General features: G+C 66.2%; 93 protein-coding genes, 1 tRNA gene and 1 pseudogene (1 of these 95 running past the window's edge). 49 read left to right on the top strand and 46 right to left on the bottom strand.

Features of this window, described 5'->3' with window-relative positions:
- Positions 1-1568, bottom strand: partial view of a glycoside hydrolase family 97 protein gene (locus tag ACODSC_RS13860; protein ID WP_488814574.1) — the 5' portion only. Its footprint begins 496 nt before the window's first position; 1568 of the gene's 2064 nt are visible here — the first part of the coding sequence; its start codon is at positions 1566-1568; its stop codon lies off the left edge, out of view.
- Positions 1569-1672: 104 nt separating this feature from the next.
- Between ACODSC_RS13860 and ACODSC_RS13855 the strand changes: the two genes are divergently transcribed.
- Entirely contained in the window at positions 1673-2698 is a 1026-nt protein-coding gene (locus ACODSC_RS13855) for a LacI family DNA-binding transcriptional regulator (RefSeq protein WP_488814573.1), read from the top strand.
- 5 nt (positions 2699-2703) lie between these two features.
- On the opposite strand, the gene ACODSC_RS13850 is transcribed toward ACODSC_RS13855, so the two are convergent.
- A complete protein-coding gene (locus ACODSC_RS13850; RefSeq protein ID WP_488814572.1) occupies positions 2704-4350 on the bottom strand; it encodes an alpha-amylase family glycosyl hydrolase in 1647 nt (548 codons plus the stop codon).
- On the bottom strand, positions 4347-6155 hold the full coding sequence (locus ACODSC_RS13845) for an alpha-amylase family glycosyl hydrolase (RefSeq protein ID WP_488814571.1): 1809 nt from the start codon (positions 6153-6155) through the stop codon (positions 4347-4349). The genes ACODSC_RS13850 and ACODSC_RS13845 overlap by 4 nt, the downstream gene beginning before the upstream one ends.
- A gap of 290 nt (positions 6156-6445) precedes the next feature.
- Between ACODSC_RS13845 and ACODSC_RS13840 the strand changes: the two genes are divergently transcribed.
- Both ACODSC_RS13840 and ACODSC_RS13835 read left to right on the top strand, forming a co-directional pair.
- Positions 6446-9283: a TonB-dependent receptor gene (locus tag ACODSC_RS13840; protein ID WP_488814570.1), complete on the top strand. Its 2838-nt coding sequence runs from the start codon at positions 6446-6448 to the stop codon at positions 9281-9283.
- Positions 9284-9468: 185 nt separating this feature from the next.
- Positions 9469-10743, top strand: a complete 1275-nt coding sequence (locus ACODSC_RS13835; RefSeq protein WP_488814569.1) for a sugar MFS transporter — start codon at positions 9469-9471, stop codon at positions 10741-10743.
- Between the two features lie 65 nt (positions 10744-10808).
- Here ACODSC_RS13835 and ACODSC_RS13830 read toward each other — a convergent pair whose 3' ends face one another.
- Complete coding sequence (locus ACODSC_RS13830) at positions 10809-11378, bottom strand: TetR/AcrR family transcriptional regulator (RefSeq protein WP_488814568.1); 570 nt, start codon at positions 11376-11378, stop codon at positions 10809-10811.
- A gap of 171 nt (positions 11379-11549) precedes the next feature.
- On the opposite strand from ACODSC_RS13830, the gene ACODSC_RS13825 reads away from it, so the two are divergent.
- From ACODSC_RS13825 to ACODSC_RS13810, 4 genes are all read left to right on the top strand, one after another.
- Positions 11550-12752 carry an efflux RND transporter periplasmic adaptor subunit gene (locus ACODSC_RS13825; RefSeq protein WP_488814567.1) on the top strand — a complete coding sequence of 401 codons (1203 nt, stop codon included), beginning with the start codon at positions 11550-11552 and terminating at the stop codon, positions 12750-12752.
- A 3-nt stretch (positions 12753-12755) separates the two neighbouring features.
- Positions 12756-16028 (top strand): efflux RND transporter permease subunit, encoded by a 3273-nt coding sequence (locus ACODSC_RS13820; protein WP_488814566.1) that lies wholly within the window; start codon positions 12756-12758, stop codon positions 16026-16028.
- Entirely contained in the window at positions 16028-17461 is a 1434-nt protein-coding gene (locus ACODSC_RS13815; RefSeq protein WP_488814565.1) for an efflux transporter outer membrane subunit, read from the top strand. The genes ACODSC_RS13820 and ACODSC_RS13815 overlap by 1 nt, the downstream gene beginning before the upstream one ends.
- Positions 17462-17772: 311 nt before the next feature.
- Positions 17773-17976: a hypothetical protein gene (locus ACODSC_RS13810; protein WP_488814564.1), complete on the top strand. Its 204-nt coding sequence runs from the start codon at positions 17773-17775 to the stop codon at positions 17974-17976.
- A gap of 5 nt (positions 17977-17981) precedes the next feature.
- Here the strand turns inward: ACODSC_RS13810 and ACODSC_RS13805 are convergent, their stop codons facing one another.
- The 7 genes from ACODSC_RS13805 to ACODSC_RS13775 form a co-directional block, all read right to left on the bottom strand.
- On the bottom strand, positions 17982-18158 hold the full coding sequence (locus ACODSC_RS13805) for a hypothetical protein (protein ID WP_488814563.1): 177 nt from the start codon (positions 18156-18158) through the stop codon (positions 17982-17984).
- Between the two features lie 61 nt (positions 18159-18219).
- The gene (locus ACODSC_RS13800; protein WP_488814562.1) at positions 18220-19335 is read right to left on the bottom strand and encodes an HlyD family secretion protein; all 1116 of its coding nucleotides are present in this window, start codon (positions 19333-19335) and stop codon (positions 18220-18222) included.
- A gap of 21 nt (positions 19336-19356) precedes the next feature.
- Positions 19357-21069 carry an MFS transporter gene (locus ACODSC_RS13795; protein WP_488814561.1) on the bottom strand — a complete coding sequence of 571 codons (1713 nt, stop codon included), beginning with the start codon at positions 21067-21069 and terminating at the stop codon, positions 19357-19359.
- Positions 21069-21644, bottom strand: a complete 576-nt coding sequence (locus ACODSC_RS13790) for a TetR/AcrR family transcriptional regulator (RefSeq protein WP_488814560.1) — start codon at positions 21642-21644, stop codon at positions 21069-21071. The genes ACODSC_RS13795 and ACODSC_RS13790 overlap by 1 nt, the downstream gene beginning before the upstream one ends.
- 82 nt (positions 21645-21726) lie before the next feature.
- Positions 21727-22236, bottom strand: coding sequence for a GNAT family N-acetyltransferase (locus tag ACODSC_RS13785; protein WP_488814559.1), 510 nt, complete (start codon positions 22234-22236; stop codon positions 21727-21729).
- Positions 22233-24299, bottom strand: a complete 2067-nt coding sequence (locus ACODSC_RS13780; RefSeq protein ID WP_488814558.1) for a S46 family peptidase — start codon at positions 24297-24299, stop codon at positions 22233-22235. Before ACODSC_RS13780 ends, ACODSC_RS13785 begins: the two co-directional genes overlap by 4 nt.
- A 172-nt stretch (positions 24300-24471) precedes the next feature.
- On the bottom strand, positions 24472-26559 hold the full coding sequence (locus ACODSC_RS13775; RefSeq protein ID WP_488814556.1) for a S46 family peptidase: 2088 nt from the start codon (positions 26557-26559) through the stop codon (positions 24472-24474).
- Between the two features lie 210 nt (positions 26560-26769).
- Between ACODSC_RS13775 and ACODSC_RS13770 the strand changes: the two genes are divergently transcribed.
- Genes ACODSC_RS13770 through ACODSC_RS13760 form a run of 3 tightly spaced genes read left to right on the top strand, consistent with a single transcriptional unit; the run spans position 26770 to position 29733 of the window.
- Positions 26770-27942: an ABC transporter permease gene (locus ACODSC_RS13770; protein WP_488814555.1), complete on the top strand. Its 1173-nt coding sequence runs from the start codon at positions 26770-26772 to the stop codon at positions 27940-27942.
- Positions 27939-28694, top strand: a complete 756-nt coding sequence (locus tag ACODSC_RS13765; RefSeq protein WP_488814554.1) for an ABC transporter ATP-binding protein — start codon at positions 27939-27941, stop codon at positions 28692-28694. Before ACODSC_RS13770 ends, ACODSC_RS13765 begins: the two co-directional genes overlap by 4 nt.
- 34 nt (positions 28695-28728) lie before the next feature.
- A complete protein-coding gene (locus ACODSC_RS13760) occupies positions 28729-29733 on the top strand; it encodes an efflux RND transporter periplasmic adaptor subunit (RefSeq protein ID WP_488814553.1) in 1005 nt (334 codons plus the stop codon).
- 9 nt (positions 29734-29742) lie between these two features.
- On the opposite strand, the gene ACODSC_RS13755 is transcribed toward ACODSC_RS13760, so the two are convergent.
- Both ACODSC_RS13755 and ACODSC_RS13750 read right to left on the bottom strand, forming a co-directional pair.
- Positions 29743-30540 carry a crotonase/enoyl-CoA hydratase family protein gene (locus tag ACODSC_RS13755; RefSeq protein ID WP_488814552.1) on the bottom strand — a complete coding sequence of 266 codons (798 nt, stop codon included), beginning with the start codon at positions 30538-30540 and terminating at the stop codon, positions 29743-29745.
- Between the two features lie 116 nt (positions 30541-30656).
- A complete protein-coding gene (locus ACODSC_RS13750) occupies positions 30657-30809 on the bottom strand; it encodes a hypothetical protein (RefSeq protein ID WP_395945767.1) in 153 nt (50 codons plus the stop codon).
- 216 nt (positions 30810-31025) lie between these two features.
- Between ACODSC_RS13750 and ACODSC_RS13745 the strand changes: the two genes are divergently transcribed.
- Both ACODSC_RS13745 and ACODSC_RS13740 read left to right on the top strand, forming a co-directional pair.
- A complete protein-coding gene (locus ACODSC_RS13745) occupies positions 31026-31187 on the top strand; it encodes a DUF1289 domain-containing protein (RefSeq protein ID WP_488814788.1) in 162 nt (53 codons plus the stop codon).
- A gap of 75 nt (positions 31188-31262) precedes the next feature.
- Entirely contained in the window at positions 31263-31790 is a 528-nt protein-coding gene (locus tag ACODSC_RS13740; RefSeq protein WP_488814551.1) for a retropepsin-like aspartic protease family protein, read from the top strand.
- Here the strand turns inward: ACODSC_RS13740 and pgsA are convergent.
- Both pgsA and ACODSC_RS13730 read right to left on the bottom strand, forming a co-directional pair.
- Positions 31787-32419, bottom strand: coding sequence for a CDP-diacylglycerol--glycerol-3-phosphate 3-phosphatidyltransferase (gene pgsA, locus ACODSC_RS13735; protein ID WP_488814550.1), 633 nt, complete (start codon positions 32417-32419; stop codon positions 31787-31789). The genes ACODSC_RS13740 and pgsA overlap by 4 nt on opposite strands.
- 44 nt (positions 32420-32463) lie before the next feature.
- A complete protein-coding gene (locus tag ACODSC_RS13730) occupies positions 32464-33084 on the bottom strand; it encodes a carbonic anhydrase (RefSeq protein ID WP_488814549.1) in 621 nt (206 codons plus the stop codon).
- A 68-nt stretch (positions 33085-33152) separates the two neighbouring features.
- Here ACODSC_RS13730 and ACODSC_RS13725 point away from each other — a divergent pair, with 68 nt between their 5' ends.
- Both ACODSC_RS13725 and ACODSC_RS13720 read left to right on the top strand, forming a co-directional pair.
- Entirely contained in the window at positions 33153-33389 is a 237-nt protein-coding gene (locus ACODSC_RS13725) for an antitoxin (RefSeq protein ID WP_488814548.1), read from the top strand.
- A gap of 12 nt (positions 33390-33401) precedes the next feature.
- The gene (locus tag ACODSC_RS13720) at positions 33402-33779 is read left to right on the top strand and encodes a PIN domain-containing protein (protein WP_488814786.1); all 378 of its coding nucleotides are present in this window, start codon (positions 33402-33404) and stop codon (positions 33777-33779) included.
- A 6-nt stretch (positions 33780-33785) separates the two neighbouring features.
- Here the strand turns inward: ACODSC_RS13720 and uvrC are convergent, their stop codons facing one another.
- The 4 genes from uvrC to ACODSC_RS13700 all read right to left on the bottom strand — a co-directional run bounded on the left by uvrC (position 33786) and on the right by ACODSC_RS13700 (position 37426).
- Positions 33786-35651 (bottom strand): excinuclease ABC subunit UvrC, encoded by a 1866-nt coding sequence (gene uvrC / locus ACODSC_RS13715; protein WP_488814547.1) that lies wholly within the window; start codon positions 35649-35651, stop codon positions 33786-33788.
- Positions 35652-35667: 16 nt separating this feature from the next.
- On the bottom strand, positions 35668-36114 hold the full coding sequence (locus ACODSC_RS13710; RefSeq protein WP_488814546.1) for a DMT family transporter: 447 nt from the start codon (positions 36112-36114) through the stop codon (positions 35668-35670).
- On the bottom strand, positions 36111-36743 hold the full coding sequence (locus tag ACODSC_RS13705; RefSeq protein WP_488814545.1) for a hypothetical protein: 633 nt from the start codon (positions 36741-36743) through the stop codon (positions 36111-36113). Before ACODSC_RS13705 ends, ACODSC_RS13710 begins: the two co-directional genes overlap by 4 nt.
- Positions 36744-36955: 212 nt before the next feature.
- Entirely contained in the window at positions 36956-37426 is a 471-nt protein-coding gene (locus ACODSC_RS13700; RefSeq protein WP_488814544.1) for an NUDIX domain-containing protein, read from the bottom strand.
- Between the two features lie 230 nt (positions 37427-37656).
- Between ACODSC_RS13700 and ACODSC_RS13695 the strand changes: the two genes are divergently transcribed.
- From ACODSC_RS13695 to ACODSC_RS13660, 8 genes are all read left to right on the top strand, one after another.
- Complete coding sequence (locus ACODSC_RS13695) at positions 37657-38442, top strand: hypothetical protein (RefSeq protein ID WP_488814543.1); 786 nt, start codon at positions 37657-37659, stop codon at positions 38440-38442.
- Positions 38442-40250 (top strand): hypothetical protein, encoded by a 1809-nt coding sequence (locus tag ACODSC_RS13690; protein WP_488814542.1) that lies wholly within the window; start codon positions 38442-38444, stop codon positions 40248-40250. The genes ACODSC_RS13695 and ACODSC_RS13690 overlap by 1 nt, the downstream gene beginning before the upstream one ends.
- Before the next feature lie 121 nt (positions 40251-40371).
- The gene (locus ACODSC_RS13685; protein ID WP_488814541.1) at positions 40372-41142 is read left to right on the top strand and encodes an SDR family oxidoreductase; all 771 of its coding nucleotides are present in this window, start codon (positions 40372-40374) and stop codon (positions 41140-41142) included.
- A 3-nt stretch (positions 41143-41145) separates the two neighbouring features.
- Positions 41146-41544, top strand: a complete 399-nt coding sequence (gene folB, locus ACODSC_RS13680; RefSeq protein WP_488814540.1) for a dihydroneopterin aldolase — start codon at positions 41146-41148, stop codon at positions 41542-41544.
- 84 nt (positions 41545-41628) lie between these two features.
- Complete coding sequence (locus ACODSC_RS13675; RefSeq protein WP_488814539.1) at positions 41629-42252, top strand: hypothetical protein; 624 nt, start codon at positions 41629-41631, stop codon at positions 42250-42252.
- Positions 42253-42262: 10 nt separating this feature from the next.
- Positions 42263-42646, top strand: a complete 384-nt coding sequence (locus tag ACODSC_RS13670; RefSeq protein WP_488814538.1) for a hypothetical protein — start codon at positions 42263-42265, stop codon at positions 42644-42646.
- A gap of 54 nt (positions 42647-42700) precedes the next feature.
- On the top strand, positions 42701-42985 hold the full coding sequence (locus ACODSC_RS13665) for a GNAT family N-acetyltransferase (RefSeq protein WP_488814537.1): 285 nt from the start codon (positions 42701-42703) through the stop codon (positions 42983-42985).
- A gap of 71 nt (positions 42986-43056) precedes the next feature.
- The gene (locus tag ACODSC_RS13660) at positions 43057-43443 is read left to right on the top strand and encodes a hypothetical protein (RefSeq protein WP_488814536.1); all 387 of its coding nucleotides are present in this window, start codon (positions 43057-43059) and stop codon (positions 43441-43443) included.
- On the opposite strand, the gene ACODSC_RS13655 is transcribed toward ACODSC_RS13660, so the two are convergent.
- The 6 genes from ACODSC_RS13655 to msrA form a co-directional block, all read right to left on the bottom strand.
- Positions 43428-44426, bottom strand: a complete 999-nt coding sequence (locus ACODSC_RS13655) for an SDR family oxidoreductase (RefSeq protein ID WP_488814535.1) — start codon at positions 44424-44426, stop codon at positions 43428-43430. The two genes, ACODSC_RS13660 and ACODSC_RS13655, sit on opposite strands and share 16 nt — an antisense overlap.
- A gap of 64 nt (positions 44427-44490) precedes the next feature.
- On the bottom strand, positions 44491-44808 hold the full coding sequence (locus ACODSC_RS13650; RefSeq protein WP_488814534.1) for a hypothetical protein: 318 nt from the start codon (positions 44806-44808) through the stop codon (positions 44491-44493).
- Between the two features lie 113 nt (positions 44809-44921).
- Positions 44922-46886 carry a glucans biosynthesis glucosyltransferase MdoH gene (mdoH, locus tag ACODSC_RS13645; RefSeq protein ID WP_488814533.1) on the bottom strand — a complete coding sequence of 655 codons (1965 nt, stop codon included), beginning with the start codon at positions 46884-46886 and terminating at the stop codon, positions 44922-44924.
- Positions 46887-47052: 166 nt separating this feature from the next.
- Positions 47053-48921 carry an acyltransferase family protein gene (locus ACODSC_RS13640; RefSeq protein ID WP_488814532.1) on the bottom strand — a complete coding sequence of 623 codons (1869 nt, stop codon included), beginning with the start codon at positions 48919-48921 and terminating at the stop codon, positions 47053-47055.
- A 38-nt stretch (positions 48922-48959) separates the two neighbouring features.
- Positions 48960-50282, bottom strand: a complete 1323-nt coding sequence (hglS, locus tag ACODSC_RS13635) for a 2-oxoadipate dioxygenase/decarboxylase HglS (RefSeq protein WP_488814531.1) — start codon at positions 50280-50282, stop codon at positions 48960-48962.
- 72 nt (positions 50283-50354) lie between these two features.
- Positions 50355-51005, bottom strand: a complete 651-nt coding sequence (gene msrA / locus ACODSC_RS13630) for a peptide-methionine (S)-S-oxide reductase MsrA (protein ID WP_488814530.1) — start codon at positions 51003-51005, stop codon at positions 50355-50357.
- Positions 51006-51144: 139 nt separating this feature from the next.
- Between msrA and ACODSC_RS13625 the strand changes: the two genes are divergently transcribed.
- From ACODSC_RS13625 to agaR, 4 genes are all read left to right on the top strand, one after another.
- Positions 51145-51234 (top strand) — tRNA-Ser (locus tag ACODSC_RS13625).
- 341 nt (positions 51235-51575) lie between these two features.
- Entirely contained in the window at positions 51576-52874 is a 1299-nt protein-coding gene (locus ACODSC_RS13620) for a mechanosensitive ion channel family protein (protein WP_488814529.1), read from the top strand.
- Between the two features lie 270 nt (positions 52875-53144).
- Entirely contained in the window at positions 53145-56720 is a 3576-nt protein-coding gene (locus tag ACODSC_RS13615; protein WP_488814528.1) for a GAF domain-containing protein, read from the top strand.
- Positions 56721-56956: 236 nt separating this feature from the next.
- Positions 56957-57793, top strand: a complete 837-nt coding sequence (gene agaR / locus ACODSC_RS13610; protein WP_488814527.1) for a transcriptional repressor AgaR — start codon at positions 56957-56959, stop codon at positions 57791-57793.
- Between the two features lie 58 nt (positions 57794-57851).
- Here the strand turns inward: agaR and ACODSC_RS13605 are convergent, their stop codons facing one another.
- Both ACODSC_RS13605 and ACODSC_RS13600 read right to left on the bottom strand, forming a co-directional pair.
- Positions 57852-59774, bottom strand: a complete 1923-nt coding sequence (locus tag ACODSC_RS13605; RefSeq protein ID WP_488814526.1) for an NPCBM/NEW2 domain-containing protein — start codon at positions 59772-59774, stop codon at positions 57852-57854.
- Positions 59775-59788: 14 nt separating this feature from the next.
- Positions 59789-60889, bottom strand: a complete 1101-nt coding sequence (locus ACODSC_RS13600) for an amidohydrolase family protein (protein ID WP_488814525.1) — start codon at positions 60887-60889, stop codon at positions 59789-59791.
- A gap of 134 nt (positions 60890-61023) precedes the next feature.
- Between ACODSC_RS13600 and ACODSC_RS13595 the strand changes: the two genes are divergently transcribed.
- The 6 genes from ACODSC_RS13595 to ACODSC_RS13570 all read left to right on the top strand — a co-directional run bounded on the left by ACODSC_RS13595 (position 61024) and on the right by ACODSC_RS13570 (position 70753).
- The gene (locus ACODSC_RS13595; protein WP_488814524.1) at positions 61024-63108 is read left to right on the top strand and encodes a glycoside hydrolase family 36 protein; all 2085 of its coding nucleotides are present in this window, start codon (positions 61024-61026) and stop codon (positions 63106-63108) included.
- A complete protein-coding gene (locus tag ACODSC_RS13590; protein WP_488814523.1) occupies positions 63105-64013 on the top strand; it encodes an EamA family transporter in 909 nt (302 codons plus the stop codon). Before ACODSC_RS13595 ends, ACODSC_RS13590 begins: the two co-directional genes overlap by 4 nt.
- Positions 64014-64150: 137 nt before the next feature.
- On the top strand, positions 64151-65449 hold the full coding sequence (locus ACODSC_RS13585; RefSeq protein ID WP_488814522.1) for a D-tagatose-bisphosphate aldolase, class II, non-catalytic subunit: 1299 nt from the start codon (positions 64151-64153) through the stop codon (positions 65447-65449).
- Positions 65442-66605, top strand: a complete 1164-nt coding sequence (locus ACODSC_RS13580; protein ID WP_488814520.1) for an SIS domain-containing protein — start codon at positions 65442-65444, stop codon at positions 66603-66605. Before ACODSC_RS13585 ends, ACODSC_RS13580 begins: the two co-directional genes overlap by 8 nt.
- Before the next feature lie 16 nt (positions 66606-66621).
- Positions 66622-67587: a BadF/BadG/BcrA/BcrD ATPase family protein gene (locus ACODSC_RS13575; RefSeq protein WP_488814518.1), complete on the top strand. Its 966-nt coding sequence runs from the start codon at positions 66622-66624 to the stop codon at positions 67585-67587.
- A 400-nt stretch (positions 67588-67987) separates the two neighbouring features.
- Positions 67988-70753 carry a TonB-dependent receptor gene (locus ACODSC_RS13570; RefSeq protein WP_488814517.1) on the top strand — a complete coding sequence of 922 codons (2766 nt, stop codon included), beginning with the start codon at positions 67988-67990 and terminating at the stop codon, positions 70751-70753.
- Positions 70754-71284: 531 nt separating this feature from the next.
- On the opposite strand, the gene proB is transcribed toward ACODSC_RS13570, so the two are convergent.
- Complete coding sequence (gene proB / locus ACODSC_RS13565; protein WP_488814516.1) at positions 71285-72490, bottom strand: glutamate 5-kinase; 1206 nt, start codon at positions 72488-72490, stop codon at positions 71285-71287.
- Positions 72491-72747: 257 nt separating this feature from the next.
- Between proB and proC the strand changes: the two genes are divergently transcribed.
- The 5 genes and pseudogenes from proC to ACODSC_RS13540 form a co-directional block, all read left to right on the top strand.
- Positions 72748-73557: a pyrroline-5-carboxylate reductase gene (proC, locus tag ACODSC_RS13560; protein WP_488814515.1), complete on the top strand. Its 810-nt coding sequence runs from the start codon at positions 72748-72750 to the stop codon at positions 73555-73557.
- A 30-nt stretch (positions 73558-73587) separates the two neighbouring features.
- Positions 73588-74862 (top strand): glutamate-5-semialdehyde dehydrogenase, encoded by a 1275-nt coding sequence (locus ACODSC_RS13555; RefSeq protein WP_488814514.1) that lies wholly within the window; start codon positions 73588-73590, stop codon positions 74860-74862.
- A 64-nt stretch (positions 74863-74926) separates the two neighbouring features.
- Positions 74927-76426 (top strand): sodium/proline symporter PutP, encoded by a 1500-nt coding sequence (putP, locus tag ACODSC_RS13550; RefSeq protein WP_488814513.1) that lies wholly within the window; start codon positions 74927-74929, stop codon positions 76424-76426.
- Positions 76427-77119: 693 nt separating this feature from the next.
- Positions 77120-80122, top strand: coding sequence for a TonB-dependent receptor (locus tag ACODSC_RS13545; RefSeq protein WP_488814512.1), 3003 nt, complete (start codon positions 77120-77122; stop codon positions 80120-80122).
- Between the two features lie 182 nt (positions 80123-80304).
- Positions 80305-80652: pseudogene (locus tag ACODSC_RS13540) on the top strand (protein activator of alkane oxidation PraB); the annotation flags it as partial.
- 231 nt (positions 80653-80883) lie between these two features.
- Here the strand turns inward: ACODSC_RS13540 and ACODSC_RS13535 are convergent.
- Complete coding sequence (locus tag ACODSC_RS13535; protein ID WP_488814511.1) at positions 80884-81501, bottom strand: TetR/AcrR family transcriptional regulator; 618 nt, start codon at positions 81499-81501, stop codon at positions 80884-80886.
- Between the two features lie 63 nt (positions 81502-81564).
- On the opposite strand from ACODSC_RS13535, the gene ACODSC_RS13530 reads away from it, so the two are divergent.
- Complete coding sequence (locus ACODSC_RS13530; protein ID WP_488814510.1) at positions 81565-82356, top strand: Coq4 family protein; 792 nt, start codon at positions 81565-81567, stop codon at positions 82354-82356.
- Positions 82353-82796, top strand: a complete 444-nt coding sequence (locus ACODSC_RS13525) for a DUF2147 domain-containing protein (protein WP_488814509.1) — start codon at positions 82353-82355, stop codon at positions 82794-82796. The genes ACODSC_RS13530 and ACODSC_RS13525 overlap by 4 nt, the downstream gene beginning before the upstream one ends.
- Here ACODSC_RS13525 and ACODSC_RS13520 read toward each other — a convergent pair.
- Positions 82793-83647: a bile acid:sodium symporter family protein gene (locus ACODSC_RS13520; RefSeq protein ID WP_488814508.1), complete on the bottom strand. Its 855-nt coding sequence runs from the start codon at positions 83645-83647 to the stop codon at positions 82793-82795. The two genes, ACODSC_RS13525 and ACODSC_RS13520, sit on opposite strands and share 4 nt — an antisense overlap.
- Positions 83648-83650: 3 nt before the next feature.
- Complete coding sequence (locus tag ACODSC_RS13515) at positions 83651-85327, bottom strand: FAD-binding dehydrogenase (RefSeq protein WP_488814507.1); 1677 nt, start codon at positions 85325-85327, stop codon at positions 83651-83653.
- A gap of 131 nt (positions 85328-85458) precedes the next feature.
- On the opposite strand from ACODSC_RS13515, the gene ACODSC_RS13510 reads away from it, so the two are divergent.
- Positions 85459-87606, top strand: a complete 2148-nt coding sequence (locus ACODSC_RS13510; RefSeq protein ID WP_488814506.1) for a porin family protein — start codon at positions 85459-85461, stop codon at positions 87604-87606.
- A gap of 40 nt (positions 87607-87646) precedes the next feature.
- Here the strand turns inward: ACODSC_RS13510 and ACODSC_RS13505 are convergent, their stop codons facing one another.
- From ACODSC_RS13505 to ACODSC_RS13485, 5 genes are all read right to left on the bottom strand, one after another.
- A complete protein-coding gene (locus tag ACODSC_RS13505) occupies positions 87647-89833 on the bottom strand; it encodes a GumC family protein (protein ID WP_488814505.1) in 2187 nt (728 codons plus the stop codon).
- A 71-nt stretch (positions 89834-89904) separates the two neighbouring features.
- Complete coding sequence (locus ACODSC_RS13500) at positions 89905-91188, bottom strand: outer membrane beta-barrel protein (protein WP_488814504.1); 1284 nt, start codon at positions 91186-91188, stop codon at positions 89905-89907.
- An 18-nt stretch (positions 91189-91206) separates the two neighbouring features.
- Complete coding sequence (locus tag ACODSC_RS13495; protein WP_488814503.1) at positions 91207-92181, bottom strand: SDR family NAD(P)-dependent oxidoreductase; 975 nt, start codon at positions 92179-92181, stop codon at positions 91207-91209.
- On the bottom strand, positions 92181-93503 hold the full coding sequence (locus ACODSC_RS13490) for a UDP-glucose dehydrogenase family protein (RefSeq protein WP_488814502.1): 1323 nt from the start codon (positions 93501-93503) through the stop codon (positions 92181-92183). The genes ACODSC_RS13495 and ACODSC_RS13490 overlap by 1 nt, the downstream gene beginning before the upstream one ends.
- Positions 93504-93630: 127 nt before the next feature.
- Complete coding sequence (locus tag ACODSC_RS13485; protein ID WP_409714732.1) at positions 93631-94422, bottom strand: PhoH family protein; 792 nt, start codon at positions 94420-94422, stop codon at positions 93631-93633.
- Positions 94423-94733: 311 nt separating this feature from the next.
- Here ACODSC_RS13485 and ACODSC_RS13480 point away from each other — a divergent pair, with 311 nt between their 5' ends.
- Positions 94734-95261 carry a gamma carbonic anhydrase family protein gene (locus tag ACODSC_RS13480; RefSeq protein ID WP_488814501.1) on the top strand — a complete coding sequence of 176 codons (528 nt, stop codon included), beginning with the start codon at positions 94734-94736 and terminating at the stop codon, positions 95259-95261.
- Here ACODSC_RS13480 and ACODSC_RS13475 read toward each other — a convergent pair.
- Genes ACODSC_RS13475 through ACODSC_RS13465 form a run of 3 tightly spaced genes read right to left on the bottom strand, consistent with a single transcriptional unit; the run spans position 95256 to position 97558 of the window.
- On the bottom strand, positions 95256-96188 hold the full coding sequence (locus ACODSC_RS13475) for a bifunctional riboflavin kinase/FAD synthetase (RefSeq protein ID WP_488814500.1): 933 nt from the start codon (positions 96186-96188) through the stop codon (positions 95256-95258). The two genes, ACODSC_RS13480 and ACODSC_RS13475, sit on opposite strands and share 6 nt — an antisense overlap.
- Positions 96188-96649 (bottom strand): MaoC family dehydratase, encoded by a 462-nt coding sequence (locus tag ACODSC_RS13470; protein WP_426024077.1) that lies wholly within the window; start codon positions 96647-96649, stop codon positions 96188-96190. Before ACODSC_RS13470 ends, ACODSC_RS13475 begins: the two co-directional genes overlap by 1 nt.
- A 39-nt stretch (positions 96650-96688) precedes the next feature.
- Complete coding sequence (locus ACODSC_RS13465; protein WP_488814499.1) at positions 96689-97558, bottom strand: TIGR01459 family HAD-type hydrolase; 870 nt, start codon at positions 97556-97558, stop codon at positions 96689-96691.
- Between the two features lie 275 nt (positions 97559-97833).
- Between ACODSC_RS13465 and ACODSC_RS13460 the strand changes: the two genes are divergently transcribed.
- The 4 genes from ACODSC_RS13460 to ACODSC_RS13445 all read left to right on the top strand — a co-directional run bounded on the left by ACODSC_RS13460 (position 97834) and on the right by ACODSC_RS13445 (position 100773).
- A complete protein-coding gene (locus ACODSC_RS13460) occupies positions 97834-99102 on the top strand; it encodes a cation:proton antiporter domain-containing protein (protein WP_488814498.1) in 1269 nt (422 codons plus the stop codon).
- Positions 99103-99145: 43 nt separating this feature from the next.
- Positions 99146-99346, top strand: coding sequence for a DUF2093 domain-containing protein (locus tag ACODSC_RS13455; protein ID WP_488814497.1), 201 nt, complete (start codon positions 99146-99148; stop codon positions 99344-99346).
- Complete coding sequence (locus tag ACODSC_RS13450) at positions 99343-100200, top strand: M23 family metallopeptidase (protein WP_488814496.1); 858 nt, start codon at positions 99343-99345, stop codon at positions 100198-100200. The genes ACODSC_RS13455 and ACODSC_RS13450 overlap by 4 nt, the downstream gene beginning before the upstream one ends.
- A 66-nt stretch (positions 100201-100266) precedes the next feature.
- Positions 100267-100773, top strand: coding sequence for a response regulator (locus ACODSC_RS13445; protein ID WP_488814495.1), 507 nt, complete (start codon positions 100267-100269; stop codon positions 100771-100773).
- Here ACODSC_RS13445 and ACODSC_RS13440 read toward each other — a convergent pair.
- The gene (locus tag ACODSC_RS13440) at positions 100719-101612 is read right to left on the bottom strand and encodes a lysophospholipid acyltransferase family protein (protein ID WP_488814494.1); all 894 of its coding nucleotides are present in this window, start codon (positions 101610-101612) and stop codon (positions 100719-100721) included. The genes ACODSC_RS13445 and ACODSC_RS13440 overlap by 55 nt on opposite strands.
- A 73-nt stretch (positions 101613-101685) precedes the next feature.
- Positions 101686-102456 carry an SDR family NAD(P)-dependent oxidoreductase gene (locus ACODSC_RS13435; RefSeq protein WP_488814493.1) on the bottom strand — a complete coding sequence of 257 codons (771 nt, stop codon included), beginning with the start codon at positions 102454-102456 and terminating at the stop codon, positions 101686-101688.
- A gap of 108 nt (positions 102457-102564) precedes the next feature.
- Between ACODSC_RS13435 and tipF the strand changes: the two genes are divergently transcribed.
- Positions 102565-103836, top strand: coding sequence for a flagella assembly cyclic-di-GMP phosphodiesterase TipF (tipF, locus tag ACODSC_RS13430; protein ID WP_488814492.1), 1272 nt, complete (start codon positions 102565-102567; stop codon positions 103834-103836).
- A gap of 155 nt (positions 103837-103991) precedes the next feature.
- Here tipF and ileS read toward each other — a convergent pair whose 3' ends face one another.
- Complete coding sequence (gene ileS / locus ACODSC_RS13425) at positions 103992-106901, bottom strand: isoleucine--tRNA ligase (protein WP_488814491.1); 2910 nt, start codon at positions 106899-106901, stop codon at positions 103992-103994.
- A 340-nt stretch (positions 106902-107241) separates the two neighbouring features.
- Between ileS and ACODSC_RS13420 the strand changes: the two genes are divergently transcribed.
- The gene (locus tag ACODSC_RS13420) at positions 107242-108126 is read left to right on the top strand and encodes a hypothetical protein (RefSeq protein WP_488814490.1); all 885 of its coding nucleotides are present in this window, start codon (positions 107242-107244) and stop codon (positions 108124-108126) included.
- A gap of 129 nt (positions 108127-108255) precedes the next feature.
- Here the strand turns inward: ACODSC_RS13420 and ACODSC_RS13415 are convergent, their stop codons facing one another.
- The 4 genes from ACODSC_RS13415 to hfaA all read right to left on the bottom strand — a co-directional run bounded on the left by ACODSC_RS13415 (position 108256) and on the right by hfaA (position 113912).
- Entirely contained in the window at positions 108256-111162 is a 2907-nt protein-coding gene (locus ACODSC_RS13415; protein WP_488814489.1) for a M16 family metallopeptidase, read from the bottom strand.
- A gap of 110 nt (positions 111163-111272) precedes the next feature.
- Positions 111273-112532 (bottom strand): holdfast anchor protein HfaD, encoded by a 1260-nt coding sequence (gene hfaD, locus ACODSC_RS13410; protein WP_488814488.1) that lies wholly within the window; start codon positions 112530-112532, stop codon positions 111273-111275.
- Positions 112459-113475: a holdfast anchoring protein HfaB gene (hfaB, locus tag ACODSC_RS13405; protein WP_488814487.1), complete on the bottom strand. Its 1017-nt coding sequence runs from the start codon at positions 113473-113475 to the stop codon at positions 112459-112461. Before hfaB ends, hfaD begins: the two co-directional genes overlap by 74 nt.
- Positions 113472-113912 (bottom strand): holdfast anchoring protein HfaA, encoded by a 441-nt coding sequence (gene hfaA, locus ACODSC_RS13400; protein ID WP_346497359.1) that lies wholly within the window; start codon positions 113910-113912, stop codon positions 113472-113474. The genes hfaB and hfaA overlap by 4 nt, the downstream gene beginning before the upstream one ends.
- Positions 113913-114030: 118 nt before the next feature.
- Here hfaA and ACODSC_RS13395 point away from each other — a divergent pair, with 118 nt between their 5' ends.
- Together ACODSC_RS13395 and ACODSC_RS13390 are read left to right on the top strand one after the other, a co-directional pair.
- On the top strand, positions 114031-114714 hold the full coding sequence (locus ACODSC_RS13395; RefSeq protein WP_488814486.1) for a rhomboid family intramembrane serine protease: 684 nt from the start codon (positions 114031-114033) through the stop codon (positions 114712-114714).
- 94 nt (positions 114715-114808) lie between these two features.
- Positions 114809-115234, top strand: coding sequence for a CBS domain-containing protein (locus ACODSC_RS13390; protein WP_488814485.1), 426 nt, complete (start codon positions 114809-114811; stop codon positions 115232-115234).
- The last annotated feature ends 109 nt before the right edge of the window (positions 115235-115343 follow it).

Genomic DNA, 115343 nt, shown 5'->3' with positions numbered 1-115343 from the left:
CCGGGGGTGTAGTCCATCGGCCCGGCCAGCAGGCGGGTGAAGACCAGGTTCGGCTCGTGCTCGGGCGGATTGCCCGGGTTGCCCCAGGCCGCATATTCCATGCCGCGCTGGCCTTCGCGGCTGATCATGTTGGGATAGGTGCGGCGCAGGCCCGTGTCCTTGAACGGTTCATGGGCGTTGATCGCCACCTTGTGACGGGCGCCGACCTCGACGACCTTCATATGGTGCTGGGCCATGGCCTGGCTTTCGTGCCAGGCCATGACCATCCGGCCGTCCGGCCCGGCGACGCGCGCGCCCTGGGCGTCGGCCACATAGCCGGTCTTCACCGAATGGACGCCCAAGCGTTCATACAGGGCCATGGCCGGTTCGAGCTGCTGCTCATAATGGAAGGCGTTGCCGCCGGTCTCGTGGTGGCCGATCAGTTGCACGCCCTTGGACCGGGCGTGGGCGCAGACCGCCTCGATGTCGAAGTCGGGATAGGCCTCGGTGAAGCTGAAGTCCGAGCCGTTTGCGAACCACTGGCCGTCCCAGCCCTTGTTCCAGCCCTCGACCAGGACGCCGCCGAAGCCGTGCTCGGCGGCGAAGTCGATGTGTTTGATCGTGTTCTCGGTGGTGGCGCCGTGCTTGGGCCCGGAACCCCAGGTTTTCAGCTCCAGATGCATTTCCCACCAGACGCCGACATATTTCATCGGCTTGAACCACGACACGTCGCCCAGCTTGTTCGGCTCGTTCAGGTTCAGGATCAGGCTGGACTCGATCAGGCCGGCGGCGGTGTCCGACACCTGCAGCGTCCGCCACGGCGTATTGAACGGCGCCTGGCGCACCACGGCGGCGTTGGTCAGACCGGGCGTCAGCTGGGCGCGGAACCTGGTCGCTTCCGAGCGGCGCAGGTTCATCCCGGCGTAGTCGATGCAGGCGGCCTCGTGGATCGAGACGTGCAGGCCCGACTGGCCCTTGACCGTCATCGGCGTCTGGGCGCTGCCGACCGCGCTGATCGGCGTGCGGCTGTAGAGGTATTCCTCGCGGTTCCATTCCCAGGCCGGGCACCAGATGGCCTCGCCGTCCTCGGCCAGGTTGAACTCGGTGATCTCCGAACCGATGCGCACGATCTTCAGCGCGGCCTGGTCCGGGAACTCGTAGCGGAAGCCCAGGCCGTCGTCATACAGGCGGAAGACCACATCCACGCGACGTTGCAGGCCGGCGGTCTCGGCGTAGCTGACCCGCCATTCGTTGTAGTGGTTGCGGATGAAGCGGCGCTCGCCCCACGGCTGTTCCCAGGTCTCGTCCACGGTCACGGGCTGACCGGCGGTGATGGCCAGGCCGCGCTCCAGAGCGGGGGCGTCGGTCAGCAGCAGACCCAGTTTGGACGGCGCCACCACCACCCGGCCCTGGCGCATGACCGCATACATCGGCCGGCCGTCATTGTCGGTGAAGGCCTCGACCGTCAGTACGCCGCCGGGCGAGCTGGCCCTGGCGTGTGTCGGCGTGGTCTGGGCCCGGACGCCGGTGGCCCCGAAGGCCAAAATCGAGACGCCGCCAAGGGCCAGGAAGGATCTGCGCTTCATCATTTGGGACTCCGTTACGCCGCCTCTTGCCAACCGCTGCGAACGGTGGCTGAAATATTTGCAGAAAAATTTGCAGCGCCGAAACGCTGTTGTAAGGACCCGCGACCTTGAGCCGCAAGACCACCCGTCTGGAAGACATCGCCCGCCTGGCCGGCGTGTCCATCGCCACCGCCTCGCGTGCGCTGAACGACAGCCCCGCCGTCAACGACCGGACCAAACAAACGATCTGGAAGCTGGCCAAGGAGCACGACTATCCGTTCCGCCGTCACATGCCCGCCGGCCCCATCGGCGCCCAGGGCACCATCGCCCTGGTCGTGCCGCGCCCGCAGGGGCGCGAAGGGCGCCTCAGCGATCCCTTCTTCCTGGAGTTGCTGGCCGGGGTGGGCGAGGCGGCGCGCGAACGCGGCTGCGACCTGTTGATGAGCCATATCTCGCCCGCCAACTATGAGGAGTTGTCGGCCGCCCTGAACACCAGCCGGGCGGACGGGGTGATCTTCCTGGGCCAGTCCAGCCTGCATTCGGCCTTCAACCGGCTGGTGGACGCCGACCATCGCTTCGTGGTCTGGGGCGCGGAATTGGCCGAGCAGGACTATTGCTCGATCGGCTCGGACAATATCTCGGGCGGGCGGCGCGCGACGCTGCACCTGGCGCGGCTGAGCCGAAAACGCATCGTCTTTCTGGGCGACCTGGACCCGCCCGAGGCCATGCAGCGGCATCGCGGCTATCTGGACGCCCTGGGCCAGGCGGGGCTGGACGTCGACCAGGACCTGATCGTGCCCGCCCATTTCGAGGTCGAATCGGCCGAGGCGGCCGTCGACGCCCTGATCCGGCGCGGCCTGGCGTTCGACGGCGTGGTCGCCGCGTCCGACCAGATCGCCCTGGGCGCCGTGCGTGCGCTGCTGCACGCCGGGATCGACGTGCCGGGTCAGGTCTCCGTGATCGGTTTCGACAATGTGCCGTTCAGCCGCTACTCGCGTCCGGCCCTCAGCACCATCGCCCAGGACACTATGAAGGCCGGTCGGCTGATGGTGTCCAAACTGCTGGACCACGGCGGCGGACAGGCGGGAATGGGCGCCGGCCGGTCCGAGCGCGTGCCGACCGAGCTGATCGTTCGCGAGACCTGCGGCGGCTGAACCCGTCATCCCGCGTCCGCGAACAGCAGGCCGGCCAGAGGCTTCAGCGTCGAACCGTCCGCCTCGCTCCAGTTGACCGCCTCGATGCGGCGTGCGCCGGCGGGCGGCGACCAGTCGATGGGCGCATGGCTGAGGTTGAAGACGCACAGCAGGCGCTCGCCCCCTTCGGCGCGCTCGAACCGGTGGAAGACCAGCAGATCCTGCGGCCCCTCGACCATCTCCAGCCCGCCGGTGCGCAGCGCCGGATGGGCGTGACGCAGGCCGATCATGCGGCGCGCCACATGCAGGGTCGAGGCGGGGTCCGCCTCCTGGGCATCGACCGCCAGCGAGCGGTGGCGCGGATCGACCGGCAGCCAGGGCTCGACGGTGGAGAAGCCGGCGTTGGGCGCGCCGGACGCCCAGGGCATGGGCGTGCGGGCGCCGTCGCGGCCCAGGGTCTCGGGCCAGTTGGCGATGGCCTCGGGGTCCACCAGCCGCTCGAACGGCACATGGGCCTGGGGCAGGCCCAGCTCCTCGCCCTGATAGACGAAAACATTGCCGCGCAGGCTCATCAGCAACAGCAGGGCCATTTCCGAAAAGGCCTTTTCGTCGCGGCCCTGGGCCCAGCGCGACACGGCGCGTGGCGCATCGTGGTTCGAGAAGGTCCACGAGGGCCAGCCTTCGCCCTGCTGGTCCGGCCACATGCTGTCGCCCACGCCGATCAGTTCGCTCTTCAGCGTGTCGGCGTACAGGTAGAGGAAGCCATAGGCGGAATGCAGCCGGTCGTTTCCGGCGGTGAATTCCTTCATCTCGCGGTCGGCGTGATCGCCGCCGACCTCGGCTACGGTGAAACGGCCCTCATAGCTGTCGGTCAGGGCGCGGATGCGGTTCAGGAAGCCGATGATGTCGGGGTGCGACTGGTTGTAAATCTTGTCCTGGAAGTCGAACGGGCGGGTGCGTTTCTTGCCGTCGTTGATCGGCGGATTGTCGCGCAGGTCCGGATCGTGAATGGCGAAGTTGATCGCATCCAGCCGGAAGCCGTCCACGCCCCGGTCCAGCCAGAAGCGCGCGGCGGCGATCAGGGCGTCCTGCACCGCCGGGTTCCTGACGTTCAGCTGGGGCTGGGAGGCCAGGAAGTTGTGCATATAGTACTGGCCGCGACGCGCATCCCAGGTCCAGGCCGGTCCGCCGAACACCGACTGCCAGTTCGACGGCGGCGAGCCGTCCGGCCGGGCGTCGGCCCAGACATACCAGTCGGCATGCTGGCTGGTATTTGAGGCGCGGCTGTCGATGAACCACGGGTGTTCGTCCGAGGTGTGGGAGAAGACCTGGTCGATGACGACCTTCAGGCCCAGCGCATGGGCGCGCGCCACCAGGGCGTCGAAATCGGACAGGTCGCCGAAGATCGGATCGACGTCGCAATAGTCCGCGACGTCATAGCCGAAGTCCTTCATCGGCGAGGTGAAGAAGGGCGACAGCCAGATCCCGTCCACGCCCAGAGAGGCGACGTGATCCAGGTGCTGGGTGATCCCCTTCAGGTCGCCGACGCCGTCGTCGTTGGAGTCTGCAAAGCTGCGCGGATAGATCTGGTACAGGACCGCGCCCCGCCACCAATCGTGCGCGAGCGCGGGCGCGGCGTCAGCCGGAGAAAGATCGAGAAGCTGGGCGGTCACGGAACGCTCTTGCAGACGAGATAATCGAGGGGAGGGACGCGGACGGCGACGCTGGCGGGGGCCGACGATTCGGCCGCGCAATCGCCGCGCAGAGCCTGCCACCGAAGCGAGGCGGGCTCCACCTCGACCTGAGCCGTAACCGGCGCCGTCGAACTGTTGAACAGCACCAGCACCTCTCCGCCGTCTTCACCCAGGCGCGACAGGGTGAACAGGCCGGGCTTGTCGCCATAGGCGCGCACGACCTGACGGCCGCGTCGCAGGGCGGGTTCGGCGGCGCGGATGCGGGCCATCTCGGCGATGGCCTGGTAAAGGGGAGCTTCAGTGGAATAGGCGGGTTGGCGACCGCCGACCGGCGTCGTGTCGCGATAGACGGGCGTCTGGCTGGGCCACATATCCTGGCGTGAGTTTCCGTAGCCGCCCGCCCCGGCGAAGCCCTGTTCGTCGCCGTAATAGAGTGTGGGCACGCCCCGGCTGAACATCATCAGGGCGTGGGCCAGCTTGATCCGCGCCAGCACCTCGGCGTCGTCAGCGTCAGGATTGGCCTGTTTCACGAAGAAGCCGACGCGGCCCATGTCGTGGTTGCCCAGGAAGGTCGGCAGGATGGCGGCTGTGTCGGCGCCGTCGGCGTAGATGACGTCGGCGTCGAACAACTTGGCCATGGCGTCGCCGCCCGTCTTGCCGGCGGCGAAATCGGTCGCCTGTTTCTGGAAGGGGAAGTCCAGCACGGCCGGGTAGCCGTCCGCCCGCGTGAATCGGGCGGTCACTGCGGGATCGGTGTCGTACACCTCGCCGAAAATATGGAAGTTCGGAATGCCCTTGGCCTCGGCGCGGGCGATCATGGCGGGGATGAAGGCCTGCCAGAACTCCGGGTTCACATGGCGCGCGGTGTCGATGCGGAAGCCGTCGATCCCGTATTTGTCGATCCAGCCGCCGAAGATGTCGATCATGCCCTGGACGACCACAGGGTCCTCGGTCAGCAGGTCGTCCAGCCCGGCGAAGTCGCCGTCCAGACCGCTCTCTCCGGCGAAGGTGCTCTCGCCCCGGTTATGATAGTGGATCGGATCGTTCAGCCAGGCCGGGACCTTGGCGTTCTCCTCGCCGGCCGGAACATAGGGCGTATAGGCGTAATCGGGCCGGGTCAGGCGCGAGAAGTCACGCCCGTCGAAGCCGTCGTTGATCGGCGCCCCGTCCACGCCGCCGCGACGGGTGTAGGGATAGTCGGCGCGGCTGCGGTAGGCGCAGCGACCCTCGGGGCACTCGCGATACTGGATCACGTCGGCGGTGTGGTTGGCGACGATGTCCAGATAGACCTTCATGCCGCGCGCGTGGGCGGCGTCGACCAGGGCGCGCATCGCCGACTCGTCGCCGAAATGCGGGTCGACCGCCGTGAAGTCGGTGATCCAGTAGCCGTGGTGGGCGGCGCCCGTGTAGTCGCCGTGGCTTTGCACCGGCTTGTTCTTGAACACCGGCGCCAGCCACACAGCCGTGGCGCCCAGGCCCTGGATATAGTCCAGCCGCTGGGTCACGCCGGCCAAGTCGCCGCCGTGGTAGAAGTCGGTGTCGGACGGGTCGAAGCCGCTCTTGAGCCGCTCGGCGGGGTAGCCGCCGTTGTCGTTTGACGCATCGCCGTTGGCGAACCGGTCCGGCAGCAGGAAATAGATCACCTCGTCCTGAGGCGGGCGTTGCCGCAGGGCCGTCAGGGCGTCCGGGGCGGAGGTCCAGGCCTGGGCGCTGGCGGCGGTCAGCAGCGCCGTGGCGGCGACCGCCGCGCGCATCGCGGTTTTCACGGACAGTCCGAAGGTCATGGGCTCGCTCCCTGTGCTGTCTGGACGATGCAAAGCCTTCCAGATCGATTTGCAAGATTTTGCAGCAATGGCGCCCCCTGTCAACGCAGGCGAATTTTGCTGCATTGCAGCGGAGCTGATGCACGAAGTGCCTTCAGTACGTGGCTGATGCGTCATAATGACCCGCCATTTTAGGCTTGCAGCAGGCCGATGACATTAACTGCTTGCAAGGTTGATCCATATTTGCATATTTTTGCGACAGCTTCAGATCGCGACGTTCAGAATCGCGATTAGCCCCAGGGAGGATGACCATGTCTCAACGTCTCAACCGGCGTACGCGCCTGCTGTCGGGAACCGCTTTCGGCCTGGCCGCAATGCTGACCGTCGGCGCCGCTCACGCCCAGACCACGCCTGCGCCAGCCCAGGCCGACGAAAGCCAGCCGACCGAAGTCGGCGAAATCGTCGTCACCGGCATCCGTCGCGCCATCGAGGCCTCGATCTCGGCCAAGGCCAACAACACGTCGATCGTCGAGGTCATCTCTTCGGAAGATATCGGCAAGCTGCCGGACGTTTCCATCGCCGAATCCCTGGCCCGCCTGCCGGGCGTGACCTCGCAGCGCCTCGACGGCCGCAGCCAGGCCATCTCAATCCGCGGCCTCGGTCCCGACTTCACCACCGCCCTGCTGAACGGTCGCGAGCTGGTCTCGACCGGCGACAACCGTGGCGTCGAGTTCGACCAGTTCCCGTCCGAACTGCTGGGCAGCGTCGTCGTCTACAAGACCCCGGACGCGGCTCTGGTCGGCCAGGGCCTGGCCGGCACCGTTGACCTCCGCACTGTTCGTCCGCTGGCCTATGGCCGCAAGGCCATGGCGGTGAACTATCGCCACGAGTGGAACGACATCGGCGCCTTGAACTCGGGCACGACCGACAACGGCGACCGCTACACCATCTCCTATATCGACCAGTTCGCGGACGACACCATCGGCGTCGCCCTGGGCTACGCCCACATGAGCTCGCCGTACCAGTCCGAGCGGTTCAACAGCTGGGGCTATCCGAACTACAGCGACGGCAATCTGGTTACGGGCGGCGTCAAGCCCTACGTCATGTCGTCGGAGCTAGAGCGCGATGGCTACATGGGTGTGCTGGAATGGCGTCCGAACGACCGCATCCACTCGACGATCGACGCCTTCTATTCCGAGTTCAAGAATTCCCAAGTCCTGCGTGGCATCGAGTTTCCGCTGGCGTGGGGTGGCTCGGCTCAAAGCGCGGGCGACCCGGATGAAGGAATTTTGCCGGGCTGCGAAATCACTGGAAACCTTCCCGGTGAGGATCTCTGCCGCCCCGCTCCGTCGCTGCGCCCCGGTTACACCGTCGAGGACGGTCTCATCGTCGCCGGCACCTGGGACAACATCAAGGGCGTGGTTCGGAACGACCTGAACAAGCGCGACAGCAACATCACGGCCATCGGTTGGAACACCGAGTTCGTCGCCAGCGACGACTGGACCCTGGGCCTGGACGTCAACTATTCGAAGGTCGAGCGCAACGACATCATCCTTGAGACCAACGCCGGCACGGGCCGCAACATCAACGGCGCCCTGGACACCCTGGGTTTCGAACTGACCGACGACGGCGTGACGCGCTTCACCAGCCAGCTGGATTACGCCGACCCGACGCTGATCCGCCTGACCAGCCCCCAAGGCTGGGGCGGCGACGTGATCCCGGAAGGTCAGGCAGGCTACATGAACACCCCGTCCATCGAGGACGAGATCAAGGCCGTGCGCCTGACGGCCACCCGCCAGCTGCACCAGAGCCCGTTCAAGTCGATCGACTTCGGCTTCAACTATTCAGAACGCACCAAGACCTTCGTCAACGACCAGTACTATCTCGGCGTCCCCGGGGGCGGCGACTTGGCGGTGCCTTCTGAGTTCCTGTTGGACCCGACCGACCTGGGCTATCTCGGCATCTCTCAGGTGCTCAGCTACGACGCCCTCGGCTTGGTCAACAGCGGCGCGCTGAACCTGATCCGCAACCCGAACGCCGACGTCGCCGCCGGCAACTGGTCGGTGGCCGAGAAGGTTTCGACCGCTTACGTCCGCGCCAATATCGACCACAATCTTTTCGGCCTGCCGCTGACGGGCAACGTGGGCATGCAGCTCGTCTATACAGACCCGGAAAGTCGTGGATTCGAAGCACAGCAGATCGGAACAGGCGTTGCCGCAGTCGAGGAACTGACTGGCGGGGAATCCTATCTGGAAATCCTGCCTAGCTCGAACTTCATCTTGGAAGTCGGCGATGACATGTTCGCCCGCTTCGCCGTAGCCCGTACGCTGGCGCGTCCGCGGATGGACGATATGCGTGCTGGGCGGAATTTCTCGTTCGATGCGACTAAGAACAACGACACAGCCACGCCTGAGCAGAACTCTCCTTGGGGCGGCGGCGGCGGCAATCCGCTTCTGAAACCCTACATCGCCGATGTGGTCGATCTGTCCTTTGAGAAGTACTTCGCAAACCGTCGCGGCTATGTCTCGTTGGCTGGTTTCTACAAGCACCTCGAGAGCTACGTGTACACCTACAACCGCATTTTCGACTTCTCGGGTTATCCGACCGGCGGCGTGGTCCCGGTAATCAACCAAGGCATCATCTCGACGCCTGAGAACGGTGAAGGCGGCTGGATCAAGGGCATCGAGTTCTCGGTTTCGGCGCCGTTCGAGATATTCCACCCCGCGCTCGAAGGCTTCGGCGCCTTGTTCAGCGCCTCAATGACCGACAGCGAGGTCCAGCCGGATCCCGCCAATCCGCCCACCGCTGTGCCGGGCCTGTCGGAAGACGTCATCAACGGCACGCTCTACTACGAGCGCTACGGCTTCCAGTCGCGGATTTCGGCCCGCTATCGCTCGGACTACCTGGGCGAGGTCGCCGGCTTCGGCAACGGCCGCACCCTGCGCTCGGTCGCGGCGGAGACCGTCGTCGACGCCCAGATCGGCTACGAGTTCCAGTCGGGTCCGCTGGAAGGCCTGTCGGTCCTGGCCCAGGTCAACAACCTGACCGACGAGCCGTTCAAGACCTTCGAGAACGGCGATGAGCGCCGGACCATCGATTATCAGAGCTACGGCCGGACCTATGCGGTGGGCCTGAACTACCGCTTCTGATTTCTCCCCTGAGCAAACTGGGCCGCTTTGGAAACGAAGCGGCCCATTTTTTTGGCCCAGGAGGCAAGTTTGGTTACACGAGGCCAAATTCGGCTGGACGCGGACGGCGCGATGCCCGAACCACGTCGTCAACCGGACCGCGCGGCACAGCGCGGCCGATCACGTTTCCCAGGGGAACCCATTTCATGACCATTCCGGACGCCGGAAAACGCCAGGGCGCAGGCTTGGCCTTCGCCTATGTCACCACGCTGTTCTTCGCCTGGGGCTTTGCGACCTCGCTGATCGACCCGCTGATCGCGGCGGTGAAGCGCGTGTTCGACCTGAACAACGCCGAGGCCTTCCTGACGACCTTCGCCTGGTTCATCGCCTATGGGCTGATGTCGCTGCCTGCCGCCTCGGTGCTGAGCAAGCTGGGGTATAGCCGCTCCATCATCGGCGCCCTGATCGTCATGGTCGCGGGCTGCCTGATCGTGCCGGCCGCAACGGCCGCCGACTGGTATCCTGGCGTGCTGATCGCCCTGTTCGTCATCGCCTCGGGCGTGACCCTGCTGCAGGTCGCGGCCAATCCGCTGGTCGCCGAGCTGGGCAGCCGCAAGAACGCTTCCAGCCGCCTGAACCTGTCGCAGGCCTTCAACTCGCTGGGCACCACGGTCGGTCCGTGGCTGGGCTCGCACGTCCTGCTGACGGGCGGCGTCTTCGCCGCCGGCGCCGTGGTCACGGCCGCTACCCGCACCCAGTCGCTGCGCAGCATCGACATGGCCTTCCTGGGCATGGGCTCCTTCTTCGCCCTGGTCGCCGTCTTCATCTTCACGGCGCGCAAGAAGATCAACGCCGCCGCGCCGGTCTCGACGGACGCCGTCTCGCCGTTGAAGGCCCTGTCCTCGCCCTGGGCCGTCTTCGGCGCCCTGGCCATCTTCCTCTACGTCGGTTCGGAAGTGGCGATCGGCGGCATGCTGACCAACTTCCTGGAAAGCCCCGACATCCTGAACGCCCCCATCGAGACGGCGGGCAAGATGGTCGCCCTGTACTGGGGCGGCGCCATGGTCGGTCGTTTCATCGGCTCGCTGGTGCTGACCAAGGTCCGTCCGGGCATCGTGCTGGCCTGCTGCACCGTTGCGGCGGCGATCCTGTGCTTCATCGTCAGCCGGATCGGCGGACCCACGGCGGCCTACGCCGTGCTGTCGATCGGCCTGTTCAACTCCATCATGTTCCCAACCATCTTCACCCTGACGCTGGAGCGATCGACCGCGCCCACGTCGGCGACCTCCGGTCTGCTGGTCTTCGGCATCATCGGCGGCGCTCTGTTGCCTCAGGCGGCGGCGCATATCGCCGACACCGCCGGGACCCTGCAGCCCGCCTTCCTGGTGCCGATGCTGGGCTATATCGGCCTGACCGTCTTCGCCGTTGGCTGCATCCGCACCAAGGCCAAGGCGGAAGTGACCTCGACCGCCTCGCACTGAGGCCGGTCGCCGGGCAGGATAAAGGGCGCGGAGGGAAACCCCCGCGCCCTTCTTCATTTCAGACGTCAGCTGTCGATCAGGGACTGGAGGATGGGCGCCAGTCGGTCGCGCATCTCTTCGCACTGGTCCGGCTCGATGTTGAAGCTGCCGCCGCCCAGTTCGCGGCTGACCGACATGCCCATGATGAAACCGGCCAGAAGCCGGGCGCGCACGGTGGAATCAGGTCCGCTGAGCCATTCCTCAAGCGGGCCGAAGAAGCGCTGGGTGCAGGTGGTCTGCACCATCTCCGCCGCCTTGGCCGAGCCGATGGACCGCAGCATGATCGACATGCCCTTCAGCTTCTCGGCCTTCTTGGGTTCGAACACGATTTCATGCGCCACGCGCCGGCCGAAATCGGCCTTCTCGCCCGACATCAGGGCGCTGCCGTCGCCGCAGCTGTCCAGCGCGGCCAGGAACAGGTCGTCCTTGGAGCCGAAGTATCGGCTGATCAGGGCGGCGTCGACGCCGACGTCCCGCGCGATGTCGCGCATGCCCACGTCGTCATAGCTCTCGGCCGCGAACCTTTCGCGTGCTGCATCGAGAATGGCCGTGCGCGTCGCTGCGGCGTTTCTCGGGCGTGGGCCGGGACATAACAAGGGGGTGATACTCCACAGATGAATAACCGTAGATCACATATGGCTTTGTCAACGCCTGTTGACAAGCGCCAGCGCGCCGACCATTAAGTCACCACGCGTTGACAAGGCCGACTCCCCATTGGCCTATGTCCGCACGACTGGGATTTTACCTCCGACAGGGAGATTGCGCAGATGCGCGGGCTGAAGATTGCGGCCGTGTCCGTCATGGTGACGGGTGCGCTATATGGTTGTTCCCCCAAGGCGGAAGCGCCGGCGCAAGGCGCGCCTCCTGTGACGGTCGCCACGCCGTTGCAGCAGAAGGTGGTGGACTGGGACGAATTCACGGGCCGCTTCGAAGCGGTCGAGAGCGTGGACGTGCGCGCTCGCGTCGGCGGCTACATCCAGGCGGTTCACTTCCGCGATGGTCAGACGGTCCAGCGCGGCCAGCTGCTGTTCACCCTGGATCCGCGCCCGGCCCAGGCCGCCCTGGCCCAGGCCCAGGCCCAGGTCGCCCAGATGCAGTCGCAGGTGACGCTGACCCGCGCCAACCTGGCCCGCAGCGAAAGCCTGCTGGCCTCGCAGGCGGTGTCGCAGGCCGAATATGATTCCAACAAGGCCGCCCTCGATGCGGCCCAGGCGAATTTGACCGCCGCCAACGCCGCTGTGCGGACGGCGCGTCTGAACCTGGACTACACCCGCGTCACCGCCCCGACCTCGGGCCGCGTGTCGGACCGTCGCGTCGATCCGGGCAATGTCATCGCCGGCGGTTCGTCGGCGGGCGACGTCCTGACCACCATCATCTCGGGCGGCCCGATCCACTTCGTCTTCGACGGGTCCGAAGCTGTGCTGCTGAAGTATCTGCGTGAAGGCGGCGCCAACCAGGGCGCGGTGGTCAATGTCCGGCTGCAGGACGAGAGCACCTACAAGCACACCGGCCGTCTCGACTTCTCCGACAACGCCGTGGACACCGCATCGGGCGTCATCCGCCTGCGGGCGATCATCCCGAACGCCGACGGCTTCCTGCGTCCCGGCATGTTCGGCAGCGCCCAGGTCGCCGGCGCCGGCTCCTATGACGCCCTGCTGGTCCCGGATTCGGCCATCGGCACGGATCAGTCGCGTCGCACCGTGGCCGTGGTCAACGCCGACGGCACCGTGACGAACAAGGCCGTCCAGCTGGGCCCGATCGTCCAGGGCCTGCGCGTCGTTCGTTCGGGCCTGGCCCCGACCGACCGCGTCATCATCGCCGGCCTGCAACGCGCCGCCCAGCCGGGCTCCAAGGTCACGCCCAAGAACGGCAAGATCGCGCCGGTCGCCGGCGACGCCTCGCAAGCACCGGTCACCCAGGCGGCCCCGGCGTCCAGCGCCTCGTTCGCCAACTCCATCCCCGCTGGCTAAGCCATGAACATCTCCCGCTTCTTCATCGACCGGCCGATCTTCGCGGCCGTGATCGCGGTGGTGATCTCCATCATCGGCATCGCCGCCTATCCGCTGCTGCCTCTGTCGCAGTATCCGGAGATCGCGCCGCCGACGATCACCATCAACGCCGCCTATCCCGGCGCCTCGGCCGAGACCCTGGCCGAGACCGTCGCCGCCCCCATCGAGCAGGAGGTGAACGGCGTCGAGAACATGCTCTACATCACCTCCTCGTCCACATCGGACGGGGCGGTGGCGATCACCGTGACCTTCCAGCCCGGAACGGACCTCGATTCCGCACAGGTGCTGGTCCAGAACCGGGTCGCCCTGGCCGAACCTCGCCTGCCTGAGGCCGTTCGCCAGACCGGCGTCATCGTCAACAAGGCCGAGAGCGGCTTCCTGATGATCCTGGGGCTGACGTCGCCCGACGGCACCCTGGATAACGACTATGTCGGCAACTACGCCAACTCGACGCTGCGGGACCGCCTGCTGCGCATCGAAGGCGTGGGCGCGGTTCAGGTGTTCGGCGGCGGCAACTATTCGATGCGCGTTTGGATCGACCCGGCCAAGGCGGCCGAGCGCGGTCTGACGGGTCCCGACATCGTCGCCGCCCTGCGCGCCCAGAACGTCCAGGCCGCAGCCGGCTCCATCGGCCAGCCGCCCTTCCCCGACAGCGCCTCGGCCTTCCAGCTGCCGGTGCAGGTTCAGGGCCGTCTGACCGATCCCGACCAGTTCGCCAACGTCGTCCTGAAGACGGACGCCGAGGGACGCATCACCTATCTGCGCGACGTGGCGCGGATCGAGCTGGGCGCCCAGGATTACGGCATTCGCGGCTTCTTCGACGGCCAGCGCGGCGTCGGTCTGGCCATCGTTCAGCAGCCGGGGGCCAACGCCCTGGGCACCGCCGAACGGGTCGAGGCCGAGGTCGAGGCCTTGAAGGCCGAATTGCCGGCCGGCATGACCGTCTCCGTCCCGTACAATCCGACCGAATTCGTCGCCGCCTCGGTGGAGTCGGTTCAGCACACCCTGGTCGAAGCGGTCATCCTGGTCGTCATCGTGATCATGGTCTTCCTGCAGACCTGGCGCGCGGCCATCATCCCCATCATCGCCATTCCCGTCGCCCTTGTCGGCACCTTCGCGGTGCAGCTGGCGCTGGGCTATTCGATCAACTCCCTGTCCCTGTTCGCCCTGGTGCTGGCCGTCGGCATCGTGGTCGATGACGCCATCGTCGTGGTCGAGAACGTGGAGCGGGCGATCAGCGAAGGGCTGACTCCAAAAGAGGCCGCCTATCGATCGATGCAGGAGGTCTCCGGCGCCCTGATCGCCATCGGCCTGGTGCTGATCTCGGTGTTCATTCCGACCATGTTCGTGCCCGGCATTCCCGGCATCTTCTACCGCCAGTTCGCGGTGGTGATCGCCTCGGCCTCGGTCATTTCGCTGTTCGTGTCCCTGACGCTGTCGCCGGCCATGGCCGCCCTGCTGCTGAAGCCGCACAAGAAGGATCACGATCACGCCCGCAAGCCGGGCGTCCTGGGCACGGTCGTTTATTATGGCGGCTGGGCCGGGCGTAAGTTCAACGAAGGCTTCGACTGGCTGTCGGACCGTTACGGCCGCCTGACCGCACGTCTGGTCCGCACCGTCGGTCTGGTGCTGATCGTCTATGTCGGTCTGCTGGGCCTGACCGCCTGGCGCCTGGTCGATACCCCGTCGGGCTTCATTCCCGAACAGGATCAGGGCTTCCTGATCGGCGTCGTGCAACTGCCGGCCGGCGCCTCGCTGGATCGCACGGAGGCGGTGATGACCCGCGCCCGCAAGATCATTCAGGACACCCCGGGCGTGGACGGCACCGTCGCCTTCGCCGGCCTGGACGGCTCCAGCTTCTCGTTCGGCTCCAACGCCGCGACGATCTTCGTGCGTCTGAGCCCCTTCGAGGACCGGACCAAGGAAGAAGCCGCGACGGCTCTGGCCGGGGCCATCACCCAGGCCACCGGTCAGATCGAGGACGCGCAGATCTTCGTCATCGCCCCCCCGGCGGTGCAGGGTCTGGGCACCGGCAACGGCTTCTCGATGATGATCCAGGATCGCGAAGGCGCCGGCTATCGTCCGCTGGAAGGCGCGACCTTCGCTATGATGGGCGCGGCCGCCCAGGCGCCGACCCAGGTGAACCAGGTCTTCTCGACCTACAACACCGCCTCGCCGCGCATCACCGCCGACGTCGATCGTGACAAGGCGCTGATGATGGGCGTCCAGCCCAGTGCGGTGTTCGACACGCTGGGGGTCTATCTCGGTTCGTCCTACGTCAACGACTTCAACATGCTGGGCCGCACCTTCCGGGTGACGGCGCAGGCCGAGCCGCAGTCGCGTGACGACATCGCCGACATCGCCAACCTGAAGACGAAGTCGTCGTCGGGGGCCATGGTGCCGATCGGTTCGGTGGCCAATCTGGTGAACGACTCGGGTCCGGCGCGGATCGTGCGCTACAACCTGTTCCCGGCGGCCGAGCTTCAGGGCAATGCGGCGGCGGGCGTGTCGTCCGGCGAGGCGCTGCAGGTCATGGAGAACATGGCCGCGCAGAACCTGCCCCAGGGCTTCTCCTACGAGTGGACGGGCCTGGCCTATCAGCAGAAGGCGGCCGGTTCGGGCGCGACGGTCATCTTCCTGATGGCGGTGGTGTTCGTCTTCCTGGTGCTGGCGGCGCAGTATGAGGCGTTCACGCTTCCGCTCGCCGTCATCCTGATCGTGCCGATGTGTCTGCTTGCGGCCATCATCGGGGTGAACCTGCGGGGTCTGGACAACAACATCCTGGTCCAGATCGGGCTGGTCGTTCTGATCGCGCTTGCCGCCAAGAACGCCATCCTGATCGTCGAGTTCGCCAAACAGGCGGAAGAAGAGCAGGGCATGAACCGCTTCGATGCGGCCGTGGCCGCCGCCAGGACCCGTCTGCGCCCGATCCTGATGACCTCGTTCGCCTTCATCCTCGGCGTCGTGCCGCTGATGCTGGCGTCGGGTCCGGGCGCGGAGATGCGGCAATCGCTGGGCACGTCCGTCTTCTCGGGCATGCTGGGCGTGACCTTCTTCGGCCTGATCTTCACGCCGGTCTTCTATGTGGTCAGCCGCTGGCTGTCCTCGAAGCTGCCGCAAGGCCATAGGCCCAATCCGACCTCGAACCCTGAACGGATCGAGCGTTACGACGAAACCAGCGACCTGACCGATCCGAACGCTCCGGCGCCCGCGACCGGCCGGGGAGGGGACATCTGATGACCCGCACCAAGACCCTTAGCTTCCTGACCGCCGCAACGTCGAGCGCCCTGCTCGCCGCTTGCGCGGTCGGGCCCAAGGCGCCGGTCGCCGACCTGCCTGTCGCCGGCACGGGCGCCTTCGTCGGCTCGACCAGCCCCACCGTCTCGACCGCTGCGGCGCGCGACGACTGGTGGCGGCTGTACGAAGACCCGACGCTGGACGCCCTGATCCAGCAGGCCTTCGCCGAGAACAACCAGCTCGAAGCCGCCTTCGCCAACCTGCGCGCCGTCCGGGCGTCGCTGTCGGAGGCCCGCGTGGGCCGCTTCCCGACCACGACGACTAGCGCCCAGGCCCAGCGCGGTCGCGCATCCGCCGCCACGGTCCAGGGCCTGCCTGCCGGTCAGGACGCGCCCGAGATCGACACCTATGACGTTGGCCTTCAGGCGTCGTACGAGATCGACCTGTTCGGCCGGGTGGAGTCCACCATCCGCGCCGCCCGCGCCGATGCTCGCGCCGCCGAGGCCGCACTGGCCACGATCCAGGTGTCGGTCGCGGCCGAAACCACCCGCGCCTATGCCGATACCTGCTCGGCCAATGCGCAGATTGCGGTGGCCGAACGGACGCTGGAGCTGCAACGCAACACGGCCAACCTGACCCAGACCCTGCTCGACGGCGGGGCCGGCACCGGGCTGGACGTGGCCAGCGCCCGCGCGGCCCTGGCCCAGACGGCGGCGACCCTGCCGACCCTGCGCGCGGCCCGCAACGAGGCGCTGTTCCGCCTGGCCACCTTGACCGGGGTCACCCCCGCCGAGGCCAGCCAGGCCGCCGCCGCCTGTGTGCGTCCGCCCCAGCTCAGCCAGCCGATCCCGGTCGGCGACGGCGCCAGCCTGCTGGCGCGGCGTCCGGACGTGCGTCAGGCCGAGGCCGAACTGGCCGCGGCCGCCGCCCGCGTGAACGTGGCCACCGCCAACCTCTATCCGCAGATCAGCCTGGGGGGCTCCATCGGCTCCACGGCGCTGGAATCGGGCGAGCTCAGCGACGACCAGAACTTCCGCTTCAGCTTCGGTCCGCTGATCAGTTGGTCGTTCCCGAACGTCTTCGCCGCGCGAGCCCAGATCCAGGCCGCCGGCGCCCGTTCGGACGCGGCGCTCGCCACCTTCGACCAGACCGTGCTGACGGCGTTGCAGGAAACCGAGACGGCCCTCAGCAACTACGCCAACGAGCTGGACCGCCGTGCGGCCCTGACCGAGGCCCGCGACCAGGCGGCCCGCGCCGCCGACCTGTCACGCCAGCGTTTCAACGCCGGCGCCGACAGCTTCCTGCTGGTGCTGGACGCCGAACGCACCCAGGCGGCCGCCGACGCCGCCCTGGCCCAGTCCGACGCCCTGGTCACGACCTATCAGGTCGCCCTGTTCCGCGCCCTCGCCGGCGGCTGGCAGGTCGACAGCTGATCGGCTTTCGCTAGCGACGAGAACGAAGGGCCGGGCGACGCATCGCCCGGCCCTTTTTCTTTGAGACGTCTCCTCCCCACACCGTGGGGAGGGGGACCGCGCGTAGCGTGGTGGAGGGGATCTTGAAGTCCCACAGGCGCCTGCGATGCGTCGCAGAACCCCTCCGTCACGGCGCGAAGGCGCGTCGCGCCACCTCCCCATGAAATGGGGAGGAGACGATCATCCACAGTCTCGACGACATGGCGTGTTCCGCATTTGTTCTCATCGTGCTCTAACCGTCTTCGGCGGTCGGCGGCTTGATGGAGGATGAGATGAACGACGGAATGCTGGCCCATATGATGGCCGAACTGGATGCCGAGCTGGCGCGGGCGGAGGCGTCCTTGCCCGCCCATCCCGAACACACCCGCCAGATGGAGGTCATGCGCGCCCTGGCCCTGGGGTTGGGCAATTTCGAGCGGATGCGGGCGCACGACGTCCATATGCTGGCGGCGCGGATGTCGCCCCGCCGGGCTTGAGCGCCTTACGGCTTGCGCTTGAAGGTGTCGCCCACTTCCGTGGCGTCCGGGCCGTCGGGGCCTGCGCTGCGCCGCTCGGCCTGACCGACCTTCTTCGTGTCCTTGTCGGAGGTCAGGGCGTCCGGCTTGCCTGCGGGCTCCGCGCCGTTCTTTTCCCTGCCCTTGGTCTGTTCACGATCCATGATGGTCTCCCTTGCTGGGAAAGGGAGCGCAGGGCGGGGAGCGGGGTTCCGATCCGTCGGCTCAGCTCGCCGTATCCACCTTGGCCACCACCGACATTCCCGGCGACAGCCGGTCCATTCCCGGCTGACCCGGTTCAATGCGGATGCGGACGGGGATGCGCTGGGCGACCTTGGTGAAGTTGCCCGTGGCGTTGTCGGGGCGGATGACGCTGAACTCAGACCCGGCGGCGGGGGCGATGCGTTCGACATGGCCGCGCAAGGTCTGACCACCCAGGGCGTCCACGGTGATCTCGACCGGCTGACCGACGCGGATGTTCCTCATCTGCGTCTCCTTCATATTGGCCGTGACCCAGACCACGTCGGGGACCAGGCCCATGAGCTGGGTGCCGGCGGTGACATACTGGCCCTGGCGCACGCCGATCTCGCCCAGGCGGCCGGGGCGCGGGGCGGTGATACGGGTGTTGGCCAGGTCGATCTGGGCCAGGCGCACGGCGGCCTGGGCGTTCTCGACGGCGGCGGCCAGGCTGTCGCGCCCGACGACGGCGGAGGTGACGCCGGTCTGGGCGACGCCCTCGGCGGCGCGGGCCTGGGCGACCTGGGCCTGGGCGCTGCGCAGGGCGGCCTCGGCGATGTCCACATTGGATTGAGACACCCAGCCGCCGGCCTTCAGGGTGCGGGCGCGGTTGGCGTCGGCCTGGGCGCGGGTAAGCGTCGCCTCGGCGGCGGCGATGGAGGCGCGCTGCTGGGCCACGGTTCCGCGCGCCGAGGCCTGGGTCTGGGTCGAGTTGGACAGGGCGGCCTCGGCCGAATGCAGCCCGGCCTGGGCCTGCTCCAGCCGCTGGCGATAGATGCGGTCGTCGACCTGGGCCAGCAGTTGGCCCTGCTGCACCGACTGGAAATCCTGAACGGGGACTTGGACGACATAGCCGCTGACCTGGGGGCTGATGATCGTCACCTGGCCGCGCACATAGGCGTTGTCGGTGCGCTGGACGTGGCCGGTGAAGGGCGGAAGCTGCCAGGCGTAGAGAACCAGGCCCACGGCGAAGACCGCGACCACAGCTGCGATCACGGCCCAGAGGACGCGCTTTCGGGGCTCGGGCGCGGGGACCGGCTGAGGCGCGGGTTGGGGCGCGGGTTGCGGGGCGGGAGCGGGCTGGGGGGCGGTGGCGTCGGTCATCTTCGTAAGGGCTTTCGGGCGTCAGTCGGCGGAGGCCGCGACCGTGGTCGGATCGGAGGCGGCAGGCGTTTGTCGGGCGTCGCGTCTCGCCTGGCTGCGAGCCTGGAAGCGCGGGCGCAGGTGGACCACCGTCACCCAGGCGCAGCCCAGGGCGGCGATGACGGAAATGATCAGGAAGACGTCGTTGTAGGCCAGAATGTTGGCCTGTTGCGTCACCTGACGGCTCAGCAGGGCCACGCCCTCGGCGTTCAGCACGGCGGGGTCGGTGATGGTCGAGGCGTAGGCGCCGGACAGCTGGCGGATGCGCAGTGCGACCTGTGGGTCCAGGCTGGTGACGCCGGCGGCCAGTTCGTTGGAATGGAACTTCTCGCGCACCACCTGGATCGTGCCGATCAGGGCCGAGCCGGCCAGACCGCCGATGTTCTGAAGCACGCTGAACATAACAATGAAGCTGATGATGTTGCGCGCGCCCTGTTGCAGCACCTTGCCCACCCCGATCAGCAGGGCCGGGCCGACGAACATTGCCGAGGCGAAGGCGATCATCGCCTGGCTGACATAGAGTTGGGCCGGGCGGGTCAGGACGGTGGCGTGACTGTCGACGAAGGCGCCGACGGCGATCAGGCCGAGCGCGATGGCTATGGGCTTGTTCAGCTTGGCCATGTTCAGGGTCAGGGCGCTGACCCCCGTGCCCGCCATGATCGCCAGCAGGATGACCAGGAACAGGCCGTGCAACTGATCCGGCCCCAGGCCCACGACGGTCAGGAAGCCCACCGCGCCCGAGGTCTGTTCCGACAGGGTGATGCGGATCAGAAGGATCGCGCCGAACAGGCGCAGGATGTCCGGCCCGGTCAGCCAATGGACGTTGATCAGCGGGTTCTTGCGATTGTACTCGACCGTCAGGGCGGCGGTCAGCAGCACGATCGATCCCGCCAGGGCCCAGCCGAGCCACGGCGCCTGCGTCCACCAGACGATGCGGCCCAGGCCCAGCACCGCGGCCAGCAAGGCCACGCCCGGCGCGAACAGGGCGAAGGTGAGGAAGTCCAGCGGCTCGAACAGTTTCAGCCTCTGGGACGGCGGCAGGCGCAGCACCTGAACCGCCGCCCAGGCGAGAAGCGCCATGCCCAGTTCGAAGGTGTAGAAGGCGCGCCAGTCGTTCAGCTCCAGCAGGCTGGGCATGATCAGCCGGGCGATGGGGACGGCGAAGCTGGCCAGGCCGATGCCGATGACCAGCCCCTTCAGCCGGTGGGCCGCCGGGAAGGCCTGGATGATATAGAGGAAACCCAGGCTGCTGAGCCCCGCCGCCGCCATGCCCGAGACGGCGCGCACGAAAAGGGTGGACTCATAGTTGTCGACCGCCAGGTGGGCGGCGCAGGTGACGACGAAGGCGGTCAGGCAGATCTGGGTGAACAGGCGCAGGCCGTACTGCTGGCGGAACTTGAACAGGATCAGGTTCATACAGGCGTTGGTCATCACGAAGACGACCGGCAGCCACGCCGCCTCGGTCGGGGTGATCCCCAGCGAGCCCTGAAGATTGGTCAGATTGGCGGTGACGGCCGCATTGCCCAGACTGCCGACCAGGGCCACCAGCACCCCGGTCAGGGCATATTGGACCCGCAGCCAGCCGCTATGGTCGGGCGTAGCGGGCGAGCCGGGCAGGGTGGGCAGTTCGTGCGGCTTCAGGGTGGCGACATACTGATCCCACGGCAGATGCCAGTTGCGGTCGGCGCGGGCCATCAGGACGCCTCCGACCGGGGGCGCAGTCCGTCCAGAATGATGTCGCGGGTCCTCAGCGAGACGGCCTGACGCTCGGCCTCGTCCGCGCCCTGGAAGCCGGCGCCCAGCAGGGTGGCGATCAGACGAATGTCCATCGGCCGCAGATCCTCCCGCACCAGGCCCGCCGCCTGGGCCCGCGCCAGCGGCGCGGCGCCCGCCTCCATCAAGCTCTGCCGCAAAGGGGTAAGCGCGTCGGGCGACCGCACGTTCCGCACCACCCCTGCCAGGCCGGCGTTGCGGACCATGTCTTCGGCCAGCCGATCCAGAAACCAGAAGAAGACCTCCGGGGCCTCGCCCTGTTCCGCGGTGCGCCGGCCCAGGTCCGCGACATCGGCCTCCAGCACCGCCAGGGCCAGTTCGGTGCGGTCGGCGAAATGGCGGTAAAGCGTGCCGCGCCCGACGCCCGCGCTTTCGGCGATCAGGTCGAGCGGCGCGTCCAGACCCTGGTCGGCAAAGACGGCGCGCGCGGCTTCGAGCAGCGCGGCGCGGTTGTGAACGGCGTCCTTGCGGACAGGTTTGGGGGCGGGGCGTGACATGGTGACGCGCTTAAATGGACACGGGTGTCCGTTTTGCAAGGGCGTGTCGATCTTTCCCTCTCCCATGGAGAAGGAAGAGGATTTAGAGCCCCTTCTCCAGCACCACGAAGTCCAGTTCCGGCCGAGGGGGATCGATCGGGAAAGGGCGGGTTTCACCGGTGGGACGGTAGCCGCGCCGTTCATACCAAGCGATCAGTTCGGACCGGCGCTGGATGACCGTCATTTCCATGCGACGCGCGCCGAAGCGGGCGACGGCCTCGGTTTCTGCGGCGGCGAGCAGGCGGCGACCCAGGCCTGAGGCCTGCAGGGTCGGCTTGACCGTCAGCATGCCCAGATAGGCCCGGTCTTTGCCGACGCGGGCAACCTGGACGCAGCCGATCAGCACGCCGTCCTGGTGCGCCAGCAGGACGACGCGGTCGGGATCGGCGATCAGCGCCGACAGCTCGTCCGCACTGGTGCGAGCGCCCGACAGCAGGTCCGCCTCGTGCGTCCAGCCGGCCTTGGCCGCGTCGCCGCGATAGGCGCGCTCGATCAGAGGGTGGAGCGCGGCGACGTCGTCGGGCGTCGCCGCGCGCAAGGCCAGGTCGTTCAACGGCGGACGCCCAGCTCCTCGACCAGATGGTCCATGCCATAGACGTCGCGCAGGGCGACGGTGACGGCCTGGGTGGTGACGATGACGCTGCGGTTCACGGCGCGGTCGTAGCCATAGGCGTTGCGCTGGGTCAGGACGGTGGAGTCGAAGTTGGCGCCGATGATCTCGCCCTTCGCATTGATGGCGGGCGAACCGGACGAGCCGCCGATGGTGTCGGTCGAAACGGCCATGTCCATCACCGCGGTCGGGTCGATCCGGTCCTTGGCCGCCAGCAGTTTGGGCGCGACGGCGAAGGGTTCGGCGCCGGTGGCGCGGTCCCACAGGCCGGCGAAGGTGGTGAAGGCGCTGAACCTTTGGCCCGGAACGTCGGAGCCTTCGACCTGGCCATAGGTCAGGCGAAGCGTGCCGGTGGCGTCCGGATAGACGGCGTCGCCATAGGCGGCGAAGCGGGCGGCGGCCAGCTGTTCGGAGGCCCGGTCGGTCAGGGCCTGGACCCGCGTCTCCCAGGCGTCGCGAACAGCGCGGGCGTCGGCGTCGATGGCCAGGGCGTACTGGATCATCGGGTCGGTCGAGGCCTGGACGGCGGCGAGACCGCCTTCCCACAGGGCGCGGCGGGCGGCCGGATCGGCCAGGGTCGTGCCGGCGACCACGCGGGCCGAGAGGTCCTCGGGGCTTTCTTCGCCCAGCAGGGTCGCGACCTGCGGATTGTCGACCGTCAGCCATTCGCGGGTCTTGGACAGCCACCACTCCAGCCGGATCTGCTCCAGTTCGGGATAGGTGGGGCGTTCGGCGAACAGGCGGGATTCGACGCCCGACAGGCGGCTGTCGACGAACTCGGGCAGGCGCTGGTCCGACGGCTTGGCCCGCTCCTGGGCGCCGCGCACCAGGGTGCGGGCCCAGGCGAACAGCTGCGACCCGCCCGCGACCGAAGTCGTGCCCAGACCCGTGCCGCCTTCCAGCAGGGCCATGGACGGATAGAGTTCGCGGGCAATGGGCTGGACTGTGCTGAGCGTGGACCAGGGATCGACGCCGGAGGCGGCGGCGCGGGCGCGGAAGTCGGTTTCCTGCTCGGCCTTGGTCGCCATGAAGGCGGGGTCGATCAGGGCGGCCATGCGGCCGCGCCCGCGCTTGTAGGTGTTCTCAAGCCCCACGATCGGGTCCATGGCGATGAAGGCCTGGTCCTCGCCCTCTTCGGCATAGCGGATCAGCCGGCCGCGCAGCTCGGACGCGATCAACTGGTCCAGCGGCAGGACCACGTCGCGGATGGTGGTCAGCTGGTCCGTGGTCAGCAGGCGCTGGGTCGAGCCCGGGTTGCCGGACACGAACACGGCTTCGCCTTCCGTCGGCTTCTCGGGGTTCCACGCAAAATGGGTCGGAGTCTCGACCGGCTTGCCGTCCTCGTACAGGCGGATAAAGGCGGCATCCACGGCGAAGCGGGGGAAGGAGAAGTTGTCCAGGTCGCCGCCGAAGGTCGCGGCCCGATCCTCGGGCGCCCAGGCCAGGCGAATGTCAGAGTATTTGCGGAACTTGTAGAGCTTGAACTGGCCGCCCCGGTACAGGCTGACGACCTGGCAGCGGATCTTGGAATCGTCGCCACAGCCTTCCGTCTCGATGCGGCCGGCCTCGGCGTCGCGCGCCTGGGTGAAGGCCTGGCCCTCAAGCCCTTCGCCGGCCTTGTGCATCCGCTCGGTCACGTCGGAGATGTCGGTCAGGATCTCGGCGGTGGCGCCGGGGCATTTCAGCTCTTCCTCGCGCGACTTCGGCGTAAAGCCGGTCTCGGCGTAGTTGACCTGGGGCGTGGACAGATTGGCGACGCAGGTGGCGACGCAGTGGTTGTTGGTCATTACCAGGCCCTGGCCCGAGACCACGCCCGCCGAACAGCCGCCGAACTTCACCGACGACAGGCGGACACGATCCAGGAAGGCCTGATCGATGGTCGTTCCCAGCGCCTGGTTGGCGCGCGCGATGGGGAAGTTGTCGAAGGTCCACATGCCTTCTTCGGCGTGCGCGGACGTGGCGGCGAAGGCGAGGACGGCGGTGGAGGCGAGAAGGGCGAGGCGCATGAAACTACTCCTGATCCTTCTCCCTTCGGGGGAGAAGGTGGGCCCGAAGGGCTCGAATGAGGGGGCTCTATCCGCCTTCAAAACGGAAAAAGGGGGTCTGGGTCAACCAGCCCCCTCATCCGTCTCGCTAACGCGAGCCACCTTCTCCCCTTAGGGGAGAAGGATTTTCGTCTTAGCGCGTCACGCCCAGTTCGCGCAGCAGGCGCGGCTGGTTGTAGACGTTGCGCAGGGCCTCGGTGATGGCGGCGGTCGAGACCGTGACCGTGCGGTTCAGCTCGCCGTCGTAGCCGAAGCTGCCGCCCAGCGAGTGGATGTTGCCGTCGAAGGCCGCGCCGATGACTTCGCCCTTGGCGTTGATCACGGGCGAGCCCGAGTTGCCGCCGATGATGTCGTTGGTCGAGACGAAGTCATAGACGGTCGACTTGTTGACCTTGCCCTCGGCCGCCAGCCAGTCCTCGGCCGCGTTGAACGGCTCGGCGCCGGTGTTGCGCTCATACAGGCCGCCGATCTCGGTGAAGGGCTCAACCGTCACGCCGCGATAGGTCCAGCCCTTCACCTGGCCGTAGGACAGGCGCAGCGAGAAGGTCGCGTCGGGATACAGGTTGTCGCCGTAGACGGCGAACCGGGCCTGGGCGATCTTTTCGGCGGCGCGGCCGGTCGGGGCGGAGACGGCCGATTCCCACTGGGCGCGGACGGCCTGGGCCGCATCGTCGTTGGCCAGCACGAAGGCGATCATCGGATCGCCCGAGGCGGCCAGCTGGTCCGGCGTCATGGCCAGGGCCTGGGCGCGGAAGGCCGGATCGGCCAGACGCGTGCCCGAGACGGTGCGTTCGGCGATCTGCTCCGGGCTGTCCTTGCCCAACAGCGCCTTCACATTGGCGTTGTCCACCGTCAGATATTCGCGGGTCTTGGACAGCCAGAACGACATGTAGATCTTTTCGATGTCGCTGGAAATCGGGGCGTCCTGGGCCAGGCGGCGCCCCATGGCGGCGATGTCGGCGTCGGAATAGCCGGCGCGGCGTTCGGCGGCCGGCTTGGCGCGTTCCTTGGCGGCGCGGACGATGGCCTTGGCGTAGCTGTACAGCTGCGAACGCGGGCCGGATTCCAGCTGGCGGTATGGCAGGTAGAGGTCGCGCTGGGCGACCGAGGCCTGCTCCAGCTCGGCCCACGGATCGCCGATGCGTTGGGCCAGGGCCGGGTCGGCGGCGACGCGCTGGCGCAGCTCCTGCTCCTCGGCGCGCTTCTTGGCCATGAAGGCCGGGTCGGTCAGGGCGCCCTGCTGGCCGTAATAGACCTTGAAGCTGTTCTCCAGGCCGAAGATCGGATCGACCGCCACGCGCTTGGCTTCTTCGCCGGTGGTCGAATATTCCAGCAGGCGGCCGCGCAGTTCCGAGGTCTGGATCAGGGTGATCGGCAGCTGCTGGTCGCGCAGCGCCTCCAGCTGGGCCATGGTCAGCAGGCGCGAGGTCGAGCCGGGGTTGCCGGCCACGAAGGTGACGTCGCCTTCCTTGGGCGCATTGGCGTTCCAGATCAGGTGGTTCGGCGTGGCGACCGGCTTGCCGTCCTCGTAGATGCGCAGGAAACCGCTATCCAGCGCATAGCGCGGGAAGTTGAAGTTGTCCGGGTCGCCGCCGAAGAAGGCCGCCTGGAACTCGGGGGCGAAGACCAGGCGCACGTCGTCGTACTTGCGGAACTTGTACAGCTTGTACTGGCCGCCGCGGTACAGGCTGATGACCTGGCAGGTCAGCTTCTGGTCGTCGCCGCAGACCTCCTTCTGGATCTTGTCGATCTCGGCGGCGCGGGCCTGGACAAAGGCCGCGCCTTCAAGCCCGGCGCCGGCGGCGGTGACGCGCTCGGTCACGTCGGTGATGTCGGTCAGGATCTCGGCCGTCTGGCCGGGGCACTTCTTCTCTTCCTCGCGGGTGGCGGGCATCCAGCCGTTCTTGACGTAGTCGTTCTGGGCGTCCGACAGGTCCTGCACGCAGCCGACGACGCAGTGGTGGTTGGTCAGGATCAGGCCCTCGCCCGAGACCAGCGAGGCCGAGCAGCCCTGCAGGCGGACGGCGGCGTTGCGCACGCGGTCCAGCCAGGCCTGGTCGATGTTCGTGCCGTACTTTTCGTTCACCGTCGCGATGGGGAAGTTGTCGAAGGTCCACATGCCTTCGTCGGCCTTGGCCGGAGACGCGGGGGCGGACAGGACGGCGGTCGCGGCGCCGAGGGCGGCCAGCGAGGCGGTGAGACGAAGCGAGGGCAACGACATGAACGAATTCTCCCGATCGCGGGACGATGGTCCCGCCTGTTATTTTGTAACTAGCGCCGTTTGAAGGGCGACGCCAAGAGGCCATCGCGGCCTTAACCTCCGCATTTGCAGCGCGCAACGTCGAGGAAGACGCACCCTTACCCCGATTTAACTTGGCGGTGACACGGCTCACGCTCAGATAGGCGCCATACCGGGGATTTATCGACGACGATGTCGCTTGCGCTTTCCACACTGCTCTTCGAATGGCGTCGCTACATGGCGGCGGTCATGGCCTTGGCCCTGTCGGGGCTGCTTGTCCTGGCGATGACCGGTGTCTTCATCGGCATCGGCAAGGGATTCACCGCGACGATCGAACGGTCGGGCGCGGACATCTTCATCATGCAGCCCGGCGCCAAGAGCCTGATCGGCGGGCCTTCGGGCGTGCCGCGTCGCTTCATTCCGCTGGCCTACAACCACCCCGAAGTGGTCGAGGTCATGCCGCTGGACGGCGACGGCGGCACCTTCCAGAACATCAAGAACGTGGACCCGACCAAGAGCCAGGCCGACAGCGCCAGTCAGGGCGCGCCGCGTCAGAAGTTCGTCCAGGCCAGCATCATCGACACACGGCCCGGCTCGGTCACCATCCCGACCGACTATTCCCAGGAATTGGTCGACGCCCTGCGACAGCCCTACACCGTGGCGGTGGACGAGACGGCCCTGACGACCCTGGGCGTCAAGCTGGGCGACAAGGCGCTGTATAACGGCCAGACCGTCACCGTGGTCGGCGTGACGCGCGGCTATCCCAACATGATGCAGCCGGGCGTGGTCATGTCGCGCGACACCCTGCGGATGCTGGGCCAGGCGTCTACCGGCCCCCGCGTCGGCCCCCTGATGGTCAAGCTGCGCGATCCGGCGCGCGCCCCCATCGTCGTCGCCCAGCTGAACGCCATGGGCGCCGGCCAGTGGAAGGCCTGGACCAAGTCGCAACTGGCCGAGGCCAACGCCGGCGCCATGTTCGAAGAAGGCATTCTGGTCATCATCATCGGCGGCTGCGTGGTTCTGGGGATCATCATCGGCGTGGCCATCACCTGGCAGACGCTGCGCGGCGCCATCATGGCCAATATCAAGGAGTTCGCCTCGTTGCGCGCGCTGGGCGTGGGCATGGGATCGCTGCGGCGGATCGTGGTCGAGCTCAGCTTCTGGGTCGGCGTGGTCGGCGTGGCGGCGGCGATCTTCCTGACCTGGTTGGTGTCGCTGTTGGCCAAGATGGGCGCTGTGATCATCGCCCTGCCTTTCTCGCTCCTGCTCGCCGTCGGCATCGGCCTGATCGCCATCGCCATGGTGTCGGGCCTGCTGTCGCTGGGTATCCTCAAGAATAGCCAACCGGCGGACCTGCTGCGATGAACATTCATACGAAAGTTCACGGCAAGCACGGCGACTTCGCCATCGAGGCCAAGGGTCTGGTCAAGCGGTTCAAGTCCGGCAAGGCCTGGGTCGAGGTGCTGAAGGGTGTCGATTTCGACGCCAAGCACGGCGACCTGACCATGGTCATGGGACCGTCGGGTTCGGGCAAGTCCACCCTGATCGCGGCGCTGTCGGGCCTGTTGCGGCCGGAAGAGGGGCGGGTGGACGTGCTGGACGTCGACGACCTGTGGAAATACTCCTCGGGCCGGATCGACAAGTTCCGCCTGGATAATTGCGGCTTCATCTTCCAGGGCTTCAACCTGTTCCCGGCGCTGACGGCGCTGCAGCAGGTCGAGACCGTGCTGAAGTTCCAGGGGCTGACCTCGGGTCAGGCCAAGAAGCGCGCCACGACGGCGCTGGAAGAGGTCGGCCTGGGCCATCGCCTGCACCAGCGGCCGGCGGCCCTGTCGGGCGGCGAGAAGCAGCGCGTCGCCATCGCCCGCGCCCTGGCCAAGGACCCCAAGATCCTGTTCGCTGACGAACCGACCTCGGCCCTGGACGGCGAGAACGGCCAGGTGGTGATCAAGCTGCTGCGCCGCGCCGCCACCGAACACGGCGCCGCCGTGATCTGCGTGACCCACGATCCGCGCCTTGAGGCCTGGGCCGACCGGGTCATCCATATCGAGGACGGCAAGATCCTGGACGACCAGCGCCGCATACCCGATCCGAACGCCATCCTGGCGTCCCACTGAACACAATGACGAAATCCCTTAGGACGACACGCCCATGCCCGGCTTTCTGAAGAAAAAACGCACCTGGCTCGGCCTGCTGCTGGTCATCGTGCTGGTGGTCGGCTTCATGCTGTTCCAGTCCGCCGCCAAGACCAAGAAGGAAGCGCAGGACAAGGCCGCCGCCACCAAGGTCGAGAGCCCCTACGCCGCCATCGCCAACGGCAAGGTCGATGTCGAGGGCGGCATCATCCAGATCGCGGCCCGTCGCGGCGGCATCGTGCGCGATGTGCTGGTGCAGGAGGGCGACCGCGTCGTCGCCGGCCAGATTCTGGCCCGTCAGGAAGACGACGAGGCCCGCCTCGCCGTCCAGAGCGCTCAGGCCGCCGTGTTCCAGGCCGAAAGCCAGCTGGCCCAGATCCGCGTCGACATCCGCACCGCCCAGCGCGAGCACGACCGACTTGAAAGGCTGGTGGCCACCAACTTCGTCGCCGCCCAGCGCATCGACCAAGCCCAGGACGCCATCGCCACGGCCCAGGCCCGCCTTGGCTCGCAAACCGCCGCCGTCCAGACCGCACGGGCCCAGCTGGCCCAGGCGCGCTATGATCAGGAGCTGACCGTCATCCGGGCGCCGAGCGCGGGCCGAATCGTGCGCCGCTACGCCAATCCCGGCGCCGGCGCCTCGACCCTGAACGTCTCGACCATGTTCGACCTGGAGCCGGATGCGCCGCGCATCGTCCGCGCCGAGGTGGTCGAAAGCGACCTGCCCAACCTGACCGACGGTCAGGCCGTCGAGATCACGCCGGAAGGCGACACCAGCAAGGTCTATATCGGGGCCGTCATGCGCCGGGCAGCCGTGTTCGGCGCCCGCAAACTGGCCTCCGACGATCCCTCGCAGCGCACCGACGAACGGGTGGTCGAGGTCGTCGCCTCGGCCGGCGACGCCCCGCTGCTGATCGGTCAGCGCGTGCTGGTCAAGTTCATGAAGCCGGGCGAGACGGCGGGCGCCAAGCGCGCGGTCGCCGTCGGTGTCGGCCCGAACCAGGCGATGCGTCCGCAGTAAGGAAACAGATCAGCGGCCGGTGAAGACGCCTGGCCGCTTTTCCAGCACGGCGTTCACGCCCTCTAGATGGTCCTCGGTCATGTGGGCCAGGGCCTGCATGGCGGCCGACATCTCCAGGATCTGCTCGAAGGTCTGGTCGCGGCCCTGACGCATCAGGGTCTTGGCCATCCTCAGGGCCTGGGGCGGCTGAGCCGCGATCTGGCCGGCGGTGACCAGGGCTTCCTCCATCAGCTGATCGTGCGGCACGACGCGATTGACCAGGCCCCAGCGCTCGGCGGTCTCGGCGTCGATGCTGCGGCCGGTGAACAGCATTTCTGCGGCGCGGGCGTAGCCGACGTCGCGTGGCAGCCGCCAGGCGCCTCCGTCGCCGGGGATGATGCCCAGCTTCAGGAAGGGCACGCCGAAGCTGGCCCGTTCGGAGGCGATGCGGATGTCGGCGGTGGCGGCGATGCCGCAGCCCAAACCCATCGCCGGGCCATTGACCGCCGACACCAGCGGCACGGCCAGATCGTACAGCGACCGCACGATGCGGTGTACCACCTGGCGATACCGCTCGCGGATCTCGGCGCCTGATCCCTCGAACAGGTCGCGCCGATCGCGCATCGCCGTCAGATCGCCGCCGGCGGAAAAGGCGCGGCCGGCGCCGGTCAGGACGACGCACCGCACCGACGCATCCGCATTGACCCGCGCGCAGGCCGCAGCGAACTCGTCGCCGTCGGTCAGGTCGGGCAGGGCGTTCAGCCGCGCTTCGCGGTTCAGCGTCCAGATCAGGATCGCGCCTCTTCTTTCCTCAGCGATCAGGCCCATGCGTCGTCTCCGTTGCTGTCACCCGTCATCGACCGCGAACGCCGCGTCAGGCAAGCCGCAATTGCAAAAGCCCCGGCTAGAACCGGGGCTTCCGCATGCTGGCCTCGATCAGAGGCTCAGCGTTTCTTGATCGTATAGGGTACGAAGTTGGACGGATGGCTGACCGCCCGTCCCGAGTTCGACGGCATGTGCCGACTATTGACCAGCATCCCGCCCCACAGGGCGAAGGACATCATGGCGTGTTGGAGGTTACGCTCCTTATCGTTCATCTTGGCGTCTCCTTTCGCAGAACGATGAAAAGAGACGCGTCGTACCAATGGAATTCCACCGTCAGTCGTTTCGCGTCACTGGCCAATATAAGACAGTTTGGTGAATTTGCAATTTAATCCGTCAGGAGTCGGAGTGTTTTTCTTTCCGTTGTCACATTGAGCGCGTCGCCCCCGAACAGGCCGAGCCCGCCCAAGGCCATCGCCACGCCTTGCGTCATGGTCTGCGCCGTGGATGGCGAAAGCGGCCTGTGCCTGGGCTGTTTTCGAACCTTGAAGGAGATCGCGGGTTGGCGCGCGCTGACCGACGACCAACGCGCGGCCGTGATGGCAGACCTCCCGTCGCGGCGCGCCCAGGTCGATCCGGCCAAACTGGGTTAGCGTGCGACGGGGTTTAAGCTTTCGTCAGCCACGTCGTTTCACGGCATTCAAACCTCGTCTCCTTAGACAGGGAGCATGGTTCGCATCGATTTCCAGTCCGTCGTCGTCCTCAGCGTCGCCCTCGTGGCCTCGTTCGCCACGGCGATGACGATCCGGCATCTGGAGGGCGGCGACACCGCCCTGGCCGCCACCGCGCCGCTCCCGGTCGCGAGCGCACCGATCGCCAAGGCCTCGGGCACGGCCGCCCAGGTCGTCAAGGGCGCGGACGGTCACTATTGGGCCCAGGCCAAGATCGAGGGACGGGCCGTGCGCGTTCTGGTGGACACCGGCGCCAGCGTCGTGGCCCTGACGCGGGCGGACGCCCAGCGCCTGGGCGTCGATCCCGAGCCGGCGGCCTTCACCGGCCGGGTCCAGACTGCATCCGGAGTGGTGCGCGCGGCGCCGGTTCAGCTGCAGTCGGTCTCGGTCGCCGGGGCGCGGGTGGACAAGGTCGAGGCCCTGATCGTCGAGCAGGGGCTGGAATATTCCCTGCTGGGCATGAGCTATCTGGGGCGCCTATCGGCCTTCGAGGCGACGCCGGCCGGTCTGACGCTGAGGCCTTAAAGGTCCCGCATCTGGCGACGGGCCTCGCGGAAATACTGCCAGCCCGTCCACAGGGTGATGATGGCGGCCAGCCAGATCAGCACGTCCGAGAAATACTGGAACTCGTCCAGCCAATCCAGCGACAGGCCGAAGCCGTCCCAGTTGCGCGCGAACAGCTGGCAGGCCAGGGCCACCAGTTGCAGGGTCGTCTTCCACTTCGCGGCCAGGGTGACGGGCAGTTCGATCCGCCCGGCCATCGTCTCGCGCAGGGCCGAAACGGCGAACTCGCGGAACAGGATCAGGCCGCAGGGAATGATGATCTGCGGCACCGAGCCCGAAGTCAGCACACCCAGGATGGCGCCCGTGACCAGCACCTTGTCCGCGATCGGATCAAGGATGGCGCCCCAGCGGGTCGTGGCGTTCCAGCGCCGCGCCAGGAAACCGTCGATCCAGTCGGTCGAGGCGGCGATGACGAAGATCCAGAAGGCGGTGCGATAGAGCGAGAACTGATCGGCCGGGCTCATCCATTGGTCAGCCAGGGGGAAGCCGCTGGTCGCCCCCGCCAGGATCAGGAACATGACCACCCCGGCGGCCAAGCGGATGCCGGTCAGGATGTTGGGAATGGGGTTGGCGCGGTGGGCGGTGGTCATCGTCATGTCCGTTGCAACGCGCCGGGTGTGACACGGTTCGCCGGTCAGGCCAACGGTTCGAACCGCGGCTTGTCGGTCATGACCGTCAGGGCGCCCTCGGCGATGCCGAAATGAAGACCGCTGAGCTCCAGCTCACCCTTGGCTTCGCGCTCGGCGATCCATGGGAAGGTGCGCAGGTTTCGGATCGACAGGCGGACGATGGCCTCCTCGGCCGCGCGCTCCAGCTGATCGGGCGAGACGGTCTCGGCGACGTGCTGGACCACGGGCGTGCCTTGCGCGACCCAGGGAGCGACGAAGTCGGCGCAACTGTCGGGCGCGCCGTGCAACATGGCGTTGACCCCGCCGCAGTGGGCGTGGCCCATGACCACGATCCGCTTGACGTTCAGCACCTTGACCCCGAACTCCAGCGCCGCCGAGACGCCGTGCAGCCGGCCGTCGGGCTCATACGGCGGCACCAGATTGGCGACGTTGCGGACCACGAACAGCTGGCCCGGCGCGGCGTCGAAGATCAAGGCCGGATCGGCGCGGCTGTCGGAGCAGGCCACGATCAGGGTGTGCGGCTTCTGGCCCTGGGCCAGGGCCTCATATTCCGCATGGGCCGTCGGCCAGTGCTCGGCCCGGAAGCGGCGGTAGCCGGCGGTCAGTTCATCTTCTGCTTGGCTCATGCTGCGCCTGTAGCGCTTTGAGCGGCGGCGATAAATCGTGTATACGCGTGTATACGAAGGAGCTCGTCATGTCCGTCACCAGTCGAACATTCCGCAGCGGCAACAGCGACGCCGTGCGCCTGCCCAAGGAAATCTCGTTCGGACCCGGCGTCGAGGTCGAGATCGAGCGCAAGGGCGATGTCGTGACGATTTCCCCCAAACAGAAGTCCGTCAAGGAGATGCTGGCCAAGTTGCGCAGCCTGCCCAAGCCCTCCAGCATCGCGATCCGCCAAGAAGTCGAAATCCCGGAACGGCAGGGTCTCTGAGGCGTGGCCTATATGCTCGACACCAATGTCGCCATTCATCTGCGGGATGGTGATGCGCTGATCGACGAGCGGATAGACGCCCTTGACCCGCCGCTTCTGCTGTCGGTCGTCAGCCGCGTGGAGCTTGAAGCCGACCTCGGACGACAAGATGTCGACGCCGACGAACGCCGCGCGAGGCTGGACGCCCTGTTGGACGTCGTGCCGGTCCTGCCGTTCGGGTCGGTTGAGGCGCAAGCCTATCGCGTGATCGTCGAGACCTGCGGCTTCTCTCGACGCAAGGTTCTGGGTCGGATGATTGCGGCGCAGGCGATAACTTCGGGCGCGACTCTGGTGACCTGCAATGGCGACGACTTTCGCGACATCCCCGGACTGGCTCTGCTGGAATGGTGAGGCGGGTCAGCTCTTCCTGAAGAAGGCGTGGATACGTTCGGCCAGGGGTTGGTTGATGCCGTCCACCTTGACCAGGTCCGACACCGAGGCGCGACCGACGCCCTTGGCGGAGCCGAAGGCGTGCAGCAGGGCCTTCTTGCGGCCGGGGCCGACGCCTTCGATCTCGTCGAGGGGATTCTTCTTGATGTCCATCGAGCGGCGCTTGGCGTGGGCGCCGTTGGCGAAACGGTGGGCCTCGTCGCGCAGCCGTTGCAGGTAGTAGAGGGCCGGGGACTTAAGCGGCAGCATGAAGGGGGGCTTGCCGGGTATGAAGAACTTTTCCATCCCCGCGTCGCGATCCGGCCCCTTGGCGACCCCGACGACGGCGATGTCGTCCAGACCCAGGTCGGCAAGGACCGCCAGAACCTCGGCCAACTGGCCCGCGCCGCCGTCGATCAGCAAAAGGTCGGGGCGGACGGCGTCCTCGCCCTCTTCCTCGTCCTTGACCAGGCGGGCGAAGCGGCGGCGCATGACCTCGCGCATCATGCCGTAGTCGTCGCCGGGCGTCAGATCCTCGCCCCGGATGTTGAACTTGCGATACTGGGACTTCTGGAAGCCGTCGGGGCCGGCCACGACCATGCCGCCGACCGCGTTCGTGCCCTGGATATGGGCGTTGTCGTAGATTTCGATCCGCTCGGGCCGGGTCTCCAGGCCAAAGGCCTCGCAGACCTCGTCCAGGATCTTGCCCTGGGCCGAGCTTTCGGCCAGGCGGCGACCCAGGGCCTCGCGCGCGTTGGTCAGGGCGTGGTCGACGAGGGCCAGCTTCTCGCCGCGCTGGGGCCGGACGATCTCGATCTTGCGGTCCGCCTTCATCGAGAAGGCCTCTTCCAGCAACTCCAGCTCGTGCGGGCGGACGTTGGACAGGATCAGACGCGGGATCGGCTTGTCCTCGTAGAACTGGCCCAGGAAGGCGGCCAGGATCTCGGGATCGGTGTCGGTCTTGTCCACGCGCGGGAAATAGGCGCGGCCGCCCCAGTTCTGGCCGGCGCGATAGAAGAAGACCTGAACGCAGGCCTGGCCGCCGTCGGAGTGCAGGGCGAAGACGTCGCCTTCGGCGACGCTGTCGGCGCTGACGGAGTTCTCCATCGAGATGGCCGACAGGGCGCGGATGCGGTCGCGCACGCGGGCGGCCTGTTCGAAGTCCATCTCGTCCGAGGCGGCCTGCATCTCCTGCGACAGGCGGCCGATGACGGCGCGCGACTTGCCGCGCAGGAACTGCTCGGCCTCGGTGACCAGTTCGCCATAGTCCTCCAGCGAGATCAGGCCGGTGCAGGGGGCCGAGCAGCGCTTGATCTGGTGCAGCATGCAGGGGCGGGTGCGGGTCTCGTAGACGCTGTCGGAACAGGATCGGAGCAGGAAGGCCTTCTGCAGCGTGTTCAGCGTCCGATTGACCGCCCAGGTCGAGGCGAAGGGGCCGAAGTAGTGGCCGGGGGTGGTGTGGGCGCCGCGATGCTTCTTCACCTGGGGCGCGCGGTGGTCGCTGCGGATCATCAGCTCGGCGAAGGACTTGTCGTCGCGCAGCAGGACGTTGAAGCGCGGCTTCAGCTTCTTGATGAAGTTGGATTCCAGCAGCAGGGCCTCGGTCTCGGACGCCGTGACCACCAGCTCCATCGACCGGGTCTGGGCCACCATCAGGCCGATCCGCTGGGTGTGGAACCGGCCCTGGGCGTACTGGACGATGCGCTTCTTCAGCGACTTGGCCTTGCCGACATAGAGGCACGAGCCGTCCTCGCCGTACATGCGATAGACGCCCGGCTTGTCCGGCGCCCGACGCGCCTCGTCGGCGATCAGGGCGGCGGCCGTCAGGTTCGAATCGAGCGTCTCCTCGGTCATCCGGGGGGATATAGGCTCACGACCGGCGAACCAGAAGGACGCCCGCCAGAACCAGGCCCACGCCGGCGATGCGGCCGAGGTTCAGCGGCTGGCGCGGCACGCCCAGGGCGCCGAAATGGTCGAGGATCAGGCTGAGCAGCAGCTGGCCGCCGACCATCAGGGTGATGGTCATGGCCACGCCCAGGCGCGGTACGCCCCAGGCGGCGGCGACCACGAAACAGGCGCCGTAGGCCCCGCCCAGCCAGGCGTACCAGGGCAGGGCGCGCGTGGCGGCGAAGTCCGGCCGCGTGTGCATCAGGGCCGCCACGATCCCCAGCACCGTCGTGCCGACCGCGAAGGAGATGAAGGCCGCATTGACCGGCGAGGCGACCGCCGTGGCCAGTTTGGCGTTGGTCGGCGCCTGGAGCGCGGTGGCGCCGCCGGCCAGGATGACGACGAGAATGGCGAGCAGGGACGGGTTCATGGCCCCTGGCTAGCACGGCTTTCGCCGGATGCGGAGGGCGGCTTGAGGCGGCCGGCGCGACGCAGGCGGCGGCGTTCGGCGCGGTTCAGGGGTTTAGGGGCGGGCGGCGTCGAAACAGGGTGCAATCTGTGCACTTCGTCCAGATCGGATCCGGCGTCGTCGAAAACAGGGTGCAATGTGTGCACTTCGTCCAGATCGTCCAGATCGGGCGCGGCGGGCGAAAAATCAGGGTGCAATCTGTGCACATTCCGGGTTTCGGCGGGCGGGGTTTCGGCGGGCGTTTCGGGCGCCATGGACGACAGGGTCTCGAAAATCTTGAGCCAGCGCAGGGCCTCGGTCGCCTCGCCGTCCATCAGCGACAGTTGCAGGCGACGCCGCGCCGACAGGGCCATGGCCGACAGGTCGATGTCCTCGATGTCTTCAAGCTCGACGGCGGGATCATACATGTCGGGATCGTCCTGATCCTGTAGCCGCCAGCCCGCCTTGCGGGCGCGAACGCGAAAGGCCGAGAGGCCCAGATCGTAGCGGCGGCAGACGACGCGCGCCGGCTCGCCCGCCAGATAGTCGTCGCGGGCCAGGTCCCAGACTTGCTGCGAACGGACGCGATAAACGGGGGCGGCTTGGGTCATGGACGAACGCTGGCACGCGCCTGCGTCAGATGCGGACGCACGACGTCTCCTCCCCACAGCGTGGGGAGGGGGACCGCGCGAAGCGTGGTGGAGGGGTTCTTGACGTCCCACAGGCGGCGGCGATGCGGTGCAGAACCCCTCCGTCACGGCGCGAAGACGCGCCGCGCCACCTCCCCATCGCTACGCGATAGGGAGGAGACGGCTGCGGGATTTCACCAGTCGGGATCGACCGGGGCGCCGTCGAAGATCTCGGCCAGACGCGCGCGACAGCCCCGGTTGGTGTCGGCGGGCAGGTCGGAGGGCGAAAACCAGCCGACCTCGGCGATCTCGCCATGGCTGGTGCGCTCGCCCTGGTCGAAGTCGTCCAGGCGGAAGACGACGACGTGGTCGCCGGGAAAGAAGCGCTCGTTGGAATGGATCGAGACCAGGCGCGGCGCCGCCCGCGCGATCAGCCCGGCCTCTTCATGCAGTTCACGCACCACGGCGGCCTGGGTCGTCTCGCCCCGATCCACCCCGCCGCCCGGCAACCACCAGCCGGCCAGATAGGTGTGCCGGACCATCAGCACCCGCCCCTGCGCATCCACCGCCACCGCCCGCACGCCCAGCGTCTTGCCGCGCGTGAGGCGAGACCAGGCGAAGAATAGCGGGCGGGTGAAGGGTTCGACGTGGATGCGCCAGGTCATGGGTGTGTTCGCTCCCTGCCGTGGTGTGGCGGGATGTTCGATCATCTTTGGGGGCGGGAGGGAAGGAGGAGTTGATTAAGCCACTTCGCGACCCATGATTCGCTCGCCCAATCCCCAACGTGGGGCATGCCGACGCGGCCTCGCAACCTTTGCGTGATAAATTCCACCCCTCGCTTGTCTGCGTTCGCCTTTAGCGTCACGCTTCTCCGCAACGAGTCGCGGGGGTATCGATGTCCAAGAATGGCCGGATGAAGCGGTTCGTGCAGGCTGCCGAACCCCTCTCTACGCAGTTGCCTATGGTTCACAGCACTGACGCCTACCGGTTTGTTGATATGGCCGAAGAGGATGCGATTACGCCCCAAGCCTGCACTGTGTTCGCTGGCGAACGTCTCACCTATTTCTTTTACGGTCGACCGTCGTTCCGGCCCAACGCGCAAGAAGAGCCCACAGGTCTCGACCATTATCTTCCGGTCTGCCTGATCCTTCGTCCCGACTTTGCGCTACGAATAAAACGCATTTTTCCGTTCGACAGCGGCGCCTTTCACCACCGCTTCTACGCAGCCTACTTCCACAAGCTGATGGCGCTTCAGGACTTCGAGCTGACCCCATCTCCCGACACGCCGGGTCGTCTCGTCTCGCGCTTCTACGGATCGAATGCCGCTTACCTCTATTCGAAGGATCCCAAGCTCGGTGATATCGATCCCGAAGAATTCGAGGCCCGCTCCTATCTTGAACTGATCAGCGCGCGCAACGGCAACGCAATCGACAGTCGCGGCGCTGGGGTTGAGATTCAGACGCAGGAAGAGATCAAACTCACGGAGGCCGTCGAAGCCGTTATCGTCCCATCGACCTTCGAAGCCAGCAGCTCAGCAGGCCGTCTTCGCGACCATGGAGTCGAAGTCATTCCATACAGCGTCGTTTCGCGTATGCGCCCGATGGAGTACGCGGGTTCGCTGACAGAAGTCTGCATGGCCTATTACCGTCGCAAAGGCATACTCGGCGAGAGTATCGGCTGATGGCGCGTCTCTGCGGCTATCTCGATCTGATGCCAGATGCACCAGGGTTTTTGACTCCGGTCTTCCAGCCCTATGCGGGGGCGAACCACCTCGTGACTCAGATTGTCGATGAAGAAGATCGCGTCATCGCCTTTCGAGAGATCAACCCTCCGGCCTCTTCGGTTCGCTCCGAATGGAACGATGCATCCGTCGAGATCGGTGATCACGCCCTGTGGTCATTCCGCCTTCGTAACAACGCCGAAGCACTCGGCTCGGTTTATGAGATTCGGCCGACCCTAATGGCCTGGTTGCTCGAAGGCGCTCTAGAAAGCTGGCCGCTTATTGCCATGGAGGTCGCGGGCTTCTGCGGAGGGGCCAAGCTGCAATGCGATCACGTCCAGGCCGGTTATGAAAGCCTTAGACGAAACTCCGAAGTGACCGCCGACGTCTGGCTTACGACGCAAGTCTTCTTGCCGGCAGCGAAACGCGACCTAGTTCGGTCGCTTGCCGTGGTGGGTGCGGCTCTACCCCGAACGGTCGATGTGGAGATTGTCGAGGATCGTGTTGAGGTCAGGACCAACGTCACCATTCCTTCAGGCCCGACATTCGCCGAACTCCGAACTCTAGCTAAAGCAATGGGGCTGCGCGAGATCGCTCTTATGGTCCGCCAAAATGAGCCAAATCACATAGGGCTCCCTCTTCACGCTTGGGTCGCAGGTCTTGGCGGCGTCGGCCGCTACGTCATCAAAAAACTGAACTTGCCAGGTCATCATCTGGCCCCACCCTTGCCCTCAGGTGCCATCGGCGTCGCCGACAGCCCCCACCTGCGGCTTTTGGGCGGCCTGTTTATCGGCATTCTCCAAGGCGACCCTCGACACCTCCCTGCTATGGCGACACTGGCTGAGAAACACTCAAGTCCCGGCACCTTGCATCATCTCATCCAAGTAAGGCCTTTTGGCTACTATCCGCTTCAGGTTAGGCGATCCTCGATCGAGGAAGTGGCGAATAGCGATGTCAACGCGGACATCGTCTGGATCGTATCCCAACACCGCCGCGAGCGACCGGTCGTCGAACATCGCCTCACGGCGGCCGACCACGCTTCTCGCACAGTTGCGCTCCTCGTCGATATGATCATTGACCTTGGGGACGAGTGGTTAGGTTACGTCCGGACATCCAAGAGCAGGTTGCCCTTCTTTGGCTTGGTCGGCGTCACGCGGTACAAGCCGACCGACGTGATCGATCAACTACTGCGCAAGGCCGTCCACGATCTCCTTTCGGAAGATTTCGATCTATCCTCTGCGAGAGTTATTCAGATATTTTTTCCTCGGAATTGGAGCGAATTCGGACCTCGTCAAGTTCAGCTCGGTCCGCAGAACTATCAAGTCGAGATTCTACCGCATCCCGAACCTAGTAGACGCACACTCATAGCCAGTTTAGCGTTGGACGTGTCTCGATCAAATGGCCCAGACGATTACAGCGCTTTCTGTCACGGCCTACTGGCCGCATATGGCTGGCGCTTCGATCAGTCTAAAGACGACGCCGACTCGGTCAGGATCGTCATCTTGGGCGAAATGAGACTAGGCGTGAGATGCTACCTACACGCCAGCGATCTTTGGAGCGCACTCTCTATCGACGCACCCCTTACCTATGATCTTCTGATTTGCGCGGAACGGATCAGCGATGGCGACCGAGAAGACGCGCACGCCGATGGAATGACAGCCATCCATCATTCGGACTTGGCGCGATGGCACTGGCACGAGCTCGGCATCGAAGCCTTCGGCACCCGCGATCTGAACTACGCAGATAGTTATAGTCTCATCCCCGCTTGAACCCCGACCCGGTCCGCTCTAGTCGAAGACGGACAACAGGAGCATCCCATGCTGGCTCTCGGCATCATCTTCGGCTTCGTGGCCGTCATCGCGGCTTTCAATGCGTTCGAGTTCGGTCGGGTTGACTGACACCGGCGCGCCCGCGTCCCATCCGGCGAGGGGCGTCGCCCTGGTCACGGGCGGGGCGCGGCGGATCGGGCGGGCCATCTGTCTGACGCTGGCCCAGGCCGGGTTCGACGTGGCGATCCATCATCATGCGTCGGGCGAGGACGCCCGGACCCTGGCCGACGAGATCGCGGGCCTGGGGCGGCGCGCGTGCCTGTTGCAGGCGGACCTGGCGGACGAGGCCAGGGTGCGGGCGCTGGTGCCGGCGGCGGTCGAGGCGCTGGGGCCGGTCGGCGTGCTGGTCAACAACGCCTCGGTGTTCGAGGACGACCGGGTCGGCGGGCTGACGCGCGACAGCTGGGACCGGCATGTCGAGACCAATCTGAGGGCGCCCATCGTGCTGGCCGAGGCGTTCGCCGCCCAGGCGGTGGAGGGGACCATCGTCAACCTGCTGGATCAGAAGGTTCTGAAGCCGGATCCGCGCTTCTTCTCCTACAGCCTGTCGCGCAACGGCCTGTGGTGGGCGACGCAGACCCTGGCCCAGGCGCTGGCGCCGGGCATCCGGGTCAATGGGGTGGGGCCGGGGCCGACCCTGCCGTCGATCCACCAGACGCCCGAGGAGTTCGCGGCCGAGGCGCGCGCCACACTGCTGGAAACGCCCGGCAGCCCCGAGGCGGTGGCGCAGGCCGTGCTGTGGCTGATTGACGCCCGCATGGTGACGGGCCAGATGATCGCCGTCGATGGGGGCCAGCACCTGGCCTGGCGCACCCCCGACATCCAGGAGTAGCGCGTGGTTTCCTCCTCTCACGTGACGCCGTTTCCGGCGGATGAGCCGCTGCGCTTCGAGCGGCTGAGCGTGTTCGTGCGCGGGCTGGAGGTCGAGGCCGGGATCGGGGTCTATGACCACGAGCAGGGGCGGCTGCAGCGGCTGGTGATCGACGTGACCCTGGAGCTGGAGCCCCGACCCATCGAGCGGCTGGGCGACACCATCAACTATGAGACCGTGGCCAATGCGGCTCGCGCCATCGCCGCCGAGGGGCATGTCGGCCTGGTCGAAACCTTCGCCGAACGGCTGGCGCGGGCGTGCCTGGAAGACCGGCGGGTGCTGCGCGCAATGGTGCGGATCGAGAAGCCGGGTGCGCTGGTGGGCGTTGTGGCGCCGGGGTGCGAGATCGTTCTGGCGCGCTGAGGCGGTTGCGTCCGATCGCCGGGGCGGCCATTGTCCGCGCCATATCCAGCCGGTCGTCCGGCACGAGGAAAGCGTTCGATATCCATGGCCGAACCCGGCGATCCGAAAGACCCCGCGGCCGATCACGACGATCATGACGCCCATGTCGGCTTCGTCTCGCCGTCGTCTCTGGCCGGACGGGCGCGCGAGGCGGAGGCTGTGCCGGTTTCTGGCGAAGAGCCCGAGCGGGATCTGTTCGATCCGCCGGAGCCGGGACCGTTCGATCGGTCGAACCCCGACACGACGCCGGTTGCGGCCTTTGCGCAGCCGGCGGCGAAGTCCCGCGACGCTGCGCCCCACGCCCATGTGCGCGACCAGCTGAACCGCAGGGTCGAGGCGCCGGTCGTGCCGATGGGGCTGTACGCCATCTATGTGCTGATCCTGATGGCGGTGCCGACGCTGGGGGTGTCGGGGCTGGTGGCGCTGCTGGCGGTGACGCGGCGCGAGCCGCCGGACGAGGCGCTGGCCGCCAGCCACTTCGTCTATCAGCAGCGCACCCTGTGGGGTGCGGTGGTGGCCGCGGTGCTGGGGGCCGTGCTGGTGGTCGTCAACATCGGCGTGTTCGTGCTGTTCGTGCTGGCGGTGTGGCTCCTGGCGCGCGGGGCGTTCGGGGTGCTGAAACTGAAGAGCGGTCAGGCCGTTCCCAACCCCCGCAGCTGGCTGTTTTGAAGGACCGACGATGACGAACGAACCCAATTTCATCGCCGGACGCGAGTCCGAGGGCAAGGTCGGGGCGTTGATCGCCTGGGCGCTGTTCATCCTGTCGATCCCCAGCGCGAATGTGCTGGTGCTGGTCGGGCTGGTGGTGTCCTATGTGACGCGGGGGACGGCGACGGGCGTGGCGCGCCAGCATATCGACGCGCAGATCGCGTTGTTCTGGTCGGTGTTCTGGTGGACCATCGCGGCCTGGGTCGGGATCGCGGTCAGCGCCGTGGCCTCGGTCGTGCTGATCGGCATTCCCTTCCTGCTGCTGTTTCTGCTGGCGTGGTTCCTGCTCAGCGTCTGGTTCACGATCAAGAGCGTCATCGGCCTGCTGAACCTGCTGAACGACAAGCCTATCTGAGCCTTAGGGAACGTCCGTGCAGCCCTGGCGGTTGATCCGTCAAAGGAGAGACGCATGGGACAGTTCAAAGACGCAGAGGCCGACAACCGGTTCGAGCAGACGTTCGACGACGACAAGGGGTCGGGCCTGGTCTGGGCCGACTACGCCGTGAAGGGCGACGCCCGGATGATCCTGCATGTCGAGGCCGAACAGGCGCTGCGCGGATCGGGCGCGGCGGGGCGGTTCATGCAGGCGATGGCGGATCATGCGCGCGAGAAGGGGCTGAAGCTGTTCCCCCGGTGCAGCTACGCCGTGGCGTGGCACAAGCGGCATCCCGATTACGACGACGTGCTGGCGTGAGCTGAACCCTCCCCAATCCTCCGGACGCTTGGTCGCAGGGCGGATTTCGACACAGGCGCTAGGGTGCGGACATGCATCTGATCGGACAGGCCTGGGTCTATCGCATCGGCAACGCGATCGTACGGGTGGAGAACGCCTTCACCTGGATTGGCTGGGCGCAGGAGCGGCTGATCGTCAATGATGAGCCGGTGCGGACGGCCGGGGCGTGGTTCGGGATGTCGCGCGATTTCAAGGAAGAGTGGCTGACCCCGACGGGTGAGGGCGAACTGTCTATCCGGATGCGCTCGCGCGTGAACGGAATCAGCTGCGAGGCGCGGCTTGAAGGCGTCGAGGTCGATCCTGAGGCGCTGCTGGTCGCCCAATGGCAGGGCGGCCGCAACGCATGGGCGCCGGCGGAGACCTGGACCCCCGCCGGCAAGAACTCATGGATTGCGGGCGCGCCTCAGCCGCCCGAATAGCCGCCGATGATGGGCAGGATTTCGCCGGTGATGAAGCTGGACATCTGGGGCGAGGCCAGAAAGACGTAGGCGGGGGCGATCTCTTCCGGCTGGGCCGGGCGTTTCATCACCGTCTGGGCGCCGAACTGGGCGGTCTTTTCGGCGTCCTTGTCGGCAGGGTTCAGCGGGGTCCAGACCGGGCCGGGCGCGACCACGTTCACGCGGATGCCGCGTGGGGCCAGATGGGTGCCCAGCGAGCGGGCATAGGCATGGATGCCGCCCTTGGTCAGGGAATAGTCCAGCAGGTCCTTGTTGCCCTGAAGCCCGGTGACCGAGCCGGTCATGACGATGGCGCCGCCGGTCTTCATGTGCGGGACGGCCGCCTTGGTCATGTTGAAATAGCCGTAGAGATTGGTCTTCAGCGTGCGGTCGAAATGGTCGTAGGTCAGGTCCTCGAAGGCGCTGACGTGTTCCTGGAAGGCGGCGTTGGGCACCAGCACGTCCAGGCGGCCGAAGGCGTCCAGGGTGGCCTTGACTGCGGCCTCGGCGAAGGCGGGGTCGGAGACGTCGCCCTTGAGCACCACGGCGCGGCGACCCTCGGTCTCGACGGCGGCCTTGGTGGTCTCGGCGTCGGCGTCCTCGTCCAGATGGCAGATGACGACGTCGCAGCCCTCGCGGGCGAACAGGACGGCGACCGAGCGGCCGATGCCGGAATCGGCGCCGGTGATCAGGGCGGCGAAGCCCTCAAGCTTGCCCGAGCCCTTCCAGAAGGGTGCGTCATACATCGGCGCGGGGTCCAGCGCCGCCTCGTCGCCAGGCTTGGTCTGGTGCTGTTCGGGGAAGGGCGGTTCGGGATAGGCGCGGGCGCCGGCCTGGACCGCGCCCTTGTCCTTTTCATCACCCTTGTCATCGCTCTGGGCCTGATCGGTCCGGTCGATGTCGCGCTGGATGGCGCGTTCCTTGTCGGCGGTATCTTCGGCGCGGGCGTTGAAACGGTCGTCCATGGCAGGCTCTCCTGAAGGCTTGGGGCCCTCGGAAAGCGGACGACGCGGACGGTCGTTCCGTCTGTCAGCCGACGCGGTGGACGATGGTCTTGATGGTCTCGGCCTTGTTGGGCAGATCGGCGGCCAGGCGCGAGGCCATTTCGCGCGCGCCGACCGGATAGGCGTCGCCGCCGTTGGCGATGTCGCGGGCCTTGGCGGCGGCGTCGAGCAGCAGCTTCTCCAGCGCCTCGATCTCTTCCAGCGCCAGGGCGTGGGCCTCGAGCTGCAGGCGTTTGACACGTTCGGCGGTGGTTTCGGGGGCGCGCATCAGATCATAGACCTCGGCCTCGGCCGCGACGAGCCGCAGGTCGGGCTTGGCGTCGGCGCCGCTGTTCTTGGCCATGGAATCACATCTCCCGCAAACGATACGAAATCAAGGTGATGTGAAACGACGGCCGCGTCGAGCTTGGCTGTAGCGGTTCCCGCAGCGGTGTGGCCGCGCCGCATCGGTGAAGGTTACAGCTCGGGCGCGCGGGCCGGGACCATCGCCGGGGCGGCGACGGGGGCCAGGACGCCGCCGGCGACCGCACGCAGCGGCGAGCGCGGCGTGTGCAGGACGGCCGGATTGACGCTGACGCCGTCCTGGGCCGGGGTGACCAGATAGCCCTTGGCGGCCAGGGCGTCGCCCGAACGGACGCGCGAGGTCCAGACGACGATGGGTGCGGCCAGCAGCAGCGGCAGGACGATCGGGGCGAACCAGGTGGCCAGGTCAGGGCGGACGCACAGCGGGATCATGAAGCCGACGCCGACGATCATCTGCCAGCGCATGGCGCGCAAGGCGTCGGACCAGGCCAGGCCGTCGGCCTCGCGCTGCTGGGTCGACCAGCCGGTGTCGTGGCCCGAGACGATCTGGATGAAGGCCTTGGTGTTGGCGACCATCAGGATGGGGGCCAGGATGGCCGACAGGGCGATCTCGGCCGCCATGCCCTTGGCGATGGCGCGGCGGCCGCCGAAGGCGCGCAGCTCGGCCGGACGGCTGAGGACCAGGGCGGCGCCCATGAACTTGGGTCCGATCAGCAGCACGCCCGACAGGAAGGAGGCCAGCATGAACGGCGTGAACTGGGGGTTCAGGATGTAGAAGAAGCTGGACCAATCGACCGGATAGAACATCTGGATGAACAGGCCGACCATCAGCGACGCCAGCCACAGGGGCGAGGACAGATAGGCCATGCAGCCCATGGCCAGCTGCAGGCGGCTCATGGGCGACAGGCCCTTGGCGCCGATCAGGCCCAGGTGTTGCAGGTTGCCCTGGAACCAGCGGTGGTCGCGGCGGATGAAGTCGGTGATCGACGGCGGGGTCTCTTCCCACGATCCGTCCAGGGCGGCGGTGACGTGGACGGCCCAGCCGGCGCGGCGCATCAAGGCGGCCTCGACGACGTCATGGCTCATGACGTGACCGCCGAAGGGCTTGCGGCCCTTCAGGTGCGGCAGGCCGCAGCAGGCGGCGAAGGCGCGGGTGCGCAGGATGGCGTTGTGGCCCCAGTAGCTGGATTCCGAACCGGTCCAGTAGGCCAGGCCGGCGGCGGCGACGCGGCCGTACAGACGCACCGAATACTGAGACACGCGGGCGAAGATGGTGCGGGCCTTGATGATGACCGGGGCGGTCTGGATCAGGCCCACGCCGGGATTGCGTTCCATGGCGTCGACCATGCGCAACAGGGTCTCGCCGGCCATGGTGCTGTCGGCGTCCAGGACGATCATGTTCTCATAGGCGCCGCCGAAACGACGGACCCATTCGGCCAGGTTGCCGGCCTTGCGCTCGGCGTTGTCGGTACGGCGGCGGTAGAAGGCCTTGCAGTTGGCCGTCAGGCGGAAGCCCTGGAAGACCGAACGCTCAGAGGCGGCGGCGTCTTCCTTGGTCGAATCGCTGAGCACGAAGATGTCGAAGGCCGAGGCCGCGCCCAGGCGGGCCAGCGACTGGTCGATCATGGCCAGGCGGGCGAAGGAGGCGCGGGCGTCCTCGTTGTACAGCGGCATCAGCAGGGCCGTGCGGGTGCGCGGATGCGGCGGGTGCGGCGAGAAGGCGAGGTCGGCCTGGTCCTTGTCGCGCAGCATGACGAACAGCCCCATCAGGCCGCTGACGAACCAGCAGGAGATGGCGGTGATCAGGACCATGAAGATGCCGAAGGCCAGGATCTCGGTCCCGTCCCAGCCCTTGCGGGCGTACAGGTAGAAGGGCGTAATCGCCGACAGGCTGGTCAGGGCGATGGTGCCCGCCAGCAGCATCAGGCGGCGCGCGGCTACAGTGCGTGGCGAGGTGGCGGGGGTGATGTCGGCCACGGCGTCGGGCGCCGTCAGGGACTGGACCGGCATGGCCAGCGGGGCCTCGTCAGGCAGCCATGACCAGGCAGGCCCGGAGAGCCCGCGATCGGTCGTCTCGATTTCAGCCTGTTCGACAGGCCGGATCGCCAGCGTGTTCATGCCGCTCTAGCTGCCCCCGTGTGATCGGTCGTCGTCCTGGAAGCTTGGACGACGCAGAATGCTGCACCGCAGCAGTTCGACTATAGTCGATCACATTCGCGCGATTTTCAATCACGCAATGTTGATTGGCGCGAAAAATATGGGGAAGAGCGCGCCCCGCGACGGCCTAGGCGGCGACAGAATGGCCGCCACGCGGCGATTCAGCGGCAAGCTGCAGCAGTTTACGATCCAGAACCCAGGCCGCAACCCCCACCCAGCACACCAGCACGATCGCATAGGCCCGTTCCCACCAGCCGACATTGGCGTCGTTGACCGTTCCCGGCAGGACCAGATGCTTGGTCAGCACGGTCAGGATCGCCATGACGACGAAGGTCGCTACGAGGAAGATCTTCAGCCGGGGCAGGTCGCGTCGGGCGGCCAGGCCCCAGAGCAGCAGCAGGGGGGCCAACTGGATGCCGAGCGCCAGATTGATGACCATGTGGCGCGGGTCGGGCCAGGGATACAGGGTCGAGGCGGACATGCCCGCGCCCGCCAGCACGAAGACCACGGCGATCACCGCGCCGGCCACCCGCGCGCCGGTCAGGGCGTAGACCGCAAGGCCGAAGCCGACGCCCGCAAGCGCCGCCATGACGCCGGAGACGAAGACCCCGCCGTTGAAGATCATCGGCGCACGAGCCGTCGCACCGCCCAGCTCGCTGAGATACTGGGTGGCGTTGTCGAAGCCCGGATAGGCGGCGATGGCGGCCGCCACCACCGTCAGGGCCAGAAGCGGGGCGGCCACGCCCACCGCCAGCAGCCGGCGCCGTCCCAGATAACGGCCTCTCGGGCGGCGAAAGGCGCGAAGGTCGAGCGGCCAAGGCCGATCGTCCAGCGGCTTCAGCCCCCACAGGGGGCGGATGGCGGGGATGCGTTTGACCGCTTCGTAGATCGCCAGACTGCCCAGGAAGGTGGCCAGAATCAGGAACAGCGCCTCGAGCGGGGCGGGCAGGGAGGCCGGGCGGATGATCCAGACGGCGACGACCAGCACCGTCTGGTGCGCCAGATAGAGGGGGAAGGTCGCCTCGGTCAGATATTTCAGCACCGGCCCGCCCCGGTCGCGCAGATGCCGGCTGCCGAAGCCCAGGATGGCGGCGATCACCACCCACTGGTCCAGGCCGTAGACGACGGCCTTGGGCACGCCCCAGAAGGCTCGGCCGCCCGGATGCCAGACCTGGGCCATCATGATCGGCAGGGCGACGGCGGCCAGGCCCAGGGCGACCCAGCGATAGCGCTCCATGTCGCGCCAGATGCTCTCGCGGCCCACGATGCTGAAACCGAAGACGAAGGCGCCCAGCGACAGGGCGTGATTGTACCAGTCGGCGTGCAGGGTGTTGGTCACGCCGAACCAGGGGAACAGAAGGATGCGGATGGCGATCAGATAGAGGATGGGCGCCATCAGCACGCGCGGCCCCCGCAGCGCCCTTTCCAACCCGTCGCCCAACCGGTCGATCAGGCCGGGCTGGCGCCACAGCAGCACGGCGACGATGCTGTAGACGGCGATATAGACGATGAACCAAAGGTGGTTGACCGGCACGCCGTCGGCCAGGCCGCTCCAGCTGAACTCATGCACCATCCAGGCGGCGTAGCCGGACAGGCCGTTGGGCCAGCCGCCCTTGTCCATCGCCTCGATCCACGACTGGATCGGGACCAGCACCAGCGAACCGAAGATCAGGGGCGGAACAAGACGGGCGAACCGGGCGCGGGCCACCTCGCGCGGCGTGCGCCGGAAGGTCATGAACCGCAGCGCCGCCCCCGACACCAGAAACAGCAGGGTCAGCCGCCAGGGATTGGTGATCAATATGGCTTCGCGCAGCCATTCGAAGGTGTGGACGCTGTGGATGTGCCAGCCGTACACGCCATAGACCAGGCCGACGTGATAGAGGATGAGCAGGCCGAAGGCGCCGACCCGAATCCAGTCCAGATCATAACGGCGCACGGACGGGGAGGCGGACGGGTTCACGGCCGCGTCTATGATCCGGGGACGCGGATCAGGCAAGGCTCCGGATCCCCGCCGTCGCTGAATGAGCGGAGGAATTATATTGCTTCCGCTAGTCCCAGCGCCTTCAACGTCGCGGCCGCCGACGCGTCCTGCTCCGCCTGGTACAGGGCCATCTCGTCCAGCACCGAGCGACCCAGGGCCTGTTCGAAGTCGGACTTGGCGGGATCGACGGCGTAGGCCGCGCCGCGCGCCTCGGCGCCCAGGTTGGACTGGAAGATGCCGGCGGCGCTGACGGGCAGGAAGTCCTCGTAGGTGATCGGCTCGGCGACGACGTGGCCCAGGGTGATCAGGTCTTCGAGGTCTGCGGTGTCCGCGCCGGCGGCCAGGCCCTGCGGCGTCGCGCGATAGCGGAACCAGGCCAGGCCGCCCCGTCGCAGGGCGTCCCAGTCGTCGGGCAGGGTCGAGAAGTCCTTGGACGCCAGGGCGGCGTCATACAGCGCGCGTCCAGCGGGGGTCAGGGCGCAGCCGCGCTGCTCGATCTCGCCGAAGCGGGCCGTGTGGGTTCCGGCGGTGGTCCCGTCGGCGCCGGGGAAGGCGATGGCCTCTTCGAGCGCCTTGAAACTGGTCTGGCGCAGCAGGATGGGGCAGGCGCGCGCAGGCGGGCCCTCGATGGTTTCCTTGGGCGTGATGCCGCGTTCGGGCATGGCGGCCTGGGCGGCGTCGATGTCCAGGGTGCGCGGCGTCAGGTGGTTGATGTGCGGGCCCTTGAAGCTGACCACGTCGGCGATCAGCCGGTGGGCGGCGACCAGGCGTTCATAGGTCTGCGCGCTGACGGTGGCCTGGGCGTGCCAGCGGAAGGTTTCCAGCAGTTCGGACACGAACCGGTCGGCCTGGTCTTCGTCCAGCCCGCCGGCGATCTCTGCCGTCTCGATCAACTCACGCGCGCCGGGGGTGAAAATGTCGCGCCGGGCCAGGGCGGCAGCGGCTTCCTGACGCAAGGCCGCGTCCTCGATCAGCTCCAGTCGCAGCAGGGAGGTGAAGACCCGGAACGGATTGCGCGCCAGGGCCGCCGGATCGACGGGCCGGAAGGCGGTCGAATGCACCGGCACCCCGGCCGGCGCCAGATTGTAATAGCTGACCGGCTCCATCCCCATGACCGCAAAGGCCCGCGCGATCGTGGCCAGTTCATCCGCCGTGCCGACGCGGATGGCGCCGTGGCGCTCCTCAGACAATCGCGCCAACTCGCCCGACGCCGCCAGCCGATCCGCACCGCCCGCATCGGCCCTCAATGCCTGCGTATTGATGTCGGCCACCAGCGTCAGCAGGTCGCCGTATTGCGGCACCTCGGCCCTGTACAGGGCGGACAGGGCGGCCGAGAACCGGCTGCGGATCTCATCGGGATGGACGAAGGCGGACATTTTTCACTCCCACTTTTCGTCGCTGCATAGGCCGGTCGCGGCCGGTGCGAAAGCCGGCCGCGCCATTCGTGATCAGGCCTCGACGCCGACGCCGATCGGACAGACCACGCCCGTTCCGCCGATGCCGCAGTATCCGGCCGGGTTCTTGGCCAAATAACCCTGGTGATAGTCCTCGGCGAAATAATAGATGTCGGCGGGTTCGATCTCGGTGGTGATCACGCCGCGTCCCGCCTTTGTCAGGGCCGCTTGATAGGCGTCGCGCGACGCCTCGGCCTCGCGCTGTTGATCAGCGTTCAGCGTGTAGATGGCCGAGCGATAGGTGGTGCCGATGTCGTTGCCCTGACGCATGCCCTGGGTCGGGTCGTGATTCTCCCAGAAGGCTTTCAGCAGCTCCGCGTAGGAAATCTCTTTGGGATTGAACACCACCTGCACCACCTCGGCATGGCCGGTGCGGCCCGTGCAGGTCTCCTCATAGGTGGGATTGGGCGTGATCCCGCCGGAATAGCCGACGGAGGTCACCCACACGCCCGGCAGGCTCCAGAAGATGCGCTCCACGCCCCAGAAACAGCCCATGCCGAACAGGGCGGTCTCGAACCCTTCGGGGTGCGGCCCCTTCAGCGGGCGGCCGTTGACGAAATGGACCTCGTCGGTCGCCAGAGGCTCGGCGCGGCCGGGCAGGGCGGTCTCGGCGGTGGGCAGTTCGGCGCTCTTCTTTAACAACATCGGGGGCTCCTTCGAAGGAAAATGGCTTTGACGTCCATATGGGGACGTCGAGGGCGCTTGCCGAGGGGGCCGTGGTGTTCTATCAGGCCCGCCTCCCGCCGGACCGACCTCCGGCGGCGCGCACGACGTGGCGTGGAACGGACAGGTGGCGGAGTGGTCGATCGCGCACGCTTGGAAAGCGTGTGTAGGTGAAAGCCTACCGAGGGTTCGAATCCCTCTCTGTCCGCCACCCCGCCCCCCGCTAAACGACAAGTCGGCAAGAGCTGAGAAATACCCCCAACATTCCGGCGTGTCTCCTGCAGGAAGAGTGCGCCCGCCCTAACGACAGACACCTTGCCAACTGCGAGCGTTGGGCCAAGAGGCTTTGACAGTCCCTATGGCAGGCCCGGAGCCCATGCCCGGTCCGACGCGTTGCCGACCAAGCCGTACGCGGCCGAGGAGAGGTCGCTTTGCACCTAAGCGCCATTCGAGGAATGTGGACGACGAGTAGCATGAGGTTTCTTGGTGTAACGGGAGGCTCGCCGTCACGGCCGGCCGCTTTCTGAGAGTACCCCCATCAGCTGACGCCGATTGACGCGCCCGGGTTCAAATTCGCGGCGGCTCCGCCTAGGCTTGGCTATGTTTGATTTTGTCGCCATGCGTGATCGCTTGGCGGAGTTCCCGATCGCGGAGATGCTGATCGGGCTCTGTCTTCTTGTCCTCGTCGCCTTCATGGCGGACTTCATAATCCGCCGCATTTTGACCCGCTTGGCGTTGGGTTTGGCGGGACGGGCGGTTCGCGACCTCGATGTGCTGCTTCGGCCCGTGGTTCACAACGTCTCGCGCGTCGTTCCCGCCATAGTCTTGCATCGCGGCATCGTGGGCGTGCCGAATCTTCCGCCCGGCGTCATAACCTTGGTCCAGAACGTCGCCAGCGCCTTCATGGTCGTGGCGGTGGCGATGGCGATCGGCGCGGCCCTTGAGGTGGCCAACGCCCTCTATTCACGGTCCCCCGGCGCTCATCGACGCAGCATCAAGGGCTATCTGCAGGTGCTGAAGATCGTCATCTATGCGATCGCCAGCATCCTGGTGATCGCCGCCCTGATCGACCGCTCTCCGTTGTTGCTGTTGTCGGGACTGGGCGCCCTGGCGGCGGTCTTGATGCTGGTGTTCAAGGATACGATCCTGTCGCTGGTGGCCTCGGTCCAGCTGAATTCCAACGATATGCTGCGCGTCGGCGACTGGATTGAGATGCCCCAGGTCAGCGCCGATGGCGACGTCATCGACATCGCTCTGCACACGGTCAAGGTTCAAAACTGGGATAAGACCATCACCACGATTCCAACGTGGCGGCTGATCAATGAGTCTTACAAGAACTGGCGTGGGATGCAGGAAAGCGGCGGACGGCGTATCAAGCGCGCCCTGCTGATCGACCAGACCAGCGTGGGCTTCCTGAGCCAGGAGGCGCGCGAACGGATGCGCCGCTTTTTGTTGATCGACGACTACTTGGCCGTGAAAGCCGATGAGATGGCCGCCTGGAACGCCAAACTGGTCGAGACGGGGCGCGATCCGGTGAATATGCGCCGCTCCACAAATATCGGCGCCTTCCGCGCCTATGTGCAGCATTACCTCGAGACCCATCCACGCATCCGCCAGGACATGACGTTGTTGGTGCGCCATCTGCAACCCACCGAGGCGGGGCTGCCGCTCGAGATCTATTGTTTCACCACAACGGTGGCCTGGGCGGAGTACGAGGCCATCCAGGCCGATATCTTCGACCACCTGCTTGCGATCCTGCCCGAGTTCGGCCTTCGTCTGTTTCAGCAGCCCAGCGGCGCCGACTTCAGACCGTGGCCGCCCGGCCCACTCGGAACTGCGGTGGCGCATTGAATGCCATACAGAATGTCGTGTTTCCGGCAGCCTCTCAATGAATGGGATTTGCGCTTGTGGGACCGGGAGGGCGTAGTTTGTCCGCCTGTGGGCATTCTTCCAATGTCTGCTTCTCTGACGGTGCACTGGGCAGCCTAATTTGTGATGCTTGCGCGTTAGCGGGGCCGCCCAGTGACGCATGCGTCTCGCGTGCGGCAGGCCCGCAGCTCTCTAGTCAGTTTGCGCTTGGGATCGCGCGCCATCGAAGAAGATGCTTTGCCGTGAAGCCTTTTGCTGCGCCGTTGCGTTAACGACGGATTCGCTAAGGCGATTGTGGGGAGCACGGGTTTGAAAGACCGGGAAAAGCAGGTCGTCCACGACGCCGGAAGCGAGGCGCCGGATGATTTCCTTTTGTCCGCAAGGGGCGAAATGGCTCGCCGGATTCGGGAACATGACTGGGCCTTAACCCCTCTCGGGCCGATCGACACCTGGGCGCAGAGCCTGAAGACGGCGACCGGCCTGCTGGTCGCCGCGCCAGTCCCCATCGTCTTGTTGTGGGGAGGCGAAGGGGTGATGCTATACAATGACGGCTATGCGGTTTTCGCCGGCGGCCGGCATCCGCAGCTCCTAGGCTCCAATGTTCGCGAGGGCTGGCCCGAGGTCGCGGACTTCAATGACAACGTCATGAAGGTCGGCTTGGCCGGCGGCGTCCTTTCCTACAAGGACCAGGAACTCATCTTGTATCGTCACGGACGGCCCGAACAGGTCTGGATGGATCTGGACTACTGGCCCGTGCCTGGCGAGGACGGGCAGCCGGCCGGCGTCATCGCTACTGTCGTCGAGACCTCGGAGCGGGTGGAAGCAGGGCGACAGCGGGACCTGGCGGCAGAGCGGCTCCAATTGGCGTTGTCCGCCGGGGGCGGGATCGGCGCGTGGGACTGGGATGTGCCTACAGACCGCGTCACAGCGGACGACCGCTTCGCTCGCCTGTACGGTGTCGATCCGGACAAGGCGCGGGCTGGCGCACCCATCGTCGATTTTTTTGGCGCCCTGCATTCAGATGATGCTGAACGCGTTCAGGCCGAGATCGCCGAGGCGCTTCGCTCCGGCGAGGTGTTCGGGTCGGAGTACCGGCTGATCCAGCCGAGCGGCGATGTGCGCTGGGTGACGGCCCAGGGCCGGGCGATCTTGTCGCCCGAAGGCGGGGCTGAACGCTTCTCCGGGGTCACCTTCGATGTGACCGAGCGCCGGCGCATGATGGACGCCCTGCGCGACAGCGAGGAGCGCTACCGCACCCTGTTCGGCCAAAGCACCACGGGCCTGTGCATCATCGAAATGAAGTTCGATGCCGACGGGCGGGCGGTCGATTACAGAATTGTCGAGGGTAATCCCGCCTTCGAGCAGTTGACCGGCCTGATCGGCGCTAACGGCAAATGGGTATCCGAGGTCGCGCCCGGCCTGGAGCAGCACTGGTTCGACCTCTACGGCCAAGTGGCGCTGACCGGCCAGCCGGCGCGGTTCGAGAACCCCGCAGACAGTTTTGGTCGTTGGTACGACGTACAGGCGATGCGTATCGGAGAACCGGAGGCGCGCCGGGCCGCCATCCTATTCAACGACATCACGGACCGGAAGGTGGCCGAGGTGCGCCAGCAGGTCTTGCTGGAGTTGAACGACGCCATCCGCGATCTGACCGACCCGGCCGAGATCGCCCAAGCGTCCGCGCGGATCCTGGCCGAGGCCCTGAAGGTCAGCCGCGTCGGCTATGGCGTGATGGACACCGTCGCCGAAACGGTGACGATCGAGCGTGACTACAATGCACCGGGCGTCAAAAGCCTGGCCGGCGTGATCCATTTCCGCGATTTCGGAGACTATATCGAGGACCTGGCGCGGGGCGATGTGGTAGTGTTCGACGATGGCGGCGCCGATCCCCGCGTCACCGACGGCGGCGCGGCGCTGGACCGCATCAGCGCGAGGGCCCTGATCAACCTGCCGCTGATCGAACAGGGCCGGGTCGTCGCCCTTCTGTTCGTCAACAACGCAGCGCCCCGCCATTGGACAGACAATGACCTCGCCCTGGTGCGGGAGGTGGCCGAGCGGGTACGCACGGCCACCGAGCGCGCCCGCGCCACCGTCGCCCTGCGCCGCAACGCCGAGCGACTGCGCTTTCTGGACGCGCTCAACCTTGAGGTCGCCAAAGTCGCCGGGGCGGACGAGGTCCTGGCTGTCACCACCCGGATGACGGCCGAGTACCTGAAGGTGGCCAACTGCGCCTATGCCGATATGGACGCCGACCAGGATGGCTTAACCATACGTGACGACTGGGCCGAGCCGGGCATGGCCAGCATCGTCGGCCATTACAGCCTGGCCGACTTCGGCACGCTGGCGGTGCAGGCGTTGGGCGCGCGCCGGCCGCTGGTCATCAACGACAACCTGACTGAAATCTCGCCCGAAGAGGCCGCAGCCTTCCAGGCGATCGGGATCGGCGCGACGGTCTGCATGCCCTTGGTCAAAGGAGGACGGCTGACGGCGCTGATGGCCGTGCATCATCGGGGCGCGCACGCCTGGAGCGAAGAGGAGCTGGACACCATCCGCGAGGTCACCGAGCGGTCGTGGGCCCACGTGGAGCGCGCCCGGGCCGAGGCCGCGCTGCGTGAACTGAACACCACCCTGGAAGCCAGGGTCGAGGATCGCACCCGAGAATTGCAGGCTGTTCATGAGAGTCTGCGGCAGAGCCAGAAGATGGAGGCGGTGGGCCAGCTGACCGGTGGCATCGCCCACGACTTCAACAATCTGCTGGCCGGCATTTCGGGCAGCCTGGAACTCCTGTCCAAGCGGCTGTCGGAAGGACGGCTGAATGGCATGGAGCGTTATATCGACGCGGCTCAGGGCGCAGCCCAGAGGGCCGCCTCCCTGACCCAGAGGCTACTGGCGTTCTCGCGCCGTCAGACGCTGGACCCGAAGCCGGTCGATGTGAATCGCCTGGTCCACGGCATGGACGACCTCATCCGGCGCAGTATCGGGCCCGACGTGGAGCTGGAGGTCGTTGGCGCCGGCGGCCTGTGGGGGACGCGGGTCGATCCGTCGCAACTGGAGAATGCGCTTCTGAACCTGTGCATCAACGCGCGAGACGCCATGGCGCCCGACGGCGGGCGGCTTACTATCGAGACCTCGAACAAATGGCTGGATGATCGTGCCTCTCGCGATCGGGAGTTGCCGCCGGGCCAGTACGTTTCCCTGTGTGTGACGGATACCGGAACCGGCATGACGCCCGAGATTCAGGCCCAGGTGTTCGATCCCTTCTTCACCACCAAACCCATGGGCCAGGGTACGGGCTTGGGCCTGTCCATGATCCACGGCTTCGTACGTCAGTCCGGCGGCCAGGTCCGGGTGTATTCCGAGGTTGGGGAGGGCACGACGATGTGCCTGTATCTCCCGCGTTACATGGGAGAGATCGACGGCCAAGATACAATACTGGACCAGGCGGTGGTTGAAGGCGGGCATGGAGAGACCGTGCTGGTAATTGACGACGATCAGACCGTCCGCATGCTGGTCGCCGAGGTCCTGGGCGAGGCCGGTTATCGGGTGATGGAGGCCCCGGACGGCCCTGCAGGGCTCGACATTCTGTGGTCCGGCCGGCGGATCGACTTGCTGATCTCCGATGTCGGTCTGCCCGGGGGCATGAACGGCCGGCAGGTTGCCGACGCGGCGCGCGAGACCCGTCCCGAGCTCAAGGTATTGTTCATCACCGGCTACGCCGAGAACGCGGCGGTCGGCAACGGTCTGTTGGCGCCCGGCATGGAGGTGATGACCAAACCCTTTGTTATGGCCGATCTGGCGGTAAAGGTGCACGACATGATCGAGTCGTAGAAAGCGCGCGCGGGCTCAGGCGATCGCGGCCTGGACGCGGTTGCCACGGACTACGGTTGGCGGAGTGTAACGCACGTGGCGCAATCGCCGTGGAACTCGGCGAAACGACCAGTCAATCGACAGCAAATTTGGCCTCGATGCCCTTCGGCCCCATCCGCAAGTTGGCGCGTTGGCGACTTAGCGAGCAGGGTAAGAGAGGCTCGGCTTTCGTTTTGTAGGCAAAGGGAAAACAGTTTATGCAAGAGGACGGCATTTCGCCGTCTTGGGAGACGCAGAGCATGGCGGACGGGTCCCGCGCAATCTCGCGCGATACTTCAGAGCGTCGGCGTGAAATCACGACCATGATCCGAACCCGCGGCAGCGTTCAGGTTGCCGCCCTGTCGGACATGTTCAACGTTTCCATGCAGACCATCCGCAAGGATCTGCACTATCTCGAGGAAAGGGGCGTCGCAACTCGCGCCTATGGCGGCGCGATCAGCACCGAGGTGGTGAACGCGCCCGTCGAGCCGGCCATCGAGATCAAACGGGTGAGCCATACCGAAGCCAAGGAACGGGTGGGTAAAATGGCGGCAGGCCTGGTCGGGCCCGGCGAGTCCATCATGCTGGACTCCGGCACGACCACCCTGCAAATCGCGCGCTTCCTGCCGGACGACGAGGACCTGACCGTCGTCACCAACGACTTCGACATCCTGACGGTGCTGGCTCAGAAGCGAAAGATAAAGATCGTTATGCTGGGCGGCGAACTGCGTCGGCGCAACATGGCCTTCTACGGGGCCCAGACCGTCGCGGCCCTCGACGACCTTTTGCTGGACAAGTTGTTCCTGGGCGTGGACGGGCTCGACATCGAGCGTGGCGTCACCACCCACCATGAGCCCGAGGCGCAACTGAACCGCCGTATGGTCGAGACCGCGCGCGAGGTCATCGCCGTCACCGACGCCTCCAAGTTCGGCAAGATCTGCCTGCATCGCATCATCGACGTGGCCGACCTCGACGTCCTGGTGACCGACACCGGCGCCCCGGCCTATATGGACGAGGCGGCTGATCGGCTGAAGTTCAAGCTTCTCAAGGGCTGAGGCGCCGGCAAGGACGCCTTGGCGTCTCTACGTCTCTGCGTTTCAGTGTCTCTGCGTTTCAGCGTCTTAGGGCCGCGTCGCCCCAGGTCACGACGAGCGGCCGGTCGCTGGTTAGGGTCTCCGAGAGAGCGACGATCTCCACGAGGCGCACGCCGCTGATGTCGGCGGACAGCGCAACGGGCTCCTCGCCGAAGCGCATAGGCGCGCTTTCGGCGAGGAGCCGGCCGTCGCCATAGACGGCGAAACGCACGGCGTCGTGGGTGTTGCGGGTGGAGTCGTCCACCCCGACGCTGGCCTGAAACCGCGTGTAGCCGGCATTGCGCACTTCCAGGCGCGAATTGGTCAGTACGCCAAGGCCGGTGTCAAAGCTTTGGCCCGCGATCGTCAGGGCTTCGTCATAGGGGGTGGCGTCGGCCTGAGCCCCGCCCCAGCCGGCATAGGTCGGCCGCTCGCCTGATCCACGGGTCTCGCCCCAGGCGTTGCGCATGCGGTGCACGACAGGATCGGGCTCTGGTACGACGACGCCGTCTACGGCCACGTTCACATCGCCCGGGATCTCGGAGAGATAGACCCCGTCGGCGAGCTGGCGCTGGCTCACCGCCCGGAAGACAAGGGTCTGGCGGGGGGCGAGGGTGAAGCGCGTCTCGTCCGTAAAGGTCGACGTCGTCTTGGCCCAGAGATCCCGCATCTGGATGGGCGCGCCGGCGGCGAACTTCAGCTGGGCCGCCGTCAGGGTCACTTCCGTCTCGGCGAGGCCGCGGTTGAACAGGGCCACGGCCTTGTCGCCGGTCGATAGCGTCTTGACGATGATCTGCACGTCGTCCGACGCATAGGCGATGACGCCCTGGTGGCCGCCCGGATCCTGGTTGAGCCGTACGAGATCGGCATTGCCCCAGATGTCCATCAGGCTCTGCGGCGCCTGGCGCAGGTCGTAGCTGATCAACAGCGGCGCGTTGATCATGACCCAAAGGACAAAGTGAGATCGGGCTTCGGTCAGGTGGTCTTGGTCGAAATCGCCGTGGCCGACGAAAAGGATGTCGGGGTCGTTCCAGGCGCCCGGCTTGGCGTAGAGCGCGCGCGTCGAGGCGCTGTCAAAATTATGCAGCATACGCGTCCAGGTCGGGGTGATGTCGCCGCTGGTGCGCCAAAGATGTCCAACGTCCTTGCCCCAAGACCGCACATTGGCCGAGCCCCAGTTGCAGATGGCCAGAATATAGTCCCCGTCCGGATTGTGTCGGATCAGGGCTTCGGCGACCTGCTCATATAGGTCTCGAACAGCGGCCACGTCGGTGCGGTTGATCGAGGCCTGGTCGATGAGGGGCGGCACGGGCGTATAGGCTTGCTCGGCGACGAGAGGGTTTTCGGGGCCGTAGACATTGATGCCGCAGGCGTCGACCTTGATGTAGTCGAAGCCCCATTCGTGGAAATAGAGGGCGATGTCCTGATCGACGTGGCCGTGAAGACCCACTTCGCGTTCCGCCGTCGTGCCTTGCGGCAAGTTCGGCGAATGCAGGTCGTAGGCCTGGGAGCAGGCGTTGCGCCCAATGTCAGTGTAGATGCCGGCCTTCAAACCCATGGCGTGCAGGGTGTCGGTGAAGGGCCGGAAACTGGTATCCCGTCCTTCGATCTCCGCCGATGGGAAGATGGCCGTGCGAATTTCAAGCCTTCCATCCGACGTCCGGCGGTTCAGCCACCAGCCGTCGTCGATGTTTACGTAATTATAGCCCAGATCGGACAGGCCGCTGTCGATCATGGCCTTGGCCGCGCCCAGGACCTTGGCCTCGTCCACATCTGTTCGAAAAGCGTTCCAGGAATTCCATCCCATCGGCGGCGTGCGCGCCTGAGACCGCTCGGGGATGGACCATTCGCCGGTGGCGGCGAGAGGATCGGTCTGTGCGAGCGTCGGCTGGGCGAGCGTCGGCTGGGCCAGCCCCAGAAGACCGCAGACGGCGACGGAAGTCAGCAGGGCGCGCAGGGTCATGATCTTTCTCCCGATCAGCGGCCAGACTGGGCGAAGAATTCACGCTGGGCGTTGGCGTAATAGATCTTGTCGATCACCGACCGGGGCAGGGCCAGGCCTTGCGCATCAGCGTCGATGTCATCCACCCGCTGCGTCTGCGCGGTGGCCAGATAGGTCCAGTCCCGCGTCCAGACGTCGTGCGCCGATTGCCGGAACGCCTGGGCGTCCTCGCCCGGATTGAGCGTCAGGTCCGTGCCGTAGAGGATGCGGTCCTGGTATTTGACGAAGAAGTCCCGGACCTTGCGATAGTCACGGACGGACTGGTGCTGGATCTGAGCCATGCGGGCGGCCAGTTCGATGACGGCGTTTGGATGGGCGTCGAGGAATTTCGCCGCCTCGTCGACGCTCCATTCCAGGCTGGCCATGTGCGCGCCGACGAAGTTCAGGGTCGGATTGCGCGCGACCATCGCGTCTCGTCGGCCCATCAGGTCCTGATAGCTCGGCATCTCCGGGTGGAGGTGCATGTGATATTCGGGGTGGGCGCTAAAGTAGAGCCGGTCGTTCTTTGTCGTCATCTGATCGAGCGGTAGCCAGCAATTATAGGGCTCGCCCTGGTGCGCGATCAGCGGCAGGCCGGTCGCGGCAAGGTGGCCGAAGACCGGATTGAAACCCGCGTCGTCAATGAAGATCAGGTCACCTTCGGCGTCCCGCTCGACCATGCCGATGTTCTTCCACACCTTCACCGCCACAGCCCCGCGACGGACCTCGGCGTCGATCTGGCGGTTGGTCCGCGCCGCCCATCCCGCCTGGCCGAACCCGTCCATCGAGAAGGTGGTGGCGTAGTGGAAGCGCTGAGGGTTCGCCTCGGCATAGTGGTGCGCCACCTCGGCCTGATCCCGGATCGAAGGGAAGGCCGGATAGTCGACATTGATCGACAAGATTTCGAAGTTGTCGGCAGCCGCCTGGTCCAAAAAGGCGTCGTCCGCGACATTGACGTGAACGTGAGCGTCGATCTTTCGCACGCCGGCGAAGTCCGAGACGGCATAGGTCCCGTCCCCCGGGTTGGCGCAGGCGGATAGCGCCGCGCAGGCGAGTGTTGCGGCCGCAGCGAGGGGCCAACGCACGTTGAACGTCATGACGGTCTCCATCCCAGAACCCGAAGCATCAGACACCAAACAAACGCCTATGTTTCGTTGTGCGTCTTTTTGTTTGCCTTTGGAAAGAGGGCTATGCAAGGCTATTTCCAGGCTGATCGTCAAATGAGGGTGCGATGATGACGACAAGACCCCTGCTTCACCGCCGTGGCCTGCTGGCCCTGATGGGTGGAACCGTCCTGGCGACGGGCGCGACCGGGAGCCGCGCCTGGGCCGGCCCGGTGGTGGCGCGCGCTGGAGACGACGCCCTGACGATCGAGTTCGACTCGGCGTTGAATAGTCGGCTGATCGCCGGCGTCGGCGGGCAGGGCTCGGCCCTCACCGAATTCGCCGCGTCGGAAACGGTGACGCTGGAAGACGACCGAACCATCGACACCTTCCCCTTCGTTGAACACAGCAGGGCCGCGATCCGCGACGCCCACGGCGAGGGCGTCCGTCACGTGGTGCGCGGCGTCTCCGCCGAAGGTCTGGAGAAAACCGTCAGCCTGAGCTTCTACGACCGCTACCCCGGTTTCCCCTTGGTGAAGGTCAAGTGGAGCCACACGCGCGGCAAGCCGCTGAACATCAAGAGCTATCGTGTCGGCGCCCATACGCTGAAGTCTTCCGGCGCCGGCTTCTGGTCCTGGTCCGGCTCGACGCACGCCGATCGCCGAGACTGGGTCCAGCCGGTGAAGGATGGCTTCGAGCAGGCCAATTTCATGGGCATGAACGCCTCCGACTATGGGTCGGGTACGCCGGTGGCCGATGTCTGGCGGCCGGACGCCGGCATCGCCGTCGGCCATATCGAGCTGACGCCGAAGCTGATCTCGCTGCCGATCATCGCTTCGGCGGTGGGCGCGTCCGTGGCTCTGGAAGAGGCGCGGGCCGTGACGTTGAGCCCCGGCGACGCCATGAGCTCGCTCGACGCCTTCGTCACCGTTCACCGGCGCGACTATTACGCGACGCTCGACGCCTATCGTCGGGTGATGGCGGACCGCGGCCTGGCGGCGCCCAAGGCGCCGGAAGGATCGTATGAGGCGATCTGGTGCGCCTGGGGCTACGATCGGAACTTCACCGTCGCCGAAATCGCAGGCACCTACGCCAAGGTCAAGGATCTGGGCTTCAAATGGGCCGTGCTGGACGACGGCTGGCAGACCAACGAGGGCGACTGGGCGCTGGACCCTCGCAAGTTCCGCACAGAGGCGGACATGATCGCCTTTGCCCGCAACATCCGCGCGGCCGGGCTGAAGCCCCGGCTGTGGCTGGCGCCCCTGGCGGTCGATCCGGGGGCGGACCTGCTGCACGACCACACCGACATGCTGCTGCTGGACGAGAACGGCGCGGTCCAAGACGTGACCTGGTGGAACGCCTTCTACCTGTGCCCCGCCTACCAGCCGACGCGGGACTACACCCAGGCGCTGATCCGCAAGATCATCGGCGAGTGGGGCTATGAAGGGCTGAAGCTGGACGGCCAGCACATGAACGGCGTCGCCCCCTGTCACAACCCGGCCCACAACCATGCGCGCCCAGAGGAGTCGGTCGAAAAGCTCCAGGACTTCTGGAAGATGGTCTACGACACGGCGCGCGAAGCCAATCCTGAAGCCGTCGTCGAGTTTTGCCCCTGCGGCACCTCGTACGCCTTCCACAATCTGCCCTACACCAACCAGGTCCCATCGTCGGATCCGTTGTCGTCCTGGCAGGTGCGCTTGAAGGGCAAGTCGCTGAAGGCGCTGATGGGGCGCGACGCCGCCTATGCCGGAGACCATGTCGAACTGAGCGACGGCGGCGACGACTTCGCGTCGTCCGTCGGCATCGGGGCGGTCATCTCGACCAAGTTCACCTGGCCGAACGAGGGCAGGGGCAAGGACGCGAACTTCCGACTGACCGCCGAACGCGAGGCGGTGTGGCGCAAGTGGGCGGATATCTACAACGCCAAGATGCTGCCCAAGGGCCATTACCTGGGCGAGCTGTACGACATCGGCTTCGACAAGCCGGAAGCCCACGCCGTCGAGAAGGACGGCCGACTGTACTATGCCTTCTACGCGCCGGAATGGGATGGGCAGGTCGAGCTGCGCGGCCTGGGTGAGGGCGGCTATCGCCTGACCGATTATTTCAACGGTGCGGACCTGGGTACGGTGACGGCGGAGGCCACGCGTATTCCCGCCCGGTTCCAGCGGTTCCTGTTGATCGAGGCCGTTCCCATGCAAGGCGCACGCGCGTGACCGACACTCCTGCGACCTCTCCCATCACGCCCGCCGTCACTTCGCGTCGCTGGCTGCTGTTCGCCTTCCTGACGGTCGGCCTGTGGGGGGTGTGGGGGGCGTTCGCGGGCATCTCCGCCCAGCGCGGCTTCCCCGAAACGCTGGTCTACTGCGTCTGGGCCGTCACCATGATCCTGCCGGCGGTGGTCGTCATGCAGCGCGAGAAGTGGAAGCTGGATCGCGATCCCAAGTCGATCCTGTTTGGTCTGCTGATCGGCCTGACCGGCGCTGGCGGGCAGATGATCCTGTTCTATGCGGTGACGACGGGTCCGGCCTATCTGATCTTCCCGATCATCTCTCTGTCGCCGCTGATCACCATCCTGCTGTCGTTGCTGCTGCTGAAGGAGCGCACGTCGCGGCTGGGGGCGCTGGGTGTGGCGCTGGCGCTGGTCGCCCTGCCTCTGTTCGACTTCTCGCCGCAGGGCTTTTCGTTCACACAAGGGTCGACGTGGTTTCCGCTGGCCTTGATCATCATGGCCTGCTGGGGCGTGCAGGCCTACTTCATGAAGCTGGCCAACAACCACATGAGCGCCGAGAGCATCTTCTTCTACATGATGCTCAGCGGTTTGCTGCTGACCCCGGCGGCTCTCGCGATGACGGACTTCGCCAAGCCCATCAACTGGGGCTGGGACGGACCGTGGCTGGCGGCGGTAATCCAGATGCTGAACGCCGTGGGCGCACTTTTCCTGGTCTATGCCTTCCGGCACGGCAAGGCGATCGTGGTCTCTCCGCTCACCAACGCTGGCGGACCGCTGGTCACCGCCGTGATTTCGCTGCTGATCGTCGGCGTGATGCCGGGCGAACTTAAGATGGTCGGTCTGGCGCTGGCCTTCATCGCTGCGGCGCTTCTGGCCACCGCCGCCTAGTTCGGCGTCGGCGTCGGAGGGACCAAGTTCCCTTTGCATGGTGTTTGAAACGCGCCGTGAAGTTTCGGTTTCATTGCTTTGGTTGCGTTTAAGGTGGACTCTAGTAGAGTGGAAACCTGTTACCGAAAGGATTTCCCATGAAGGCGATGCGCGACCTCGTCGCCCGGCACAAGTCCGGGCAGGCTTGTGGCATCTATTCCGTATGCTCGGCGCATCCGCTGGTCATCGAAGCCGCGTGCGTTCACGCGCTCGATACCGGGCTGGACGTGCTGCTGATCGAGGCGACCTGCAACCAGGTCAACCAGGACGGCGGCTACACCGGCATGACGCCGGACAGGTTCCGCGACTTCGTGCACGCCATCGCGCGTGACACGGGTCTGCCGGTCGATCGCGTGCTTCTGGGCGGCGATCACCTGGGGCCCAATCCGTGGACCGGCCTGCCTGCCGAAGAGGCGATGGCGAAGGCGGAAGTGTTGATCGAGCAGTATGTGGCCGCCGGTTTCCGCAAGATCCATGCGGACTGCTCCATGTCGTGCGCCGACGATCCGACGCCGCTGCCGGAAGACACGATCGCTCGCCGCGCCGCGCGGTTGATCAAGATCGCCGAGGCGACGCAGGCGCGCGTCGGCGGCGAGGCCTGCGTCTATGTCATCGGCACCGAGGTGCCGGTGCCCGGCGGGGCTGCCGAAGACCTGCCCGAGTTGGAAGTCACCACGCCCGAAGCGGCGCTGGCGACGATCGAGGCACACCGCATCATCTTCGCGGCCGAGGGCCTGGTGGAGGCCTGGTCGCGGGTCATCGGCGTTGTCGTCCAGCCGGGCGTCGAGTTCGATCATCACAAGGTCATCGACTACGAGCGCGCCAAGGCGGTCGATCTGAGCGCTGCGCTGGACGGCCAGTCGCACATCGTTTTCGAGGCGCATTCGACCGATTACCAAACCGCCGGAGCGCTCAAGGCCCTGGTCGAAGATCATTTCGCCATCCTCAAGGTCGGGCCGGGCGTGACCTTCGCCCTGCGTGAGGCGCTGTGGGCGCTGGACGCCATCGAACGCGAGTGGATCGGCGAGGCGCGCGCGTCGCGATTCCGCCCTATCGCCATCGAGAGAATGAAGGCCGATCCGCGCAACTGGGCCAAATACTACCATTCCGCCCGGGCGGACCTGGAGTTCGATCTGCAGTACAGCCTGTCCGACCGGATACGCTATTACTGGCCGGACCCGTCCATCGTGGCCGCCCAGGATCGGATGTTCGCCAATCTGACGGACAATCCGCCGCCGATGGCTCTGATCAGCCAATATCTGCCGGCGGCCAACGCCGCCCTGCGCGAGGCCGCGCTGCCCTCAAATCCGACCAATCTGGTGATCGCCCATATTGGCGCGACCCTGGAAGCCTATCGGATCGCCTGCACCCCCGAGCCGGAGTTTGCTCATGTCTGACGTCACCCAATTGGGTTTCGAGGAATCCGAACTGGAGCGGCTGGGCGGCCTGTGGACCGCGCGCGAGATTGTGCAGCAGCCGACGATGTTGCGCGAAACCCAGAAACTGTTGATGGCCCGGCGCGCCGAGATCGAGGCGTTTCTGGATCCGCTTTTGGCCATGCCTGGACTTCGCATCATACTCACGGGCGCGGGAACTTCGGCCTTCGCCGGCGAATGCCTGGCGCCGGTGCTGTCGGCGCGTCTGGGCAGGCGGGTCGAGGCCATCGCGACGACGGACCTGGTCTGCGCCCCCCATCTCTATTTCGAGGCCGAGACGCCGACCCTGCTCGTGTCGTTCGGCCGCTCCGGCAACAGCCCGGAAAGCGTAGCGGCGATTGAGCTCGCGGACCGCCTGGTGAAGAGCCTGAGTCATCTGGTGATCACCTGCAACGCCGAAGGCGCCTTGGCCGCCTATGGTCAAGGGCCGCGTGGCCTGACCGTGCAACTCCCCGAGGCGACGCACGACCGCAGCTTCGCCATGACGTCGAGCTTCTCGTGCATGATGTACGCCGCCCTGGCGGTGTTCAGCGGCCTCGCCGTCATGGACGCACGGGTCGAGGCCATCGCGCGCGCCACCCAGGCGGTGATCGCGAACTATACCTCGGTGATGCAGTCCGCCGCAGCGGAGGGCTATCAGCGCGTCGTCTATCTGGGCAGCCACATCTTCAAGGGTCTGGCCAGGGAATCGGGGCTGAAGCTGCTGGAGCTCACCAACGGCGCGCTAGTGACGATGTTCGATTCACCTCTGGGATTCCGCCATGGTCCCAAGACGATCGTGAACGATCGTACGCTGATCGTCGTCTTCTTCTCGAATGACGCCTACACTCGCAGCTACGACATGGACCTTTTGGATGAGCTGCGCCGCGACAACGACGCCGCCCGCGTCATCGCCATAACGGCCCAGGAGGGTGTGGGATTGTCCGAGCAGGACCAGATCAGCGTACAGGGCCTGACGGCCTCGGACGATGTGGACCTGCTGTTCCCCTATATCGTGGCGCCCCAGATGCTGGCCTTCTTCGAGTCCCTGCAGCTGAATTTGAACCCCGACAAGCCCAACACGTCCGGCACTGTGAATCGGGTCGTGCAAGGCGTGCGGATTCACGAGTTGAGCTGATGCGGGGGCAGGGAGAGTGAGCCTGTCTGACGGGTGTTATCTGGGCGTGGACGGCGGCGGCACCAAGACCGCCTTCGTGCTGGTTGACCGCGCCGGCCGCGAGCTTGCCCGACACGAGGGCGGTTCCAGCTATCACGTCGATATCGGCGTCGAGAAGCTCCACGTTCTGCTCCACGACGGCGTCCATTCGGTGCTGCGGCAGGCAGGGGCGTCGGCGGATGAGGTTATCTACGCCTTCTTCGGATTGCCCGCCCATGGCGAGGATTCACAGATCCAGCCCGTTCTGGACGTCATTCCAGAGGCCTTGCTTGGGCATCGCCGCTATGCCTGCGGCAACGACATGATCTGCGGCTGGGCCGGCTCGCTCGCCGGCGAGGACGGGATCAATATCGTCGCCGGCACCGGCTCCATCGGATACGGCGAGCGCCAGGGCCTGTCCGCTCGCGGCGGCGGATGGGGCGAACTGTTCTCGGACGAGGGCTCAGCCTACTGGATCGCCATCCAGGGGCTGAACGCCTTCTCGCGCATGTCGGATGGGCGCCTGTCGCGCGGACCCCTGCATGATCTGCTGGTGCAGGAGTTCGCCCTAACGAACGACCTGGATCTGTGCGCCCACATCTATTGCAGGAGCGCGCCCCAACGTGACCGGATAGCCGCCATTTCGAGGCTGGTCGCGCGCGCGGCGGTCCAGGGCGACGACGCCGCCCGTCGCATCTTCGTCGACGCGGGCGAAGCCCTGGCCCAGATCGTCGACACGATCCGACAGCGGCTGGAGTATCGGCCCGGAGAGCCCGTAAACCTGTCCTACTCTGGCGGGGTGTTCCAGAGCGGCGAGCTGATTCTTGATCCCTTCAGGCAGCGCCTTTCGGCCTGTTCGCCGGACTACAGGATCATTTCGCCGCGCTACAGCCCGGCCATCGGCGCCGCCATCTATGCGGCGCGTCTCGACGGCGCATCGCTCGACATCGCCGTCGCCGCCTGATCGGGCCCTCGCATCTCGATTGTCTGGGCCTGGACCTGGACCGCCGACGTCATGAAGTGACGAGGTCGAGAGATGTGGGTAGGCCTCAATTCCAGCCTCTTCTGACCCATTTCGCCGCTGGTTCCGGGTCGGCTCAGGCGAGGCATGCGACCCTTGAGCAAGATATTTGCCGGACGGCAAAGGGCAAGTCCGCTCTGCGGATGTTCGTGTCAAAAAGTTTCGTTACCTATCTATTTGACAGTTTCGCGAAACCGTAGTTCCCTTTTGTAGCGTTTTCTTGACTGAACCGAAGCCTCGGCAGTTCAAGCGGCGTTCGTCGATCATGCGGGCAAAGGGGATCGCAATGTCACGTCGTCTATCACTTCGAACAGCCGCTCTAGCGGGCGTCGGTTTCGCAGCCTTGTTGTCCGTCGGCACGGCTCGCGCCCAGTCAGCCGACGCTGACGAAACCGAAACAACGGCTGACCAGGCCCAGCAGGTCGATGAGATCGTCGTCGTGGGGACGCGGGGAAGCATCGCCCGCGCGGTGGGTCTGAAGCGCGAATCCGGCACGGTGCAGGATTCCATCAGCGCGCTCGAACTGGGCATGTTTCCGGACGACAACGTCGCCGACTCGCTGAGCCACATCACCGGCGTGTCGATTTCACGCACGGCTGGCGGCGAGGGGCAGAGCGTCAGCGTTCGGGGATTGGGCCCTGAATACACGCTGTCGACCTTCAACGGCCGCATCCTGGCGACCGACGGCGCCGGACGCGACTTCGCGTACGATGTCCTGCCTTCCGACGTTATCAGCGGCGCCGATGTCATCAAGGGCGCCGAAGCGGCGAACACGGAAGGCGCGATCGGCGGCCTGATCAACCTGCGCTCCGCCAGCCCCTTCGACCAACGCGGCCAGCACGGCATCATCCGCGTCGAGGGCGACCGCAACCAGATGTCCGAGTTGGACGGCAGCAAACTGTCGGCCGTCTACAGCAACACCTTCTTCGACGACACCTTCGGCCTGATCCTCGGGGTCGTGAGCGAACGGCGCGACGACCGTTCTGACGTCGCCGGCAATGACGGCGGCTGGACCCGTAACCCGGATCCGACGGACGAAAGCTGGCTGTGGGGCAACGCCTGGGGCGGCAATATCGACCCGAACGGCAACGGCGAACTGGACGTCGAAGAGTACGGCCTCATCGGTCCTGGCCAGTTCCGCGTGGGTTCGATCCTCGAAGAGAAGAAACGGACCGCCTATACGGCGAAGCTGGAATGGCGACCGGCCGACAACTTCCGCCTGGTCGTGGATGGCCTGTCGACCAAGCTCGATTCGCCGCAGGTCGGCTACCAGCAGTCCTTCTACACGCTGTATGCGCCGGGCCGCTGGTCGAACATGGTGATCAACGACGGCATCGTCACCAGCTTCGACATGGCCAATCCCGATCCTGAGCAACGCCTCAATCCGGAACTGCTGAACCAGACCACCTACCGGGTCGTCGAGACCCAGCTTTACGGCGTGAACGCCCAGTGGGACGTGACCGACAGCCTGACCCTGACCGGCGATGTCTATCGCTCGACGTCCAGCCGGAACTCGGGCGGTCAGGACAGCTATGTCGTGCTGCGGATGAACCAGGCCAATACCGCGCAAATCGCGCTGAACGGCGCCTATGTGCCCGACGTCACCATCAATTTCGATGACGGTCGCGATCTGTCCAGCGGCCTGGCCAACGGCGAGTTCACGGATTCGGATTTCAACACCCACTACTTCTCGCTCGCAGGCGACAATATCGAGGACGAGATCACCGGCGCCGCCTTCAACGGCCGTTGGACCGCGAGGATGGGCTGGCTCGACAATGTGCAGTTCGGCGTCAACTATACGGATCGCAGAAAGTCACGGGATCTGGTCAACAACTCTCTGACGGGCGGCGCCGACTACTATTCCGGGGACTACGCGATCAATGTCGGGGATCTCGGCGGCGGGGTCATTTCGAACAGCTTCACCTTCCCGAACTTCATGAGCGAGGTGAACGCGAAATTCCCGCGCACCTTCCTGGCCTTCGACGTCGCCAGCTATCAGGCGGCCTTGGCGGCTTATGACGGCACGCCGCGCCCCGGCGGCGGTGTGTACGACTACGCAGCGGCTGCGCCGGTGTGGAACCCGCTGCAGAGCTATCGGGTCAGCGAAGAATCCTGGGCCGGCTTTGTCCAGGCCAATCTGTCGGGCGAGCGCTGGAGCGGCAACATCGGCGTCCGCGTGGTCCAGACGAACACCAGCGCCCAGGCCTGGGACGCCAAGATCCTCGACATCATCGAGAATGGCGCCTTCAACTATACGGCGGTGTACGATGACCCGACGGCCATCACCCAGGACAACGACTACACCTATGTCCTGCCGTCGATAAATCTGAACTATCGCATCACCGAGGAACTGCGCCTTCGCCTGGGCGCGGCCAAGACCATGGCCCGTCCGTCGGTCGAGACCCTGGCGCCGACGAACACCACCGAAAGCGTATCCTGGGGCGAGTTCACCCAGATCTACGGCGGTAACGCGGCCCTGAAGCCGTATTCGGCCGTGCAGTATGATGCGTCGCTGGAATACTATTTCCGCCCGAACTCGATCTTCAACATCGCCGTGTTCAAGAAGGACATCGAGGACCAGATCACCACCAGCTGGGAACCGGGTCAGGACATCGGCGTGCCGGGCTATCTGTTCAACGTCCAGCGCCCGATCAATGGCGACACGGCCGAGGTGCACGGCGTCGAAGTCGGTCTGCAGCACTTCCTGGACAACGGCCTGGGCATGCGGGCGCAATACACCCGCAACTGGTCCAAGAGCTATGTCGGGGATCTGGAGCGACCGCTGGAGGGCATCGCGCCGTCGGTCTATTCGCTGGGTCTCTTCTACGAGCGCGGGCCGCTGTCGATGAGCGCGTCGGCGGACCACACGGATGGTTTCGTGACCGCGATCAACGTCCTGGGTGAAGGCTACAACGAAGAAGCCGATCCGATCACCTGGGTCACGGCCCACATTTCCTACAAGGTGACGGACAATGTCGACATTTCGCTCGAAGGTCAGAACCTTCTGGACGAAGCCAACACCTACTCCATCAACGGCAACCCCCTGCTGCCGCAGGGTTACTATCGCTATGGCGCATCATACAAGTTGGGCGTGAGTTACCGGTTCTAGACCCCCGGCGCCATCATGCGTCCTCAACTGCCTCCGGATGAGGACGCATGAGAACGCTGTCAGGTTAGACGCCATCGGCATCCGCGCCGGCGCGGAAACGGCAGAGGGTTAGCCGGCTGACGATTGTTTCGCCTCAGTCGGCCTGGCAAATGCAGGTGACGCAGGCCGATTTGATTCAGCGCCGCTGGACACGATCCCCGCCCCGGTGAAGACTTCTCCGGCTCAACGGGCTGATTTCGGACCAGCCTTGGCAGTTTCAGGGCTGCTTCAGTGTTGTTTCGTGGGCGGACGGTGAGGTCCAGCATCTCACTTTCGTCGTTGACGGTGCGCCACAGGAACATGCGATTTTCGACCAATCGATCAGACCATCTTGTCGAGGCGCCAGCAGGGTGGACGTAGCTTCTTCACTCGTCTCGCGATCGGCAACCCAGCCTTGAGGAGTGAAAGCGGTGGCGCTTGAACGACAGTGTCTTCACGAAATGTGATTTCCGATGAGGCTTGTAGGCGGCCTGAAGTGGAAACAGGTTAACGTCAGACTGGCAGCGCCTTTTGATTGACGCCTTGAACAAGGTGGCTCGCCACGGTCTCAGTCGACGCCGCAAGCTCCAGCCGCTGCTCCCACGGGATTTGCCGTTCGTCCAGAGTGATCAGATTGGTCGCCTCGATCAGGACGCCTCGGGACTGGTATCCGATCAGGGACTTGACCGAGAGCTCTATGTTTCGAACCAGAATGGCGGTCTCCTCGGACGAGAAGTCGGTCATGCCGCGCGCTCGCTCCACGCCGTGCTCGTCATAGACGTGGATCACGTCGCCCTTGGCGTAGGAGCCGGTCATCGAGCGCACGTCATGACGGTCGATCCCGCGCTCGCCCTTGGCGACCGCCTGCGCCGCCTCGGCGGAGATGACGATGCTGCCCGCGACATGCAGGCGGCTGGTCAGCCAGGCCGCCCAACTCGTCAGGGGCTCGGCGTGGGCGATGCAGGTGGTGCAGGGGCGCTCGCCCTTCAGGACCGACGAGACCGGATTTTCCACCTCGCCATTGGCGATCAGGGTGTGGCAGCCGGCGTTCTGCGCCATGTTGGCGGCCTGCAGCTTGGTCAGCATGCCCCCCGTGCCGAGGGTGCTGACCGATCGTGTCACGTCCAGGTACTGGCCGACGTCGCTCACGGTCCGAATGAGCTCCGCGCCGGGCTCGGAAGGATGGCGGTCATACAGACCATCGACGCTGGTCAGGATGACGAGATGTTCGGCCTGGATCATCTGGGCGACCTTGGCCGCCAGGCGATCGTTGTCGCCGACCCTGATCTCCTCGGTGGTGATGGTGTCGTTCTCGTTGATGATCGGCAGCACGTCCGACGCCAGCAGACGGTGCACGGTGTTCTTGGTGTTCAGGAAACGCCCGTGATCCTCGAAATCGCCCAGGGTCACCAGAATCTGGGCCACGTTCAGATCATACTGGTGACCGATCTGCGTGTAGGCGTTGAGCAGCAGGGGCATCCCGCAGGCCGCCGCCGCCTGTTTATCCCGAAGCCCGGCGGTGTCGGGCGTTACGCCGATGGTCCGCATGCCCAGCGCGACAGCGCCCGAGGAACATAGAACTACCTCGTAGCCCTCATCCTTCAAGAGCGCGATATCCTCCAGAATTCTCTGCATAAATCCCCACCGAGGGGTGAGTCGAGCCTCATCAGCAAGAAGACTAGAGCCGACCTTGATCACAATCCTTTTCTTACTACTCATATTTTACTCCAGTAAATTTTAGAACTAATACAGTTAAAGTCGTTAACACGCACGCCGGCGCGCACGACTTGACGAACTTGGCTGTGTGATTTAGAAACAGCTTATACGCATTTCGGCGGACATGGCAAGATTTTGCCTGTGTATCTGTCAAATTATGCAAATCGACGCTATTCATTGGTGTCTATCCGCGCATTTCAAGCGCGAATCCTGTCTTGATCTGATCGAGGCTGAAAAAATACAGATTAAGGAGATGCGAATTGCGGATCGCTCTGGTTGGATATGGGAAGATGGGCGCGGCGTTGCTGTCGCAATGGCGATCCGCCGCCCCGGTCGCATTTCCCGACTACAGATTCGTCGTCATCGATCCGCAAGTCGAGTCGCCGGCCGTCAGCGCCGAACCGGACGAGACGACCTTCCTCGCGGAGGCGCCGCCGGTCGAGGATTGCGCTTTCGATCTCGTGATCATCGCGGTGAAGCCTCAGGTTCTGGATATGGTCGTCCCTGTCTATGCTGATCGTCTCGCGCCGGGTGGGTTCCTGGCCTCGATCGCGGCGGGCAGTTCAATCGCGCGGTTGAAGGGGTTGAGCGCAGGCGCGCCCGTGGTGCGGATCATGCCCAATCTTCCCGCGGCCATCGGCGCGGGCGCCAGCGGGTTGTGCGCCGACCCGTCCGTCAGAGAGGCGCAGCGTGACATGACGCAAAAGCTGATGAAGGCGGTCGGGTCCGTGCTCTGGGTCCAGGACGAAGACCAGCTTGATCGGCTGACGGCGGTCGCCGGCTCGGGCCCCGGCTATGTGTTCGAGATCGCGAGAACCTATGTGGAGGCCGCAACGGGACTGGGCTTCGCCCCCGAGACCGCGAGACAACTGGTGCTGGACACCATGGCGGGCGCCGTCGAGATGGCGAGACGGTCGTCCCTCTCGCTGGCCCAACTCCGCGACAGCGTCACCAGCAAAAACGGCACCACCGCCGCCGGCCTCGCAGCGCTCAACGGCGACGGCGGCCTGGACGATCTGCTCAAGGCCACGCTGGACGCCGCCTATGCGCGCGCCGTCGCGCTGCGCTGAGCCTTCCCTGAAACAAGCTTAAGGATATCCGTGACTTCTTTGACCTCATCTCCGGCCGCCGCCCCCTCCGACACCGTCTCACTGCTCGGCGAGGCGGCGAGGCAGGCGGCGCGGGCGCTGGCCACCAGCAAGGTCGCCCAGCGCAATCAGGCGATCCGCGCCGCCGCAGCCCGTCTGCGCCAGGCCATGCCGACCCTTCTCGAGGCCAATGCGGCCGATGTCGCCGAGGTCGTCGATCGCAAACCAGCCGCCTTCATCGATCGCCTTCGGCTTGATGAAAACCGTGTCGCGGCCATGGCGCAGGCACTAGACGAGATCGCGGACCTGCCTGACCCCCTCGGCCGCGAACTGGCGCAGACCCTTCGCCCGAACGGCCTCGACATCCGGCGTGTGGCTGTGCCGATCGGGGTCATCGCGATGATCTTCGAGTCGCGACCCAATGTGGCCGCCGACGCCAGCGCTATATGTATCAAGTCCGGCAACGCCATCATCCTGCGCGGCGGATCGGACAGCCGGCGTTCGACCGCCGCCATCGTCTCCTGCATGCAGGCCGGGCTGGTGGACGCCGGGCTTGCCGGCGACTGCGTCCAGGCGGTCGGTTCCCCGGACCGCGCCCTGGTCGGAGACCTTCTGCGCGCGGTGGAGTACATCGACCTGGCCATCCCGCGCGGAGGCCGCGGTCTGGTCGAACTGGTCCAGCGCGAGGCCCGCGTTCCGACCCTGCTGCATCTGGACGGGAACTGTCACAGCTATATCCACGCCGACACCGATGTCGCCGAGGCCGTCGCAGTGATCGCGAACGCCAAGCTTCGCCGGACCGGCGTGTGCGGCGCGACCGAAAGCATCGTGATCGACCGCGCCATCGCGGCGCGCGCGGTTCCCGCCCTGGCGGACGCATTGCCGGACTGCGAACTGCGTGGCGACGCCGAGGCCTGCGCCATCGAGCCCAGGCTGGTCGCCGCCGACGCAGAGGACTGGGGTCGCGAATATCTGGACGCCATCGCCTCGGTCAAAATCGTGGACGATCTCGACGCCGGCATCGCCTTCGTCTCGGAACATTCCTCGGGTCACACGGATGCGATCCTGACCCGCGACCAGGCGGCGGCCGACCGTTTCCTGGTCGAGATCGACAGCGCCGTGGTGATGCACAACGCCTCGACCCAGTTCTCGGACGGCGGCGAGTTCGGCATGGGCGCTGAAATCGGCATCGCCACGGGCAAGATCCATGCCCGCGGCCCGGTCGGTGTCGAGCAGCTGACGACCTTCAAATATCTGGTGCGCGGTGCGGGCCAGACGCGCGCCTGACCCGAGCCTGATCCGGGACGCGGCCCACGTCTGCGCTCCTCCTGACTTCTTCTGAAAGCCTGTGATGAACTCTGAAACCCTCGTGTCGTTGGGCGGCTATTTCGTGCTGATGCTCGGCATCGGCCTCTATGCCTGGCGCAAATCGACCAGCAACGTCTCCGAATTCATGCTGGGTGGCCGGCAGTTGTCTCCGGCCGTCGCGGCGCTCTCGGCGGGCGCGTCCGACATGAGCGGCTGGATGCTGATGGGGCTTCCGGGGGCGATCTTCGTGTCGGGTTTCAGCGCCGCCTGGATCGCGGTCGGCCTGCTGGTCGGCGCCTGGCTGAACTATCTGCTCGTGGCGCCTCGCCTGCGGCTCTACACCGAGCTGGCCGGGGACGCGGTCACCATTCCCGAGTTTCTCGAAAAGCGGTTCGATGATCGAAGCCGACGCCTGCGCGTGCTGGCGTCGCTGGTCATCGTGGTCTTCTTCACCCTCTACACCTCGGCGGGTCTGGTCGCCGGCGGCAAGCTGTTCGAAGCCTCCTTCGGTCTCGACTACGCGTGGGGCATGGCGGTGACCGCAGCGGTGGTCATCGCCTACACGCTCTTCGGGGGCTTTCTCGCCGTCAGCCTGACCGACTTCGTTCAGGGCTGCATCATGTTCGCTGCGCTCGTCCTCGTCCCGATCGTGACCATCGTGAACCTGGGCGGCTGGTCGGCGACCGAGACCGCGGCCGTCTCGACCAATCCGGACTATATGTCGTGGTTCTCGGGTGTGACCGTTCTTGGCCTGATCTCTAGTCTCGCCTGGGGCCTCGGCTATTTCGGCCAGCCGCACATCATCGTTCGCTTCATGGCCGTTCGCTCGGTCAGGGACATGCCGACGACGCGCCGGATCGGCATGTCCTGGATGCTGGTGACGGTGATCGGATCCGTGCTGTGCGGCGTCGCGGGCCTCGCCTATGTCACCCGCACAGGCATGCCGCTGGACGACCCGGAGACGATCTTTATCGCCCTCTCCCAGACGCTTTTCGATCCCTATGTCACCGGCTTCCTGCTCGCGGCGATCCTGGCGGCGATCATGAGCACTATCTCCTCGCAACTGCTGGTCTCGTCCAGCTCGCTGACGGAGGATTTCTACAAGACCTTCTTCCGCCGCGACGCCGGGCAAAAGGAGCTGGTCATGGTCGGACGACTGGCCACCCTGCTGGTCGCGGTGATCGCGATCGGGCTCGCGCTGGATCGCTCCACCAGCATCCTGTCCCTGGTCGGCAATGCCTGGGCGGGGTTCGGTGCAGCCTTCGGTCCCGTCATCCTGCTCAGTCTTCACTGGAAACGCATGACCGCTAGCGCCGCCCTGGCCGGCATCGTCAGCGGCGCGGTCACCGTTCTGATCTGGCTGTACGCCCCCTTCACCATCGGCGGCGCCTCGCTGTCGGACGCGATCTACGAGATCGTGCCCGGCTTCATCGTCAGCAGCCTCGTCGCACTGACGGTCGCCCGGTTTGGGAAACCGGCGCCGGCGCCGATCAGCGAGACCTTCGATAAGATGGTCGTGGCGGAGCGGTCGGCAGCCTCATGATCGAAGCAAGACGGGCTGGCCATGGCTGGGCGGTTCGCCGGGTGCGCCCAGGCGATATCCGCCGCCGCGACTACGCATAGCGTGATTACGCCAACGACTGTGATCCGAGACCACCAGTCACGCTCGTCTGAGGCTTTGCGGCTGATTGCGAAGCAAGCTCTTCCGGATCTTCATGGCAGCCTTTGTGTTGAGGCGGCGCTGAACGACGAGCTCCAAAAACCTTTGCTTCGTCATAGACAGCGCACCACATGAACGTCCGATTCTAGCTGATTGCGCAGACCATCTTGTCAAAATGCAATCGCGGAGAAGGCAAGCGGTGCAGCTTATGAGAGCTGTCGTGCTGTTCAGCCCTTCTTCGGTGCTCTTGAGGAGGTGTAACGGATCGTCCGGTTCCACGTCGTTTGGATTCAGCTCTACATTCCATCGGTTGTGCCAAGGCAATTCCGAGGCCGAGCAGCTTCACCCCCCTTCCACTTTCCGGCGAAAGCTCCGCATTGAGCCCGCCAGGCCAGGCGGCAGGAAAGCCTGCATTCGATAGCGAACATTATTGTAAGTAGATATTGACAGCGCCGTGAATAGCGGCTTCGTTCCGGGCAACCGTCGATGGTCCCGCCTCATCGAACGGACATCATCGGCGGGGAGGAAACATCATCCAGCGCGGCCGAAAAGGCCGTGCGGGTCTGGGAGGGACGAATGGCTTCATCGGCCGGCAAACGCGCACGCCTGGTTGCGACCGTGGCGGCGGGCGCGCTCATCATGGGTGCGGGAACCGCACTGGCGCAGGCCACGAACGCCCCGACGGCGACGGCGACGGTGGACGACATCATCGTCACGGCGCAGAAACGCGAAGAAGCGGCGCAGGATGTGCCGATCGCGCTGTCGGCCTTTTCGTCGGAGACGCTGGACGCGCTGAAGATCGAGGGCGGGTCCGAACTGATGCGCGCCGTGCCGAACGTGACCTTCTCCAAGGCCAATTTCAGCATGTACAACTTCTCGATCCGGGGGATCGGGACCAAGGCCGTGTCGGCCAGCAGCGACCCGGCCGTGGCGGTCAGCTTCAACAACACGCCGTTGATCAGAAACCGACTGTTCGAGCAGGAATATCTGGATGTGAACCGGGTCGAGGTGCTGCGGGGACCGCAAGGCACCCTGTATGGCCGCAACGCCACCGGCGGCGTCGTCAACATGATTCCGAACCTCCCGGGTCCCGATTTCGAAGGGATGGCCAAGGCGGAGGTCGGGAACTACGGCACGCTTCGCGGGCAGGCGATGATCAACCTGCCGGTCAGCGACACCTTCTGGGTGCGCGCCGCAGGGTCGATCACCCAGCGTGACGGCTTCGACTACAACAGCTTCAACGACACCCACATCAACGACCGCGATCTGTGGTCCACACGGGTGTCGGCGGCATGGGCGCCGAACGACCGCTTCCGCGCCAATCTGATCTGGGAGCATTTCGAAGAGGACGACCAGCGCTCGCGCACCGGCAAACAACTCTGCACCCGAGACCCCGGCCCGACGATGGCCGGAAGCACGGCCGTGCCGGAAGGGTTCCTTCGCAACCGTCTGAGTCAGGGCTGTCTGCCGGGTTCGCTTTATGATGACGCCGCCTATGGCGCGCCGAACGCGGGGGCGTTCGGGCATGTCTTCGTGGCAGGGCAGATCGAGTATGGGCGTCGGCTGGGCGCAAGCCTCACCGACCCTACGGGGACGGTCACGGCCATCGACTATCGCGTGGACCCCTACGCCGGGGTGACGCAGTCGAGGGACCTGAGAGAGATCGCCACCAGCTACGATCCCATATTCCGGGTCAAGAACGACGTCGTTCAGTTCAACATGGAGTTCGAACTGAGCGATGGTCTGACGCTGTACTCCCAGACGGCCTACACCAAGGACGACTATTATTCGACGCAAGACTACAATCGGTTTGTCAGCAATCCGATATTCAATGACTCGGCGCAGCCTCTGGAGTTGTTTCCCGGGTTTCCGATCCCGGGTTCGCCGGCAACGCCGGGCGGCGTCTACACCGACCCCCAACTGGGAGCCTCGGATCGCATGGTGTCGGCGGATCTCAGCAGTTCCGACAATCGCCAGTGGTCGCAAGAGCTTCGACTGCAGTCCGACTCCGACGGGATGTTCAACTTCAGCCTTGGCGCTAACTACATAGATTTTAAGTCTGAAGATAATTACTACGTTTTCAACAACCTATTCAGCCTTATAGCGGAGTATTGGTACAACGACGACACCCTGAACTATGTGACTCAGGGCAAGAGAACGGTGCCCTGCGACGCCAATGCGCCGGCGTTCAAGGAATGCATCTACGTTGATCCGACCTCGATCGAGAATCTGGCGGGGGACGGACACAACTATTTCCGTAGTCGCAATGTCGTGGATGTCCGGTCCTGGGCCGTGTTCGGGGAAGGTTATTGGGACTTGCGGCCGGATCTGCGACTGACCGCCGGTCTGCGCTACACTGACGATCGCAAGATCACGACGCCCTATCCCAGCCAGCTTCTGCTCGGGGCCAACCCTGACGGTACGCCTGGCGCATCGTCGGGGGGCTATGTGAATCGGGGCTATCCGGCCCAGCCCGATATTGAACAGTCGTGGGAGGCCCTGACCGGACGGTTGGTCCTGGACTGGAAGCCGGACCTCACCTTCACCGACGAGACGATGGTCTATGCCTCCTATGCGCGGGGCTACAAGGGCGGGGGCACCAATCCGCCGCGCGTCGATATCAATCCGACGGTGATCCAGTACCAGCCGCTCGCCAGCGACTTCCGGCCGGAATACGTCAACGCCTTCGAGATCGGGACGAAAAATACGCTGTATGACGGCAAGCTGCGGCTCAACGGCACGGCCTTCTACTACGATTACACCGACTATCAGGTGTCGCAGATCGTCGATCGCATCTCGCTGAACGAGAACTTCGACGCGAGGGTCTGGGGGCTGGAGTTCGAGACGGCCTTCCGGCCGACGCCCAATTTCCGGCTGGATGCGAACGTCGGCTATCTCAACACGCGTATCGGCGACGATCAGGGATCCATCGATGTGATGGATCGCACCCAGGGCAATGCGGATTGGATGGTGCTGCGCCCCTGGGTCCAGGTGCCGTCGAACTGCGTGGCGCCGACCGAATATGTGGAATCGATCCTCAACTCGCCGATGGACGAGAGCCTCAAGATCTTCGGCCTGCAGGGGTTGTGCGCCGGCTCCCAGCGCACCGGGTCGTTCGATCCGAACTTCCCCTCGGTGCTGCCGCTCTACGCCCTGTTCGGCTTCACCTACGACCCTCTGACGGAGGCGCCGAACGCCGGACGCGGTTTCCTGGCCGATCTTGGCGGCAACGAACTGCCGAACTCGCCGAATTGGACCGCCAACGTCGGGGCCGAATACACCTTCTTCCTGGGCGACTGGGATCTGACGGTGCGCGGCGACTACTACTGGCAGGACGCCAGCTACGCCCGCATCTACAATACGACCTACGATCGGCTCGAGGCGTGGGACAACGTCAACCTTTCCATGACGTTGGAGCGGCCGAACGACGGGCTCGTCTTCCAGGTCTATGTCAAGAACGTCTTCGACGAGACGCCGATCACAGACGCCTTCACCAACAGCGACGACACCGGGCTGACGACGAATGTCTTCACCCTGGACCCGCGCCTCTTCGCCTTCAGCGTCAGAAAGAGCTTCTGACGCCGGTACACGCCGCGCCGCTGATCGGCCTGTTGTTCTCCCACTCGCCCAAGCGGGTGGGAGAAGCATGTCTGCTTATGTTAACTATATGAAAACAATAATAAAATTCCTTGACTCTCAGGCTATGAACATGGATGTCTGTAGCGGCCTCAACCAGAGGTTAAACAAATAGGGGGTCTACAATGTTCAAGTCGTTGTCCCTCATTTCCGCAGCCGTGCTGGCGGCCGCAAGTCTCGCGTCTCCAGCGGCGGCGCAGCAGCTCAGTCCCGCGCCCGGCACGTTGACGATTTCCGGCACCTTGATCCTGCAGCAGAGCACCACGATCACCTGCACCGGAACCTTCACGGTCTCGGTCAATTCGGCCGGCGTGGGCACCATCACCGGCGGCTCCTTCTCGCCGCCGTCAAGCGCGCTTTGCGGCACGCTCGTCAGGCCGGCGGCCTTCCCCTGGACTGTAACGGCGACCGCGCTTGACGAAGTGACCATCACCGGCATCGGCGCCAACTCGATCCTTGGCAGTTGTTCGGGCACGGTCGTGGCCGATGTGTCCGGCGGGACCATCACCTTCTCGAACGATGTCACCCCGGTACGCCGAGCAACTGCACGATCGTCGCCGGCAGCCTGTCGGGTGCGTTCACGATCGTTCCCTGAACGACACAGGGCGGGATCCTCGACCGCCTGTTCCTGCGACTGGCCGGACGTCCTCTCGGACGCCCGGCCGTTTTGTGTCGATCTACGCCGATACGTCCTGCGGACGCATTCAGGGGTTCTGGTCAGGCCTGACCAGGAAGGCGGGCAAAAGGCGGGCCACCACCGTGCGGCTGGCGTCATCGTCCTGATCGAGCATGTCGCGCAGAGGGGGGCCGATCAGGGCCTCGCCGAAGGCGCTGAGGGCGATGAAGAGAACCGCCGGACTTATGCGCTCGCGCGCTTCGTCGTCGGTGGCGTGAAGCTTGTCGCGGATGGCTTCGACCAGTCCGACGACGGCATTTCGAACCGGTTCCAACTGGCTGAGGTCGCCTGAGAGCACGATCCACGCGGCCAGACGGCCCGCGCCTCCTCCGGCAAAGGCGTCGAACACCGCATTCACGAGTTCCAGCGGCGCGCCTTCGTCGGTGCGCAAGCGGACCACCGCAGCATCCAGCGCCTCGGACAAATCGGCCACCATCGAGGCCATCAGCGCTGATTGCAGCCCGGCTGCGGAACCGAAATGGTGGATCAGGTTCGTGTGGGTCACGCCGATGTCGTCGGCCACACTCTTCAACGTCACGGCGTCCGGCCCGCCCTTTAGCAGCAACGCCCGCGCAGAGACCAGCGCTTCCCTGCGCGCTTCTTCAGGCGCGCGGCGGCGACGACGGGGCGTTGTTGATATTGACATTGATGTAAGTGACATTCATGTAGATAGCATCTCGTGGTTAAGCGTGAGGCAAGGAGAGCGCAAGTGAGTGTGGACGCAGCGACGGTGAATTCGGCCTTGATCGACATGAAAACACCGACCCAGAACCGGCTCGGACATCGCAAGGTTGAACCTGTGCGCGCCTGGCGGGCGCTGCGGCGACTGATCGCCGATAAGGAAGACACCTCCCAGGTCTTCGAGATCATGAATGCGCTGGCGGGACAGTCGGTGAGGCGCGGTTATGAGCGTTTGCTGGACGCGCCCGAGGGAGGCCGGCAGGCCTTTTCGATGGATGAACTGGCCGACCGGTTGCAGAACCGGGACTGGCTGCGGACCTTCCCGCAAGGCAGCGTGGGCGCCGCCTACCTCGCCTTCGTGGAAGTGCGTGATTTCTCGGCCTACGGCCTGGCCGATGAGAGCCTGAAGGTGGCCGACACCGACATCAACGCGGCGCACCCCTGGGCCTGGTATGCGCGTCGGCTGCGGGACGTGCATGACATCTGGCATGTCCTGACGGGGTATCAGACCGACGCCTTGGGCGAGGCCTGCGTCGTGGCCTTCTCATTGCCCCAGACCCGCAGCCCCGGATTTGGCGTGATCGCAGCGGGGGTCGCTGTCGAATTCATGCGCGCCCGTACGGGCCATCCCTGCGCCAGGGCGATCCTCCAGGCATGGCGTCATGGGCGAAAGGCGGCGTGGTTGCCCGGCCTCGATTACGCGGCTCTGATGGCCGAGCCGCTGGAGGACGCGCGTCGTCGATTGGGAATACGATCGCCGCATCTTTACGATCGGATTCCGCCGCAGGTCCGGGACCACTATCGGCAGATGGAGCAATGAAGGCGCTTGCGGTCCTGTCCATCCTGACGCTGATCCTCGCGTCGGCTGCAGGGACGAGCGTCCAAGGCCAGGCTCAGGGTTCCTCGCCGCTGGGGCGGTGGCGCACGACAGCGCAGAACGGGGTCGTGGAGATCACGCGATGCGGCGCCGAGCTGTGCGGTCGCCTGATCGACGCCGACCCTCTGCGACGCAATCCTCAGCAGCGGGACGTCCGCAATCGCGAGCCCGCCTTGCGCCAGCGAGCCCTGCAAGGCGTGACGGTGCTGCACGGCTTTTCCGGCGGCCCGGACGTCTGGCGCGGCGGGCCGCTGTATGACCCGGCCTCGGGGCAGGGCGCGCGCCACGGGTCCCTGACGTTGATCGATGCGAACACCCTGTCAGTCCAGGGCTGTATCGCGCCGCTGCTCTGCCGCACCCAGACCTGGAAACGCCTGCCCTAGGCGCGTCGGTCGCGGATGATCAGCCCGAACACGGCTGCGAGCGGAAACATCGCCACGCCGTAAACTGCGGCGGGCAGGGCGAAGGCCGGCGCGCACAGAAGGGATTGGGCGATCACGATCGCTAGGGTGGCGTTGTGCAAGCCGATCTCGAAGGCGCAGGCCACGGCCTGGCGATGCCCGACGCCGAGCCATCGCGGCGCGACGAATCCGATCGTCAGACTGGCGACGCAGAAGGCGGTCACGACCCCGGCGAGCGCGAGAGCGTCGTCCAGCAGCAGGTCGATATTGGCGCCGATCGCGCCGACGACCACAACCGCCAGAAGGACGGCCGATCCGACCCTGACCGGGCGATCCATCGCCTGGGCGAACCGGGGCGCGGCGGCCCGCACCATCATGCCGGCCGCGACGGGCGCCAGAACGATGGCGAACACCTCCACGACCTTGGAGAACTGGAGACCCAAGCCTTCGTCCCCCGGCATGAACCATTGCAGTGCGAGGTTGACGATGATCGGCAGGGTCACCACCGCAATCACCGCGTTCAGCGCCGTCAGGCTGATGTTCAAGGCCACGTCGCCACGAAACAGATGGCTATAGAGATTGGCCACGGTTCCCCCCGGCGAGGCGGCGAGCAGCATCATCCCGACGGCCAAGGCGCCGGACAGGGCGAACAGTTGGACCAGGCCGAAGGCGACGATGGGAAGCAGCGCCAACTGGCAGACGAGAGCGACGACGACGGCCTTCGGCGCGCGACCGACCCGTGCGAAATCAGATAGTGTCAGGTCCAGCCCCAGGCCGAACATGATGACGACCAGGGCGGCGCGAAGGCCGAATAGGGCGAGATCGGACTCCATTCGTCAGGTCGCCGCCGCCATGGCCACACCCGCCTGACGACCCGAAAAGAGACATCCGCCGAGGAAGGTGCCCTCCAGAGCATTGTATCCGTGCATCCCTCCGCCGCCGAACCCCGACGCCTCGCCTGCGGCGTACAGGCCCTCGAACGGCGCGCCGTCCGGACGCATGACCCGACCGTCCAGGTCCGTCTGCAGCCCGCCAAGGCTCTTGCGGGTCAGGACATGCAGCTTGACGCCGATCAGGGGGCCGGCCTTCGGATCGAGCATCCTGTGCGGGGCTGCAGTTCGGGTCATGCGGTCGCCGCGATAACAACGACTGTTGTGGATGCCCATCACCTGCAAATCCTTGGCGAAGGGGTTCGTCATCTGGGCGTCGCGCGCCTCGATCTGGCGGCGAATGTCTTCGAGCGTCAACAGCGGACGATCCGTCAGTCCGTTCATGCGCTCGACCAGGGTGGCGAGATCGTCGGCGACGACGAAGTCCGCGCCATGTTGTTTGAAGGCTTCGACTTCCGGCGTCGCGCCGCGCCCCAGGCGGGTCTTGAGAACGCGAAGCAGACTGCCGCTGGTGATGTCCGCGTTCTGTTCCGATCCCGACAGGGCGAATTCCCGTTCGATCATCTTCTGGGTGACGATGAACCAGGAATGGTCGTGCGCCTGGAGGTCCGGGGTCGTGCGCAGATGTTTCAGGGTCGCGATGGTGTCGTAGCCGGGCAGGGCGGGGAAGGGCAGGCGGCGCCCCAGGGCGTCGAACCACATGGCCGAGGGGCCCGGCAGAATACGGATCGCGTGGTCGGGCCAGATCGGCGACCAGTTCTGGACGCCCTCGACGTAGTGCCACATCCGGTCCCTGTTCACGAGGCGAGCCCCGGCCTGATCCGCGATGTCGAGCATGCGGCCATCGACATAGGCGGGAACCCCGGTCAGCATCCGCCGAGGCGGCGCTCCGAGGCGAGACGGCCAGAACCGCCGCACCTGCGCATGGTCGCCGCCGATACCGCCGGACGCGATCAGAACCGTCGGCGCTCGCAAGGTGAAGTCGCCGACGGCCTCGCGGCTGGACGGTGCGCCGCGGACGGCGGAGTCGGACGCCAGAACCGAGCCGGAGACCCCGACGACCCGGCCCGCCTCAACCAGCAGGGCGTCGACCCGGTGGCGAAAGCGGAACGTCAGCCGTCCTTCTTTTGCGGCGTCAAGCGCGCGTCGGGCGAAGGGACCGGACACCCCTGTCCCCGTGCCCCAGGCGACATGAAAACGCGGGACGGAGTTGCCGTGTCCGTCGGCGGAACCAGCGCCGCGTTCGGCCCAGCCCACCATAGGGGTCAGCCGGATCCCTCGCTGGCGCAGCCACGCGCGTTTCTCACCCGCTGCGAACTCCACATAGGCCCGTCCCCAGCGCGCCGCCCATTCATCCTCGGGCAGGAGGCCGTCCAGCCGGTCCCATCCGGCGCTTCCGCGCCAGTCGCGCCAGGCGAGGTCAAGGGAGTCCCGCACGCCGAGCCGACGCTGCTCGGGGCTGTCCACCAGGAACAATCCGCCAAAGGACCAGAAGGCCTGTCCCCCCAGGTTGCCGGCGTTCTCCTGGTCCAGAACGACGACCCGCTTTCCGCGGCGCACCAGTTCTTCGGCAGCCACCAGTCCAGCCAGCCCCGCTCCGATCACGATCGCATCGGCGTCCATCTTGACCTCATTCACAACGGCGGACTAAATTGACATTATTGTCAGTAGGAAACGTTCCTTGATCGATCTGTCAAGCCAGCGCTGCAGGCTCGCCGAAATCAAGGCCGGGCCGAGGTAGAAACGGCGGTCCGATGCACTGGCTACTGTGGTCATACGTGATCTTCTCGGCGCAGGCTGGCGACCCACCCGCCGTTCCGGTCGATCCCGCAGGCTCCATCCCGGTGCAGTTGGAAGACGTTTCGGTGGTCGGCCGTCGCGGTTCGGCGAGGGTCGCGCCTGAGTCCGAACTCGGGCCGGCGGAAATCGACGCTCTGGGACTCTATGACATCGGCGAGGTGATCGATCGGTTGGCCGCCGAATCCGGGGTGCGTGAATCACCCATCATCATCGTCAATGGGCGGCAGGTGGCGGACGCCGCCGTGTTCTTCGGTTTTCCGCCCGACGCGCTCAGCCGCGTGGAGGTGCTGCCCCGTGAAGCGGCGGCCCTGTATGGCGGCGATCCGTCCCGCAGGGTGTTGAACCTGGTGCTGCAGCGGCAGTTCGAAAGCCGCGACGCCTTGTTGAATGCGGCGCGACCCACGGCGGGCGGGACCTCGGCGCTAATCGGCGACCTGCGTCGCTCGGCCATCTCCGACAACGATACCGATCAGATGAGCGTTCGGGTTTCCCGGGACACGTCGCTGCGTGCTGAAGAACGTTCCGGCTATGGTCAGGAGGACAGGGTCGGCGGCCCTGTCACGCTACGCCCGGCCTCGGACATGATTTCCGCCAACCTGGCGCTAACCCGCGCCCTGGGCGACTGGTCCGCAAGCCTGGGCGCGACGGCGCGGCGCCAGAACAGTCGCTCCGTCTTTCAGATCGCCGAGGACGCTGTGGAGAGCCGCAGTCGGATGGAGGGGTTGTCCCTGACGGCCGGTCTCAGCGGAGATTTGCGCGGCTGGTCCGTGCAGATCGCCACGACAGGCCAACTCGCCGTGAGCGATCAGGCCGGACTGCTGGATGCACGTTCCCGGAACGGGTCGCTCGCCGCGAGCCTGGCGGCCAACCGTCGTCTTGCCGATCTTCCCGCTGGCCCGCTCACCGCAAACCTTTCGGGCAAGGTTTCCTATGCGAGGTCCGATGTCCGAACCTTCGACGACACGCGTCGGGTCTCGGTCACGGCCGGGGAGGTCAGGGGCGGCGTTTCCGTCCCTCTGCTCCAGCCGGCGAGCGCGCCAATCGAAGGCTTCGACTGGGGCTCCGCCACCCTGTCTGTTGGGGCCGCGTTTCGCGGAGATGACAGCGCCGGCAGGGGCGGAGACTTGAACACCGGCCTGGCGTGGTCTCCCCGTCCGAAGGTCCGGTTCAACGGCTCATGGACGACGTCGAGCGACACTCCGTCCGACCGGCAGAGGTTCGATCCGGTGTCCTACGGCTATCCGAGGGTCGTCTATGATTTCCAAACGGGGGAATCGGTCGAAGTCCTGCCGATCCTGGGAGGAAATCCGAGCCTCAGATCGCCCAGCTTTGACCAGATGACCCTGGCGGCCTCGGTCGGACCCTTCACCTCATGGGCCGTGTTCGGGGGAATCGACTTGCAAAGTACCCGCACGCGCGACGGCATCGGCGTCCTGCCCATTCCCACGCCAGAGGTGGAGGCCGCATTTCCCGAACGCTTTCAGCGTGACGCCGAAGGGCGACTGGTCAGCATCGATCAGAGGCCGATCAACCTCCGCGCCGAACGCAGCGAGACCTTGTCGTCCAACCTGGCCTTCTCCATTCCATCTGGAACCGGCGGTGCGCCGGGCGCGATCCGCGTCTTTCTCAATCACAGTTGGAGGCTGAGAAGTACGACGACCATCAGGGACGGGCTGCCCGAGATGGACCGCCTGTCCGGAGATGGCGGCGGCCTGTCGCGCCATGAACTCAGCCTACGCGTCGACGGGCGCAAGGGGCCGTGGGGGGCGAACGCTTCGGCGCGCTGGTCCGGCCCCTATCGCATCCGCCGCGCCATCGGCGTGGATGGTCCCCACGATCTGAAGGTCGCGGCATTCGGCGCGGTCGATCTCAAGCTGACCTATCAGATGAGGCCGAGGGGCTCGGCGCGGTCATCCGACGCCGCCGACGCGCCGCCCACACGGCGCAGCGGAGGCGCGCAGTTCGGGCTAGAGATTCTCAACCTGTTCGATGCTCGCCCTCGCGCCGCGTTGGCTGACGGAGAACCGGCGCCCGGCTATGGACGAGACGCGCAGGATCCCTTGGGGCGCACCATCCGGTTCACGCTGAAGCAGAGGTTCTAGACTAGGGTAGCCCACCGCCATGATCCTGCGGAGGCAATTCTCAAGCGGCGTAGTATCGGCGGTAGGCGTCGTAGGCGTAGCCGGCCTCGCCGTAGCCGTGTCGGGACTGGAGTTTGACGTCCACCTGCGTCAGGGCGACGCCCAGTATCTCTGCCCCGGACTGGTTCAGGATGCGGATGGCGCTGTCCACGGCGCGCGCCGGCGTCTTGCGCCAGCGGGCCAGCAAGACGACCGTGTCGGCCCTGGCCGCCAGGACGCGCGCGTCCGCCAGGGCCAGAACGGGGGGCGTATCCAGCAGGATCAGGTCGAACGCCTGGCGCAGGTCGATCAGCAGGGCGTCCATCGCGGGGGAGCCGAAGAGGTCCTCGGCCGAGGCTTCGGCGTTCGACAGCGGCAGGATATGGGCGCCGGATGCGGGGTCCAGCACCAGGACGCTCCGCCAGGAGGCGGCGCCGCGCAGGACTTCGGTCAGGCCCTGGGCAGGGTTCAGGCCCAGTATGCGGGTCACGGCGCGTCGGCGGGGATCCCCGTCCACCAGCAGAACGCGGCCGCCGGCCTTGGCGGAGACGCGCGCCAGACAGACGGCTGCGGTGGTCTTGCCCTCGCCAGGCAGGGCGGAGGTCACGGCCACAACCCTGGCGTCGCGCGAGGGGATGTTGGTGGGATGGATCGAAGCGCGCAGCGCGCGAAACGCCTCGGCGAACATCGACAGCGGCTTTTGCAGCACGAGATCGATCGGGTGGGTGTTCTGGTCGTCGGGCGCCGCGACCGAAGAGGCGAGCGGGATAGCGCCGATGGCGGTCAGGCCCAGTTTGCGCTCCACCTCCTCGGCCGTGGCCAGGCCGGTCTGCAGTCGCGCGGCGAGGATGACGGCGACCGCGCCGGCCGCAACGCCAAGCACCAGAGCCAAGGTTATGCTGAGCATCAGGTTCGACGCACTCTGAGAGGTCGGCGGCGTGGCGCGCGAGACGATGCGGGCGTCGGCCTGTTCGACCCCGGTCTGGGCGCTGGTTTCGCGATAGCGGTCCAGGAAGGCGCGGTAGATGGCGCGGGCGGCCTCGGCCTCGCCCTCCAGTTCGCGCAGGCGGACCGAGGCGGCATTGTTGTCGGCCAAGGCGCCGCGCGCGGCATTCAGGCTGGCTTGAACGGACGCTGCCCGTTGCTGGGCGACCTGGGCCTGGGCGTCCAGGTTGGAGACGACGCGGCGGATCTCGGCCTGGATCTGGGCGTCGATGTCGGCCAGCTCCTGGCGGGCGCGGATCATGTCGGGGTGCAGGGGGCCATAGCGGACGGATAGGTCGGCGACGCGGGTGCTGATCGCCGCGCGCTGGGCGCGCAGGTTCTGGACCACGGGGGAGGTCAGGGCCTCGCCGACATCGTCGCCGTTCGAACCGGCCGCCATTTGGGACCGGGCGGTGCGCAGACGGGCGTCCTGTTCGGCCTGTTGCGCGCGGGCGGACGCCAGTTGCTGATTGTAGACCGAGATTTCCTGCTCGGTTAGGGTCGCGCCCTGGGCGCTGAGCAGGCCGTTTTCGATCCGGTAGAGGGAGACGGCGGCGTCGGCTGTCTCGACCTGGCGCCGCAGGTCCTCCAGCCGGGCGCCGAGGAATGCGTTGGCCTGGCTGTTGGCGTCGAATTTGGCCGTCAGCTGGGACTGGAGGTAGCGTTCGGCGAAGGCGTTGGCGATGCGCGCTGCCTTGGTCGGGCTGTCCGAGGTGAAGCCGACGGCCATCGAATAGGTCAGGCCGACGCGGCGCACGGTCAGACGGCGGCTGACGGCGTCGATGACCTGCTGGCGCTCGATCTCGCGGGCGGGAATCGCGGCGCGGCCGATGCGGTCGGTGAGGGCGGCGAAGTGGGATCTGCGCAGTCGGGCGTTGAATTCGGGATCGTGGGTCAGGTCCAGCGCGTCCACGACGCCGGCGGCGAGCTGGGGCGATTTCAGCACCTCGACCTCGGTGTCGACGATGGCCGCTTCCGCATCGAGGGCGGACAGGACCGCCGGGCCGGCGATCACCTGTTCCTTGCGGGTGTTGATCTGGAGATTGGCGGTGGCGGTATAGACCGGCGTCTGGCCCAGCATCAGGGCCAACACGATCAGGCAGACCACCGTCGCAACCGCCATGAACAGGCCGGCGCGACGACGGAAGGCGGCGACGTAGCTTTGGAGGTCGATGTCGTCGTCGGGAGGAATGGTCCCGAGGGTAGGGTCGTTCGTCTGTGTCATCGCGCCATCGAACGGTGATCGTCCGTGTCAGTGGTGCGACTTCACCTTCAGGTTGTCAATCTTCGCGCGATTTAGAACTGGGCGGTCGAGCCGACGTAGAGCCGCGTGTTTCGATAGCTGGGGCCTTGGGCGCCGCCGGACGAGGACTGGTCGAGCCAGCTCAGGCCGGCGGTGAAGCCGTAGCGGCGATTGATCCGATAGGCCACGCTGACGCCAGCGCCGAAGCGCGTGTCGGTTCGGGCCAGACCGTTGTAGGCGTCGTCGGCGTAGGTCGCCTGGGCCGTCAGGATCAGATTGCGCAGCAGCTCGTGATCGACGCTGAGCGACAGGTCGGTGCGCAGGGCGCCGGCCGAGCCGATCACGCCCGTATCCTCGACGGTTCGCGCTGCGGCGGCCGTGACGGTGGTCAGCTGCGTCGGGAACCAGGACAGCTTCGCCCGGCCGACGAAACCGTCCAGGTCGCCGAACGCCTCGTCCTCGAAATCCTGACGGATATAGCCGGCGGCGATCTCGCCCCGGACCAGGGCGCCCAGTTCGAAATCCACGCCCGCCAGGGTCTGACGGCCCGACGAGGTCCGCAGGGGGCGGCCGGCGATGCGCTCGTAGTCGCGGTCGTCGCTGACGACCTGCAGGAAGATCGCCGTGGCGGGAGAGAGGGCGTAGTCGGCGCGGCCGGTCAGGGTGAAGACGGTGCGGTCGCGGTCGTCCCGTTCGATCACGGCGCCCGTTTCGCCGAAGCCGTCGCGATAGTCGTAGCGGTGAACGGCGGCTCGCGCCGAGACGCGCAGACGTCCTCTGGCCCGTTCGGCGCCGAGAGAAGCGGAGGTCAGGTCGAAGGCGACGGGCCGCTGGGTGGTCGGATCGGCGCCGGCGGCGGTGCGGGCCTCGTGCGCCTTGGCGTATTCGAGGCCGGCGACGATGTTCGCGCCGCGAACCACGTCCAGGCGGCCGGCGGCGCCCAGGCTCCAGTCGGTGGTGTTCTCGCTGTCGAAGTTCAGGTTGCGGTCGACGGCGGCGCGGACGTGGGCCTGAAGCGCATGGCGGGACCAGTTGGACCTGGCGACCATCTCGGGCCGGAGGCGCAGGGTCGTGGCGGCTTGGCGGTCGTCGTCGGCTGCGAAGACGTTGTCGTCTTGGACGATGTCGAACTGAAGTTTGTGAAACACCGTGAAGCCGCCGGTGCGGATGCCCAAGGCGTCATAGGCAGGTTGCGGACGGTCCCGCACGGCGACGGCGCGGTCGCGGGCGAACAGGTCGGCCGTGCGGTCCTGGGCCGTGCGTAGTGATTGGGCGGACGCCTCGGTCGCGCCGAACACGAGCAGTGCGGCGGCGGCCGGAAGGATGTCGCGTCGCATCGGCCCCCGCCTTTCGCTTCAGCCGTTCTCGTACTGCCGCCACCAGGCGACGAACGTCTCCAGCCCGGCCTTGAGCGGCACCTTGGGCTGATAGCCGCAAAGGGCGTTCAGTTTGGAGATGTTGGCATAGGTGGCGGTCACGTCGCCCGGCTGCATGGGCCGCATTACCTTCTTCGCCTCGACACCCAGGGCGTTCTCCAGCGTCGAGATCATCTCCATCAGGCCGACCGGCTGGCTGTCGCCGATGTTGTAGATTTCATGCACGCCTTGAGCCGGCGGGTGGTCTAGCACGGCGACCACGCCATCGACGATGTCGTCGATATAGGTGAAATCGCGCGCCATCTGGCCCTCGCCATAGACCTCGATGGCGTCGCCGCGCACGATCTTCTGGGTGAAGCTGAAATAGGCCATGTCCGGCCGGCCCCATGGGCCATAGACGGTGAAGAAGCGCAGGCCCGATTGCGGGAAACCATAGAGCTTGGCGTAGCTCTGGCTCATCAGTTCGCAAGAGCGTTTGGTCGCGGCGTAGAGCGAGACGGGCTGAACCGTCGGGTCATCCTCGCGGAAGCCCGAACCCTCCAGCGGCCGGTCGCCATAGACCGAGCTGGACGAAGCATAGACCAGATGGGTCACGCCATTGTGGCGCGCGGCCTCCAGCATCGACAGATGGCCGGCAAGGTTCGACCGCTCGTAGGCGAAGGGGTTTTCCAGCGAATACCGCACGCCCGCCTGGGCCGCGAGATGGACGATCCGCTTGACGCCGGCGTCCGCGACCAGGGCGCGCATCTGCTCATGATCGGCGATATCGGCGCGCACCATGCGAAACCCGTCGCGCCCTTCCAGTCGGGCGGCGCGGGCCGCCTTCAGGCGGGGATCATAGTAGTCGTTGAAGATATCGACGCCGATCACCTGTTCGCCACGGTCCAGCAGGCGCTCGGCGACGTGCATGCCGATGAAGCCGGCCGCACCCGTGACGAGGATCGGCGACCCCATCAGCCGCGCCCGATGCCCATGTAGCGGAAGCCGCGGCTTTTCATGTCCTCGGGCCGATAGATGTTGCGCAGATCGACCAGGACCGGCTGCTTCATCAGAAGCTTGATCCGGTCCAGATCCAGGGCGCGGAACTGGTCCCATTCGGTGACCAGGACGACGGCGTCGGCGCCGACGACGGCGTCATAGGCGCTGTCCTTCATCTCGACGTCGGGCAGCAGTTTGGCGGCCTCGTGCATGCCCTCGGGGTCGAAGGCCTGGACCTTGGCGCCGGCGGCGATCAGGGCGGGGGCGATTTCCAGGCTGGGCGCGTCGCGCATGTCGTCGGTGTTCGGCTTGAAGGTCAGGCCCAAGAGGGCGACGGTCTTGCCCTGGACGCTGGTCCCCAGGGTCGCGGCGACGCGCTCGGCCATGGCTTTCTTGCGGGCGTCGTTGACCTCGACCGTAGCCTCGATCAGCCGGGTCGGGGCGCCGTATTGCTGGGCGGTGCGGACGAGAGCGATGGTGTCCTTGGGAAAGCAGGAGCCGCCGTAGCCGGGGCCGGCGTGCAGGAATTTCGAGCCGATCCGCTTGTCCAGACCGATGCCGCGTGCGACCTGCTGCACGTCGGCCCCCACGGCCTCGCACAGGTCGGCCATCTCGTTGATGAAGGTGATCTTCATCGCCAGGAAGGCGTTGGCGGCGTATTTGATCAGCTCGGACGTGCGCCGGCCGACGAACAGCAGCGGGCTCTCGTTCAGGTTCAACGGACGATAGAGTTCGCTCATCACCTTCTGGGCGCGCGACCCCGTATCGCTGTCGATGTCGTCGATCCCGATGACGACGCGGTCGGGACGTTTGAAGTCGCCGATGGCGGCGCCTTCACGCAGGAACTCGGGGTTGGAGACGACGGCGAAGTCGGCGCTCGGATTGGTCTTTCTGATGATGGCCTCGACCTCGTCGCCCGTGCCGACCGGCACGGTGGACTTGGTGACGATGACGGTGAAGCCCTCGATCAGGCCGGCGATCTCCTCGGCGGCGGCGTGGACGTAGGAGAGGTCGGCGTGACCGTCGCCGCGACGCGTCGGCGTGCCCACGGCGATGAAGACGGCGTCGGCGTTACGGATCGCCTCGGCGCCGTCCAGGGTGAAGAACAGCCGGCCTTCGCGCACATTGGCGGCGACCAGATCGTCCAGACCCGGCTCGAAGATCGGGATCTCGCCCCGCTCCAGCCGTTCGATCTTGGACGGGTCCTTGTCGATGCACGTGACGACGTGCCCGAAGTCGGCGAAACAGGCGCCGGACACCAGGCCCACATAACCCGTCCCAATCATCGCTACGCGCATCGAAATCCCTCATCAGCGGCGAGCCGACCTTTAGCGGGGCGGTGCGCTTGAGGACAATGGCTTTTGGTTTCTGGGTGCAACCGGAGTGCAGCCGACGCCTCGCGGCGCCGGCTGCATACACAGTGACCTAGAGGACGCCGATCATCGAGGCGACCAGCGGGTGACGGACGATGTCGCGTTCGGCGAGGCGAACCACGGCGATGTCCGGCACGGCCTCAAGGCGGGCGGACACGTCGGACAGGCCCGAGATGCCGGGCAGCAGGTCGGACTGCTGCGGGTCGCCCGTGACCACCATGGTCGAGTGCCAGCCCAGGCGGGTCAAAAGCATCTTCAGCTGGACGTAGGTGCAGTTCTGCGCCTCGTCCACGACGATGAAGGCGTTGTTGAGCGTGCGGCCGCGCATATAGCCGATGGGGGCGATCTCGATCAGGCCTTCGGCCATCAGGGCCTTGACCCGTTTCATCGACAGGCGATCCGACAGGGCGTCGTAGAGCGGGCGCAGATAGGGGGCCAGCTTGTCCTCCATGTCGCCCGGCAGGAAGCCGATGGATTCGCCCGCCTCGACGGCAGGGCGGCTGAGGACGATGCGGCCGATCTTGCCGGCCTCGAGCGCCTCGACGGCCTTGGCGACGGCGAGATAGGTCTTGCCGGTGCCTGCGGGGCCGAGCGCCATGACCAGATTATGGGTGTCGATGGCCTCCATCAGTTCGATCTGGCCCTCGGACTTGGGCTTCAGCGTCTTGAGATAGGCCTGGTCGCGGTCGTCATTGGACGGGTTGGGCGACCAGCCTGACCGTTCGTTGTGAGGGGCATGGAGCCGGCGAACTTTCGACTCCTCCATGAAATCACGCGAATCCAGGATTCCGTGTTCACGCGTTTGACGCTTGGTTGCAGCACGCTTGGTCATGGACGCCTCCAGGGCATGAAAAAAGGCGGACCCACACGGGTTCCGCCTTGGATGGTCTTGGGGAGGAAAGGGTCGCGGCCCGCATCGCAGCGACCGCCCGGATCGACAGCAGGGCCGTCTGCAACGGGACAGGCCCGCCGCCGAACAACCGAACCAGGATCCCAACGCGCCACGCGAAAGCCCCGACAATGACCGGATCGGGCTTGATCCGGTTTCGGATCCGGGGCCGAAATGGCGACCCACGAATCGCATCAACAGTTTGATGCTATCGTGGTTAGCGATCCGTTAAAGCCCTCATTTTTCAAAGATTAGGTGGTGTACTGATGACCATTTACGCATTGGGCGACAGCAAACCGCAGCTTCCGCCGCTGGGCGAATACTGGGTGGCGCCGAGTGCGTCGGTGATAGGGAATGTGATTCTGCACACCAACGCCAGCGTCTGGTTCGGCGCCGTGCTGCGCGGGGACAATGATCCCATCACAGTGGGTCCTGACAGCAACATTCAGGACGGCAGCGTGCTGCACACCGACATGGGATCGCCCCTGACCTTGGGGCGCGGCGTGACGGTGGGGCACAAGGCCATGCTGCACGGCTGCGAGGTCGGGGACTACAGCCTGATCGGCATCGGGGCGGTGGTGCTGAACGGGGTGAAGATCGGGCGAAACTGCATCATCGGGGCGAATGCCTTGATCACCGAGGGCAAGATCATCCCGGATAACAGCCTGGTGGTGGGGCAGCCCGGCAAGGTGGTGCGCGAACGCGATCCGGCGCACATCGCCGTGCTGAAGATGTCGGCCGAACACTATGTGCAGAACTGGAAGCGGTTTGCGGCGGAGCTTCGGGTTCTATGATCCGCTGAGAACCGCCCGCGCCGCCGCCGCGTCGGCGTCAATCTGGGCCTTCAGCGCGTCGAGGCCGTCGAAGGTCTCCTCGCCCCGCAGCCAGGCGACCAGTTCGATGTCCAGCGTCTGGCCGTAGAGGTCGCCGTCGAAGTCGAACAGCCAGACCTCCAGCAGCGGGGTTTCCAGCGCATACATGGGGCGCACGCCCAGGCTGGCGACGCCGTCGATGATGCGGCCGTCCGCCAGCCGGCTGCGGGTCGCATAGACGCCGTAGGCGGGCCGCATGTAGTCGCCCAAGGCGATGTTGGCGGTCGGCACGCCGATGGTGCGGCCGCGCTTGTCGCCGTGGATCACCTCGCCCTGGATGGCGAAGGGGCGGCCCAGGATGGCGGCGGCGCGGGCCATGTCTCCGGCCTTCAGGGCCTCGCGCACAGCGCTGGACGACAGTTTCAAGCCATCAGCGTCGTCCAGGCGTTCGGCGACCGAGACGGTGAAGCCCAGCCGTTCGCCATAGGCGCGCAAACCCTCTGGCGAGCCGGAGCGGCCCTTGCCGAAGGTGAAGTCGAAACCGACGGCGGCGTGGCGGATGCCCAGCCCGTCGGACAGTACGCGCTCGGCGAAGGCGGCGTCGGTCATGCCGGCCATCTCGGCGTCGAAGGGCAGCAGATACAGGATTTCCACGCCCAGCGGCGCCAGGGCCTCGGCCATCTGGTCGGCGGTCATCAGGCGGAAGGGGGCAGCCTCGGGCTGGAACCAGCGGCGCGGATGGGGATCGAAGCTGACGACGCCCAGGGGCGCGCCCAGCCGTCCGGCGGCGTCACGGGCGCCGGCGATGACGGCCTGGTGGCCCCGATGCACGCCGTCGAAGGCGCCGACGGCGACCGCCGCGCCCTTCAGGGCCTCGGACAGGCCGCGCCAGTCGCGGACGATCTGCATCAACGCTGGGACGGTTTGCGCCGGCGGGGCACGCGGACGACAGCGACGCCGTCCATAATCATGGTCTCGCCGACGAAGCCTTCGCAGCTCAGCTTGACCCGCGCGCTCTCGGCCTCGACCTCGATCACGGTGATCACGATGCGAACGACGTCGTCGATCCGCACCGGCTGATGGAAGGCCAGGGTCTGGGAGATGTAGATCGACCCGGCGCCCGGTAGCATGGTCCCAACCACGGCTGATCCGAACGAGGCGCTGAGCAGGCCGTGGGCGATCCGGCCGCGATAGGCGGTCTTGGATGCGAAGGCCTCGTCCAGATGGACGGGATTGAAGTCGTCGGACGCCTCGGCGAACAGCCGGATGCGATCCTCCGTCGCGACGACGATTTTCTCGGCGGCCATGCCGACGTGAAGTTCGTCCAGGATGTAACCACCGGACGGATGCTGCTGTACCAATTCGACCATGATGCAGGCTTTAGCGGCGGTGCGACAAAATGGCGAGCCTTACCAGGCGAGTTCGAGCGCGGCGTATCGCGCATAGGTCGTTTCGGCCTTCAGCAGGTCGCCGGCGCGGGCGGGATCCAGCGCCCCGTCCTCGCCCTTGGCCTGGTCGCCATGGATGCCTTGGGCGATGAACAGGCAATCGAGCGCCTGGGCGTTGGCGCCCATGACGTCGGTCACGACGCCGTCGCCGATGCACAGGACGCGCGAGCGATCGACCGGCCGGCCCAGCAGGGTTTGCGCCTCGTGGAGGGCCAGGTCGTAGATGGGCGCGAAGGGCTTACCCGCCATGACCACGCGGCCGCCGAGGGACTCATAAAGATCGGCCAGGGCGCCGCCGCAGTAGATCAGCTTGTCGCCGCGTTGCACGACGCGGTCGGGGTTGGCGCAGATCAGTTCCAGATCGCGCGAGGCGGCGATCGTCAGACGGTCGCGGTAGTCCTCAGGCGTCTCGGTCTCGTCGTCCACCAGGCCGGTGACCGACACGAAGGCCGCCGCGCCGGCGTCACCCGCCACATCCAGGTCCAGACCCGCGTAAAGCGGCGCGTCACGCTCGGGCCCCAGCAGCAGCGCCGGGCCGGGCGCGCGCTTGGCCAGTTCGGCGCGGGTCGCGTCGCCCGAGGTGACGAAGGCCTTCCACGCCTCGCGCGGCACGCCCAGGCCGTCGAGTTGGGCGATCACGTCCGAGGCCGGTCGGGGCGAGTTGGAGATCAGCACGACATGGCCGCCCTCGCGGTTGAACCGTGTCAGGGCCTCGCACGGCGCGGCCCAGCTTTCGCGGCCGTTGTGGATCACGCCCCACACGTCGCAGAGCAGGATGTCGTAGTCGCCGGCGACGACGCCGAAGTGAGGCAGGACGTGAGGGAGGGTCATGAGGCGTTGGTAGCCGCTAGGACGCAGAGGCGAAAGTCTCCTCCCCATGAACCTTCGCGCGGAGCGTCATATCCTTCGTCGAAACGGCAACACCACAACAGAACTCCGGGCGCTGGCACAGCGCTCCGCCCAGCCCGCCATAAACTTCGCTGCGAAAGCGCGAAAACAGAACCAATTTCCACAGATCGCGACACTGCGTCATCTTGCCAATCGGCCCCGCCGCCACCAACTGCGAAGCCTGCCCAAACCACCCCCTCGCCCCTGCAGGAGCCGCGATGACGCATGCCGACAGCCTGATTCTCACCCTGGTCGGAGGCTTCGTCCTCGCCTTCGTGTTCGGCATGTTGGCCAATCGTCTGAAGCTGTCTCCGCTGGTAGGCTATCTGGTCGCCGGCGTCGTGGTCGGCCCCTATACGGCGGGGTTCGTCGCCGACACCGAACTGGCGCCGCAGCTGGCCGAGATCGGCGTCATACTGCTGATGTTCGGCGTCGGCCTGCATTTCTCGCCCAAGGACCTGATGCAGGTCCGCAAGGTCGCCATTCCCGGCGCCCTGGTCCAGATCGCGGCCGCCACCCTGCTGGGCTGGGCCCTGGGTCGGTTCGTGCTGGGGCTTGGCGATGTCGAGGCCCTGCTGATGGGCTTCGCCTTGTCCGTCGCCTCCACCGTCGTTCTGCTGCGCGCGCTGGAAGAGCGCAAACAGGTCAAGGGCGACATCGGGCGCATCGCCGTCGGCTGGCTGATCGTCGAGGACCTGGTCATCGTCATCGCCCTGGTCATGCTGCCCATGATGGTCGTCCCGGCCGGGACCCAGACCGACCTGGGCGCCCTGGGCCTCAACGTCGGCTGGACCCTGCTCAAGGTCATCCTGTTCGTCGCCGGCATGCTGGTGGTGGGGGGCAAGGTGGTCCCGTGGCTGCTGATCCGCATCGCCCATACCAAGTCGCGCGAGCTGTTCACCCTCGGCGTGCTGGCCATCGCCCTGGGCATCGCCTGGCTGGCCTATTATTTGTTCCACTCGTTCGCCCTGGGCGCCTTCCTTGCCGGTCTGGTGATGAACGCCTCGCCCCTGGGTCACAATGCGGCGGAGCGGTCCCTGCCGTTGCGCGACGCCTTCGCCGTGTTGTTCTTCGTCTCGGTCGGCATGCTGTTCGATCCGATGATCCTGGTGCGCCAGCCATGGGCCGTGCTGGGCGTGCTGGGCATCATAATCATCGGCAAGTCGGTCGCGGCCCTGGTCATCGCCCGCAGCTTCAAACTGGACCGTCCGACCGGCTTCACCGTCGCCGCCGCCCTGGCCCAGATCGGCGAGTTCTCCTTCATCCTTGCGGCCCTGGGCGTCAGTCTGGGCGCGATGAGCCGCGAGACCCACGACCTGATCCTGGCGGCCGCCCTGCTGTCGATCTCGCTGAACCCGTTCGTCTTCCTGTTCACCGACCGGCTGGGCGGCAAGCCCAAGCCGCCGGCGCCCGGTTCGCGCGACGCCAAACAGGCGGCGGTCGATCTGGCGGCCGAGAAGAACGCCCCCAATCCGGCGACGGCGTGAGACGGCGCTTGGCCTCGATCCCCGATCGTCGTTAACTGCCGCCATGGACGCGACCAACGCCGCACTGGCGACCCTTCACTATGGCGACGGCGAATTCGCCGTGCTGAAACCCGGCCGGTTCGTGCGGTGCGCCGTGACCGACAAGCCGATCCCGTTGGAAATCCTCCGCTACTGGAGCCCGACCCGGCAAGAGGCCTATTTCGGACCGGCCGAGTTCATCGCCGGGATGCAGGCGGCCCGATGACGCCGTCGCGTCGCGCCCTGCTGACCGGCGCCGGGGCCAGCCTGGTCGCCGCCCCCGCCCTGGCTCAGGATCGGCGTGCGCTTCCCCTTGCGCTGAACGGGGCCTGGCGTCAGGGCGGCTACGCATTGGGCCGCACCGAACCCCGCGCCCTGATCTTCGTGGACGGCGAGGCCCTGACCACCGCCTCGGACGCCGGCCTCTTCGTCATCGGCTTCGACCGGGATGCGGCGGGCGGCGTCGAGATTGAGGCCCGATCGGGCGACCGCTCGACCCGGCGCGTCCTGGATATCGCGCCCTACGCCTTCCCTTCGACCCGCGTCGACGGCCTGCCCCCCGCCACGGTCGAACCCAGCGATCCGGCGCTGCTGGCCCGCATCCGCGAGGAGGTCGTCCTGAAGACCGACGGCTTCGCCAGCCGCATCGACGCCGACGACTTCAAGTCCGGCTTCATCTGGCCGCTGGAGACCTACCGCGTTTCCAGCGAATGGGGCGCCCAGCGCATCCTGAACGGCACGCCGGCCCGGCCCCACTACGGCATCGACCTGGCCGCGCCTCAAGGGACCGTCATCCGCGCCCCCGCCGACGGCCGCATCGCCTTCGTCCGCTCGGGCATGCATTTCGAGGGCGGCCTGACCCTGATCGACCACGGCCAGGGGCTGATCACCTGCTATCTGCACCAGTCCCGACTGGACGTCGAGTTGGGCCAGCGCGTGCGGCGCGGCGATGCGCTGGGCCGCGTCGGCATGACCGGCCGCGCCACCGGCCCGCACCTGTGCTGGCGCATGAAATGGCGCGATCGCAATCTGGACCCGTCGCTGATGGTCGGTGCGCGTGCGCCGAAAATCCTCGCCTGATCAATGGCTCCGCTTGCGAGACTAGGGACATTCCCATAGCCTCGCTTGCAGACCGGTCGGGGCCTGATGTCTTCTCTGAAATCGCTGAACGTCCTGCTGGTGGACGACAACCAGAACATGCGCGCGATTGCGGCGGCCGTGCTGCATTCGGCCGACATCCGCCAGGTCTATGAGGCGTCCGACGGCGCCACGGGCTTCGGCCTGCTGCGCCAGCATGCGATCGACCTGGCCATCGTCGATTTCAACATGTTCCCCATGGACGGCGTCGAATTCACCCGCCTGGTCCGCAACAGCCCCGACAGCCCCAATGTCTATCTGCCGATCATCATGATGACCGGCCATTCCGAACGGACTCGCGTCTATGAGGCCCGCGACGCGGGGGTGACCGAATTCATCGTCAAGCCGATCACCGCCAAGGCCGTGCTGGACCGGATCAACGCCGTCATCATGCGGCCGCGTCCCTTCATCAAGACCGATGACTATTTCGGCCCGTGCCGACGTCGCCGCGATCTCGAAGCCTACGCCGGGCCCTTCCGCCGTTCGTCGGACGCCTCGCGCTCCAACGCCGCATAGACCTTATCGGGCCAGCGCTTGTGGACCCAGAACCAGTCCACCGGGTTTTCGCGGACCCGATCCTCGACGAAGCGGTTGGCGGCCTGGATTCCTGCCAGCGTATCGGCCGCCTTGTCCTCGCTCTGATTGACCACGATCGGTTCGTGCGCCGTCACCCGGAACCGCACGCCCGGCAGACGCACCACCGACAGCGGCAGCATGACCGTATCGAACTTCAGCGCCAGCCGCGCCGCGCCGGGCGAGGCATTCACCGGCTGACCAAAGAACTCGACCTCCGGCCCCTGATTGTATTTCTGATCGACCAGCAGGGCGATGGAATCGCCGCGCTTCATCCCCGCCATCAGCTCGCGCGTCCCGTCGCCCTTGGGCGCGAACAGGCGGATGCCGTACCGTTCGCGGCTCTGGCGGATCAGGGCGTCGACATACGGATTGTTGGCGGCGCGATAGGTCACCTGACACGGCACGCCCGAAGCCATGATCACCGCCGCCATCACCTCGAAATTGGCCAGATGGCCCGAGATCAGCACAGCCGGCCGCCCGCTGTCGCGCAAGGCGTGCAGCCGCTCCATCCCCACCACCTCGACCCGACCGCCCTCGGGCGTCAGCTGGTCCATCACCGCCAGCTCGGCGAAGGTCCGGCCCGTCTGATCCCACTGAGCCAGCGCCAGCGCCTGACGCTCGTCGTCGGCCATGTCGGGAAACGCGATCCGCAGGTTTCGCATCACCGTCTTTTGCGTTCCGGTCAGCGGCCCCAGCGTCCGCAGCAGCCAGCCGCCCAGCCCCGACGCCCGCTCGACCCCAAGCAGGCGCAGAAACCCGAACAGCGCCTGGAAGCTCAAAGCCTCCAGGCGCCAGATCAGATCTTGCTTTACACTCGCGGCGCGACCGCCCGTCGGGCTTGAGCGCGTTTCTTCACCAGGCAATCGTCAATCCACCGTCCACCACCAGAGTCTGGCCCGTCACATAGGCCGAAGCGGGGCTGCACAGATAGACCGCCGTGCCCGCGATTTCATCGGGCTGGCCGATCCTTTTAAGCGGTGCCGGCTCGGTGACCGTCTTCAGCAGCTCGGGATTCTCCCACAGATATTTGGCGAAATCGGTCTGGACCAGGCCCGGCGCGATGCAGTTGACCCGCACGTTCGCCGGTCCCCACTCGACCGCCAGGTTCCGCACCAGCTGCATGTCCGCCGCCTTGGAGATATTGTAGGCCCCGATCAGGGCGTTGCCGCGAAGGCCGCCGATGGACGAGATCACCAGGATCGCCCCGTCCTTGCGCTCCACCATCTGCGGCGCGACCATCTGGATCAGCCAGTGGTTCGAGATGACGTTATTCTGCAGGATCTTCTCGAACTGATCGTCGGCGATGCCCGCCATCGGCCCGGCATAGGGATTGGTCGCGGCGTTGCAGACCAGGATATCGACCTTGCCGAAGGCGGCGTTGGTCTCGTCCACCAGCCGCTGCAAATCCTCTTTGGAGGCGATGTTGGCCGGAACCGCGATGGCGCGTCCCTCGCCATACTTGCCGTTGATCTCGGCGGCGACCTCGTCACACGGCCCGGCCTTGCGCGACGAGATGATGACCTTGGCGCCGTGTTCGGCCAGACGTTCGGCGATCGCCTTGCCGATTCCGCGCGACGATCCGGTGATGATTGCGACCTTGCCGGTCAGATCGAACAGTTCCATTGCGTTTCCCGTGGTTCTGGCGGGGATATTTATCGTCCCGCTCTAGCCGAATGACATTGATAGCCTGATACTCAGGCGATTCCATCCGGGAGTGGCCGCCGCCAGCCGATGCGCAACGTAACAACGGGCTTCCTTTATTTCGCCTACCTGTTCCTCGGCATGACCGTGGGCGCCTTCCTGTGGCGCGCCGGTTTGGGGATCGGCGCAGGCGTGGCTGGAACGCTCGGCGCGCTGGGGCTGCTGGGCGCATTCCACGGCATCGTCACCGGCATCGCCGAGCGCCGCGTCCTGAAGAAGGAAATCGGCCAGGTCCGCGAGGCCCACCGCCTGCTGGCCGACGCAATGGAGTCGACGCAAGGCGCCCTGACCGAACTGGCCCACGCCATCGAGAGCGGCGTCCTGTCCGACACCGACGCCCTGACCGGCGAAGTCCGCATGCTGGAAACTCTGGTCCAGCAGATGAGCGAGAGCATCGACGAACGCCTGTCGGCCGCGCCCCACATCGGCGTCGAGACCTTCGAGGGCCGTCGCGTGGCCCAGTCCAACGTCCTGCTTCGCACCATTCACGACGCCCTCAGCGAGGGGCGGGTCGACCTGTATCTGCAGCCCGTCGTCTCCCTGCCGCAGCGCCGGACCATCTTCTACGAAAGCTTCACCCGCCTGCGCGATTCGACCGACCGGGTGATGATGCCGGCGGAATACCTGTCCCTTGCCGAGGGCGAGGGCCTGGTGCCCGCCATCGACAATCTGCTGCTGTTCCGCTGCGCCCAGATCGTGCGCCGCCTGGCGCGTCAGAATCGCAAGGTCGGCGTCTTCTGCAACGTGGCCCTGACCTCGCTGGGCGACGAGACCTTCTTCCCGCAGTTCCTGGATTTCCTCAGCGAGAACCGCGACCTGAACCAAGCCCTGATCTTCGAGCTGGGTCAGGCCACCTTCGACGCCCGCGGCGCCGTCGAGGCCCGCAACATGGCCAAGCTGGCCGACCTCGGCTTCCGCTTCTCGCTGGACAAGGTCCAGACTCTGGACCTCGACTTCGCCGACCTGCAGCGGTCCGACGTCAAGTTCATCAAGATTTCTGCCGACCTGATGATCGAACAACTGCTGGACCTGGACGGCGGCGCGCCCTTGCGTTCCATGCCCGACATCCAGGCCGCCGACTTCGCCGCCCTGACCCGTCGCTACGGTGTCGAGGTCATCGCCGAAAAGGTCGAGAACGAACGCCAGGTCGTCGACATCCTCGAACTCGATGTTGCGATGGGCCAGGGCCACCTGTTCGGCGAACCCCGCGCCATCAAGGACGAGGTCCTGGCCGAAACCGACCCCCCGGCCGAGTTCCTCCGCTCCACCCTGCGCAGCGCCGAACAGCGTAGGCGTTTTTAGCGAGTTCGCTCTTCTCCCCTTGCGGAAGATGCTGGGATTGCAGGCGTCGGGTGAGGGGTTTCTGTCCGGCTCTAAACGGCAATAGGGAGCTGCGGAAACAGCCCCCTCATCCGTCTCGCTGCGCGAGCCACCTTTTCCCCCGAGGGGAGAAGGACTTACGCGTGGGTTTCGTCCCAATACCGGACCGCGTCGGCGTCCCGGGCTGAAAGGTCTGGGTAGGCGGGGTCTGAGCCGACGTCGGGGACGCGGCGCCAGGAGCGGGCGCATTTGGGGTGGTCGGCGGTGGCGACGGTGACGGAGATGGTCTCGCCTTCGACAAGGTCGGCGCCCGAGGTGCGGAAGATCTCGGCGGCGTCGAGGCCGTCGAAGGGGGCGAAGCCCGAGGCCGGGGCGGTGACCGTAGGCCAGGCGTCCAGGGCGCCGCCGATCAGCTTCTCGCGGCGGGCAGACTCCAGCGATTCATTGACCACTTCGAGGACGGTGTTGATCGCGGCCCAACGCTCGGCCTCTGCCGTGTTCTTCCATTCCGCCGGAGTCTCCGGGATCACCCGCGCGCAGTTGGTCCCCGCATCCGGGAACCGCGTCGTCCAGGCTTCTTCCATAGTGAAGGGCGTCAGCGGGGCCAGCCAGGCGGTCAGGCGCATGAAGACCTCGTCCATCACCGTGCGGGCGGCGCGACGGCGAAGGCTGTCGGGGCGGTCGCAGTAGAGGGCGTCCTTGCGGATGTCGAAATAGAGGGCCGACAGGTCGTTGGAGCAGAACTCCAGCACCGGGCGGACGACGTCCTGGAACCGGTATTCAGCATAGGCTTGGCGCACATGGGCGTCGAGTTCATGCAGGCGATGCAGGATGAACTTTTCGAGCGGCGGCATCTGGTCCAGCGGCAGCCGCTCGGCCTCGTCGAAGTCGGCCAGGGCGCCCAGCAGATAGCGGACAGTGTTCCTCAGCTTGCGATAGGCGTCGACCGTGGTCTGGAGGATCTGTTTGCCGATCCGCTGGTCCTCGGAATAGTCGACCAGGGCCACCCACAGGCGCAGGATGTCGGCGCCGGACTCCTTGATGATGGTCAGGGGGTCGGTGGTGTTGCCCTTGGACTTGGACATCTTCTCCCCCTTCTCATCGAGGGTGAAACCGTGGGTCAGGACCGCCTTGAACGGGGCGCGGCCACGGGTGCCGCAGCCTTCCAGCAGCGACGACTGGAACCAGCCGCGGTGCTGGTCCGACCCTTCCAGATACAGGTCGGCGGGCCAGTGGGCCGGGCGGTCGCCGGTGTAGCCGTTTTCCGGCAGGCGCGGGTCCAGAGTGAAGGCGTGGGTCGATCCGGAGTCGAACCAGACGTCCAGGATGTCCTCGACCTTTTCGTAGCGGGCCGGGTCGTGGGCGCCCAGGAAATCGGCGTCCGGGGCGGTGAACCAGATGTCGGCGCCGTGTTCGGCGACGGCCGCGACGATCCGGGCGTCGACCTCGGGGTCATGCAGAGGCTGGCCGGTCTGTTTGTCGATGAACATGGCGAGCGGCGTGCCCCAGGCGCGCTGGCGGCTGACCAGCCAGTCGGGACGGCCCTCGACCATCGAGCGGATGCGGTTCTTGCCGGCGGCGGGGTGGAAGGCCGTGTCGTCGATGGCCGTCAACCCCGTTTCGCGCAGTGTGTCGCCGGACTTCAGCGGCTCGTCCATGCGGATGAACCATTGGGGGGTGTTGCGGAAGATGATCGGCGCCTTGGAGCGCCACGAGTGCGGGTAGCTGTGTTCCAGCCGGCCGCGCGCCAGCAGGTTTCCGGCCTCGATCAGCTTGTCCATCACCGCGCCGTTGGCGGGACCAAATTTGCCGGTCTTCTTGCCCTCGGTCTCCAGCACCTTCAGGCCGGCGAACAGGGGGACGCCGGGGTAGTAGGCGCCGTCGGGATCGACGGTGTCCGGCACCTCGTGATGACCGTGGGCCTTCCAGACCTCGAAGTCGTCGGCGCCGTGGCCCGGCGCGGTGTGGACGAAGCCCGTACCCGCGTCGTCGGTGACGTGGTCGCCGGCCAGCAACGGCACGGAGAAGCCATAGCCGCTGTCCAGCGCCGCCAGCGGGTGGGCGGTTTCCAGGCCCGAGGGATTGATGTCGTAGACGCGGGTCCAGGCCGCGATCTTGGCGGCCTTGAACACATCCTCGGCCAGCTTGTCGGCGACGATCAGACGGTCGCCCGGCTTGGCCCAGGGCGCGAACTCCAGACCCTCTTCCATGGCCGTGACCTCATACAGGCCATAGGCGATCTCGGGGCCGTAGGAGATGGCGCGATTGGCCGGGATGGTCCAGGGCGTGGTGGTCCAGATGACGATGGACGGGGTGCTGGTGCGGAAGGCCAGCAGGTCGTCGGGATGGTCGTCCGACGCGCCGGTGATCGGGAACTTGACCCAGATCGTGGGTGACACGTGATCGTGGTATTCGATCTCTGCATCGGCCAGGGCGGTGCGCTCGACCGGCGACCACATGACGGGCTTGGAGCCACGATACAGCTGGCCCGAGTTCTTGAACTTGTGAAATTCGGCGACGATGGCCGCCTCGGACGTGAAGTCCATGGTGGCGTAGCGGTTGGCGAAGTCGCCGGTGATGCCCAGGCGTTTGAACTGGTCGCGTTGCAGGTCGATGTATTTGCCGGCGTAGTCGCGGCAGGCGGCGCGGAACTCGTCCTTGGAGACCTCGTCCTTGCGGCGGCCCTTGGCGCGGAACTGTTCCTCGATCTTCCACTCGATCGGCAGGCCGTGGCAGTCCCAGCCGGGGACATAGTCGACGTCATAGCCCAGCAGGAACCGGCTGCGGACCACGAAATCCTTCAGCGTCTTGTTCAGCGCATGGCCGATGTGGATGTCGCCGTTGGCGTAGGGCGGGCCGTCGTGCAGGACGTAGAGGGGTGCGTTCTGCTTCTGCCGCTCGGCACGCAGGGTTCCATAGAGGTCGCCCCACTGTTCCAGGATGACCGGCTCCTTCTGGGGCAGGCCGCCGCGCATGGGGAAGGGCGTCTCGGGCAGGAAGACGGTGTCGCGATAGTCGCGGGCGGTGGATTCAGGGGCGTCGGCCATGGGGTCGTCTCGGCGTCGTGGGGTGAGCGTTCGCAGTCTTCGTTCGCCCTATCGCGCTTTGCGCTGCTCGAGGGCGGTGTCTTTCGCCCGGTCTAGGGGCGGTCGTCCCGACGTGCGCTAGGCAAGGCCCAGAGGCGCTACGCCGGGCGGCTAATCGAAATCGGGCGAAGAAGGACGCGGACGGTCATTATGCGGGCGGTCTAGCAGACGCATGCGGCATTGCGCCATCCCGAAGGATGCGGCTCATCAACGGAAACGAAAGGCTTTTGTCGTTTTGGTGAATGCAGGATCGGCTGGCGTCTTGTCTGGCCGACACGAAATTCGCTTGGGAGTCCCGCCGATGCGGCTGCGGATCACGAAATGGATGCTGGGCTTGGCGGCGGGCTTCGTCGTCACGACCGGCGCTGGCGCGGCCTTGGCGCAGTGCGACTCGGGCTGCGAGCCGCCGCCCTGCACCTCGTGCGAGCCGCCCCCGCCGCCTGCGCCCCCGTCCTGCGGTGGCGGTGGAAACTGCGGCTGGAACGGAAACTGGAACGGCAACGTCAACACGAACGTCAATGTGAACGTCAACGTCGGGGCGAGCGCCAACGCCAACGCCAATGCGAACTCCGGCGCGCGGTCCTATGTGAATGCGCGAGCGGGCGGCTTTTCGGGCAGCTATGGCGGGGGCGGCGGCGCAGCTTACGTCAGCGTGGACCAGCCCTATCCGACCACCATCCAGGGCCTGGCCGTCGAGGGCATGGTCGCCCAGACGGTGCGGACCCCCTACACCGCCTTCCGCAGCATGATGAAGCGCGTCGTCATCCAGGCCGTCTGCATCGACGACCGCCAGGTGCCGCACCCGGCCTCGCAGGTGAAGCCCGATCGCGAGATCGCAGAGGGCTATGAGGGCGAAATCTATCGCTGCCTGGCCGGCACCTGGCTGCAGGCTACGATCGCCGACTATGAAGGCGACATCAGCTTCGATCACGGCACGACCCTGACCTGCCGCAAGCACGAGGCGCTGTGGTTCGGCCAGGGCGGCAAGCTGGAATGCCGTCCCGAAAAGCCCGAACGCGACTGCAACGAGCGTTCGCTGCTGCGTCGCTACGGCGCCGGGGTGAAGATCCTCACGATGTACCGCGAAGAGGAATACACCGAATACCGCGAGGAACAGGTCGAGAGCGCGACCGTGCTGACCGGGGTCATCACCCTGGACGGCGGCGTCGGCGGCCGGGTGTTCTGAACGGGAGCCGAACCGGCCCGTTCAGCCGCCGCTCACGGTGCGGATGACACAATAAGACCGTCGGCTCTCCGTCGACGATCCTGAAGACTGGCCCCGGTCCGCGATGGACCGGGGCCTTTTTCGTGCGGCTTACTGGGCGGCAGAATCCGCCGGAGCTGCGGCCGTGTCCTGGGCCGTGACGGTGGCGCGCCAGGCGGCGTCGGGCTTCAGATACTGACGCGCAAGGGCTTGCAGGTCGGCGGCGGTGACGGCCTCAAGCGTGGCGATCTGGCTGCGCGTCTGGTCCAGCGAGGCCGGGTTGGACTGCGCTTCCGACAGCTGGGTCAGCCAGTAGCCGTTGTCGGCCATGCTGCGGCGGATGCGTTCCACGGCGGGGCGACGGGCGCGGTTCAGCTCGTCCTCGCCCACGGGCGTGTCGCGCAGGTCGGCCACGATCGCGTCCACCGTCTCGAACAGCTTGGGCAGGGCCGACGGCTGGGTCTCGGCCGTGACCGAGATGAAGCCGTAGCCGGGATAGACATCCGAGGCGCTGGAACCGGCGTTGGGCGCGTAGGCCAGGCCCTGCTTCTCGCGGATCTCGTCGTTCAGGCGCAGCTGCAGCACGTCCGACAGGATGGACAGCTGACGCGCGGTCTTGCGGTCGCCGATCTGGTCGGTCGTGGGCCAGGCGACGAAGCCCAGCGCCTGTTCGGCCGGTCCGGTGTGGTGCAGCTGGACCGGCGTGGCGACGGGGGCGGGGAACTTGCGTTCCGCCGAGCCGGCCGGCGGGGTCGGTTCGACGCCGCGCGAGGGCAGGGCGCCGAAGGTCGAGCCGACGGCGGCGATCACGGCGTCCACATCGACGTCGCCGACGACGGTGATCTCGACCGGACCCTGGGCCAGGGCAGAGCGGACGCCGTTTCTGACGTCGTCGATCTGGATCGCGGCGACCTGTTCGGCGGTCGGGGTCATCTCTCTCGCGTCGCCGCTGGCGAGCAGGCCGGAGGCGTCACGCTGGAACACGCCGCGCGGCGTGGCGCCAAGCTGGGCCAGGATCTGCGGGAACATGGCCTTGGTCTGTTCGAACGGTGCGGCGCGCAGGCCGGGATCGGTCAGGTATGCGGCCAGAACCTGAAGCTCGAGCTGCAGGTCTGCGGGCTTGGTCGCGCCCGAGAAGACGTAGGCGTCGGACGACTGGCTGACGGAGGCGCTGTAGGTGCGACCGCTGAGGACGCGGTTGATCTCGTCCAGGCTGAGCTTGCCCAGGCCGCCGGGCGTCAGGACGGTGCTGGCCATCGACAGGGGCGACAGCGTATCGGCTGGCAGGCCGAGTTCGCCGATGCCGGTCCGGGCGCTGACCAGGATCTGTTCGGCGCGGAAGTCGGTCTTCTTGATGTTCAGCAACGTGCCGTTCGGGAAGCGGACAAGGGTGGCGCCCAGGTCAGCGACTTCGGTGCGGGATTCCGGCGCGGCCGGGGCGCCGAAACTGTCGTATGGCCATTTCAGTTCGGCCTCGACAGCGCGGGCCTGGACGGGCGTGTTGCGCGACGCCTCCAGGGCGGCGGTGACGGCGGCCTCGCCGCCCTCGACCGGGACGGGCGAACTGAACAGCACCAGCGGGCCCTGGCCGTCGAACACGGCCTTGGTCGCCTGATCGACCTGATCAACGGTCAGGCCTTCGACAGCCTGGTTGAAGATGTCGAGGTTGGCCTGGGGCGTGCTGAACACCTCGTCGTCGTTCACCGCGCCGAGCAGGCCAGTGGCCAGGGCGGGGGTCGAACGCGTGGCGGCGGAGGCCACGGCGTTCTGAAGGGAGGTGCGGGTGTTGACGATCTCGCGCTGAAGCTCGGCGTCGGTCACGCCGTACTGGGCCAGGCGACGGCTTTCCTGTTCGACGGTCTCGAGCGCGCGCTGCCAGCCGCCCGGATTGAAGGCGACTGCGAGAGTGCCCGCGTCCAGGCTGTTGAACAGCGACTGATAGCCGGCGCCGGCCCCGATGAAGGGCGGGTTGTCCATACGGGCGATCTCGCCCAGGCGACGGTTCAGCACGGCCAGACCCAGGCCGCGACGGATGTCGGCGGCGCGTTCGGCGACCGTGTCGGGTTCCAGGTCGGGGTTCTTGATCCAGTTCAGCTGGATCGAGGATTGGATGCCCGGCTCGACCAGGATGCTGGTTTGGGGTTCACGCGCGGCGACAGTTCCGAGATCGGGTTCCGGGCCGTCGGCGGCGGTGGGTTTCCAGTCGGCGAAGGCCGCGCGGACTTTGGCCTCCATGGCGTCCACGTCGAAGTCGCCAACAGCGATGAAGGTGGCGCGCGAGGGGCGATAATAGGCGTCGTAGAAGTCGACGAACCGTTGGCGCGGGGCGTTGCGGATGATGTCGAGGTCGCCGATCGGTAGGCGTTCGGACAGGCGCTGGCCGGGCGCCAGCAGACCCAGCTGGGTCTTCAGCACGCGTAGCTGCGGCGTGTCACGGGTGCGTTCCTCGCCGACGATGACGCCGCGCTCGGCGTCGATGGCGTCCGGCGCCATCAGGGCCGCCGACATCATCTCACGCAGGATGTGCAGGCTGGGATCGACCGTCTCGTCCTTGGTGTTCGGCAGCTCCAGCATATAGGCGGTCTGGTCGAAGCTGGTGAAGGCATTGGTGTCGGCGCCGAAGGCCAGGCCCAGGCGTTCCAGGATGCGCAGCATCTCGTTCTCGGGCACCTCCTTGGTGCCGTTGAAAGCCATGTGCTCCATGAAGTGGGCCAGGCCCTTCTGGTCGTCGCGCTCCATCAACGAACCGGCGTCGATGCGCAGGCGGAACGAGGCCTGGCCCGGAGGCGTGGCATTGTGCAGCAGGGCGTAGCGCATGCCGTTGGGCAGCACGCCGTAGCGGACGGCGGGATCGGTGGGAATGTCGCTGGCGGCCTGGGCCCAGGGGGCGGACGGCGCGACTTGGCCGGCCGAGGCTGCGGGGGCTGCGGTCTGGGCGAGAGCAGGAGCGGCGAACGCTCCGGTGGTAAGGGCCAGTCCCGAGACGGCGACGAGCAGCAGATGACGCGCAGAACGCATGGTATCACTCCGAAACCGCAACCCCCGATGGCGCGATGCCGGATGTGTAAAGCGAGCTTGCCTTCCCGGCAAGCTGGGCCGACGAACCTTACCGACTTGTCATGTTTGGGTCAGCCGCCCGGGCGGCTGATGTAGAAGGTGGCGGTGTTGCCGACGGCGTTGGCGCCGACGACGGCGTTGCGGCCCGAGGCGACCGTGGCGCTGGTCGTGGCGGTGACATTGCCGGTGTTGGTCTGGGAGTTGGTGATGTTGACGTCGCCTCCGCACTGGGAACAGGCGTAGCCCGTCACCGCATTGCCGACCGCGTCGGCGCCGACGTAGGCATCGTAGCCGTTGACGCCGACATATGTCGCGTTGGCCTCGACCCCGCCGGAGTTCAGCTGGGTGTTGTCCAGCTTCAGATAGATGTCGTTGTTGCCGGCGACGGTCTCGTTGGCGACGCTGCGGGCGGCCAGCACCGTCTGGCCCTGAAGATTGGTCTGGACGCGGGCGTCAGCGCGGACGCGGCCGGCGTTTGTCTGGTCCGTTTCGATCAGCATCGAGCCGCCGGCGTTGGCCGTGATCGCCTGGTTGGCGCCGGCGTTGGCGCCGACCGTCAGATCCCAGCCGTTATCGACATAGACGTCGGTGCGCGCTTCGGTCGTCGAAGCCGCATTGGATTGACGGATGGCCAGGTCCTGGTGCGAGGCGCCGGTCGTATTGGTCTGGACCGAGTTTGCGACGGCCTGGGACGAGAAGGTCGCGGGCGCGGGGATGTACTGAACATCGGCGACGGTCTCGGCGAAGACGGTGGTCTGTGCCGTTTGATCGATGGCGCCGGTCAGCGAGGAAGAGGGGCCGCCCATGGCGACGGTGTTGGCGACGGCGGCGCTGGTCGCGAAGCCGCCCTGGAGCACGCGGCCGCCCGGCGCCTGGACATAGGTTCCGGCCTGGACGCGGTCGCCGGTCGTGGACTGGGTCGCATCGACGGCGAAGGTCGCGCCGTTGGTTGTGACGCCCAGATAGTTGCCGCGCGCGGTCGTATCGACGCTGAGCTGGCCGTCGGCCTCGCCGTTCATGACGACGTTGCTACGAGCCACAGCCGATCCCGTCATGGTCTGACGCGACACGAGGCCGGCGGACGCGGACGTCACTCCGCCCGCGAGCGCATTGCCCTGGGCGCTGGTGCTGACGGTCACCTGATCGACGGACAGGTCGATATTCACCAGGCCGGTGACGTCGCCGGACTGGGTCTGGGTGCTGGAACAGGCTTCGCCGGCTTGCGGATCGCAGACCGGCGTCGCTTGCGCGCTCGCTTCAGTAGCGAGAGCGGCGAACGTCGCCGTCGCGGCCATCATGCCAACGAGACGGATCGGCGCGTGTCTGGCCATTGTTCGTCTCCTGAGTGGGATAGGCCGGATAATAACCGCCGGTCGGACCGACGGTGGAATCGCCAAGCGGATCGTTGGCGGGGTTGAGGCAGATTTCGGGGCCGGGAGCCCCGTAGAGATTGGCCATGAACTCGACCGTGGCGCGTTCGACCAGGGCGCGGACGGCCAGCTGCGTCGGCTCCATCCCGCCCGTGCCGGCCGAGATGTCGAAGACGTTGCCGTTCAGGAAGTCGAACACGCCGGCCGAAATCTCGCGGCCGATGATCTGCTTCTGATAGGAGACGACATCGACGACTTCGAGCGTGGTCGTCTGGACCAGGCGCAGGTCCATGGCGATGTTCATCACATAGACGCGGTGGTTGACGATGCCCGAACCGGGGCGATTGCTGTCGACCTCGCCGCCGGCGATGTCGAAGCCGCCGGAGCGGATGTTGTAGTTCACCTCGGTGATGCCGCCGACGACATAGAAGTCCGAGCCGGGCACCTGGCCGGCCAGGATGCGGCGGTACTGAGTGTCTTCCGGCCCTTGGGCGTCGGGGGCCTGGTCGCCGATCAGCTTGTTGTTGGCGTAGCGCAGCTCAAGCTCGGACACCGACGTGTCGTAGCGTTCGACGATGCGCGCGCCGGCCTTGGCCAGGGCCGAGTTGGCCATCAGGGAGGCGCCGCCGGTGATCTGGCGGCCGCCATCGGCCGAGACCGTGCCGGTGTAGTCGCTGATCCGGCCCACGGCCATGCGCGGCGAGGGCAGATTGTAGCGACGGGCATAGTCGGCCAGGCAATAGAGCGCGGCGGAATAGGGGGTCGGGTTGGCGGTCACCGGCGCATTGCCGATCGGCGTCGCATACTGACCCGACGGACCCGCGACCGGGCTGACGCAGCCGGCGAGCAGCAGGGCGAGGGCCGAGGCGGCCGCTCCCCCGCGAATGAGATGGCGGCGGCTCATGGCAGGTTGATATTCCCGTTCAGGGCCGTGCCGGCGTTGATCGCGCCGGTGTTGGTCTGGGTCGAGTTGACGATGACGGTGTTGCGGCTGCCCTGGACGACCACGTTCAGTTGGTTGCCGATGGCGGTGGAGCCGCCGATGGTCGTGCCGCCGTTGCTAGACGAACCTGCGCCGGCATAGGCCGAGGCGACGCCGCCCGACTGGCTGGAATAGGACGAGGCGCCAGGCTGGATTATGCCGTTGACGATCAGGCGATTGCCGTTGGCGTCGCGGGTATAGCCGGTGGTCGCCGTGCTGGCGGCCGAACGCGCGCCGCCGTAACCCTGCTGGAAGCGCGATGCGCTGCCGGATCCGGTGGACTGGGCCGCAGCCGGCAGGCTCGCCGCAGCGGCGACGGCCACGACGGCGGTGGATAGAAACAGCCTCTTGGCGGGCATTACAGGGTTCCTCGCGCGCAAACGAACGGCGGACCCCAGGGGAGATCCGCACCCCAACCTGCATTAAGGTTATTAAGAAGCGCTTGATGTGACGCAGGTCACTGAGCATTTGTGCGCCATGTCAGACGCACCCGGTCGATTCGAACCGCAGAATAGCCAGCCCGTCAGAGAACCGGCGTTCAACGTGCCGCTGGTCGTGCTGCTGATCGTGCTGTCGATGCCGACGCTATTCTTCTTCCAGCGCGATCTGCCCGACATGGGCATGAGCATGGCCTTCGCGCCGGTGGATCTGGAGCAGGGACGCTGGGGCGGACTGCTGACGGCCATGCTGCTGCACGGCGGCTGGACCCACGCCATCATGAATGCGGTCGCGGCGCTGGCGTTCGGAACGCCGGTGGCTCGACTGTTCGGGGACAAGATCGGGCCGACGGTCTTCCTGCTCTTCTATATAGGCTGCGGCGTGCTGGCCGCGCTGGGCTATGGGCTGATCCATTGGGGATCGTCCGAGCCTATGGTCGGGGCGTCAGGCGCGGTGTTCGGCCTGATCGGGGCGGCGACGCGGCTGCTTGGAGGGCAGGGCAGGGTGCTGCCCATGACCGACCGCCGTGTGATAGGCGCGGCCATCGCCTGGATGGCCGTCAATGCGGTGACCGGCCTGATCGGCTATGCGCCGGGCGCCGACGGCGCGCGTATCGCCTGGGAAGCCCACGCGGTCGGCTTCGTCGTCGGCTTCATTGCGATCGGCCCGCTGGGCCGGCTGTTCGGCAAGGGCGTCGCGCCGAAATCCATCGGCGGCGTTTGATTCCTGGCGTGTGCTGAGCAATCATCGGTTCCCGAGCGGCCCTGTCGCCATTCCGGCCCTGCGGTCGTCTCTTCTATAGAGAGAAGGAGCCGCGATGTTCGTCGCCGAAATCCTCAAGACCAAAGGAAACGCCGTCTTCTCCATCACGCCCGACCTGACGGTGACGCAGGCCTGCGGGGAGCTGGAGCAGAAACGGGTCGGGGCGCTGGTCGTCTGTGACGGCGACCATGTCGTCGGCGTCTTCTCCGAACGGGACGTGGTCAAGGCCCTGGCCGCCGATGGCGTAGGGGCACTGGATCGTCCGGTCGCCGACTATATGACGGCCAAGGTGATCTTCGCCGAGCCGGGGGAGGAGATGTCCGTCCTGATGACTCGTATGACCGATCGGCGCATCCGACATCTGCCGGTGATGCAGGCCGCGCGTTTAGTCGGCGTCATCTCCATCGGCGATGTGGTGAAATGCCAGATCGCCGAGCATGCCCAGGAGGCGGCGAGCTTGCGCACCTACATAGCGGGCTGATGGTGCTTGTTCATGACCATCGATCATGAGTCTTTGAGAAAGTTTCGCGGTCTTGTCAGAATCCGCTTGCTGACAAATCGGGGTCTCCGTATAGAGCCGCCTCGCTCGG

The organism is Brevundimonas sp. FG128 (genome assembly GCF_057809775.1).
This window is presented reverse-complemented; position numbering and strand designations above follow the sequence as displayed.

Coding starts and splice junctions, on each gene's coding strand:
- ACODSC_RS13725 (WP_488814548.1), top strand. CDS start 33,153: ATGTCCGTCACCAGTCGAACATTCCGCAGCGGCAACAGCGACGCCGTG.
- ACODSC_RS13495 (WP_488814503.1), bottom strand. CDS start 92,181: ATGGGGTCGCCGATCCTCGTCACGGGTGCGGCCGGCTTCATCGGCATG.
- ACODSC_RS13670 (WP_488814538.1), top strand. CDS start 42,263: ATGACGAACGAACCCAATTTCATCGCCGGACGCGAGTCCGAGGGCAAG.
- ACODSC_RS13420 (WP_488814490.1), top strand. CDS start 107,242: ATGCGGCTGCGGATCACGAAATGGATGCTGGGCTTGGCGGCGGGCTTC.
- ACODSC_RS13815 (WP_488814565.1), top strand. CDS start 16,028: ATGACCCGCACCAAGACCCTTAGCTTCCTGACCGCCGCAACGTCGAGC.
- ACODSC_RS13455 (WP_488814497.1), top strand. CDS start 99,146: ATGGACGCGACCAACGCCGCACTGGCGACCCTTCACTATGGCGACGGC.
- ACODSC_RS13720 (WP_488814786.1), top strand. CDS start 33,402: ATGCTCGACACCAATGTCGCCATTCATCTGCGGGATGGTGATGCGCTG.
- proB (WP_488814516.1), bottom strand. CDS start 72,490: ATGAGTAGTAAGAAAAGGATTGTGATCAAGGTCGGCTCTAGTCTTCTT.
- ACODSC_RS13835 (WP_488814569.1), top strand. CDS start 9,469: ATGACCATTCCGGACGCCGGAAAACGCCAGGGCGCAGGCTTGGCCTTC.
- ACODSC_RS13810 (WP_488814564.1), top strand. CDS start 17,773: ATGAACGACGGAATGCTGGCCCATATGATGGCCGAACTGGATGCCGAG.
- ACODSC_RS13475 (WP_488814500.1), bottom strand. CDS start 96,188: ATGCAGATCGTCCGCGACTGGCGCGGCCTGTCCGAGGCCCTGAAGGGC.
- ACODSC_RS13435 (WP_488814493.1), bottom strand. CDS start 102,456: ATGGAACTGTTCGATCTGACCGGCAAGGTCGCAATCATCACCGGATCG.
- ACODSC_RS13470 (WP_426024077.1), bottom strand. CDS start 96,649: ATGGTCGAATTGGTACAGCAGCATCCGTCCGGTGGTTACATCCTGGAC.
- ACODSC_RS13650 (WP_488814534.1), bottom strand. CDS start 44,808: ATGGCCAAGAACAGCGGCGCCGACGCCAAGCCCGACCTGCGGCTCGTC.
- ACODSC_RS13490 (WP_488814502.1), bottom strand. CDS start 93,503: ATGCGCGTAGCGATGATTGGGACGGGTTATGTGGGCCTGGTGTCCGGC.
- ACODSC_RS13395 (WP_488814486.1), top strand. CDS start 114,031: ATGTCAGACGCACCCGGTCGATTCGAACCGCAGAATAGCCAGCCCGTC.
- ACODSC_RS13800 (WP_488814562.1), bottom strand. CDS start 19,335: ATGACCGACGCCACCGCCCCCCAGCCCGCTCCCGCCCCGCAACCCGCG.
- ACODSC_RS13755 (WP_488814552.1), bottom strand. CDS start 30,540: ATGGGCCTGATCGCTGAGGAAAGAAGAGGCGCGATCCTGATCTGGACG.
- hglS (WP_488814531.1), bottom strand. CDS start 50,282: ATGTCCGCCTTCGTCCATCCCGATGAGATCCGCAGCCGGTTCTCGGCC.
- ACODSC_RS13675 (WP_488814539.1), top strand. CDS start 41,629: ATGGCCGAACCCGGCGATCCGAAAGACCCCGCGGCCGATCACGACGAT.
- hfaD (WP_488814488.1), bottom strand. CDS start 112,532: ATGGCCAGACACGCGCCGATCCGTCTCGTTGGCATGATGGCCGCGACG.
- msrA (WP_488814530.1), bottom strand. CDS start 51,005: ATGTTGTTAAAGAAGAGCGCCGAACTGCCCACCGCCGAGACCGCCCTG.
- putP (WP_488814513.1), top strand. CDS start 74,927: ATGAACTCTGAAACCCTCGTGTCGTTGGGCGGCTATTTCGTGCTGATG.
- ACODSC_RS13605 (WP_488814526.1), bottom strand. CDS start 59,774: ATGACCCTGCGCGCCCTGCTGACTTCCGTCGCCGTCTGCGGTCTTCTG.
- ACODSC_RS13545 (WP_488814512.1), top strand. CDS start 77,120: ATGGCTTCATCGGCCGGCAAACGCGCACGCCTGGTTGCGACCGTGGCG.
- ACODSC_RS13390 (WP_488814485.1), top strand. CDS start 114,809: ATGTTCGTCGCCGAAATCCTCAAGACCAAAGGAAACGCCGTCTTCTCC.
- ileS (WP_488814491.1), bottom strand. CDS start 106,901: ATGGCCGACGCCCCTGAATCCACCGCCCGCGACTATCGCGACACCGTC.
- ACODSC_RS13445 (WP_488814495.1), top strand. CDS start 100,267: ATGTCTTCTCTGAAATCGCTGAACGTCCTGCTGGTGGACGACAACCAG.
- ACODSC_RS13600 (WP_488814525.1), bottom strand. CDS start 60,889: ATGACGTTCAACGTGCGTTGGCCCCTCGCTGCGGCCGCAACACTCGCC.
- ACODSC_RS13710 (WP_488814546.1), bottom strand. CDS start 36,114: ATGAACCCGTCCCTGCTCGCCATTCTCGTCGTCATCCTGGCCGGCGGC.
- ACODSC_RS13805 (WP_488814563.1), bottom strand. CDS start 18,158: ATGGATCGTGAACAGACCAAGGGCAGGGAAAAGAACGGCGCGGAGCCC.
- ACODSC_RS13695 (WP_488814543.1), top strand. CDS start 37,657: ATGTCCAAGAATGGCCGGATGAAGCGGTTCGTGCAGGCTGCCGAACCC.
- ACODSC_RS13730 (WP_488814549.1), bottom strand. CDS start 33,084: ATGAGCCAAGCAGAAGATGAACTGACCGCCGGCTACCGCCGCTTCCGG.
- ACODSC_RS13450 (WP_488814496.1), top strand. CDS start 99,343: ATGACGCCGTCGCGTCGCGCCCTGCTGACCGGCGCCGGGGCCAGCCTG.
- ACODSC_RS13750 (WP_395945767.1), bottom strand. CDS start 30,809: ATGAACGATAAGGAGCGTAACCTCCAACACGCCATGATGTCCTTCGCC.
- ACODSC_RS13790 (WP_488814560.1), bottom strand. CDS start 21,644: ATGTCACGCCCCGCCCCCAAACCTGTCCGCAAGGACGCCGTTCACAAC.
- tipF (WP_488814492.1), top strand. CDS start 102,565: ATGCGCAACGTAACAACGGGCTTCCTTTATTTCGCCTACCTGTTCCTC.
- ACODSC_RS13510 (WP_488814506.1), top strand. CDS start 85,459: ATGCACTGGCTACTGTGGTCATACGTGATCTTCTCGGCGCAGGCTGGC.
- ACODSC_RS13845 (WP_488814571.1), bottom strand. CDS start 6,155: ATGACCTTCGGACTGTCCGTGAAAACCGCGATGCGCGCGGCGGTCGCC.
- ACODSC_RS13820 (WP_488814566.1), top strand. CDS start 12,756: ATGAACATCTCCCGCTTCTTCATCGACCGGCCGATCTTCGCGGCCGTG.
- agaR (WP_488814527.1), top strand. CDS start 56,957: ATGCAAGAGGACGGCATTTCGCCGTCTTGGGAGACGCAGAGCATGGCG.
- ACODSC_RS13525 (WP_488814509.1), top strand. CDS start 82,353: ATGAAGGCGCTTGCGGTCCTGTCCATCCTGACGCTGATCCTCGCGTCG.
- ACODSC_RS13460 (WP_488814498.1), top strand. CDS start 97,834: ATGACGCATGCCGACAGCCTGATTCTCACCCTGGTCGGAGGCTTCGTC.
- ACODSC_RS13740 (WP_488814551.1), top strand. CDS start 31,263: ATGGTTCGCATCGATTTCCAGTCCGTCGTCGTCCTCAGCGTCGCCCTC.
- ACODSC_RS13505 (WP_488814505.1), bottom strand. CDS start 89,833: ATGACACAGACGAACGACCCTACCCTCGGGACCATTCCTCCCGACGAC.
- ACODSC_RS13775 (WP_488814556.1), bottom strand. CDS start 26,559: ATGTCGTTGCCCTCGCTTCGTCTCACCGCCTCGCTGGCCGCCCTCGGC.
- ACODSC_RS13595 (WP_488814524.1), top strand. CDS start 61,024: ATGATGACGACAAGACCCCTGCTTCACCGCCGTGGCCTGCTGGCCCTG.
- ACODSC_RS13770 (WP_488814555.1), top strand. CDS start 26,770: ATGTCGCTTGCGCTTTCCACACTGCTCTTCGAATGGCGTCGCTACATG.
- mdoH (WP_488814533.1), bottom strand. CDS start 46,886: ATGAACACGCTGGCGATCCGGCCTGTCGAACAGGCTGAAATCGAGACG.
- ACODSC_RS13760 (WP_488814553.1), top strand. CDS start 28,729: ATGCCCGGCTTTCTGAAGAAAAAACGCACCTGGCTCGGCCTGCTGCTG.
- hfaA (WP_346497359.1), bottom strand. CDS start 113,912: ATGCCCGCCAAGAGGCTGTTTCTATCCACCGCCGTCGTGGCCGTCGCC.
- ACODSC_RS13585 (WP_488814522.1), top strand. CDS start 64,151: ATGAAGGCGATGCGCGACCTCGTCGCCCGGCACAAGTCCGGGCAGGCT.
- uvrC (WP_488814547.1), bottom strand. CDS start 35,651: ATGACCGAGGAGACGCTCGATTCGAACCTGACGGCCGCCGCCCTGATC.
- ACODSC_RS13765 (WP_488814554.1), top strand. CDS start 27,939: ATGAACATTCATACGAAAGTTCACGGCAAGCACGGCGACTTCGCCATC.
- ACODSC_RS13520 (WP_488814508.1), bottom strand. CDS start 83,647: ATGGAGTCCGATCTCGCCCTATTCGGCCTTCGCGCCGCCCTGGTCGTC.
- ACODSC_RS13825 (WP_488814567.1), top strand. CDS start 11,550: ATGCGCGGGCTGAAGATTGCGGCCGTGTCCGTCATGGTGACGGGTGCG.
- ACODSC_RS13665 (WP_488814537.1), top strand. CDS start 42,701: ATGGGACAGTTCAAAGACGCAGAGGCCGACAACCGGTTCGAGCAGACG.
- ACODSC_RS13745 (WP_488814788.1), top strand. CDS start 31,026: ATGGTCTGCGCCGTGGATGGCGAAAGCGGCCTGTGCCTGGGCTGTTTT.
- ACODSC_RS13480 (WP_488814501.1), top strand. CDS start 94,734: ATGACCATTTACGCATTGGGCGACAGCAAACCGCAGCTTCCGCCGCTG.
- ACODSC_RS13465 (WP_488814499.1), bottom strand. CDS start 97,558: ATGACCCTCCCTCACGTCCTGCCTCACTTCGGCGTCGTCGCCGGCGAC.
- ACODSC_RS13580 (WP_488814520.1), top strand. CDS start 65,442: ATGTCTGACGTCACCCAATTGGGTTTCGAGGAATCCGAACTGGAGCGG.
- ACODSC_RS13840 (WP_488814570.1), top strand. CDS start 6,446: ATGTCTCAACGTCTCAACCGGCGTACGCGCCTGCTGTCGGGAACCGCT.
- ACODSC_RS13705 (WP_488814545.1), bottom strand. CDS start 36,743: ATGACCCAAGCCGCCCCCGTTTATCGCGTCCGTTCGCAGCAAGTCTGG.
- ACODSC_RS13795 (WP_488814561.1), bottom strand. CDS start 21,069: ATGGCCCGCGCCGACCGCAACTGGCATCTGCCGTGGGATCAGTATGTC.
- pgsA (WP_488814550.1), bottom strand. CDS start 32,419: ATGACCACCGCCCACCGCGCCAACCCCATTCCCAACATCCTGACCGGC.
- ACODSC_RS13655 (WP_488814535.1), bottom strand. CDS start 44,426: ATGGACGACCGTTTCAACGCCCGCGCCGAAGATACCGCCGACAAGGAA.
- ACODSC_RS13690 (WP_488814542.1), top strand. CDS start 38,442: ATGGCGCGTCTCTGCGGCTATCTCGATCTGATGCCAGATGCACCAGGG.
- ACODSC_RS13700 (WP_488814544.1), bottom strand. CDS start 37,426: ATGACCTGGCGCATCCACGTCGAACCCTTCACCCGCCCGCTATTCTTC.
- ACODSC_RS13780 (WP_488814558.1), bottom strand. CDS start 24,299: ATGCGCCTCGCCCTTCTCGCCTCCACCGCCGTCCTCGCCTTCGCCGCC.
- ACODSC_RS13500 (WP_488814504.1), bottom strand. CDS start 91,188: ATGCGACGCGACATCCTTCCGGCCGCCGCCGCACTGCTCGTGTTCGGC.
- ACODSC_RS13535 (WP_488814511.1), bottom strand. CDS start 81,501: ATGTCAATATCAACAACGCCCCGTCGTCGCCGCCGCGCGCCTGAAGAA.
- ACODSC_RS13660 (WP_488814536.1), top strand. CDS start 43,057: ATGCATCTGATCGGACAGGCCTGGGTCTATCGCATCGGCAACGCGATC.
- ACODSC_RS13515 (WP_488814507.1), bottom strand. CDS start 85,327: ATGGACGCCGATGCGATCGTGATCGGAGCGGGGCTGGCTGGACTGGTG.
- ACODSC_RS13415 (WP_488814489.1), bottom strand. CDS start 111,162: ATGCGTTCTGCGCGTCATCTGCTGCTCGTCGCCGTCTCGGGACTGGCC.
- hfaB (WP_488814487.1), bottom strand. CDS start 113,475: ATGAGCCGCCGCCATCTCATTCGCGGGGGAGCGGCCGCCTCGGCCCTC.